Origin of the sequence: Paenibacillus sp. B2(2019) (genome assembly GCF_008370385.1) — a bacterium.
In the GTDB taxonomy this organism is placed as follows: Bacteria; Bacillota; Bacilli; order Paenibacillales; family Paenibacillaceae; genus Paenibacillus_AQ.
This window is the reverse complement of record NZ_VTZR01000018.1, coordinates 1-108,059: the sequence shown is the minus strand read 5'-3', so window position 1 is coordinate 108,059 and position 108,059 is coordinate 1. Positions and strand designations below refer to the sequence as shown.

Below are 108,059 nucleotides of genomic sequence, written 5' to 3'. Positions count from 1 at the left end.
CGCCGCCAGCGTTCGTCCTGAGCCAGGATCAAACTCTCCAATTAGTATTGAAAAGAGCGATATGCTCATTTTGAAACATCTGACGAGAAAATTAATTCTCTAATTTTGGATTTCACTTTCGTGATTTCCTACTCACTCGTTGTTCAGTTTTCAAAGATCAAGTTCTCGTTGGCGCCGTTTAATGTCTCAGCAGCAACTTTTATAATATATCATGTTTTCCGATGAATTGCAACACTTTTTTTCAAAGTCTTTTGTAATTTCATCCGGATTAACATTCACCAACCGAAAGTTTATATCTCCTCTTTGCGACTGGATTTATAATGTAACATATAACCCACTCTAAAAACAACCCCTAAATTCAAAAAACATAAATAAGTACTTTCGCCTCAGTCCTACTTCTCGTTCCCATCTTCTCATAAAAAACGTGCAGATTCTAATAATCAGAACCTACACGTTAAATAGAGATTGGATGTTAGTTTAGAACTGTATTAATTAGAAATCCACGGATTTCTGCGTTTCTTTGAGCTCTCTGTACGACCACCAGCATTTGAACGTTGAGACTTCACACCTGTATTGTTTTTCTTACTGCTGTTTTGACTCGAGGTCTTTGCTTTTGATGCCGTTTCCTTCGTTGCAGTTCCCTTGCTCTTGAGAGAAGCGCCAGAAGTAGATTCCTCACTCACTGTTCTAACAACTTCGGGAGTGTCCTGTACAAACGTTTCAGGATCTTGGATTTCTGGAACCCGATTATGCTGCGAATAATTACCAATACCTGGATACTGCGGATTAGACGGAATACTCGACATTATCGGCCCGCCAAAAGCTCCAAGAGGAGATGCTGGAACTATTCCCTGATTAGGTGTTCCCGCTCCATAAGCAGAGAATGCATTTGGGTTTCCATATGCAGGATAGGTATTATATACGGGCATTTCATATGAATAGGGTTGAACATGCATTCCCCCACACCCACAAGTAGTTGGCCAAGGAAGGTTCGATGACATCCCATACATCGGGTTCATCCCTGAAACATTAGCCTCCATATTGTTAGGTGCAGCATTTGGATTCCATTGTTCTGGACTCACGTTAGGCGCAGCATTCGGATTCCATTGTTCCGGACTCATATTAGGCCAAGCATTCGGATTCCATTGTTCTGGACTCACGTTAGACGCAGCATTCGGATTCCATTGTTCCGGACTCATATTAGGCCAAGCGTTTGGATTCCATTGTTCTGGACTCACATTAGGCCAAGCGTTTGGATTCCATTGTTCTGGACTCACATTAGGCGCAGCATTCGGATTCCATTGTTCTGGACTCATGTTAGGTGAATACATATTTTCTGAAAAGTGGTATGGAGACATGCATTCGGGTCCATATGACGCCGGTTGAACATAACTTGGTGCCCAATTCATGTTCATATTAGGGCTATTTTGATAAGAATCATAGAGATAAGGATTTCCTCCTAGTCCTGGATATCCCATGTTGTCACAAGCATCTGCCTTTTCCTCTTTGCAAGCCATTGGCTTCATCTCAGCTTTTGGTGCCTCATGATATGCTACAGGCTCTTGATTTGGAACTGTGATCTGAACAAATAAGCTCTGCATTTCAATTTCTTGCACAGGAGCAACTTCCATCTGCATATTCGGTGCAGCATTAGGTGCAGCATTTTGAGTATTAATAGGGGCAATGTTCATCGATGGGTGCGGTGCAGAATTGTACAAAGGCGAGATATTTGGCGATGATTTAGGTGCAGGTTTAGTTTCCGCTTTAGCTTCTGGTTTATTTTCTGCTTTTGCCTCTGGTTTATTTTCTGCTTTTGCTTCCGGTTTAGTTTCTGGTTTGACCTCTGGTTTAGTTTCCGGTTTTGGTGCAGGAACTACCTCAGCTACTGGCTGTTCTTTTGGACCCGTATATTCCTTCCCGCCAACTTGTGTTTTCTCAGAAGCATTAGAAGGCATGTAGCCTGGCTGTACGGGTGAAGCGTTTGATGTCTTTTTAGGAATGTTGACTACTTCCCCTAACATCAATACATTCGGATTCTTTAGCTGGGGGTTTGCTTCAACCATATCTTTTAAAGGGATTCCCCACGCCTTAGATAATTTCCATAAGGTATCTCCTTGTTTGACTGTATGCTTGTAGTAAACTTCACTGTTATCCGGTACGGATACAGGAGCCGTAGGTATTTTTACTTTTTCACCAAGTGCCAGCACATTCGGATTACTGATCTGTGGATTAGCTTCAATAATTTTTTGTAACGGCACTCCGTACTTTTGCGATAATGCATACAGACTATCGCCTTGTTTGACAATGTGTATTTTCACGTAGCATTAACCTCCTAAAAGTTTTGTGGAGTATTGCTTTCTTACAGCTACACAGCAAAACTGGCTTTGAAAGCAAACACCCTTTGGATGGAACGTTGCTCTCTTACAGAGTTATATGCGGTACAGCCGCCTCCTTCGTTACTACATCTTATGCAGCCCATGGGCGAATGACATCCCTGAAATAAAAAAAATCCTTTCATGAGACATGAAAAGATTTACCAGAGACCTCCGGCCATCTTCTTCATATGCATGAAAGGATATCTAATGCCTATTCAATACTCATTACTCGACTAGCATGTAAAGAGCAAATTGTACGATTAACTGTTATTCCCAAACCTTGTAGCCATCTTTGTCAACAACATTGCGGAACTCTTCAAGCAATTTCAAAGTGATTGGACCCGCTTGTCCTTCACCAATGATTCGGCCGTCAATTTCACGCGCAGCAATAACTTCAGCAGCAGTACCTGTGAAGAATACCTCATCCGCTATGTAAACATCATGCATAGTGAATGGTTCTTCTTTTAGCTTAATACCCAATTTCTCACATAATTCGATGATCGCCAGACGTGTGATTCCTTCAAGCGCTCCCAAATAGCATGGAGGAGTGAAGACCACACCATTTTTGATGATGAAAATATTATCTCCAGATCCTTCAGTAACATATCCTTGAGCATTCATCATGATTGCTTCATCGGCTTCTGCCAGATTGGACTGAATTTTCACTAAGATATTGTTGAGATAGTTAAGCGATTTAATCTTCGGATTCAGTGCATCCGGAATATTACGACGTTGGGATACAGAAACAGCACGAAGCCCATTAATGTACGCTTGCTCTGGGTAAATAGCTAATTGTTCAACGATAATGATTACGCTGGCTTTAGGGCAACGGCGTGGATCAAGACCCAAGTTACCAGGACCACGGGATACGATCAGTCGAATATAACCGTTACGCATGTCATTAAGGCGAATCGTTTCAGCCATAGCTTCCAGCATCTCGTCATAAGTGAGCGGAATGTCCAGCATGATCGACTTCGCCGAATCATATAGTCTGTCCAAATGCTCTTTACATTTAAAAATATTACCATTGTAAATACGAATACCTTCAAATATGCCGTCTCCATACAAAAAACCGTGATCAAAAACGGATACCTTTGCATTTTCCTTAGTTACGTGTTGTCCATCCAGATAGATCCATTGTTCAGCCATGAATTTACTGCACCTCCGCTTTCTCTTCCTCATAGGTGTATGTGGGATACGAGCCCAGAATCCGAACCTGACAGCCTAAAGCGCTAATCTCTTCAATCGCTCCTGGTAGCAGGACTGATTCTATCGGTTCCAGCACATCAATATAAAAATAATAAGTACCCAACTTCTTTTTCGTTGGTCGTGATTCAATACGCGATAAATTCAGCTTCCGCCAAGAAAAGGCAGCGAGGACCTGATGCAAAGCACCGGGAAAATCCTCCGGCAGCGTAACTAGGACACTCGTCTTTACACCATTGCTGCTCCGTGGAAGATCAATCTTCTGCGGACCGACAAGGACAAATCGCGTGTAGTTGTTGTTGTGATCTGTAACTTTCCGATCAACAATCTCCAGCCCATGAGTTGCTGCGCCAAGAGCAGTACCAATCGCAGCCCAGCCCTTGTCAGGATTGTTCTTAACGATTTCAACAGCTTCAGAGGTGCTTCCGACCGACTCCAGTTCAGCCCAAGGTGCATGCTTCCGAACAAATTGCATGCATTGTGCCATTGCAACAGGATGCGAAAGGATTTTTTTAATTTTAGTGAAATCCTTATTGCCGTTCGTATCTCTGAATTCCAGCGGGTGACCGATGAGATTCTGTATCGATGGAAAGATCCATTCAGCCTGCATAGGCAGATCGACCTCATTAATGAGCCAATCAATATGTAGACTAACTGAGCCTTCAATAGTATTCTCAATCGGGATAACGCTGTAATCAGTGGTGCCACCAGCCGTAGAGAGAAAGACATCGGAAATTAGCTTGTGATGCACAATTTTTACAGGCTCGCCGTTAAACAAATGCAGCAGCGCTTCGTGAGATACCGAGCCCTGAGGCAATACCGCTATTGATTTCATAACCGTACTTCTCCTTTTATCATATCCAAAAATGATACGTTTTGCATCTCGTTTCTTTCAAGAAGCTCTGATGTAACACCTGAAGTACAAGGCATCAGCCAGCAAGTCTGAGCAGAGATGCCGTGTTCTTGCATCGTATTCATCAGGAAAGCCTCAAGCTCTCGCTTCCGAGTCTCATGGCGATCAACTAAACACAGTAGGGTAGGACCGGCACCGCTAAGTGCGATTCCTAAAGCACCATGGTTAGGTGCTTCCGCGAGCAGCTTCTCCATACCTGGAATAAGTGCTGCACGATAGGGCTGATGCAGACGATCCTGCATCGCTCTACTGATCAGGTCAAGCCGACCTGATGCAAACGAGGCTGTCATTAAAGAGGTTCTGCTGATGTTGTACACAGCATCACTAACTGAGATTTCTGTTGGAAGCACTCCCCGTGCTTTTGTGGTTTCCAGCTCGAATTCAGGAATAACCACGAGAACCTCAAGGTCTTGAGGTGGATCAAGGCGAACGTAATCCGCATGATCACCGTCCCACACTGCGGTAATGATGCCACCAAATAAGGAAGCTCCTACATTGTCAGGATGCTTCTCAAGCTGGGTAGCCATATCAAACAGCTTCGCATCATCGAGCGGAGAGCCGATCATCGTATTTGCTGCGACCATGCCCCCAATGATGGCCGAGGCACTGCTGCCGAGTCCACGCGTAAGCGGAATCTCAGAGTACATCGAAATAGATATTTCAGGCACCGTAACGCCAGCCTCTGCAAATACCATTTGAGCGACCTGATAGAGTAAATTACTCTTATCCCGAGCCACTCCCTTCATCTCGTCACCATATAGATGAAAAACTGTCTCCTCTGCTTCCTCCATCTCAATCCAGGCATACAGCGGCAATGCCATGCCAAGAGTATCGAAGCCCGGACCAAGATTGGCAGTACTAGCAGGTACTTTAACCCTTGCTACTCCATAAGTACTCATAACAGGTGCAATCTCCTTACTCATTGTTTAAATATAGAAAGTATAGTCCATCTACAGTGCTAACCTTCCACACGATAATGACTCTTGATCCTGTGGATGACTTTCAGTTCCTTAAAGTGGCGCAGCACTTTATTCATACTTGCTTTGCTGGCGTTATGGGTAACAATAATAATCTCCGCATCAGGATTATTTGGATTGGCTTGCTGAACTACCGAATCAAGACTCACGTCATACTCGGCAAACACCTGAGTAATCTTGGCCAATACGCCTGCTTTATCATCAACGTGTAAAAGTAGGAAGTTTTTATAAAAGATATCCTCATCACTCTTAAGCTTCTTCTGCTTATAAGGTACTTTTTGCTTCAATCCATTAACGCCCAGCTTGAGGTTCTTAATAATGGCTACCAAGTCAGCTACTACCGAAGTTGCCGTTGGCATTGCACCCGCGCCCGCACCATAGAACATTGTCTCTCCTACTGCCTCACCATACACATAAACTGCATTGAAGACACCATTTACAGATGCAAGTGGGTGACTTGCTCGAATCAAGGTCGGTTGAACACTGATACTGAATTCCTCATCCTGACGTTCAGCAATGCCTAGCAGCTTGATTTCGTATCCGAGACGCTTTGCAAAGGCAATATCGGCTTTACTCACTTCTGAAATCCCGCTCACACTGACGTCATGTAGCTCCACGTTAGTACGGAAGCCTAGGGTCCCGAGAATCGCCATTTTGCGGGCAGCATCCAGACCTTCAACATCGGAAGTTGGATCAGCCTCTGCATATCCTAAATCCTGCGCTTCTTTTAACACATCATTATAGGATGCGCCTTCTTGGCTCATTTTGGTTAGTATGTAATTAGTTGTTCCATTCACAATACCTATAATCTTCATGATCTTATCTGAAGAAAATCCTTCGATAAGCGTCCGAATAATCGGAATACCACCTGCAACACTAGCCTCATAAAAGACATCACATTGCTTCTCTTGCGCCTTAGCCAGAATCTCCGAACCGTGCAGCGCCATCAAGTCCTTATTCGCAGTTACGACATGTTTACCGCGGTCCAAAGCTTCAAGAATATATTCCTTTGTTCCATCGATACCACCCATCACTTCAACGATTACATCGATCTCAGGGTCACGAATAACATCCCATGGATCTGTTGTTATTTTGGCAGGGTCGACCTCAATATCACGTAGCTTATTGGAATTATTCACCGCTATGCGCTCAATGAGTATTGGAGAGCCTACTTGACTGCTCAAATCCTCCTGATTTCCTTCCACGATACGAACTACACCTGTACCAACTGTTCCCAGACCCAGCAAACCTACTTTAACCGGCTTCATCAGTATCCTCCTAAAAGTTTTACGTATATAATTTCTCTATCCCTGTCCAACGATTAGGGCGCGCTTCACTCCCGGAATATTCTTCAGACTATCAAGCATCTCTCCGAGCTCCTCATTCAAATGTGAGATTTCCACGGAAATCACCACATTCGCTCGTCCTTGTAGCGGAATACTCTGGTGAATCGTCAGCACGTTAGCCCCATGCCCCGCCACAGATCCTAGAACCTTGGAGAGCATCCCCGATTCATGTTCCAAATCCATGGAGATCGTAACAATTCGCTCACGTTCGAGCTGATGGATCAGGTGAATGCCATCCTTGTATTTATAAAAAGCGCTCCGGCTTAATCCTACCTGTTCTACACCCTCATGTACGGTCTTCGCATCCCCGGCCTCAAGCAATTGTTTGACCTGCATAGTCTTAAGTACGGCATCAGGTAATATGTCCTCACGGACCAAATAATAGCGTTCTTTCACGAACGTCCTCACCTCAAAGACTTTTGTGTTTTCTTAGTGGACATTATATCGGAAAAGACTTATAAAATGCAATAACTTTATATGTATACTCTGAGGCCAGGGAGTACGGTGCAGCAAAACCCCCGGATTCCCGGGGGCAGCAGGCAATCGTATGTACACTAACTGTATGGAATCGTCGTCCCGCAATAGTCACAGATCTTGTCCTGCCCAGGAAGTACTCTACTCTTAGCACCGCAACTCGAACAAACGATGGATTTCGGCAGTTGGACAGGTGGCTTAGGCCTATTCTCCGGTAATGACTGCCGCCCAGATGATGGCTGGTTCTCTGATGCCGCGGAGGGCTGTGCCCGGTCAGGATGCACAAGATTGGGCGGTTGTTTATCTAAGAGCTTAACACGTCCTTCATAATAGACAAGATCAGAAGCAAGTAACCCCCATCTCACCAAATACCGTAGGTCTCTACGTACATCATCTTCACTTTGTTTCGTGATATCAGCTAAATTACCAATATGTCTAACATCATCCACTATGATCAGCATGAGATACTTCTTGCACAGAAAATCAAAGTTTTCTGTTGCGAAGGTAGCCCTCCCTGCAAAGCTGTCCGCCGGAATTATAAAGATCAAGTAGAGGACCACCAGAATGATCAATAAAGTGAACCACTTAAAATCCCCTTTGTAGGTCCCCACGGCGAAGAGGACGGCAAGTTCCATAAAAGCTCCCATACATACATGATAGAGCAATTTGTAGTTAAATGATTTCCGCTCATTCTTATAATGAGTGCTTACAAAACGAAGCATCGCAAGTACAAACCCAAGCGGAGCAAACAAATAGGCAATCGCCATGATGATTCGATCAAACACTGTCCGGTCTCGCTTGTTACGGTAGCGAAGGTTATTCTCAGGCGCACGCACCAGTGCTTGTGCCCGTTTGGAATAAATAAGCTTCGGCGGCAATTTTACAAATGGATTGTCTACACGTCCTTCATAATAAACAATATCTGGAGAAAGTACTCCCTGATCTTTTAAATATTCCAAAACCTCGCGGACGTTCTCTTCACTGAATCCGCGAATATCGGATAGGCTGCCGATATGCCTTATGCCGTCCACAAGAACCAATGCGATATAGTCATTGCAAAGATAGGTGAATCCCTCTCTCCATCCTACGGCCCTAACCGACAATTTGATGGCGGGAATCCTAAACAATGCGTAGATAATCACCAGCCTGATCAAGAGTGCGACATAATCGATTTGACCGAGTAGCTTGCTAATAATGAAATAGATCGCCAATTCTACAAAGGCACCCATACACGCATGATAAAACAGGTTAATATTGCTTGCTTTGCGCTGTCTCTTGGAATGTGTAGATAATAACCGAATGGCAGCCAATATAAAGCCAACCGGAGCAAATACATACGCAAACACAATAGTCGTATAATCAAACGCCGTCCGCTCATATTCGTGCTTATATATCGGTTTGCCTGTTATTGGTGGCTGCCTACGTATATCCAATTTACTCATCTTTTATCTCCCCTAGTTAAGTTATATCTACAATGCTCAGGGAGAACCTTGGCATTAACTGTACGATATCATCGTGCCACAGTATTCACAGCTCTTTGACTGACTAGGCTGAACCGTGTTCTGTGCTCCGCAGCCCGGACAACGGATGGACTTAGGCAGCAGCGGTGAGGACTGCGGTTGAGAATGAATCTGCTGCCCCGAAGCTTGGGCTCCGAAGCCTGAAGCCCTTCCAGGGTGTACAAGATTAGGTGCTGCCATGGATGGATCTGGCGTCTGACGCCCCTCGGAAAGTACAATATCAATATCCAATAATCCTTTATTCTTTAGATACTGGACATCTCTCCGTACATCGCTATCGCTTTGACCTATCCGTTCAGATATACTGCCGACATATCGGATATTTTTATTTTGAATCAGCTCTATATAAGAAGTGTTAAGCTTAGAAAGTGTATATTTAGCTTTTGCTGTCACACTCGCAAGAATAAGTGCCGGAATCAAAAATATGACTGCAAGGAAAATCTGGATCGTTAATAATTCGGAAGTTCCAGTGTTTCCACTCATGGTATCCACAAACATTGCAATAGAGAGTTCAACAAATCCTCCGATAAATACATGCATGATCAGATTTAGATTGGTGGGTCTCCGATGATTTTTATAATGAGTTAGCATCAAACGTAACAATGCAAGAACGAGTCCAATGGGTGTGAATAGATAAGCTGCCGCAAGAATGACATAATCAAACCCAGTCCGGTCTAATTTAATCAGAGGAACCGCTGCACTCCCCGCTGGGGTCGGTGACGGCTCTTGTATGTTCAATCTGTTCATGTAGTTATTTCCTCCTATTTAAGTGCCGCTAATTCCCGATTTCGCCGCTCTAGTGTAGCTTTAATACTGTCGGCCATTTCGTTGATTTCAGCTTGCCAGTTCTCATGTGGCTCATTTGTCATGAGCAGAAGCTTCACATGATCATGCAACAGGGAGATCTGCTGATGCATGATATCCTCAGTAGCATATAAAGATGGATCTGATACAGGATCACTGAACTTGAATTGATCTCGTAACTTATTGAGCACCTTTACAAGCTGTTCAGTTTCGGGATTCTTCCAGCTGCTTGCCAGCGTACTGATCTCGTTCAATTCACTCTGATGCTGCCGAAAAGCTTGCAAGGACCTCTTCATTTGCTGTTCTTCAGTTCCGGCATTCCATCCATAAATCCCGATCACAGCCAGTGTGATTCCACCAATCAAAAGAATCAGCAGTTGAACGGCAGCATACCACAAAGGGGACATCTCCAGCAGCCAATCAAAAACAATAGCGGATACGAATACGACAGCCGCATAGATTCCCGTGATGAATGCACCACTTAGAAGAACGGGTGAGGTCCGCTGCACACTGCCTGCAGCACGGAGCCAAAAAATACAATAGCCATACACCACACTCTCCGCGAGCAGGACAGCAACTAGCGAAGTGACGAATCGAAACAGTGATTCAGAGAAGCCTAACCCTATAAAGGAGAACACCGTTAGTATTATAGCAGCCACATAAATAATGGTGATGATACGAATATAGCTTTTGCCCTTGTTCATAACGTCCTCCTTCAGCCTGCTTTCGTTCCACACTCTGCACAAAATTTTTGCCCAGGCTTCAGTTCATGCCCACAGCCTCCGCATTTAATAACCAAGCTATCTCCACAGTGAGGACAGAATTTCACCCCTGGCGATACCATCTCTCCACATTTACCACAGGCTTTAGGCATTTCTTTTCCACAAGAGACACAGGAAGATGCACCCTCAGGATTATCTGCTCCACAGGTTGGACAAGCACGATAAGGATTGCCACAGCCAGGACAGAACTTGGCTCCTGCTTTCAATTCATGTCCACATTCCAAGCAATTGATCTTGTTGCCGGACGGTGTGCTTTGCTGAATGCTCTCCAGAGCATGCCCACAGCCACTGCAGAACCTTCCCTCAACAGAATTCATAACTCCACACTTCGAACAGGAGCGCTCTTGGCGCACAACTGTAGTCCCTGAATCAAAACTCATCCCTCGGGTCATACGATTCACCATATCCATAGCCGGTCCAGCGAATCCCATACCAAGTCCAAGCCCCATCCCGGTGTTCATCATACCTACTCCAAGATTACCAGGATTACCTGCTGCTTTTTCCATCGTGTTAAAGCCACGCTCCTGCTGATAGTTGAAGCCGATAATATCCATTTCTGCTTTTTTAGCTAAAGCTTCCTTTAATCGAATCGTTGCCGGATCATCATCAGGAATATTAATGGAATCAATATAGAAATTATTCAGCTCAAGTCCATTATCCAGAAAAGTTGATGCTAGCCGCCCCTGGATATGCTTTGAGATCTCTGCAACATAGGCATTAATCTCCAGTATACTGATTTGCTTATGTACAAGGTAGGATGAGATCAGTTCATTTATATTCGACATAAGCAAGCCGCGGAAATAATTCACGAGCGTATCGTGATCAAACTGAGGAAGCGTTCCAACAAGCTGCAACAAAAATTTGCGCGGATTATCAACCTTTACACCAAACTGTCCGAAGGAACGAACAGAAATCATAATTTTGTATTTAGGATCCTGGAGTTGTAAAGGTGCGCTGGTTCCCCATTTAACATTCATCGAATTGGTCTTGTTCACATACCATACTTCTGCTGTGAACGGCGACTTCCCACCGAAAGGAAGATTAACGATATTAGATAAAATAGGAATATTGGCGGTGCTCAGGGTGTGCCGCCCTGCCGTAAAGGAATCAAGCGCTTGTCCGCCCTTGAATAGGATCGCTTCCTGAGATTCATTAACGATTAGCTGAGTCCATGTCCCTAGCTCTTGGTTAGGATATTTCCATGCGAAAATCCCCGGAGGACCGTCGTACTTCACCACTTCTATAATTGCCATCTGCTATTCCCTCTTTCATCATCTATGATATATGAATAACGTATGCGTTCCCGGATGGGAAATTGTGTATTTCGATATTAATTGTATACGATATATATCGTGATTTGGGTTCTTTTCACGAAAAAAATATACTCGATATGGAAATAAAAAAAGCGCGGCTTGTGTCTTCCTTTACAGGAGAACACAAGTCGCGCTTTGTAATCAGCTAAATATTAATAGTAACTGCTATTCTCTACGAACTCGAATTCGAACTCACCAATACGGACAATAGTCCCCTCTACAGCTCCACGTTTACGAAGCTCTGCATCTACACCCATATGTCGCAATGTCCGGGCGAGCTTTAGAATCGCATCATGTGTGCTAAGCTGCATACGTTTCAACATTTTCTCGATACGAGGGCTGTTGACCACATATGTTTCATTATCACGTGTAATGGTGAACGAGTTATTATCTTCCGCTTCTAGCTTATAAACCTTACGTTCAGTTGTTCCTGATACTTCTTCAACTACCGGTGCCACCGGAATACTATCAAGAATATCCGTTGCACGATATAACAGTTCCTGAACACCCTGACGGGTAAGCGAGGAGATTGGCATAACCTCAAGATCCGGACGCAGCTCAGCTACGCGTTCTCGGAAAGCGATGAGATTCTCCTCTGACTCTGGCATATCCATTTTATTCGCGGCCACGATCTGAGGACGATCAATTAGAGCCGCATTGTATTGCTTCAGCTCGTCATTAATGAGAACCCAATCCTCGAAGGGATCACGCCCCTCTGAACCAGACATATCCACTACGTGAATAATGATCCGTGTACGTTCAACGTGACGCAGGAATTCATGACCAAGCCCTATGCCTTCACTAGCTCCCTCAATTAATCCTGGCAGATCCGCCATTACAAAGCTTCGTCCATCCCCAACATCTACTACACCTAAGTTCGGTGTAATCGTAGTGAAATGGTATGCACCAATCTTTGGTTGAGCTGCGGATACGACCGACAGTAGCGTAGATTTGCCCACACTCGGGAAGCCTACAAGTCCCACATCAGCCATGACCTTAAGTTCCATAACAATATAACGCTCTTGACCCTCTTCGCCGTTCTCTGCTAGCTCTGGAGCCTTATTAGCTGCTGTTGCAAAACGAGCATTCCCACGACCCCCACGACCCCCACGGGCAACAACAACTTGCTGACCATGACGAGTCAAATCGGCGATGATCTCTTGAGTATCATCGTCAATTAACATGGTTCCAGGTGGAATCCGCACGATCATATGATCAGCGTTCGCCCCATGCTGACTTCTGTTACGTCCTTTAATCCCTTTGTCCGCTTTAAAATGGCGTTGATAACGGAAATCCATCAGCGTACGCAAGCCCTCATCTACGCGGAAGATAACGTCGCCACCACGGCCACCGTCACCACCTGCTGGACCACCATCCGGTACATACTTTTCCCGGCGAAACGCAACGATACCATCCCCGCCGTCTCCGCCCTTAACATAAATCTTAGCTTTATCTACGAACATTAATGTTCACCTTCCTCACATTTCAAGCGGCAAACGCAGCTCTACATAAGCCTTGCTGGGCTTAAACTGCTCCGCTTTCATGATTTTCCCTTGTACTATATTATAAATTTGCCCTTTGAGCTGCTCGGGATTGCCATGCTCTCCCTCACCTTCGAAGGAGATAAGAATGTCTCCTCCATCCTGAATAAAGCCAAGACGCAGCTTGCGCGTTTCACCTTGAGGAGCCAGTCCGTTATATTGATAAGCTCGTACGGTCTGCATGATCACTGAAGTCAGCTCATCTCCTGCTTCCCGGTTTAGCTTCTCCTCCAGTTGCAATCCTTCCTCCACTTGAACTTCCAGTTCCAGACTAGTCCGGTAAGTTCGGAAAGATTGGATATAGAAGACCAATGAAGGAATGCCCAGCTTCGCGATACGACTATCAAGCGCTATGCGTTCCTTTATTCTTTCCACACACTCCACGGATTTATCAGGCTTTCCAAGCTGAATATATCCGTAAAGAATCTGCAAATCATTCATCCAATCATGACGATGATGATTCAGTGTCCGAATCGCCGCCTGTTGCAGAGTGTTCTCTTGTATACGCAGTTCCCGTTCCCAATGACGCTGATTCCAAATCAAGCTGAAAGCAACCGTTGCTGCTACCCAAATTCCAAGCAACAGACACGTCAAAAGGGAGGTATGCCAATACACGAGTCCTAAAGGAAGCATTACGGATAACATGACTGCCCAGATTGCACTTTTCCAGGATTTCATTCTTTCTCCCCGTCCCTCAGTTCGCAAAATTCATGACTTCGTTTAGATTATTACCCTCATCAATTACCATTTCCTAGTATAACACAGCAGTTCCCTGTAGTTCACCAGAGATAACCGTGAGATTTCACATATGTCTAAGGATGTTTATGTTTTCTTAAAACTCTGAAGGTATACATTTCTAAAGTGCTCAAAGAGGTATCCACAAACGCTTCTAAATATTCTACAAAAAAGCCTCCGGCACTCATGCCGGAGGCTTCTACATGCAAATATGGTTCCGTAAGCTTACGCTTCCAGTGCCGCTGCTACCGGAGCGACATCAACTGGGTATACGCTCACTTTTTTGCGATCGCGGCCCCAACGTTCGAACTTCACTACGCCATCCACCAATGCGAACAACGTATCATCTTTACCGATGCCTACGTTAGTGCCTGGGTGAATTTTTGTTCCGCGTTGACGAACCAAGATGTTACCGCCGGTTACTGCTTGACCGTCAGCACGTTTCACGCCAAGACGTTTGGAATGGGAATCCCGTCCGTTTTTTGTGGAACCTACACCTTTTTTCGATGCGAACAATTGAAGATTCAATTTCAACATGTTGTCAACCTCCTTCTTTAAATATTTACTTGCTCTATTTGAAGATACTTTCCGTATGATTCTGCGATATCATTTAGCATCACGACCATGGATTCAAGCAGCAATTGCACCTTCGCGGAAGTATCGAAATCATCAATGGAACCTAATGTTCCACTTAGGAATCCGTTCTTCATGGATGTATCCATGGAGATTCCGGTCAAAGTCTCAATCGAATTGACGGTTCCAACCGTTACGGCCGAAACTCCGGCACATACGATATCTTCGCCACGCTTTGCATAACCCGCGTGCCCTTTTACCTCAAAGCCAACGATAGTTCCTAGATCCGAAGATCGTGTAATCCGTACGTTAATCATTCACGCACCTTCTTACGCTTGAATCTTCTCGATAGTTACTTTCGTGTACGGTTGACGATGGCCTTGTTTCTTGTGGTAGTTCTTCTTAGGTTTGTATTTGTAAACTACAACCTTAGCGCCTTTACCATGTTTCTCGACTTTAGCTGTTACAGACGCGCCGCTTACGAGCGGAGTTCCTGCAGTCAGACCACCTTCGTTAGAAACAGCCAATACACGGTCAAAAGTTACACTTGCGCCGTCTTCAGCTTCCAACTTCTCAATGAACAAAACATCGCCCTCTTGGACTTTGTATTGTTTACCGCCAGTTTCGATAATTGCATACATTTTACTTGCACCTCCTCATGTCTCAGACTCGCCTAGTCTAGGTGGCAGATTCCCGTGGGAACTGCACTTATGTACCCGATCGGAGCGGTTACAGCATGTGCAGGACCGAATCAATCAAACACATACTTGAAGATATTATCATACTTATCGCCCATCGTCAACTCATTCCATCCATTCTCCAACTTTCCCAGTCCCTCCGCAGCACTGACAAAGGATAGGTGCGAAGCTGGCTGAATCATGTCTTGCCTTCTTCCGGGTCATCTCGAGGAGTCCAAGTCTTGTCCAACCGAGAATATGGGTTTTGGTTCGATCCTTGCAGATCACTTTCTCCAGCCGCTCGGTAACCATTTTACGGTGTATTTCTTCTTCCATATCAATAAAATCAACAATAATAATTCCGCCCGTATCTCGCAAACGGATCAGACGACCAATCTCCTCTGCTGCAAGCAAATTAGTATTCGTCACCGTCTCTTCAAGGGATGCTCCTCCAATGTATTGCGCAGTGTTCACGTCAATAACGGTGAGCGCCTCCGTCTCATCCCAGATCATTGTCGCTCCACCCTCCAGCGTGATCTTGCGACTGAAGCTCTTGTGCAACTGTTCCTGTACCCCATAAGCTGTAAAAATGGACTCCGGTCCATTATATAAACTCACAGGCTTGTACCCATCAGGTGCCATGTCATCCAGAAATGCCTTGGCTTCTTTAACTGCAACTGGAGAATCTATAATCAACTGATCACGCTGTGGATTAAAAGCATCTCTTATAAAGCGCTGAACAATACTAAGATCACGATGAAGTAGAGCTGGGGCTTCTGCAGTTTGTGCCCGACGTGTAATGTTATCCCATTGCGCACGTAAAAATGAAAGATCACCCTCCACTGCTTCATGCGGCTCATCCTGAGAGACGGTCCGCATAATAACCCCCTCTTCTTTCATTCGCAGACGTTCACCAATTCCTTTGAGCCGGCTACGTTCTGCATCGCGACTTATTTTTTTGGATACCCCAACATAATCGGCAAAAGGCATGTACACCATCCAGCGACCGGGCAATGTATAATGGGTCGTTACACGCGCACCTTTGCCGCCACTAGGCTCTTTTCTTACTTGTACAACAATATCCTGACCCGGCTGCAAAAGCGTCTCGATAGAAGGCTTCACATCCGGCTGTCTATCCAAATGAGGGTGCAATACATCATCAACATATAAAAAAGCATTCTTCTTCTGTCCAATGTCAACAAAAGCAGCCTGCATACCTGGAAGTACGTTAATCACACGGCCTTTATAATAACTTCCGACCAGCCCTTGCTGCTGATCGCGTTCAGCCGCGTACTCCACAAGCCTTCCGTTCTCCAGAAGAGCCATTCGGGTAATGTGCTGCGTGCAGTGAACGATCATCTGTTTCATGGCTTCACCTCTGGTTTCGTTCATTCATTCATCCCTTCTCACGCTCTGCATAAATACACTACATTCCGAAGTAGGTAGATATTAAGCGCTGTTCCGGCACAACAGCAACAACATTTCCTTCGCCGTTTAATACATAGATAAAATGATATTGATTACGTTTAAATAGACGCAATATAGCATCTAAAGGTTTCGCAGATAAGGCAACAATTGGACGAGCCACACTTCCTGTCCGCAAATGATACTCATAAACCGCCTCCCTATTCATCAAAAACGCAACAAATCGGTACGGTAAATTCCGATGATCCGTGAGATTTGAATACAATAAAAAAGCACCGATCATAACCATGTTCAGCCTCAATCCTCCACCTGCTCCAAGAGGCAATAGCGCATAAACAATCACAAAAATGCTTGCAGCAACGCTCACTCGTCCGCTCCATAGTAAAGTATAGTAATAAGGAAGAAATAAACTAACTGTAGCCTGAAGTACTTTGCCTCCGTCAAGTGGAAGAACAGGCAAAAGATTAAAGAGCGCAATGATGGCATTAGCATTTATAAAATAGACTAAAAATTCCTGATTACCATAACCTGCTTGCTGAAGCCCAAGAGCCATAACAATCATGATTCCATTTTGCAGCGGACCGGCAAGTGCAATACCAATCTCACGACTAGCGGTGAGCCGCCCATGATCCTCAATAACCGCAACTCCGCCAAACGGAAGAAGCTGAACCGATTTGACTGTAACACCAACTAAAAGGGCAGCCACCACATGTCCCATTTCATGAATGAGGACGATCGTAAATAAAGTTAGCAACTCCAGAAATTGTCCTGTGAGTACAGAGAACAACATAATGATTACGAACAATGGATGTAGTGACAGATCAATCCCTAAGATCCTAATCAAACGATACCACTTCTGTAGGATCAATATAAGTCTTGTCTTTCATCACTGCAAAGAATAGCGTTGGAGCTGAGGAGCCCTCTTTCTCCAGCATCCACCCGAGTTCATCTCCACTCTGAATCCAGTCATCAATCTCCAGCTTAGTGCCATTTAAATGTCCGTATTCTGCTGTAATTCCTCCAGAATGTTGAACCGCAATTCGAATGCCACCGTCCAATTCTTTAGAGATGGAAAGAACACGTCCCATGTCTATACTCTTCACCGTCACATTTGAGGTTGAATCGATTTGAGGCATAATTTCTACACCTTTTAGCGTGGAAGCAAAGGGCTCCACAATGCTTCCAGCTACCGGAGCACTAAGCTCATGTTGAGCTGCTGCCTTTTGAGCAGGTTCGTCTTTGTCACCAAAAATCGGTATGAACGCCGGTGCACCATTAAAATTCTCCTCATACCAGACCCGCACTGCTGTGAAATCCATGTCATTACTCAAGGCATCACTAATAAAGGCTTGGACTTTATAGGACCATGGCTGGTGAACTGCAAAAACTCCCCACACCGCTCCAAACACAAGCACACTGGCTATAACCCGTCGAATAAAACCGGAAGAAAATTTAGAACCTCCTCCTCCTGGTTCCTCCCAGCCACCCCGTCTCTCTTTCCACATCACTTCCGGATCAGGCTCTATAGATGATTGCTCCTCATTTTTCTTAAACCCCGTACCCCACTCCTTGAAGCTCGTACTCTTTTCGGGCATAACGAATAACGGAGGCACCTCTGCTGTTTCTATATTCGGGATTTCCTCCAGCAAACTACGAATACGCTCCTTGCGGCGATTCTTGATATCTGATTTGAGATCCATGTTTATCCCTCCGGACGGGCTTGTTTTACTTCCATTTTATGAAGCATGGAAGTCTCTTTAGAACAAGCCCACCCAAGGTGGAGCACTTAAATACCACTAAATAAATAAATCCCACCCATAGATTTCTCTAGTGGTGGGACCGTTAATGCTTCTATAGTAAGATTGCTTGGTGCAGAATTAAGCCATACCGAAAAATTTCTTGAACTTCTTAAATGCTCCCGGTTTCCGATCAAGCTGCATTAGCGGCACAGCATCACCTAAAATTCTACGAGCAATATTGCGGTAGGCAATAGCTGCTGACGAATCGGGATTCATAACTGTAGGCTCTCCACTATTTGCGGCCTTAATGACCAGTTCATCATCCGGAACAATTCCGATAAGATCAATATTCAACACCTGTAAAATATCCTCAATATCAAGCATATCCCCAGACTTTACAAGACCTGGGCGAATACGATTTACCACCAGCTTTGGCGATTCCACATGTGACTGCTCAAGCAGTCCGATAATACGATCCGCATCCCGCACAGCAGCATGCTCTGGTGTGGTAACCACGATCGCTTTATCCGCACCGGCAATCGCATTGCGGAAGCCATGTTCAATCCCTGCTGGACAATCAATCAAAATATATTCATATTCCTTCTTCAGTTCGAGAATAATATCTTTTACTTGTTCAGGAGTGACGGACGTTTTATCCTTCGTTTGAGCTGCGGGCAACATATACAACTCATCAAAGCGTTTGTCTTTAACGAGTGCTTGATTTAGGCGACAACGACCCTCCGCTACATCCACAAGATCATAAATAATACGATTCTCAAGCCCCATTACTACATCCAGATTACGCAGTCCAATGTCGGTATCGACGAGACATACTTTTTTACCCTGCAGTGCAAGTGCGGTTCCAATATTGGCTGTTGTGGTTGTTTTGCCAACTCCGCCTTTGCCCGAGGTTACGACTATCGCTTCTCCCATGGAGGCTACACCCCTTTAAACACATTTAAATCCTGACGTACTTTGACTAAATTATGAATTTTATCGATTTGCATAGCTCCGTTCGTTAAATATGCAAACTCCATACTGCTTTCTCGGGTTTCCCACTCATCGGGAGGACGACTGATAATATCAGCAATTCGCAGTTGTGTCGGAGACATTAAGGAAGCAGCGATAATCGCCTCTTCATTTCCATCTACTCCAGCATGCGCCATACCTCTAAGTGATCCTAGAATATAGATATCGCCTGAACAGGTAATGGTTCCTCCTGGGTTCACATCCCCCAGATATAAAAGATTTCCATCATGGTGCAGCACCTGACCGGAACGAAGAATCCCGCTCATAAGAAACAACGCGTCATTATCCTCACTGCCGGGCACTGGAAGCGCCTCTATGGAACGAATCAGTAGATTTCCCTGTCCCTTCAGAATCTCCAGCACAGCTTCCTTATCTTCCTCAGTTACGGGACGATTGCCCAGCTTAATATCTACATGGACAATCGGTCCAGTCAAAATATTTTGATGGCTGTGCTCCAGCTTATAGCGAAGCTCGCTCAGAAGATCTTCGAAGGGACACTTGTCGTCTAGCAGGAATATCAGGCCATCCTTGATGCCCTTAATCCTTACATGCTTGGATTTTACTGTCATATGCCTGGCCCCCTATCCTCATTCATTCGTGCCGGGCCCCTTAAATTCCTGCTTTATTAAGAAAGAAAATAGAAGCTTCTTTATGCCGCTTCTTCCGTACTCTTCTCTTTCTTGATCAGCTCAAGCTGGCGTCGTAACGGTATGTAGAGGATCAGAGCAATAGCAAAATGAAAGAGCATCGTTGGTAGCATATGATTCAAAATAGCCCAGCTATAAGGCTCCTGATTGAGATTGAATACACTATAAATACCAAATAACACACTATCCTCTAGCAAGCTTCCGAGCAGAATCACAGTCATCATAAGAGGCAGTGGCGCACGCGGAATCTGAAACAGAAGGCCGATTAAATAAGCCGACAGACCCATCGCAAAAGAATGTGCTCCTAGAATTCTGCCATAAAAAACGACATCATGTAATAGTCCGAAAGTTAGGCCCAGTATAAGCGCTGTATGACGATGATGATATACAGCCACGAACAATAGCACAACGAACACTAGATTCGGAATAATTCGCATCTGCCATACATCTGGAATCAGCCAAGGCAGAATGGTTCCCTCCAGAATGAACAAGAGGAACAGTAACAGAACAAGAACAGATCTGCGCATATTCACTATTCAGCACGCTCCTCCGTAAAAACAACAATCAGCTGCTTCCAGTCTTGAAATTCTGCTGAAGGCTTAATCACTGCTGTGGAGGTTAATCCAAATTCACCAACCTCAACGCTTTCAACTGTACCGATGGTCAATCCTCGCGGATACAATCCCCCAATACCAGAAGAAACGATAACATCCTTCGGCGCAATAGGATCACCTGGCGGGATCTTGTTCATCAATAACTTGTTTGTCTTCGGATCATAGCTTTCAATCATACCAAAGGTTTTGCCCTCTTTGTTAATAGCGGTTGCCGCAATTGGCGGCTGAGAATTAGGGTCATTCGTATCCATCATGGTCATCAGCTTCACCGTAGAGGTGAAATTGCTGACTTGACTAATAACACCTACTAATCCATCAACCGAGATCACAGACATATTTGGTCTAACGCCATCTTTAGCACCTAAATCGATTACAATCGTACTATTGCTTGGTTCTGTTGTCTGACTAACCACCTGCGCAATATGGTATTGATATTTATACAATTCCTCCTGAGCTTTCGTGAACTTCAACTGTTCCTTTAACTGCTCATTTTCTACCTGAATGAAATTGTATTGCGCTTTATCACGTGCATATTGGGCGGCTAGAATCTTCAGCTGCTCATTTTCCTTAGAAAGATCTTTCAGATTTCCGATATCTTCAAACAAGCCCGCTACATATCCAGCGGGCTTGTAGAACATTTTTTGCACGAAACCAGTAGTATCTCTAAGAAAGTTCTCCGGCCAGGACAAGGAACTCCTTGATGCCAAGCTGAAGCCCATCACCACAATGAACAGCACCAGTGTAATCAACAGAATAAACAGACGTTTATTGCTTAAGAGTTTAAACAGTTTCAACACCCTCTAACAACAGTATTTCTCCCATAACAGGGGTTGACGTACACAAGTGGCAATACATAGGCTTATCTCTTAGAGCGAAGACTGGAACTGCTGCGACTCTTGAACAAATGGATATTATCAAGCGCCTTTCCTGTTCCAATCGCTACACAATCCAGAGGGTTCTCAGCGACAATAACTGGCATTCCAGTTTCACGCGCAAGCAGTTTATCCAAGTTACGAAGCAAGGCGCCTCCACCTGTCAAGACAATCCCGCGATCCATAATATCTGCTGCGAGCTCCGGTGGACATTTTTCCAAAGTTACTTTAACAGCTTCAATAATAGAACTCACTGTATCGGACAATGCTTCACAGATCTCATCAGAAGTAATTGTAAGCGTCTTTGGCAGGCCTGTAACGAGATCGCGTCCGCGAATTTCCATAGTCTCAGCTTTCTCAAGTGGCAAGGCAGAACCTACATCCATTTTAAGCTGTTCCGAAGTACGTTCACCAATCATCAGATTGTACTGACGTTTGATGTACTGAATGATGGACTCATCCGCTTCATCACCCGCAACACGTACGGAACGACTAGTAACAATACCGCCGAGTGAAATTACAGCAACTTCAGTAGTACCACCGCCGATATCAACAACCATACTTCCTGTTGGCTCCCATACCGGTAGATCTGCACCAATCGCTGCAGCAAAAGGTTCCTCGATAATGTAAGCTTCACGAGCACCAGCTTGTCTAGTAGCATCTTCTACGGCACGTTGCTCTACAGCAGTAATGCCGGATGGTACGCAGACCATTACATTAGGGTGACGTTGGAACATAGAACGTTGTTTCTGTGCTTGACGAATAAAATATTTTATCATCGTAGCCGTTGTGTCAAAATCAGCGATAACGCCATCCTTCATCGGACGGATCGCACGAATGTTTCCCGGTGTACGACCGATCATCTTTTTAGCGGATTCACCCACGGCTTCAATCGTCTTAGTGTCAGTGTTAATGGCTACAACGGAAGGCTCTCTTACAACGATCCCCTTACCGCGTACATAGACAAGCGTATTCGCTGTCCCCAAGTCAATTCCTAAATCTTTCGTAAAACTACCCAACATGCTAATTCTCCTTTTCCTAAGTAAATCTTCACATTTATATTACATGTGTCCTTTTTCTTTCAAGCTTACAAAGCTGCTATCACCGATAATTAGATGATCTAACACGTCAATCCCGACAATCTCGCCTGCCTGAAGCAGTCTTGAGGTCAAGGAGATATCCTCCGGACTAGGCGTTGGATCACCACTAGGATGATTATGTGCGCATATGATAGAGGCACTACTACATTTTATAGCTGCTCGGAATACCTCACGAGGATGAACAATCGAAGCATTAAGACTGCCCATAGACAACGTTTCTTGTCCTATCACATGATTCTTCGTATTCAGAAACAAGCAGACAAAATGCTCCTTCTGCAGATAACGCAATTGCTCAGTCAGTATCTCCGCAGCGTCCTCAGGACAACGGATAATGACCGGCATGTTAAACCTGGAGTTCGCAAGGCGCCTTCCAAGTTCGATGCCTGCTTTTAGTTGCACGGCCTTGGCAGGGCCGATACCTTTGATTTCGGTCAGTTCTTCGATGCTAAGGTCAACTAGCCCACGCAGGCCACCGATTTTCCCCAGCATCTGCTGTGCAATATGAATAGCCGATTCACGGCGTGTTCCCGTACGCAGCAGAATGGCTAACAACTCCGCTTGACTTAATGATTCCGCCCCATAATGCATCATGCGCTCTCTTGGTCGTTCTTCATGGGGGAGGTCCCGCAGCATTACTGATTGCGACTCCATCCCTATCCCTCTTTCCCAAGCTTCCTACCGGTTCAATACAGTTATACCGAACTCGGACAGCATTTCGCCAAGAAGCGACAGCGGCAATCCGACAACATTGAAATAACAGCCTTCAATTCGTTCCACCAAGGTGGAGCCAAGCCCTTGTATCGCATAAGAGCCAGCCTTATCAGCGGGCTCTCCCGTAGCTATATAAGCAATAATTTCATCCTCCGTCATTGCTCTCATCGTTACGGAAGTAACACGGTGCTCCACTATAGTCTTTCCATGCGGAAGTCCAATACAGGCTACACCCGTGTATACCTTATGATTCCGGCCCTGAAGTCTGGTAAGCATCGATTTACTGTCCAGCTCGTCCACCGGTTTGCCTAGCACAGTGTTATCTAGTACAACAATCGTATCACTACCAATAATTACTGCGTTACGCTCCCCTGCTGCAGCCACTACAGCCTCTGCTTTTCGCAGGGCCAAACTGCGCACGATTTGCTCCGGCGTAAAGTCCGGTGGTGTGCTTTCATCAGCTTCGCTGGTAATGACCTCAAAAGGCAAGCCCAGTAAAGACAAAAGCTCTCGTCGACGCGGTGAACCTGAGGCTAAAATAATGTGTTGTGAGTTGTCCACGTTGTAAACGTCCCTTCTTGATCAGTAACGAGAGTTACAGTCTTCGGTACAGCCATACAGCTGTAATAATACCGACGAGACTTAGCATGCACAATTTCAAATGAATAGTGATGTCATAGGTTATGATGTCCAAATCGGCTCGCGGAGACCACTTAAGCACAGTCGATGTTGTTAGAAAAGAAAGAGCCTTTACCGGCTGCAGTAGCTTGGCGATCCAGGCTCCAGCCAGCCAGCCTAGAATTAGAAATAACAGCAGTGTTCCTACATTTTTCTTCTTCATCTCAGTCTTCCCTCGCCATTTTTTGACACCCTAATTATTATACGGTGAAATTGTGATCAATACAAACGTAAAATCCCTTACGGTAATGTTTACCACCATTTGCACTAAAAGTTGCGGAGCGATACCATCCTCCGTATCAATTATAGTTTAAGATATATAGGGATAATTTCCTCTTTCGCACCAAAACAGCAAGCCCCCACATCTGGAGGCTTGCTGTCTTTAAAGTCAACAATTTATCAGTTAATTCATTGCAGTTAGTAGCTGTTTCTGGCTAGTCAAAAAGCTCAGCATCGATTCTTGCACTTCCCAAAGTAGGCCCTGAGCCTTGTTCTTGTTATATTCACTCCAGGCTGATATCCCTTGGCTCATTGATTTCTCTAACGCTGCGCAAATGCTTTTGGCTTCAGGAGATACGCCTTGTTCCAGCACTTTTACTGCTTCGTTCCATTGCAGGTGGAGATCACTCACAGCGGAGGTATTTGCTGTCGTACTTGTTTGACCAGCGCTAAGTAGAGAAGCTGATTGACTACTTAGTTCACTGAGCAGCTGCCCACTCACGGAGAAATAGTTCTTCACTTCCTCTGCATTACCTGTATAGACAAGCTGTTCAGCCCCGGGAAGTGCCACCTCCCTCACATACAGCTCAATACCCTGATTCTTTAGTCCGCTGCTTAGTAGCTTGGCCTGTTCACGGTCGGATGATATTCCAGCATACACACGATTGCCGTCGGCAGGATCCATACCCGCAGCCAATCCTGCGGTTAACAACTCCTGGCGAGCCTCTTCAGCACCTGCAGGTGTACTGAATACTCCGTACTGCAGCAGATAATAGCTTTGCGCAGCTACTTGAACTGGGATGGTGTTCTTCCCTGCATTTTCAGTACCCGTCACTGGTAATCCTGATGTACCTACACCTGCCGGATCTTTAGCTCCACTGGACTGCACTGAAGTAGCCGCCATGTCTGCTGTCCCATTTCCAGAGCTACTGTCCATATTCCCTCCGTAAAAGAAAGAAAGTGCAGCATAACCAAGCAGTACCCCTGTGCCGATGGCTCCCGTAACAGAAAGAGCTAATTTCCACCAATACGAAGGACGTCGAGTATGATAAGAGCCTCCGTAACTGCCAGAGGATACATTCTCTAATTTATCCCTGCTATCCGAAACCATATCTGACAGAAGATACGATTGCTGTGTATATCTAAAATCCTTATCCTGTTCGTCCCATTCTTCCTGGCGTGGATCTACAGTACCCGAGTAATAGTCATAGGAATCTTCCGGTGGTGCCTCATGCGTGGAACGAAAATCAGGCTCATAAAGCCATGTTTGCTGTGCTGGACCTACCTCTTGACGCAGTCCCTCAGCGTACTCTTCAGCTGTGCCCAATCCGCCATTTGACCAGCGCTCCACCACTTTAGGCTTTGGTTTAGGCTCGTCCTTGTTCACGTCAAATCGGAATGTCATTCTTCCGTTATTCAACAGTTACACCTCACCTCATCTAATCTATAAGTAAATATATGATAGACAATAGAGAGATATGCTATTTTTAAGCCATAGGAATTATGAAAGATTATGCAGATTCAGTTTACATTACATGTACCTTTTATATACTATATAAAAAGAGCTAAAAGTGTACACTATACTAGGTAAGCTAGAAATGATGCTTTAGTTCACTACTGATTAGGAGGGCTTCTTCTGAAACAAAAAATTCAAGCAGCTATTGTAGGCTACGGAAATTTAGGAAAAGGTGTACGTAAGGCTATCAACCAAAGTGAAGATATCGAGCTAGTTGCGATCTTTACGCGCAGAGAACCTGGACAACTGGAAGCCGGAGAAGCCGGTGTGAAGTTCGAACACATCTCTGCCGTCGAACAATATAAGGGTAAAGTGGATGTTATGATTCTATGTGGAGGATCGGCTACCGATCTGCCAGAACAAACACCAGCCATTGCCCGGATGTTTAATACCGTGGACAGCTTTGATACTCATGCCAAAATCCCCGAGTTCTACGAGACCGTTGATGCCGCAGCTAAACAAGGTGGAACACTCAGCGTAATTTCTACTGGTTGGGATCCAGGCTTATTCTCAATGAATCGTCTGCTCGCTGAAGCTATTCTTCCACAAGGTAAAGAATACACCTTCTGGGGCAAAGGCGTTAGCCAAGGCCACTCCGATGCGATCCGCAGAGTAGATGGAGTTAAAGCTGGTGTACAATATACCGTTCCAGTACAAGAGGTTATTGAGGCCATTCGCGCTGGTGAAACACCAGAGCTTACCACTCGTCAAAAACACCTTAGAGAGTGTTTTGTAGTGGCTGAAGCAGGGGCAGATCAAGAACGCATTCGTGCAGAAATCGTGAATATGCCGAACTATTTTGCAGATTATGATACTACGGTTACTTTCATCACTGAAGAAGAATTGGCAGCTCAGCATAGCGGAATTCCGCACGGCGGGTTTGTTATTCGCAGTGGTGTAACAGGGGAAGGCACGAAGCAGATTGTTGAATTCGGCCTGAAGCTAGAGAGCAATCCAGAATTTACAGCTAGTGTTCTCGTGGCCTATGCCAGAGCCGCTCAGCGTATGAGTCAAGAAGGACAGAGCGGAGCGCGTACAGTATTCGATATTCCACTTGGAATGTTGTCTCCGAAATCTCCAGAAGAATTGCGCCGCAACCTGCTGTAAAATCATACAAGAATGAAAAAACCCGCGTAGGACCCTAAAACGTCCTCGCGGGTTTTTTATATACTGCAGGCAGTGCCTTCTCCGGCGTACTTTTTACACAAGACTAAGAATCTTGTTCTTCACATAATTCACTTCGTAATCCTTCAACAATGTGCGATGCGCCCGATCAGCAATAATCGTTGCCATCTCAGGATTCTTTAACAACGTTATTACACTAGCAACAACATCAACTGAGGTATTAGCAAGCAAAATATTACGGTTATGCTCACAGTTCAATCGCTCGCATACTATAGAACTAGTAACCACCGGCGTTTTGAGTGCCCATGATTCCAGAATGTTTCTGGAGACTTCACAACCTTCAAGGATAGGCACAAGAACCGCTTTTGCACGACGTATATAATCAGCAGACGGTTTCAAAGGTCCAGTGATAATGACCGATACATCATCCTTTACAAGCGTCAACACATCCGTATGAACCTCATGACTGGTGATGTAACACTTGATATCAGGCACTTGTTCTTTAATCAAAGGGTAGCTTTTCTTAAAGAAGTTTTGAGCAGCCTTAATCCCCTGTCTGGTGTTCATATTCCAGTGCAGAACCATTGAATTTTCTTTTGCAACAGGCTCAGTAAAAGCGTCGTATTCATTCATTTTTATGAAATGAGGAACAACATGAACCTTACGGGCATCCGCAAAGGATAGAGATTTGAATGAAAGGGCATCCCATTCCGAGGTTGCCAATAGTACACCCGTTTTATTCATTAGTCTCCGCTTATTCCGCCGAACCAAAGCCTCATTTAGTTTATAATAAGGATTACTGCTGCTCGGCTTCCCAATTTCTTTTCCAACGGCAAGCCCGCTCTCAAAACGATACGTATCTGTAATAACACTGGCCTCAGGAAGCAGATTACGAACCATATCAATGCAATTTCCCAGCAAGCTATGCGATATAAATACATGTCTGTAATTATTCGATCTACAAAGCTCCACGATGGTACTCTTCATGTCTTTCTCCGCATGACTTCGATTAGTGAAATTCCGTAATATATGTAAGGGACGCAGCATAGATCTCCACGAGGTAATGCACCCGTTAATGTAATGAACCGTTAGTGCAGCTCCATCATTTGTAGACATATCCTTGTGCGTACTGGCATACGTCAGCAAATCAATATCAAATTTCCCTAGCAAAATCTCGAGAATACTCCCTGTTCTCATTTCTCCTTCTAGATCCTCTGCGCTTTGATTCTGTGCTGAAAGGAACAGCATTCTTTCTCGCATGACTCTGGCTCCTTGAATTTTTTATATAAATCCTTTCTACTTATCACTGCAACTTTAGATGCAGTTCAATAGTAACTCATTTCACATAAAATTTTTGTCGATTTATAGGGAAACCTTTAAAATTTTTAAATATTTTCATGCTTTATTCGAAAATCATTGCGATAAACCTATATATATCGCTATTTTTTTGAAGATTCAAGCAAAAAAACTACTTTTCCAGTAATACACGAACATGAATTTTCTATTCCAAAATTTTATACTCGTTAGGTATTCTGAACTATTCCCTATGCAAACAAAAAAGTGTCTTCCTCATCTAATGACGAAAGGAAGACACTTTTATATTTCGTAGCTTCTAACAACGCAGTTCCGACCCTTTTTCTTAGCTTGATACAATGCATTATCACAAAGTTTATAGAGATTATTTAGAGAAAAACGTTCGCCCGATTCTATCGTGATGACTCCAATACTTATCGTGTAGTGCAGCGGTACGCCACGAATCATAGAACCTATAACAGCTGTGCGCATTCCTTCAGCAATAACATCACTACTCTTCTCATCGGCTCTGTGCAGGAGCACTGCAAACTCTTCTCCCCCAAATCTTCCGATCAGATCACCATGGCCAAGCTGTTGCTCTATTTTAGACGCCAAATCAGTTAGTACTTGGTCACCTGTATTATGGCCGTAATTATCATTTATGCTCTTAAAGTGATCGACATCCAGCAGTAAAAAAGAATAGGGCAGTTTCTTCATCGCTGAAGCAGCTATTAAAGGCCGAGCACGCAGAACGAACGACCTGCGATTCAAAATACCGGTCAACTCATCATAAGTTGCTACCCGCTCCATTTCTGCAAAGGAATCCTCTCTATAAAGCAGCATAATTCCCGCGGTTCCTAGAAACATATACAAATAAATCCCGAGATAAAAAAACAAATAAAGAAATTGTGCAACTTGTGTATTGATTCCTAATACGGAATACAGCGGTTCCAAGGCTCTACCCACCAAAGATAAGATAACAAGACAATATAGCAGTCCCATTATTATTTGTAGCGAAGTCTCCATGACCTTCAGACATAGTATATAAGCAGGATAGGCTATAATCAGAACTCCAGCCAGACAAGCGACTGGAATAACGAGAGGATCCTTAGGCAACAACAAATACATAAGCACCACAACGAGAATGGATACTCCGAATAATATAGAATAATATCTCTCCACCTTGCTCCCGAATACTCTGAGAAGCATTAGTAGCGCCAAGCTTTCGAGCGTGCCCCCAGCCAAAGCAAGAAGTACTATGATCGGTAGACTAAGTGGTGTATCTATAAAATCCTTCAGTAATAAGAGGATCAAGGCTGCTAGTTGCAAATATTTTGCTGTGATAAACAATGAAGAAGTCTGTTCCTGCGCATAACGCAAACGATACACCACGATAAGCAGCACCGTGAACGATTGCCACAAAAAGAGACACACCAGCAGTGTCTGGAGATCCAGATGCATATAAGTGAAGTTCACCTCCCCTAGTATTCCTGACTCTCAGTATACATATCGGTATCTGATGACTCTATTTCTTCCCTCTTGTTTGGCCTGATATAATGCCTTGTCACTTAGCTTGTACAACTTATTTATCGAGATCTCCTGATCTGGCATGATCGTAATTACACCTATACTAACTGTGTACCCCTGTTGAACCTTATTAGTGGAAGTATTCATTATCGTCTCACGAAGCGCTTCAGCTTTCTGATCGCAGCTTTGCTCATCTACCCCACAGAGTATGACTGCGAATTCCTCGCCCCCCAGTCTGCCAAACAAATCGCCATTTCCGAGATTATCTTTAATCGTCGATGCGAACTCTTCCAGCACAATGTCACCGGTATCATGACCATAAGTATCGTTGACCTGTTTAAAATAATCCAAATCCAATAGCAAAAATGAGAAGTACTCCTGCGCTCGAACTGCCTTTTCAAGCTTTATCTCCGCTTCCTGAAGAAATGCCCCACGGTTTAGAATCCCAGTCAAATCATCATAACTAGCTATTCTTTTTAGTTTGACGAAGGAATGCTCATTTGAGAGTAGAATAAAACCGGCAGCCCCCACAATAAATAATAAATACATCCCCAGATAATACAAATACTGCGTAAGATTGGTGGAGAACACATTCATCTCGGGCTCCCAAATCAGTGCAACAAGTGCCCGCATCAGCATAATCGCTGCAAATACATAAAATAATACACCTAATATTTTTTGAAGAGGTGTAGCCTTTTTATTCACAGTTAGATGATAAGCCGGATAAACTACAAACAGTATAGACCAAAGTGAAGTACAGGCGATACGCAAGTTGGTTTGATTAAAAAATAATGCGATGATACTAAAACTGATTGCACTCAATATCGAAAGAATGATGTAATATCGCTTTATTCTTGGCCCCAGTACTCCCATCATCAGCAGTAACGCTGTAATTTCGAGACAGCACCCTCCAAGCATCAGAGCATTGCTAAGCGGAATGGACAACGCATGAGGGAGATAATCCCATAATAAAATCGAACACCAAAAGAGTAGCTGCACTTCCTTTGATCGGATGAACAAGGTGGAGGCTGTATCTTTAACAGCGGTACTTCGATAATTGGTTATAAGCAGCAATATAAATAAATTTCCGAAAATAAACAAATAAATCAGTGTTCTAATTTCAAGCAGGGAGCTCATACGTCACCACCTATGCGAAAATATCCCCACAAAGTGCGGCTTTGCTTCGATGCGTACTCGGGTACTTTGTGGGGATCCCAAATATACGTTGAAAAATCGATCCTCTTCTGACAGCACTATAGCACTTTATAACTATATCAGTAAATACGTTAACAATACCAAAAAAACACTTCCCTCTAAACTCCCTTCAGATAAACACAAGGATTATCTGAAGGGAATTTTGGGGAAGTGCTATTGAATAGAGAATATAAATATCCTCGAATTGGCCTCAATTTGCAAACTTAATGCTTCTTCTTCAAACCGTCTGCCAGTGCGTATCCGACCTTCCAGATATCGCCCGCGCCCATCGTAATCACCAGATCACCTGGAGCAATACGAGGTGTCAGATCAGCTAGCACATCTTCTTTGGTTGGCAGATGTCTCGCGCCCGCATTACTGTTCTTAACGATAAGCTCAACCAGCTTCGCAGAAGTAACACCTTCGATCTGTTTCTCTCCAGCCGGAGAGTAAATATCAGTGATGATGACTTCGTCAGCTTCGCTAAAGGCACGGCTGAAAGCATCTAACAGGAAGAAAGTACGTGTATAGCGCTGAGGCTGGAATACCGCAATAATCCGTTTTCCTGTTGCCTTGGCAGCACTGATCGTTGCCTGAATCTCTGTAGGATGATGCGCATAATCATCAATGACCAGAATGTCATTGACTTCTCCGAGCACTTGAAAACGGCGCTTCGCACCATGGAATTTCACAATCGCTTCAGCGATTTTCTCGAAAGAAATCCCTGATTTCAAACAAGCGATTACCGCTGCCATTGAATTATAAAGATTGTACTGTCCGGGAACGGAGAGTTCAATCCGTCCAAGCACTTCTCCATTATGATTCATCGTGTACGATACTTGACGATCGCCTAGAACGATATCAGTGGCAATATAATCCGCAGTGTTCGACTTGATGCCATAAGTAATCACCTTACCTGTTACTTCAGGTAAAAGAGAAATCACATTCTCGTCGTCAGCGCATACTATAGCAGTTCCATCTTCGCGCGTTTGGTTCATGAACTGCACGTATGCAGCCTTAAGACGGTTAAAGTCTCCGTCGTAATTTTCTAAGTGATCCGCTTCAACATTCGTAACGATCCCAAGCCAAGGGTGATAGTGCAGGAAAGAGCCATCACTCTCATCCGCTTCCGCTACTACAAACTCACCTTGTCCCGCCTTTGCATTCGTACCTACATTCATAATCTCTCCACCGATAATATACGTTGGATCAACGTCGCACTCTTCCATCACAAGTGCAATCATGGAGGAGGTGGTAGTTTTCCCGTGTGCTCCAGCAACGGCTACCCCTTTACGTTCATTCAATAAACGGGCTAACATTTGCGAACGATGCAGAATTGGAATCTTAAGACGCTCAGCTTCCACCCATTCCACATTATCACTAGACAAAGCCGTAGAGTATACGACTAGATCCGCACCTTTTACTTGTTCTGCTGTATGCCCGATATAAATCTTGGCACCTTTAGCAATCAATTTATCCGTTAATTCTTGGGCAGCCACATCGGAGCCCGTAACTGTATATCCCATTTCTAGCATTACCCGGGCAATCGCGCTCATTCCGTAGCCGCCGATCCCTATAAAATGCACACGTTCAGTAGTATCCAACAGTCGTCACCAGCCTTTTTCAGTATCGGGTTGCTGCAAAAGTGTACCGCGTACGTCAGAGATTAAATACAGCGTACCAGATACGACGGCAAGGTCATCCTCCGCTGTAATCGACTTCAGTAGCTGCAGCGCTTTTCCCCAATTATGTTCTACTATGATTGCCAAGTTTTCCTTGGCATATTTCTCCCGCAGACTTTCTGCGATAACTTGCAGATTCTCCGCGTCCATTTTGTTCTGGAAATCCGGTTCGGTCAGGATGAGCGTATCCACTATAGGCAGTATATGCTTAAAGTAGGATTCATGATGCTTATTTGACAGCATTCCCATAAGTAAATTTAATTTACCGTATTGATAGAGCTGAGGCAGACTTTTTGCAAGACTCTCCGCACCTTCCGGATTATGTGCTCCGTCCAGTACAATCCTTGGAGACTTGCTTACCTCTTCCAGCCTTCCAGCCCAGAATGCGTGGCGCAAACCTTCAAGCACATCTTCATCCTCAAGCATAAAGGCCATATACTGACGCAGAACCTCAAGTACCATCATGGCAGCTGCCGCATTGCTAATCTGGTGCTCGCCTTTCATTACGATCCCAAGTTCAAGCGAACGAAAGGGACCCTTAAAATGAAAAGTCTGCACATCCTCACGGATTTCATTAGCCTCATAGCTAAAATCTTCTCCGGCAAGATAAAGAGTAGAGCGGCAAGCCGCTGCTTTCTCTTTCAGAACCGCTACGACTTCCGGCTGAGTTACGCAGCTAACAACAGGTACGCCCGTCTTAATAATTCCGGCTTTCTCCATTGCAATCTTCTCTAGCGTATCTCCCAAAATATCCATGTGATCATGACCAACATTAGTAATCACAGAAACAATCGGAGTCACGATGTTCGTTACATCCAGCCTTCCCCCAAGCCCGGTCTCCCATACGACAACATCAGGACAAGAGACGCCCGCAAAAAATAGAATGGCCACTGCTGTAGTTACCTCGAACATCGTAGGTGAGCCAAACTCCGTTTCCGAAATTTCTTGGACTAGTGGACGTAATTGGTTAACCAGCTCGACAAGCGTTTCTTCAGAGATGTCCGTATTATTATATTGGAACCTGTTCGTGAACTTTGTAATATACGGAGATGTAAAGGTGCCTACTGAATAGCCGCTTTGTATAAGTGCACTAGTCAAAAAAGCACAAGTTGAACCTTTGCCGTTCGTACCCGCCACATGAATAAACTTCAGCCGACGGTGCGGATTTCCCAGCTTGTCCATCAACATCTCGATTCTATCTAAACCTGGCCGTATCCCAAAAGGGATTAGGCTCTTGATCCAATCAACCGCTTCGGTGTATGTCGCAAGAGGGGCGGTACTTCCGCCCCGATTTAGGTCATCCATGTCTCTTATCCTCTCAGCTCTGCGATGCGGGCAAGTACTTTCTCACGTTTAGCAGAATAATCTGCCTGCTTCGCCCGTTCCTCTTCGATAACTTTAGCAGGAGCTTTGGCCACGAAGCCTTGATTGCTCAGCTTTTTCTCTACGCGTTCTACTTCGCTGTTCAGCGTCTGTACTTCTTTTTCCAGACGAGCGATTTCTTGTTCAATATCAATGAGTCCCGACAATGGCAGAAGCAGTTCTGCTCCTGTTACTACAGCGGACATTACCTTATCCGGCGTTTCTGGATTCAGTCCAGCTTCGAAGGAAGATGTATTACAGAAGCGTCCAATGTAGTTGTCGTTACGGGTGATAATACTCAGCGTCTCTTCATTACCCGCTTTGATGATCAATTCAACCTTTTTGCTCATCGGTACATTCACTTCAGCCCGGATATTACGAACGGCCCGGATTACATCCATCAGCAGATTCATTTCCGCTACCGCTTGCGGGTTCTCCAGAGCAGCATCATACTCCGGCCATGCAGCCAGGGTAATCGTCTCCCCTTCATGCGGCAGGTGCTGCCAGATTTCTTCCGAAATAAACGGCATAAACGGATGAATCAGGCGCATCGTGCGGTCTAGTACATAGGCAAGTACAGACTGTGTCTTCGCTTTGGCCGCGGCGTCTGATCCGTAAAGTGACAGCTTCGCGAACTCAATATACCAGTCACATAGATCGTCCCAAATGAAGTTGTACAGCTGGCGACCGGTCTCACCGAACTCGTACGAGTCAATTAGACGCGTAATCTCACGAGAAGTTTCGTTCAGACGGTGCAAAATCCAGCGATCAGCAGTACTTAGCTCACCCGAAATGTCAATATTCTCAAAGCTTACGCCTTCCAAATTCATCAACGCGAAGCGTGATGCATTCCAGATCTTATTGGCGAAATTACGCGCCTGCTCAACCTTTTCCCAACGGAAGCGTAGATCCTGTCCAGCTGTACTTCCGGTAGAAATCATGTAACGCATTGCATCTGCGCCATACTTCTCGATTACTTCAAGGGGGTCTACGCCATTTCCGAGTGATTTGGACATTTTTTGACCTTCGGAATCTCGTACCAGACCATGCATCAATACATCTGAGAAAGGTTTTTCTCCGGTAAATTCAAGAGCTGAGAAGATCATCCGCGCTACCCAGAAATAAATAATATCGTAGCCTGTTACAAGCACATCGTTCGGATAGTAGCGTTTGAAATCTGCACTGTTCTCATCTGGCCATCCCAGTGTGGCAAAAGGCCACAGATTAGAGCTAAACCAGGTATCCAGTACATCTTCGTCCTGTTTCAAGTCGGTTAGGCCACTGATCCGGCGCGCTTCTTCCTCGTCATTTGCCACAACCAATTCACCAGTAGACTCGGAATACCATGCTGGAATACGATGTCCCCACCACAGCTGACGGGAAATACACCAATCACGTACGTTCTCGATCCAGTTCAGGTAAGTTCTCTCGAAACGGTCCGGTACAAAGTTAACCCCGTTCCCATCCTTCTGTGCATTGATGGCAGCTTCAGCGAGTGGCTGCATCTTCACAAACCATTGTGTGGACAAGTACGGCTCAACAACCGCTCCAGAGCGTTCACTGTGTCCTACTTGATGCACATGATCTTCGATATTGATCAGCACACCTTGCTCCTTCAGGTCAGCAGTGATAGCCTTACGACATACGCTCCGGTCTTGACCTTGGTAAGGTCCTGCTTCTTCATTCATCGTACCGCTCTCATCCATTACGTTAATCTGCGGTAAATTGTGACGTTGACCCATCTCGAAGTCATTCGGATCATGAGCTGGTGTAATCTTAACCGCACCACTACCAAACTCTTTGTCTACATAATCATCAGCGATAATCGGAATCTCACGGCCAATAATCGGCAGGATCAACGTTTTGCCGATCAGATCTTTATAACGATCGTCTTCCGGATGAACAGCAACCGCTGTATCACCCAGCATGGTCTCCGGACGTGTGGTAGCTACTGTAATAAATCCGCTACCGTCTTTGAGCGGGTAACGCAGATGATACAAGTGACCATTAACTTCTTTATATTCAACCTCGATATCCGACAATGCTGTACGAGCCGCCGGGTCCCAGTTGATAATGCGTTTGCCGCGGTAGATTAAGCCTTTATTATAGAGCTTAACGAATACCTCGCGTACAGCTTTCGACAACCCTTCATCCAGGGTAAACCGTTCGCGGGAATAGTCAAGGGAAAGCCCCATCTTAGCCCACTGCTCATGAATGGTGTTCGCATATTTATCTTTCCACTCCCACACCTGCTCCAGGAACTTCTCGCGGCCGAGATCATGTCTAGAAATTCCCTGCTCACGCAGCTTTTGCTCTACCTTTGTCTGCGTTGCGATACCGGCATGGTCCGTACCTGGTAGCCACAACGTGTCGAAGCCTTGCATCCGTTTTGTACGAATCAGGATATCCTGAAGCGTAAAATCAAGCGCATGACCAATGTGCAGCATTCCCGTTACGTTTGGCGGCGGGATTACAATGCTGTATGCTTTTGCATCTGGACGCCCGCCTGCACGGAAATATCCACCCTCTGTCCAATAGGAATACCACTTGGTTTCTGCCGATTTCGGATCATACGTGGTTGGCATTTCATTCTTAGAATCATTTGCAGCGGCAGCATCTGCCGCTGTATCTTGCAAGTTCGGCAACTCTGCCGCTGTTAGATTGTTTTGGTCAGCCATTCTCTGATACCTCCACTTGGTTACTTGTAGTTGGTTTCTAAAAAACAAAAAGACCCCTCGTCTCAAAGGACGAAAGGCCATTCTTTCGCGGTACCACCTTTGTTTCGCGCCAATGAAAAATAAACCTGCACTTCTTTCACCTTGCGGTTCAGAAGCTTAGCGCGACACTCGTACAGATAACGGCTGCTACCGGCCACATCCTAACTTATCTTTCATATCCATGAAGACAAGCTCAGAAGGGCGACTCCGGGGCGACTTCGGTGGCTGTATCCTACGGAATGTCACAGCACTTGCATTCCGCTCTCTGAAGGGCTGACCGCCTACTCTTCCCGTTCCCAGTCTTTACTTAGATATTGCTTACTCCATAATACATTTTGAGTCATCCCTAGTCAACCTGAATAGGCTTCTACAGCGGGACTTTAAGCGGAATTTCGACTTATAGCGTGCATATGTCGAATTTTCATTCGATTCATCACTCTGCGTTGGTTAGATACCCCACATTCTAACGTTCTCCGGTCACACAAGAATAAACGCCTTCGACGTCCTTTTACGGACGGTAAGCGTTTATTCGAGAAATATAAGGATAATGTATAACGTGAAACTTATATATTCTTATATTTAGACAAAAATCCCGATCTACTATCAGATCGGGATTCACCTATTCATATGAGTACGCATTGTAATTCAATTACGGAATGTACAATACTTGCCCTTCTTCTACACTCTGCCCAGACAATCGATTATACATTCCCAGCTCCCGCGCACTTAGCTGATACTTCTCTGCGATTGTATCCAGCGTTTCTTCACGCTGCACGATGCAAAGGCGAACCTTACGGAATAGGTTAGCGCCATCTGCTCCAGCAATGAATCTGCTCTTCCACTCCGTATTATTTCCGGCCTCTGGAATGATCGCTGCAGCCGATGCATTTCCTTCAGATAGGAGAGCCTCTTGTTCTTTACGAGAACGACTAGAACTGAGTAATGAAGAGAAGGTGAGATGCTCTTTGACTGGAGCCTCTGCTTCTTTCTTGCTTCCTAGCGCAATCTTAAGATCTTGCTTCTCCTCTGACTGTGGCACAGTCTCTTGAGAAACAAAAACTTCATTCGTATTCTCGTGGATCGGCTGAGCATTCTCTTCTTGTGCATGAAGCTCATTACTGGCCTCGTTTTCCGAAGCGAATACAGCAATATCTTGATCCGCATCAGCATTAGCTGCCGGAACAGCGGTTTCTCTTGAAGCAAAAGTATACTCAGCTTCTTGCTCCTGATCCGCTTGACTCGCCTGGCTAACTTGATTCAGCTGAGTGGCCTCAGCTTCATTCTGTGACTCAGCTTTAAACCAGTAATCCGCTATTCCTGCTTTGGAATCCTCTGTTTGCGAATCCAGACTATGCGTCCGAGCTTTCGCGCCCTTGTCCTTCTCATGAGCGGATGAGAAATTCACTATAGGGGACGAATGACCAGCTCCACTCGAGACCAGTGGAGCCTCTGATGCGTCTGCATTAGCTTCAGCATGCTCATGTTCTTCTACGGCAACCTCCGATGCATCCTCGCCAAAGGTCCACTGAGAATTTTCATAAAGTGCATCAGTTTCGTGCTCTTGGTTCTCTGCAGATGCTTCGATTACCCTGTCATCACTGAGAGGGGAATAGGCAACTGTGTACTCTTCCTGCTGCCAGGCCGGTTGTGGTTGAGGCTCCGCACCACCGATTCCCCGCAGTGATAATACGCCTGTTATATTCACTGTGCGCATCGTGAGCAGATCAATATCAAAATTCTCGATCTCCACCCCGATATCTTCAATCGAGCTGACGCGTGTAAGCGGAACAGTGATTTCTACGGGAATGGCATGCTCCAGACGTTGTGTTCGGTCATCTTCACTCCGGTAGAGTCCGGTAAGCAACAGCTGACCATATAACTCGGCACGATCCTCCCGCTGAATCACCTGGATTTCCGGAAGTAGTTCAACCTCCTCCAGCTCAGCTATTCCCGGAAGCTCTTCCGATAGGTGAATGCGTTCATAAATATCAAACCGCAAGCCGTGGGACTGATCAAACACGGGATATGTCCTCCTTCTTGGCATAATCTAACCCTGAGACAGGCCCAGAGCATAAGCCCAAAATGTTACTCCCCACATGTATATGCTTCAAACAGAAAGGCATGACAACTTTGGTAGCACTAACCGGACAGGATGCTATTAATTTCATAAATTCAGGGACTATTCGAACCTATCTGCCGGCCAATAGATGTACTACTCCGCATGAACAAAGTATTATATGCTGCTTTTGCTATTAGGACATAGATAGATGCTTCTTTCTGAAAAAACAGAAAATTATATACCCTACGAAAAAATAGATAAAAAAAGAACCGTTATACCAGCATTTGCTGATACCACGATTCTCAGGTTTATAACGTAGCCGTCAAGGCGATTCAGACAGCAGCTCCCGCAGCTGAAGCATATCCTCCGGCCATGGATCGCTTACTTCCAGTTGTTCACCGCTCCAAGGGTGGCGGAAAGACAGCGTCTCGCCATGGAGCGCATGTCGGCCACTAGCGCTGGAAGCCCAGACCGGGCCGCCATATAGCGCATCCCCATACAAGGGATGACCCATATGGCTGAGATGGACGCGAATCTGATGCGTCCGTCCGGTCTCCAGCTGCACATGCACCAGGCTCCCGCCATGCAGTGCTTCGCGTCCGATGATTCGAGTCACGGCGGACTGTCCGCCGGGTGAGACTCTTCTCCGCGCCGCATGATGACGATCGCGCCCTATCGGCGCGTCGATCACTTTAAGCGTAGGCGGCACTGTGCCTCGGGCGATCGCGGCGTAGAGCCGCGAGATGCTTTTTTCACGCATATTCTCGTCTAGGACAAGCTGTGCGAACTCATTCTTCGCGTACATCACCGGACCTGTTGTATCCTTGTCCAGTCGGTGAATATGCCTTACAGCTGCACTAACACCGGTAGCGACATAATGCGCAGCTACAAGGTGATCCAGCGTTACACCTAAGCCACTGCCATCCGGATGAACCGCCATGCCTGCCGGCTTGTGGGCCACCAAGCAAAAATCATCCTCATACAGCACCTCAAGCTCTTCCCATACTGGTTCAATGCCGGCTTTACGATCCGGAAAAAGCGCCAGTCGAAGTCGATCTCCCTTCCACTGAATGCCCCCCTCGCGGCGCAGACGCAGATGAAGCTTCTCAGGCATACCTACAGTTTCCAGCAGCCACTTGTCAATCGCAGCTTCAGAATCCTCGGCTCCTGTAATGATTTTGCCGGGTGTTACTTCCAGCCACTCCCCACGTCTAGTCCAAGCTCCACCACCGGTTCGTTCTCCGGCTCCAATACTCAAAGGGCCTTCAGGGCATTATAGTGGCCCTCAATGGTATCATCAATATCCTGCTCACTATGCGTAGCCGACACGAACATGCCTTCAAACTGTGAAGGTGGCACGCTAATGCCTTGGCTCAGCATATGACCAAAATAACGACGGAATAGATCCGTGTTGCTAGTCTTGGCCGTTTCAAAGTTAGTTACTGGTCCTTCCGTGAAGAACGGACAGACCATCGAGCCCACGCGGTTAATTGTCAGCGGAACACCGGTCTCGATTGCATTCTTTTTCAAGCCTGCCTCCAGACGCGCCCCTAATTGTTCCAGACGATCATAAACTTCCGGTGTCAGTAGCTTCAACGTAGTGAGTCCTGCCGCCATCGCTAATGGATTACCGCTAAGTGTGCCAGCCTGATAGATCGGTCCCGTAGGAGCGATTTGCTCCATGATCTCTCTTTTGCCGCCATAAGCACCGACTGGAAGTCCTCCACCGATGACTTTGCCGAAGCAGGTAATATCCGGAGTAATGTTGAACAAGCCTTGAGCACAGCCACGATTGACACGGAAGCCTGTCATTACCTCATCAAAAATAAGCAAAGATCCATGGTCTGAAGTTAACTTGCGAAGTCCTTCCAGAAATCCCGGAAGTGGTGGCACAACACCCATGTTGCCGGCAATCGGCTCTACGATCACTGCGGCAATCTCACTGCCAAAACGTTCGAAAGCAATCTGAGTGGACTCCAAATCATTGTATGGAACTGTAATCGTATTTACTGCCACACCTTCGGGAACACCTGGGCTGTCCGGCAAACCTAAAGTGGCTACACCGGAACCCGCTTTAATAAGCAGACTATCTGCGTGACCATGGTAGGAGCCTTCGAATTTCAAAATTTTGCTGCGTCCCGTATAACCACGTGCCAAACGAATCGCACTCATCGTCGCTTCCGTTCCGGAGTTAACCATACGTACGATATCTACAGAGGCTACACGTTCGACAACCGTTTTTGCCATTTCAGTTTCAAGTAAAGTAGGTGCACCAAAGCTTGTCCCTTTTACCGCCGTCTCCTGCAATGCCTTTACAACCTCAGGATGCGCATGACCCATAATCAGCGGTCCCCATGAGCATACATAGTCGATAAAGCTGTTGCCGTCGATATCATAAATACGCGAGCCGATCCCATGATCCACATAAATTGGAGTCAATCCTACGGATTTGAACGCCCGTACAGGGCTATTCACCCCACCGGGAATATATTGTTTTGCTTCATCAAAAGCCTTGCGGGACGCTTCCTCTTTACGCGCCATTGGCTCATTACTCATCTATCTTCACTCCTATTCTGTTCTTGGTCACACAGGTATAGATTAACCACGCAGCCAGCGCGCAGCATCTTTTGCAAAATAAGTAATAATAATATCCGCTCCGGCCCGTTTCATGCCAGTCAGCATTTCCAGCACAACGGCTTGCTCGTCAATCCAGCCTTGCAGCGCTGCTGCTTTTACCATGGAATATTCGCCACTCACATTGTAAGCCACAAGAGGCAAATCGAACTGGTCGCGGATCGTACGAATCACGTCCAAGTAAGCCAGAGCCGGCTTCACCATTAACATATCTGCGCCTTCCAGCACATCGGATTCTGCTTCACGAAGCGCTTCGCGCAGATTGGCAGGGTCCATTTGATAGGTTTTGCGATTTCCAAACTGTGGTGCTGAATCCGCAGCTTCGCGGAAAGGGCCATAAAATGCCGAAGCATATTTGACCGAATACGACATAATCGGCACATGTTCAAAGCCATTCTCATCTAGTCCCGCACGAATTGCGTGTACGAATCCATCCATCATATTCGAAGGGGCAATAATATCTGCTCCAGCTTTAGCTTGAGATACCGCCGTACGGGTCAACAGCTCTAGCGATGCATCGTTGATGACATCACCGTGTACCACACCATTTACCGTATGCGTATGCACCATCCCGCAATGTCCGTGATCCGTAAATTCACAAAGGCAGGTATCTGCAACGACCAACAGTTCAGGGTACCACTGCTTGATCAAGCGAGTAGCCTCTTGCACAATTCCATCCTCTGCGAAACCGGAAGAACCGATAGCATCCTTCGTTTCAGGAATCCCGAATAACAGTACAGCCGGAATGCCTAGTGCGGCAATCTCGTCCACTTCAGCTTTTAAAGTATCCAGCGAAAAATGGTACACGCCCGGCATCGAGCTAATCTCATTCTTCACACCTGTTCCATAAGTCACAAATATAGGCTGTACAAAATCCAGTACATTCAGTACTGTCTCCCGCACCATACCGCGAATTCCAGCAGAACCGCGTAGACGACGGTGACGTGTAATTGGAAAGCTCATTTGTTCATCCTCCTGAAAATAAAATATATAGACGCAACGGACATTTATAGTTTGCCCGTCTAACTGCCAGTTAGTTAACAATCTGATTTCATTGCAGAATGTGCAATAGAAAAGACTTAGAATTGAAATTGATTCTAAATTTAAGAGACTCTATTGTACAAACTACAACCAGTCTAAGATTACTTATATTAATATGGCTATTGCTCACCTATCTCTATGAAACTACTTGAGCCTAGTCTCCGCATTCCAGCGACAGAGTTCCTGCACCAGACTATTAATAGTTGCTTCTTCAGGTAGCAGTCCTGGGGTAAGCCCCGCTTCCACGGCAGTCTGCTCGGTTAATGGTCCGATGCAGGCTATTTTCACGTTAGCTAGCAGTGGGAGTGGATCTTCGAGCCCCATTCTTTTCAGAATGTGGATGAAATTGCGTACCGTCGAAGAACTGGTGAAAGTCACCGCGTGTACGCGCCCCTCCTCCAGCAACTTCAACAGCTCGTCATCATCCTCACCCGTCACAACCGTCTCATAGGTATCGACGTCTGTCACTTGGAGGCCAAGCTCTCTCAGCTTGTCCGGCAGCCAGTCGCGCCCCAGATCGCCGCGCGGCAGTAGCACGTTCTGCCCCGGCAGCAGCCGGGGACCGAACGTCTCAATCAGACCTTCCGCCTGAAACTTCGCCGGAAGTTCCTCAGCAATCACCCCGCGCTGCGCCAGCGCGGCTGCTGTACCCGGCCCCACCGCTGCAATCCTTGCGCGGTGAAGCCTCCGAATGTCCGCCCCCTGCTCCGCCAAGTGGCGCCAAAAAAACTCCACGCCGTTCGGGCTAGTGAAGAATACCCAGTCGTACGATTCCAGCGCGCCAAACGCCGCTGCAATCTTCTCCTTCTTCTCTGCGCCTTCCGGCATGATCGTCTCGATCACCGGGAACTCGTAGGGTTCCCCGCCGAGTTCCTCAATCATATCCACCAGCTCGCTCGCTTGGCTGCGAGCCCGTGTCACCACGATGCGTTTGCCGAATAACGGCATCGCCTCGGCCCACTTGAGCTGCTCACGCTGCAGCACCACGTCGCCAACGACGATGACGGCCGGCGGCTGAAAATCCGCCGCCTTCACCTTCGCTTCAATATCGGCGAGGGTTCCCGTCAACGTCTCCTGATCTGCGCGGGTACCCCAGCGCACCAGCGCCACTGGTGTTTCTGGCGGACGCCCATGCTTGATCAGCTGGGCGCTGATATATCCTATTTTAGCTACGCCCATCAGGAACACTAACGTCCCTGTGGCATTCGTTACTTTATCCCAATGAATGGAATGATCCAGTTTATCTGGACTCTCATGTCCGGTGATAATCGACAGGGAAGAAGCATGATCGCGGTGCGTGACAGGTATACCCGCATAAGCAGGTACGCTGATCGCCGACGTGATACCCGGTACGATTTCGTAATAGATCCCATTTTTGCGCAGCAGCTCCGCTTCTTCACCTACGCGGCCAAAAATCGTAGGGTCCCCACCCTTCAGCCGCACCACTGTTTTCCCCTGTAAAGCCAGATCAACTAACAATTGATTAATCTCTTCCTGCTTCATCGTGTGGCGATCCGGCAACTTGCCAACATAAATCTTCTCGCCGCCGGGCTTCATGCATTTCAGCAATCTAGGACTTGCCAGCCGATCGTACACCAGCACGTCGCTTTTTTGAATACACTCGAGGCCTTTTACAGTAATCAGCTTTGCGTCCCCGGGACCTGCACCTACCAAATAAACCTTCCCCGTCAATCCCCTCATCCCCTAACGTCTGACAGTATCTTCTCCGCTCCTCTTGCGATCAGCTTCTTAGCGACTTCTTCGCCGAGCTGTACCGGATCCACTCCAGTGCAAGTTTCTTTCAAAATCGTTGAACCGTCAGGTGTCCCCACCATCCCGGTTAAGGAGATTATTTTGTGCTCCGCAGTAGTGGCTTCCACAGCTGCGTCAAGCACCGCATAAGCGCCAATTGGCACTTGGCAGCCGCCGTTCAGCGCGCCAAGGAACGTGCGCTCCGCCGCCACCGTCAACGCTGTATCGGCGTCGTTGTATAACGCCAGCAGCTTCCGCAGGTCGGCGTCATCTGCGCGGCACTCGATGCCGAGTGCGCCCTGCCCTACAGCGGGCAGGCAAACTTCCGGGGGCAGGTAGGCGCTCACGCGATCCTGCCAGCCCATGCGCGACAGCCCCGCTGCTGCAAGCAGGATCGCGTCGTATTCGCCGCTCTCCAGCTTGCCCAGCCGCGAGTCAATGTTGCCGCGCACGGGCTCAATGACCAGATCAGGCCGCAGCGCAGCTAGCTGGCTGGAACGGCGTAGGCTGCTTGTGCCTACGCGTGCGCCCTGAGGCAGCTCGTCCAGCGAGACGCCTCCGTTAGAGATCAGTGCATCGCGCGGATCGACGCGCTTCGGCACAGCACCGTTGATCAGCCCCTCCGGCAGCTCGGAGGGCATGTCCTTCATGCTGTGCACCGCCATGTCGATTTCCTTTTCCAGCATGGCCTGCTCGATTTCCTTCACGAACAACCCTTTGCCGCCTACCTTGGACAAGGTGACATCAAGGATGCGGTCCCCTTTGGTAACAATCTTTTTCACTTCAAAAGTGAATCCAAAACCATGCTCCTCGCTCAGTCGCTCCAGATCCGCAATCACATGCCCCGTTTGCGTCAACGCAAGCGCACTCTGTCTACTCCCCACAATAATCTTACGCATTGTCCATTCCTCCTGATTACGTCTGCCTCTTACTCTTCACCGTAGACCGTATATAGTAATCCAAACTAACCAAAAGCTACTCCGCACTATTTAAAGGGCAGTTATGCCCTTTATTTAGCTCCTTCGTCGGTTATAGCTCAATTTAGGGGTATTTCTGCACTTCTTTTGTCTAATATGAGCGTTTTAGAGCAATTCAAGGGTATTTATACCCTTCATTTATCTCTATCGGCGACTATTACTCAATTAAGGGGTACTTTTGCCGCTCTTTCGACTATTTCAGCCACTTCAACCGTACTCATATCATTAATCTAACCTAATTTTGTAATCTTCACAGTGTCCACGCGCACTTTTACTCCGCCCGATGATCAGCAATCCAAACATCCATATCCTCCGGGCTCCACGCAATAAAGCTACCGTTTCTTATTTCATTTAACACATCGAGCGCCCCAAGCTTCCGCAAAAGCTTTCCACGAACTTCAGCAGAAGATTCTTGTTCCTTAATCCGGGTTCGCATGGTATGTACAAAATCCAAATATGGCTCATACGCCGCATCCAGCGCCTCTTCAAGCACACTTTTAATCTTCGCAGCCGCAAGCGGACCAGAACCCGAAGTAGATACAGCTACCGTCAAACGCCCCTTACGTACAACTCCGGGCGTGATAAAATCCCCCGCTTCCGCATGGCTAGCCACATTCACATGAATGCCAAGTCGCCTAGACTCCTGCGCAACCTCTTCATTAACCGTTCTATCGTTAGTGGCTGCATATACGAGAAAGGCCCCACGGAGATCTCCGGGAGCATAAGGGCGGTCATGCCAGGTCATGAGACCCTTTTTCACTAGAGAGGCAAGCGTATCTGTCAAACAGGGACTAATCATCTTAACCACCGCTCCAGCTTCCAGCAGCCCACTCACCTTCCGTTCAGCCACGGCACCACCGCCAATAACCACAACCTGTTGCTTTTCACAATCCAGCATTATGGGCAAATACCGAGTCATGCTCTTCACTCCCCGCTCCAACCGTGAAAACCAGATAAAGAATTCAACAAAAAATTCAAGATAGTAAAAGCATATCCTAAAATCGCCCAGCGAGCCATACTTACTCCACTTTTCCGCCCGGATTTCTTAAAGATAATATAAAATATGTAAATTCCAAGGCCAATCAGTGTCGTTAGTACTTTTAAATCCTTCAATAATAGTGTCCGTCCCTCAGAAACAATAGATAAGCTAGCCACCACCAGAGAGATTGCCAGCAAAGGAGTCCCCACCAGAATAGCGGTGTAAGAATATTTATCTGTAGTCTCTAAGTTCGGTAAACGACGAATTCGGTCACTCCATTGCTTGCTTTTGAGTCTGGTGTGCAGGAATAAGTACAATATTGCAAATACCGTCCCTAGTGTCAGTGCTGCAAAACTCAAATTGGCCAAAATCACATGCATTGTCAACCAGCCATACACCGAACTCCAAGTCTCAAGCGTATGTCCCCCCGCCGTCAGCCACACCCGATTTAGGAGAAAAACACAGAATCCAGCCACACTAAGCAGCAGAATCGTAAACTCACCTCCACGTGTAAAAGCCACCGCAAGCGAAGTCAGCACAACACTAAATGCAAACCAGAACAAGAAATCATAAGGTGTGAAAATGGGCAGTCCCTTCTCCTGAGAGAAACGAATCCCCAGTCCTGCAGCTTGCAAAAGACCCACAACAACAAGAAGCCCCGTGCCTAACCGCTTCCCACTCGGGTTGCGATAAAGGCAATCCGAGAAAACAAACAGCAGGCTCAGGGCATATAGCAGCAGAGCGGCATCATATATTCCGTTCAGCAGTTGCATATCACTCACCTACCCAACAGGCCTGCCGGAGCAAGCACCGTCTTAGGCACAGAAAAATCGCCGCTACCGGCAGTACGTTCTGTGGAACTAGACTGCTTAACCGGGGCGGAATCTCCGCCATCTGAATTAGATTCGAGCTGTTCCTGTAGCGCAAAGATTTTGGAGAAATAATCAAGAGCTTCATTCCCCTGCTTGCCACCGGACATCTCTTTAATTACATTGATTGGATCATGCATCATTTGGTTCACAATGCTTTTGGTCAAGCGACGGATCACCTTGCGCTGATGCTCGTCCAGCTCAGGCAGCTTATTGAACAGACTCTCCATCGTTTCCTCATGAATCGCATTCGACTTATCCTGAAGCGCCCGGATTACCGGTCTCACGCCAAGCGTCTTAAGCCACAGCTGGAACTCATCCATTTCCTCACCGATCATCACTTCAATCTTCGCAGCTTCACTCCGGCGCATTTCCAGGTTACTCTCCACAATGCCCTCCAGATCGTCAATATCATACAAAAAAACATCTGGCACATTAGCCGCCGCAGGATCAATATCACGGGGTACAGCTATATCAATCATAAAAAGTGGCCGCGAAGGGCGACGCTTCATAGCATTCGCTACCTGATCTGCCGAAAGTACATACCCATCAGCTCCCGTCGAGCTGATCACAATATCCACTTCATTAAGAGTTTTTAGCGCATCTTCAATCGTACTCGGCTTACCCGAGAACTTCTCTGCCAGTTCAATCGCACGCGACAGCGTACGGTTAGCGACAATCACCTCAGCCGCACCACTACTATATAGATGCTTTACAGTGAGCTCGCTCATTTTGCCGGCGCCGAGAATCAACACTCTTTTACCAGTGAACATGCCAAAAATCCGCTTGCCCAGCTCCACTGCCGCATAACTGACAGATACTGCGCTTTCGCCGATTGACGTTTCACTATGTGCTCTCTTGCCGAGTGTCACCGCTTGTTTAAATAACCGATTGAACCAAGTTCCAGTTACACCCTCAGCCTGAGCCGTGAGAAAAGAACTTCGCACCTGTCCCAGGATCTGCGTCTCGCCAATCACCATGGAATCCAGGCCGCAGGTCACGCGGAACAAATGCGCAATCGCCTGCTCGTCTTCATATATATACATATGCTGTGCAAATTGCTCGTTTTTCACTCCAAACCACTGCTCCATAAAGCCGCGGAGGAAATACCCTCCCATATGAAGGCGGTCCATGACCACATAAATTTCCGTACGGTTGCAGGTGGCTACTACGACCCCTTCCAGCACACCCTTCGTCTTCATCAATTGATGAAGCGCTGCCGGAAGATCACTCTCCGCAAAAGCAAACTGTTCCCTAACCTCCACGGGAGCCGTACGATAATTCAGGCCAACGACGACGATGTGCATCGATAGTTCACCATCCTAGTCTCTATTCATTACTGTGTACAGTTATATTAAAGAATATTTTTACATAATATTCACTTTCACAACATCTCAAAACACTGTGTTAAGTATATCACACGAAAATACGACTTTTTACAGATTTTTTGAACGCTTTATGAAATCCAGATAATAATTATTATAAATAAAAAACCGCAGGTTCGCTACGGTTAGGATGGGTTATTTTGTGATTAATTATTAGTTGGTGGAAGTGGGAAGGGAATAATATGAGATATTAATTCTAAAAATCGTCTTATATCCTCCAATAATACAGCCCTGAATCAATGAGTCAAAATTTCCCGGGTTTGGTAACTTTTATTGAAGCTACTTCTCCACTTTTTACAAAATGTGAAGATAAATGGTGAGCCAAAAGAAAAAGCTTTACCAATGGGGAAAAGTTTGAATCCTCGTTGCTCATTTAGCCTTTGGTGAGATTAGCGAAACCAGTTCTTAATCTGATCAAGAGTACTTTTTGCCTCCGGACCATTGTAACCAAAGGTGTTGCCGATCATTTTTACATACTCGTTGAACGTTGTTTCTCTACTCTTTCGGTCACTCCACCAGCGTTTAGCGTTATATCCTGATGCAGAACCCACATACGTCAGCTCAATCTCCGATTTTTTGTACACACGACCAAAAAGAAATTTCACCCTACGCATGTGAAAGTCAGAGGAAACAACAATCGCAGATTTAAAACCGTATTCCTTCATTATAGGAAGAGTGTACTCGGCATTCTGATAAGTGCTATCCGCCGCGTTCTCGGTATAAATGACGTCCTGGGGTATGCCTAAAGCTAGGGCGGTTTGGACCATGTCACCCGATTTACTCGTTGCCTCTTTAGCATTGGAAAGAATTACATAAGGAGCATACCCTGCTTTATATAACTCAGCAGCCTTTTCCACACGACCTTGGCCTCCGCTAAGTACGATGATTACATCTGATTGTTTGGGAGGGTCAGATAGAGCTAAGAAGCGGCCTGCACTGAAGAAACCAGTAATTAACAATAGTAAGCATACGAAAAGGACCAATCTTTTATTCATTAAATTACCTTTTCTTTTCTTAACCGTTAATTCGTGCATAAATCACTTATGCGATTCGTTACTAAGGATTTGTTGCCACCATTCAGCATTATCAATATACCATTGGATCGTCTGTGCAATTCCTGTCTCAAAAGTATAAGTTGGCTTCCAACCTAAATTCTCAAGTTTCGTTGGATCAATGGCGTAGCGTTTATCATGTCCTAATCTATCTGTTACGAATTCAATCAAATCTTCAGATTTCCCTAAGGTACTGATAATCGTCTTAACTACTTCAAGATTAGTTCTCTCATTATGACCACCCACATTATAAACTTCACCACTTACTCCTTGGTGCACGACAAGGTCAATGGCCGCGCAGTGATCCCAGACATGGAGCCAGTCACGAATATTTTTTCCATCCCCGTATACAGGAACCTTCTCTTCATTTAATACTCTTGAGATGGTCAGTGGAATCAGCTTTTCAGGAAAATGATAGGGGCCGTAATTGTTCGAGCAGCGTGTTATGTTCATTGGTAAACCAAAGGTCTCATAATACGCACGGACTAGCAAATCAGATGCCGTTTTACTAGCACTATAAGGACTGTTAGGCTGCAAAGGTGTTTCTTCGGTAAAAAATACAGTAGGATCAAAATCGAGTTCGCCATATACTTCATCCGTAGAGACATGGAGGAATTTAGTAATGCCGAATTTCTTAGCTGCATCCAGTAGTACCTGTGTCCCCATAACATTCGTACGAACGAATATCGCAGGATCAGTAATTGAGCGATCTACATGGCTCTCTGCAGCGAAATGAACAACATAATCGAATCTTTCCAACTCAAAAAGAGACAATATTGCCTCTCGGTCAGCAATATCAGCTTGAACAAACCGATAATTGGATTTGGACTCAATATCCTTATGTTTCGTTAGATCACCCGCATAAGTTAGCAAATCCAAATTCACAATCTCATAATGCGGATATTTATCTACCATATACTGTACGAAGTTGCCTCCAATAAATCCGGCACCACCCGTAACCAGCATCTTTTGCTTACTCAATGAACGCACTCCCGATCCATTAGCTCTATTAGTTATTATAGAAAAAATTCAAATTAGCATCTTTTAATAAAGGCGCTTTCTCATCCTTGGCAGACAGTACTGGTGTAACATGAATAGGCCATTCAATGCCAATAGAAGGATCATTCCACAGAATACCCCCATCACATTCCGGGGCATAAAGCTCATCGCACTTATACTGAACCTCTACGTCTTCTGTTAGTGTCATGAAGCCATGGGCGAACCCTTTTGGGATCAGCAGTTGCTTCTTGTTTTCTGCACTCAGTTCAATGCCGAGCCATTTACTATAGGTAGGACTACCTTTTCTGATATCTACGGCTACATCAAAAATAGCACCACGTGTACATCGAACAAGCTTCGTCTGTGCCTTGGGATGCAATTGATAATGCAAACCACGTAATGTTCCTTTAGTCGCAGAGTAGGATTGGTTATCTTGTACAAACTCCATGTCAATTCCATGCTCTTTAAACTTAGCTCCGCTATACGTCTCCATAAACCAACCGCGGTGGTCCCCAAAAACAGCTGGTTCAACGACTAATACGCCTTGCAATAAGGTTTCTGTAATTTTCATCGCTGCCACACTTTCACTTATTAGTATTGTATTTTACCTGTAGCTACCTTCATTAAATACTGACCATACCCCGTCTTACTCAACTTCTCCCCGCAATTCCACAAATGTTCTTTAGTAATCCATCCATTAATATATGCAATTTCCTCAGGAGCGGCGATCTTGATTCCTTGATGATCTTCAATAGTCCGTACAAAGTTAGTTGCGTCGACAAGACTTTGATGAGTTCCTGTATCTAACCAGGTGAATCCCCGACCTAGAAGTTCCACATCAAGCTCACCAAGATTTAAGTAAGCTTCATTAATGGAGGTAATCTCCAATTCCCCACGTGAAGAGACCTCAACATTCTTAGCAATCTCAATAACTCTGTTATCATAAAAATATAGACCAGTAATTGCATAGTTAGATTTTGGCTGAGTTGGTTTTTCTTCCACGCTCAACACTTTGCCCTCTTCATTAAATTCTACAACACCGAATCGCTCTGGATCTTGCACATGATATCCGAACACCGTTGCTCCTTGTTGTTTAGAAGAAGCACTTTGCAACATCTTCCGCATTCCATTTCCATAGTAGATATTATCTCCAAGGATCATGGCAACTGAATCATCACCTATAAAAGATTCACCCAAAATAAAAGCCTGCGCTAAACCATCAGGACTTGGTTGAACTTTGTATTGTAATGAGATACCAAACTGAGAACCGTCACCTAATAAGCTTTCAAATCTAGGCGTGTCCTCTGGAGTTGAAATAATAAGAATTTCTTTAATGCCCGCTAGCATTAATGTAGATAGTGGATAGTAGATCATTGGTTTGTCGTAAATAGGTAAAAGCTGCTTACTTGTGACCATTGTTAATGGGTATAGGCGCGTACCGCTGCCGCCTGCTAGGATAATGCCTTTCATAATAAGCCTCCACCTTTTATTCAATTTAGGAACGAAAGAATCATAAAATGTATTAATAGACTAATCTATTATTAAATTTAAATCATCTAATTTACAAGTAGTATATTTATTTAAAATTCATTGGTAATCGTTCAGAAACCCGAAAAATCACACAAATTTTTTCACTGTTGTAGTAATTATCTGCTTAAATAATTTAATAATCTTTCTATTAACAATAATTACTAACAGAAATAATATTAACTCAATAAAAAATTCTTTAAATATAGTAAAATCAATAAACAATATAAATATTTGTATACTAATAAGCAATAAATTAAGCGTAATAATTCTGACATTAAGTTTCATATTGATATATTTTTTTGTATCATAATATCTTAAAACCCAAACAACAAAAAAACTAATCATTGTTGAAATTCCGGCTCCGTTAGTACCCACTAAAGGTATGAAAATTATATTTGCAATTACATTCACTACTCCGCCAATCACTGAAGTTCTAAAGACTCCACCTGTTTGTTTAGCAGCTATATAATTCGTTCCTAAAAATCCCGAGAAACTAGAAAATATGATGCCAATTAATAAAAAAGGGACGAATTGCCAAGATTGATAGAACTCATTTGATACTAAAGTTGAAGTAATGAATTTTAAAACCAATAGAATTCCAGATGTTCCTAAAAATAATATCATTGAGAAATAACTAAATGTTTTAGAATAAAAATTCGATTTACCTTCATCGTTATATTCTTCGATAGCAGATAATTGCCAAGCTTGAAAAAAAACCGTATTCAATATAGAAAGTAGACTTGGTATTTTATTTGCAACTGCAAATAATCCATTTGCACTCGCTCCTACAAAAAAGAGAATGAAATATCGATTAGAAGCGTTTATTGTCCACCACATAAAAGCATTTGGTATGAGTGGTATACAGTAAACTAGCATTTTTACAGTTATTTTTTTGTTTATTTTATCAAATCTAATATAACTTAATATTTTGGTGTATAGTGTCAAATATAATATTGAAATTAGGTTTGCAATAATAATAGACAAAAAATACCCGTTAATACCCATGTTATATTTTACTAAGAAAATTATATTAAAGACTGCTGTAACCAATGTCATAATAATTCCATTCAAGGCGTACACTTTAATTTTACCAATTGCTCTAATGAATTGGGTCAGCAAAGTTTGAAAAGCTTGTATTATTAATATTGTATACATATATCCCAATAATCCACTTAGAACATTAAAATACATAAATATTGGATAAAATAATAAAGCAATTATAGAACCTAAAATTGTAATTATTAAGGCGTTTGTAAATACAACATCATTTGGATATTTTTTATCCATTACAAATCTTAATACAGCGTCAAATATACTTAAAGAGATAATCGGTAACAACAAACTACTCGTTGTTGTAATTATATCTATCGTGCCGTACTCCACTGCAGTTAAGTAATATGTATAAAGTGGAACTAAGAAAATTAAAATCAATTTACTTCCAAGGTTTCCAACTGCGAATATAGCAGAATTCCCAATTAATTTTTTGTATTTATTCAAATAGATTCACCACTCTTCAAACCTATAAATTTATCTAATTCCCAAAATTGTCTTTCAGATTTATCTAGAATACTTTTGTTGACACCTTTGTTGATTTCAAATTCAAACTCTATTTCTTCAATAGTTAGTTTATCTATTTCTTCAATAAAGGTCATTGAATTAGACAGATTATAATCTGAAATTATGTCTGAGGTTTTTTTACTATATATGATAGGGTAAAATTTGCTATTCAAAATGTAAGCTAAAATTAGTGAATGAAACCTACAAGTGATTAACTTTTCAATGGAAGATATCTCTTGAAGAAAACTTTCTATGTTGCCTTTATAAAATAATGTATGAGTATCAGCTTTATTGATCCTATTTAATATATCATTAATAATTTCTTCGTCTCCTTCTATCTGACAGAAAGAAATTAGTGTAACCTGATTTTTTTTTTCATTATAATGATTAATTATTTCCACCATTTTTTCTATATAAATTTCTTTATAATTAATTAAATCCAATCTATTTTCCAAAGAAATTAGGGATATACCAATCGAATTCTCAATCTTCTTTTGCGTGTTTGCTTCTAAGCTAAATATAATATCTGGTTCATTTCTAACATTATTTAATTCTGGGAACAACGAATAGGAATAAGAATCTCTGAAACATATATCCTCTAATTCCTTGAAAAGTTCATTATAACTCAGAACGAAATTTTCATCTTTATAAGGTCCGAAATTTGATCCAAGAACAAAATTCTTTTTCCCATTTGATTTAAACTTACTCCAAAGAAATCTTCTTCTTTCATACAGCTTTTTCCACCCTTTTATTTCCATAAAAATGGATCCACCGATGCTTACTGTAGCGGATAGATTTAATTTTCCCATAATATAATAGTGATAACTATTTAACAAATTTGTTCGAAATAGAACTGTATAAATGATTTTCGGCAATCTAATAAGTCTGACATTCTTATATTTACTTAAAAAATTATTTTTATAAGCTTTATTTTGACAGAAAATATACCAAGTCACATTTGGATATCGTTCTAATATCATCTTCAAAAATAAGTCATCACCTAGATTTTCTGCCAAGTATATTTCAAGTAATATTTTCATTAATTTTCTCCCTAATCCCTAAGAATTTAAATTCATTCTATGTAATTGTATTTAATCTCAATATTAATATTCAAGTCATAAAATCCACTTTTTTATCATTATAGTAACGAGTAATTAGATATCTATACATAGATTTATTTACATAAAATAAAGAATAGGCGAGTAGTTTAGCTTTTGATATTTTTTTTTCATTTAATAACTTTTTAGTTACCAAATTAAGAAAAGATACAACTTTTTCATATTCGAATTTATATTTTTTTTCCATTCTATGATATATGAGTACATTAAGAACACTAAAATATGAGGTGAATGCATAAGCATACGCTTCATTGACACTGCTTGTTTTTTTCTTTTTAATCTCTTCAATAATCATATCAGTGAATTTTAACATTTGAAAAACTTTTTCGTTGAAACCTATTTTTGTCGCTGATCCAATGCGAATGTAATAATGATATTTTGCTTCTTTGCAGCAGACTATAGTTTTAGAGTTTAGACAAGCTTCAAAAAGAAAAAAAGCATCCTCACCAACAGATAACCCAAGATCAAATTTATGCTTTAAAATTCTCTTGGTAAAAACTTTATTACACACTGAATTACCAAATGTTTTCCTTTCTAGAAAAAAATCCGCACAATCTCTATCAGAATAGACTACATTATCATTTATCTGATGCTCTAAAATTATTTCAGTAGTACTATTCATAAAATAATTACAACATGAAATATCCGCCTTATAGTTTTCAGCATTTTCAATAAGTATTTCAAACATATCAGGCTCAATCCAGTCGTCACTATCTACAAAACCAATGTATGTTCCAATTGAAGCGTCTAAACCAGTATTACGAGCAGATGAAACACCATTATTTTCAGTACTAATAATTTTTATACGGTTATCAATTGTTGCATACTTCTCGCACATACTTAAAGAAGAATCGTTTGAGCCGTCATTAACTAAAAGCAATTCAAAATTTGTATAAGTTTGATTTAGGATACTCTCAATACAACGACTAAGGTATTGTTCAGAGTTGTAAACTGGTACAATGATGCTAATCATTTTATCCAATCCTCTCTTTTCTCTATTATTGCTTGATTCCACATGCAGTATATTTTCGTGAATTACCGTTTAAACAATTGAAGGATTGTATAAATAGGTAGAGAAAAAGTCCTACTATAATTAGCACATATTTAAAATAAGTATTTATCCATTTTAATCAAACTGTTTAACAAAGATAAATATTAAATTATTATAATAAATTGTTCTCATATATAAGTTAACTAGTCAACTTATTTGAATGTTGAAAACTGCCAAAAAAAACTATAGGGAACAACACCTTCTGACCCACTATTAAGCATGTAATAATAATAAAGGGTCAATAAAAAAAACATAGGCAAATATAATACACCACCAATACCCTTTAGTTTTATTAGTATTTTCGGAATAAAAATAATCATAAAAACACCAAAATAGTATGCCATCCGGCTAAATATAAATATCTTAGTACCAATTAAACCAATCACAACAGAAAATACCATGAAAATTGATAAATAAAACAATTCATTTCGATCAATTATCTCTAACAGTTTTTTTTCTCTTGCTAAAAAATAAATTGAGATTATAGCTAAACACAATTGGGATATCCATATAATATAAGTACCTCTGACAGCTTTTCCCGCAAAAAATTGGGTTCCTTGATATACGTCATAATGACTTAATAAATTTAAAATAATATTATTTGAAAACATTAATAGAAAACACAAACTAAACGAAATAATTGTTATGTAAATGAAATTTTTTGGTTTAGGTTTAATAAGCTTCAATGGTAAAATCAGTATAAATAATATTGAAGATAAATGAAACATTGAGGAGAGTAAAATAATTGCTAAAAAACTTTTGATTTTACCTTTTTTAAAAAAATAAAAAGAATTACATAATAATGCAACAGAAATGAATTGCCTTGATGCATTTAATGAAATACAAAAGTAGAATGTAGTCAGAAATAAAAATGTTGAAATATATACATTATCAGAGTTGTAATATACAAATACTGCAAAAGCATAAATAATAATTGCACTCGTTAAGATAGTAATAGCTTGTGGATCTACTGTAAATCTAGACAAAATTTTATTCAGTAATAAATAACCATGTTCAGACCTATATACTTTAAATAGATTAGTAATGTCTATATTAGCTACAGTTGAAAATATTTGTTGATACTGTTTAGTGTCAGTACCAACATTTATATTTCTAAATCCGGATACAAAAAAAATGGATGTAAATGCTATAATTACGAATATTCTTTCCTTTACTCTATTACTTCCTGTCATATAAAATAATAATCCTAATATAATTACAAAAGCTAAATTCATGAAATAAATGCTCATATAACTACTCCTTAATTATCTCTATATAAAAGTTAAAGATGCTTAATAACATTAAGTGTATATATTATAACTTTAATAACTTTATTTTCGAATACAATTGTATTGGAATTTTCACTAAATTAATATGTATACACAACAAACTCATTACAAATTTACGATTTAATGGCATAGGAGATTTTAATAAAAAAATATATTCACTTCTTAATTTTTGTGTTAGTTCTATTACTGTTTTATCTTTAAAGGATCTTTTATCAGTAAAACCATACAAAGAAATTTTTGACAATAAAGAGAAATAAGATCTTGCTTGCTTCATTTTAGCGAGTTTTATAATCTCTTGATCACCAACTGTTAATGCTAATTCCACCATTTGATCTCCTACAATCAAAATTTCCAAATCTTTATTTTGGAATCCTCTTCTAGTAATACTTGCACCATCTTGAAAGTAGAAATAAGAAATTTTATTACTTTTAACATATTTTCTCGCTCTTTTAAGCAACATGAAATTCGTCGCTCCATCTTCATATAATTGCCCTTCGGGAAATCTTATCTCGTTAAACAAATGCCGTTTGTACAATTTATTCCATACAGGGAAATCTGCAATTCTTTTAGACATTCCTTCAAATAAATAATTATGTAAACTATCATTCCCCTCATAACATTTAATTTCTATTTTAGATTGTTTTATATTTTCCTCACCTTTTGATAAAATATATGACACTGACGATACATCACAATCATATTCTTCTATTAAATTTAATAGGTATTCAAACATGTCATAGGTAATCCAATCATCACTATCAACAAAACCTATATACTCTCCCTCCGCTACTTCAATCCCAGCATTTCTAGCCGAACTTAAACCACCATTTTCTTTATGGATAACTCTTATTCTCTTATCTTGAGCAGCGAAAGAATCACAAATAATACCGCAATTATCAGGAGTTCCATCATTCACCAATATTAATTCAAAATCCTGATATGTTTGTGCAAGTATTGAATCAACACATCGTTTTAAATATTTTTCTACTTTGTATACCGGTACAATTATACTAATTTTCGGCACTATGTAATTTCCTCCATGAATAATCAATAGTCTATATACATCAATTTCATAAATTCGAGTTTTAAATCATCAAGATTCAATTACCATTCACTGTGGAGTCTAATTTTACTCTCCCTAATAAATGAATCGCAAATCACACAGAAGAATACCTAACCCACTTTTTCGTAATATCGTTATATTTTTTAACTACTTTTGCAGGAGATCCGACTGCAATACAATTTTCAGGTATATCTTTATTAACAACTGAATTTGCACCTATAATACAACCATTCCCTATACTAACCCCCGGTAAAATACATACATTTTCGCCAATCCATACATTATTACCAATCGATACAGGTCTTGAAATAATAGGTCTTTCATCTGGAGGAACATCAGGTGTAGAACTCAAGGAAGAATCAGAGTAGTTGCCATGACTAATATCACTTATAAATATTTTAGAAGCAAGTAAACAATTATTTCCGATTAAAACTTTCTCACCGGATGCAATATGGACATAATCACCAAATTTACATTTATCTCCTATTATAATTTTTTTGTTGCTTCCTGACCCAGTATCAAACATCTCAAACCGACAATTATATCCCGTTGTAAAACCCTGACCATAATCCAAAAACTTTTTACCTCTTACATATATTGGTCTCCGAACCAAACGTGCACCTTTATAAAAAAGTCTAGTATAAATAAGAGAAATCATATTCTTTAATATTTCCCCTAATCCATAATTATTTACCATTATTCATACAACTCCTTGATTACGACATTCATTTTTTTATTAAATGCCACAGAGGAAAAAAAATCATTAAATACTTTTTTGGTGTTTTTCCTCATTTCAACAAACTGTTCCAAATCAATATTTGTAATCTCATAAACTAATTCCTGAATATTTGTATCTGTAAGATTAAATCCTATTTTATATAGTTCCACAATTCCAGCAGTATCTGCCTGAATATTATTTATAATTGGTAAACCATGCTGGAAGTAATCAATTGACTTCATAGTTAGTCCAACGCAAACATCTTTCTTCATTATATTCAATCCAAAATGACATTGATCGAATATCAGTTGTTTCTCTGCTGCATCATAAAGTTTACTATGATACTTCACTAGCGCACCTGTACTATTAATTTCTTCAATAAGGAGGTTTCTATTCTCACCATCTCCAATAATATGAAGAGTCGTAGGCTTTATCTCATGCATGGCTTTTATAAAATTTTTAATTTGTTGAATGTCAATAATATTATTTATTGAACCTAAATAACATAGGTGAAATTCTCTTTCATTGAGAACAGAGTTATTTACAATTTTGATTTCTTTCTTTGCCAGGTATACTGTATCTTTTTTTGAGTTTTTTAATAAATCTTTCAAAATTGATTGGTATAGATTACATTCTGTAATAATAAAATCAGCAAATTTCAAGCTATTATCTCGCATCAACCTCCAAAAAGTAAAAGGTGGGAAATACTTCATACTTCCAATTGGCATAGTTTCTGGCCAAAGATCAACTAAATCAAAAACTAATTTTATATCATTGTTATTTTTTTTATATTCACCAGCAAACTTAGCAATTGAATTTGCTGGAATAACAGCATATAACAATTCGGGTTTAAGATTTTCAACTAATTCAAATGCTTTTTTTGCATAAGCATAATGAGACCTTAATCTTGCTATTGACAAATTTTTATTATAAGTTCTTGTATTGACAAATATATATCCAGGCTTCTCTTCAATACGTTTCGACTTCTTAAAGTGCCTGAAATCCGATTGTATGATCGTTACTTCATCCCCTCTCTTGCAGAAGTATTCATGAAGTAAATCTATTCGATCTTCGTAGGTATCGAAGCAGGTTACAATAACAACTTTCATATCTATTGATTCTCCAGTTCAGTTGCCATAATTGATTCACGCAAATTTTTTTTTCTATAATTCACTTTATATACACTGATACTCTGCTCATAAACTAAATTCCCGAATATTTTATTTAAAACCCTAACATATCTTCTTAGAAGAAATAAAAAAGGATTAAATCCTTTTACTAACTTAATCTTTTTCCCATTTGCTTCAGCTATTATTTTCACCATCTCACTTGTATTTACATACTCATCGTTTTGTGGAAAAAATAATCCTTTTTCCTTATTTTCGATCATTAGTCTAATAAACTCACAAAGGTTATCTATATGAAGCATGCTACGCTGGTTATCAACGTTAGGGAATATTGGTGAGATACGGGATATTTTCGCTAATTTCAAATAATTCCCTTTAGAGCCCTTACCATAAATCATTGGTGGTCTAATTATCACTACTTTAAAATCATCACTCTCTAGAAGAGAAATACCTTCCTCTGCCTGAAGCTTACTATTACCGTAAAAATTTGATGGCTGAGGTTTCGTATTTTTATCTATTATTCTTTTCTTGTTGATATGGCTACTGTCACCATAGACGATAATACTGCTTGTGAAAATAAACTGCTTAACGTGTTCTTTTTTTGCCTTTTCCGCAACTTCAATCGCCAAATCACGATTAACTTTATAATATTGTTGCTCCATACTTGGATCCGTAGATACATGAGCAATTCCAGCAACATGGAGTACTACATCATAAATTGAAAAATCATGTTCCTTCCATTCCGTACCTCTAACCGATAGCTCCACGACTTCGTGTTGATCTGGCCATTGTTCCAGCCACTTTATAAAATTTGTACCCACATAACTACCTTTACCAGTTATTAATATTTTTCGTTTACTCATCTTATAAAGTTACTCCTTTAGTAGAAGACACTTCCTGTTTTGTTGTTCCTTCTTTTACACCATCAGACTTCAAAACACTTAGTATCGTCATAAAAAATACCTTTATATCAAACTTAAAAGAAAGACTTGCAACATACTCCCCATCCAGACTCGCCTTCTTCTCAATAGGTAACTCATCTCTACCATTAATCTGAGCCCATCCAGTCAACCCAGGTTTGATATCATTAGCTCCATATTTATCACGTTCAGCAATCAAATCATATTGATTCCATAATGCAGGACGAGGTCCCACGATACTCATTTCACCTTTTAGGATATTGATAATCTGAGGTAATTCATCCAAGCTTGTTTTTCTTAGGAACTTACCTACTTTAGTAATGAAGAAATCAGGATCTTCCAGTAGATGCGTCGGCATGTCTTGTGGTGTGTCTGTACGCATTGTTCTAAATTTTAGTATGTAGAATTCCAATTTATTTTTACCTAAACGTTTTTGTTTAAATAATATAGGGCCTTTGGAAGTTGTCTTAATTGCGATCGCAATGATTAAAAAGACTGGCCATAACACTAGCATCCCAATTAAAGCTAATAGAAAATCTATGGTTTGTTTCACGTAAACATAAGGTCTCATAAATTCACCTGATCCTTTAAGTATTTCTTCATATATGTAGATCATCTCTATGCCAAATGAGCATAGAGATGATATTCTTACTACTCTCTTAATTCGCCATCTTCTCAGCTATATCTTTACCCGCCTGAAGCTGTGCCTCAAATTCACTTTTATATTGACTAATAATCTCCGTACTATAGCCATTGCTGTTCAGTTTTTGTTCAGTGTCAGCAACTATGCTATTGAAGCTAGCAGTAAATGAGGCCAGCTGTTGCAACCCTTTTTCTTTAATGCTTTTCTTACTCGCTTCATCTGTCGCTCCAAGATACTCAAACCCAATACTCATTAATGTCGATTGACTTTGATTTTTAAGCGCCGTAAGCTTAGCTTCTGTGTCACTAGTGATAGTTTCATATGAAACCTTTCCAGTTCCTGCAGAACCACCACCTGGTGCACCTGTTGTATCCGTTGGCGCTGGTGTCGCTACTGGAGATGGGTCCTTAACATTGTCATTGTTTGTCGATCCATTAGTTGCTTGTTCCTGATAAGCCTTGGAAGCTGCAGTAATGGTCTTCGTCTTCTGATCCCAGCTAATGTTATGACCTACAGATTCCGATAAAAAACGTAGGGGTACATATAAGGAACCATTCAGTATAAAGCTAGATTGACCTGTAGGCAAAGCCTTGGTTGAACCGTTAAATACATAACTTGCCTTAACTTGATTGAGGACAATATTCTTCGCTGCTGCTGAAGAACCATTCCCGTTCTTTGCATTCATTAGGTATTCTTTAATCACAACTAGCTCTGAACTGCTAGGCTCTGCTACAGTAACTTTAACGTTTTTAGCATCCCAAGCTACACTCTTTTGCAATGCATATGACATAAAGCGTAATGGAACATAAGTTGTATTGTTGTACATGAATACATATTGACCTGGTGGGGTCCCAATATTCACTCCATCAAAAATCATATTCACGTTCATGCTCTGCACTCTAATCGTAGAATTTGCAGCCTTAGTTGTTGCACTTGGTACCGCCGCTGCTGATACGGAGATAGGAGCCGATGCCGTTAAGGGCGCTAACCCTATTGAAGCTATTAACGATAGAGCTATGACTGGTATTGTTGCTTTAGACATTCTTATTCACTTCCCTTTTCTTTCGCTTTTAATTGCTCTTCTTCTTTAAGGGTTTGATCTCGTGTCTTCCCTTGACTCACGCCATACTTCTTAGCAACCTGTGAAAGCTCGTTGTATTGTTCTTCGGAAACCTTACCGAGGATGATACTGCGTGCTTCCCGCTTCTCATCAAGCGTTAGGCCACCCTTGGCTAGATCTTTTAGACGGTTGATATCAGATACACTTAGTTGACCGAGCACAATAGCAGCTACATCTGCTTTATCCTTCATCGTTACATTCTCTTGAATTTCTTTAGCTTTATCTGTTGAGACCTGTGCTGTATAACCATCTGAAGAATTATCTTTTTGATCTGTTGATGGAGCTTTCGTAGGTTCACTAGTAGTAGAAGCTATTGTATCTTTTCCAGTTTCCTCAGTATCTTTGCTTCCAACATCATCTGTCGATGGAGCAGGTGTTGCAGAAGCTACAGGTTCGACCTTACCATCTGCTACTGTATCTTCAGGTGCAGTCCCTTGATCTTGACCACCACTAACTTGATCCTCAGACTCCAGATCAAAACCATCCACCATAGAATTCATCAGCTTATCGACCGCATAATTCGCAGCGAACAAACCACCAACACCTAGAACTACAATGACTGACAGCGTCCATAAAAGGATCTTTTTCCATCGCTTGTTGAACACTTATGTATCCCCCTTTATGAATGATTTAGCTGATAGCAACTTGGGCAACGGGCTGCATCGGTACAATCTGATTGATTATTTCGCGAATAACTTCAGGTTCTTCAGCGAGAACACGTTCCAAGCGTTTAAATTCCAGTTCTAGCTGATTCAGACTTATCACATTAGGTCTACCGATAAAGATTCTTCCATGATCTGTAGAACCTAAATTTTCTTCATCCGTCAACAACTCTTCATACAATTTCTCGCCCTCACGAATACCGGAGAACTGAATATCAATATCCTTATAGGGCTCATAACCAGAGAGAGTAATCAAATCTTCAGCTAAGGTTAGAATTTTTACTGGTTCTCCCATATCCAGAATGAACACTTCGCCACCTTTGGCAAAAGAACCCGACTGGATTACAAGCTGAACAGCTTCTGGAATCGTCATAAAATAACGGACCATTTCTGGATGAGTAACAGTAACCGGACCACCAGCAGCAATCTGCTCTTTAAAGGCCGGGATTACACTTCCACGACTGCCAAGCACGTTCCCAAAACGCACGGCGGAGAACTTCGTTCTACTTGTGGTATGCAGACTTTGCACATACATTTCAGCAATACGCTTAGTTGCACCCATCACACTCGTTGGGTTAACCGCTTTATCCGAAGAGATCATTACAAATCTCTCCGCACCATATTTATCTGCACAATCCGCAACATTCCTTGTTCCAAAAACATTATTCTTAATGGCTTCGGAAGGGTTTCGTTCCATCAATGGAACGTGTTTATGTGCTGCCGCATGAAAGACAACATGTGGCTTATGGCTGCTGAATACGTCCATTATCCGACTGCGGTCCTGTACATCCGCGATTACGGTAACAATATTCAGATCGGGAAACTTCTTACGAAGCTCCATTTCAATCATATAAATGCTGTTCTCTCCGTGTCCAAGTAACATTAACTTGTCGGGACCAAATGGGGCAATCTGCCGACAGAGCTCTGAACCAATAGATCCACCAGCCCCCGTAACTAACACAGTCTTGTGGTGTACATAACCTAAAATACTGTTCAAATCTGCTATAATCGGCTCACGGCCTAGTAAATCTTCAACGCTAACATCTCGCAGTTTCTTTACTGATATTTTTCCCGCGATCAGATCGTTAAGCGCCGGTATAATCTTTAGCTTGGCCCCTGTCTTCTTCGCAAGATTAATAATTTCAGAGATTTCAGTACGTGAAACTGAGGGCATAGCGATAATAATCTCATGAATTTCCCGTTCTTTCACAATAGCGGGAATCGCGTAACGATTGCCTAACACTGGCACACCCAGTATAGACATATGATATTTATTGATACTATCATCAATGAAACCTACTAGCTTGGTATGAGCAAAAGAAGGTCCCATCATTTCCCGAGCAATTAATATTCCACAATCGCCTGCACCTACAATTAGTGTATGGGTCTTAGTGTCTTTGTAATTGATTCGATCATTATGAAGTACTCTCCACAAAAATCGAACTCCACCTACTAATAAAAGAATAGTCTCCATCGACCGAACTTCTATGGCAAGAGGTACTCTATCCGGCAAAATTAGATACGCCAGTGCAAATGAAAATAAAGACCCTACTACAATAGCTTTAGAAACCGATATAATCTCACCGATACTGGCATATTGCCACATTCTTCGGTAAAGACCGAAGTATATCAGGCTTCCACCGAATGCAAATGTTGCAATCAAACCGAATTGCAGCATCTGTACAACGTATTCCTGAAGAGCATGGTTAGGGTACCGAAACAAATAAGATGTCACAATACTGAACCAAATGATCGCAAGATCAATGAAGAATAAAAGAATCACTCTAGATTTCGCTGTCATTTTCAGTGCCTCCAAAAACAACATTATTGTTAAAGAACAAATCAATTTCCATAGTAGTAGTAATAGTAACCTTCGCTGGCTTTACGTTTTACATTATTGAGAACCACGCCAAGCATTTTCGCACCTACACGATCAAGGTTAGCTTTAGCTTTTACAGCAATATCGCGTTTCACCTTGCCATAGCTGACAACCATAATGACACCATCACTCTTGGAAGCCATGATCTGCGCATCTGTAACCGCCAATAACGGTGGAGTATCAATAAGAATGACATCATAACGCTGGCGCAAGTCCTGCAAAAGAGTACTCATCCGATTAGAAGCCATCATTTCTGCTGGGTTCGGAGGAATCGGTCCTGAGGTCATAATGGAAAGATTGGAAACACCAGAATCTTGGACAGTATCCTCAAGAACCGCCTGCTGCGACAGTAGTGAAGATAGCCCAAATCGGTTACTAAGCGAAAAAGTCTTATGTGCTGTCGGTTTTCGCAAATCACCGTCAATCAACAATACCTTCTTATCTGCCTGTGCGTAAGCCGCAGCTAAATTAGCTGAAACTGTTGATTTACCTTCCTCCGGTCCGGACGAAGTTACCATGATTACTTGAATAGTCTCATCCACAGAGGAAAAATCAATATTCGTGCGTAGCGCGCGAAACGCTTCAGATACAGGGGAGCGAGGGTTCGTAACGGTAATCAGATGTCTTTGTTTATTTGGCAGCTGTGACATGTTCAAGTTCGCCCGCCTTTCTGGATGTTTGCGGCTGTGCCTGTGTTGCGCCTTGTTTGCTCTCTTCTGAACCCAATCTTGTAATCATAGCTATCGTTGGTAAACCAAGATATTTCTCAATATCGGCTTCAGTCTTCAGCGTATCGTCCATGTATTCCAGCAAGAAAGCAATCCCTAAACCAATCATCAAGGAAACGATGAAAGCTATAGCCATATTCATTAAGACATTCGGTTCTACCGGTCTTGGATCGACAAGTGGATTTACTTTGGCCTCATTTAGAATCGATACGTTCTCCACGTTAAATAGGTTAGGAATCTCATCCTTGAATACAAGTGAAATGGCATTCACGATTTCAGCGGCTCGCTGATACGAATTATCTCGAACGACAAGTGTCATCACCTGCGTATTATTGACGGAGCTCACATTAACCTTTTTCAACAGCTCTTCTGCAGTAATATTGAACTGCGGATAATCTCTCGTAACAATATCAAGGATGGCTGGAGTCTTAATAATTTCCTTATACGTATTAATCAATTGAATATTAGTATTAATCTGGTTCAAATCAAGCTGCGCTGCAGCCGATTGAGTCGGAGTCTGGTTAACAATAATCTTAGTGGATGCTTCATACACCGGATTCTTAATATACAGACTGTACACGCCAGCAACACCGCACACCAAAACAACTATGCTAACAATCAGCCATAGTCTCTTCCTGACGATCTGAAAATAATCGCGAAGATCCAATTCTTGTGATGACAAGTGTAATTACCTCCAAGCTATTTCTGAAATATTTCGTTACTATATTACAGCACTTCCCTATTGGCAAAAAATTGCCCCCTCTCACCTACATGAGAGGAGGCTGTATACTATACTTTTAAATTTACTTACTTGAAGTTAATAGTACGGTAGATAATTACTGCTGCTTCAGCACGAGTAGCCGTATCGTTCGGGTTGAACTTACCAGCATTTCCGATAACCAAGTTATGATCTGCTGCGAATGCTACGCCATCTCTCAAAGATGCACTGATCTTAGCAGCATCGGAGAATTGGCTAATTGCCGTTACATTCGTTGTTGCAGCTGGATTGATAGATTTCACTGCGCGGGAGATCATTGTTGCCATCTCTGCACGTGTGATGGTTGCATTAGGATCGAACTTAGCCGCACTGCGTCCAGTAATGATTCCTTTTTCTGCTGCAACTGCTACATATGGTGCATACCAAGCAGTTGAACTTACATCGCTAAAGCTTTGTACAGCTGAATTGTTCTCCAGGTTAAGCGCACGAATCAGCATTTTAGCGAACTCTGCACGAGTTACATTGCTCTTCGGTGCGAATTTACCTTCGCCTACGCCTTCAATCGCGCCTTTTGCAGCTACGACTTGAATTTGTTTGCCAGCCCATGCTTGTACACTAGCAATATCCGTAAAGTTTACTTTATTCTCAAGCACTGCATAGGATGAGAAAGTATCACGTGGTTCTACGATGAACTCTCCGTCAAGCACACCACCTTGGAATTGCAGGCTACCGTATACAAGCTTCGCTACGGACAGCAATTCTTTATCAAGACCTTCAGTATTCTTAAGCGGAAGTTTAATGGTAATTGGTTGTTTGAATGTGCTTGTTGCTACACCGTTCACGCTAAGTGCGAATTCATACACATCCGAAGCCAATTTCAGCTTGGTAACGGAAGTTACAACTTCTGGTTTAGCAGTAGTTACTGTCAATGAAATCGCTGTGCTGAATTGGCTTACAGGAATCGTTACAGTTACACCGTTGAAAGTAATTGCGATATTTGCAATACCTTTAGCTTTTGCAGCTTCAATAATAGCTTGGGAAAGTGGAACTTCAACTGTAGTCGCGTTTACTGTTCCCAGATTCAAGGTCAAAGTAAGACCAGTTTTACCAGGATTCGCTGCAACCAGCTTATCAAATTCTTTAATTACATCAGCGTCAACCAATTTCAAGGTTGCTTTACCGTCAACAATGCTTACGAGCTTAGATACGTCATAGATTCCTGGAGTTTGAACAGGAGCTACAGGAGTTGTAACATTCCCACCATTGCTACCACCATTACCATTACCGTTACCGTTACCGTTACCGTTACCATTATCGCCCAATCCATACGCTTTAACGTAAGCAAGTGCAAGTGACTTCGCCGCAGGCTTCGCGGATTTAATCGTATTATTCAGGTTCTTCAATGTTAACTTCACATCACCAGCAGTAACTCCAAGATTTTGCAACGCTTGGCTTACTGTAAGAGCTCCTGCTCCTGTCGTGTGGCTCAATACTTTCGCAATAGCTTCATCCAACAAAGTATCGTAACCAGATTCAGATGTGAGAATTTCCAACAACTCTGCAGTTGTCTTGCTGCTAACCAGTGCACGAAGTTCTGTTTCTACACTGATTAAGAATTCAGAAACACTATCTACAGTAAGACCAGACACACCCGCTTTAGTTGCAATTTTGCTCAGCAGGGCAATGTTTTTGTCGTCGTTACGGATAATTTGAATTCCGGAGAAATCGTTTCCATAGACATCATATACTACACTAGTAACGCTTTGGAACAATTTAAGTGATGTCTTTGTTTCTACTTCATCCAATGAAAGCTTGTTCAAGACTGGAGCAAAAATCTCTGAGAAAGTTGCCTCGTCCAGCGCAGCAACCTCATTTTTCAAATTATAGAGGTAAACTACATCTGTTGCAGAGAGTTGCTTGTAAACATTAAGAACTTTCTCCTTAACTGCTGTACTGCTGCTAACTGTAGCTGCAGATGCTGTACCCACTGCTCCAAGACTACCCAACGGAAGACCCGCTACGGATGCTGCTACCATACTTGCTGCCAATGTTGATACTACTAGTTTCTTTTTCAAAGTCACTAAATATCCACCTCTTTATATGTATTTAAATTCTCGTATTACTATAGTCCTAGACTTTTTCACCTTATGTCTACACTATTACGTATATCAACGATTCACCCAATAAAACCCATTCTACCACTATTAGGTAGATTAGTCAGCCCTTTCGGGAAAAAATGCCAAACAATTTGTGTCGATTCCCCCTTTTTTGTACGTGATTACCACGAATAACCACTCCATTTGCCACAATTTGCTGAGAGTTTTCGCGCATATAGTCGCGCATCCCAGGACCTAATTCTTTCTCTAAAACTACATAAGCAGCATTTAATCCAAAAGGACGATGAACACTGTCATGTGCATCAGAGGCCAACACATGCACTGCATTTCTACGACATAACTCCAGGGATAGCTTCTGAAGTTTATTCCCGAAGACGCCTGCAAGACTTTGTGCGGTTACCTGACCGAGTGATCCCAGTTCTATCAATCTTTCTAACTTAGAAGGATCGGCAGCTACTTCAGCATTACGCTCCGGATGGGCGATGACCGGAACGAACCCTTGAATGATCAACTCGTGACAGATTTCTTCCATGTTGCGTGGGACTCGTGAAGAAGGCATTTCCAGCAAAATATACCGCGAGTCTGCAAGACTTAGCAGTTGCCCCCGCTCCAGATCATCCAGTAAATCTCCGTACACTCTGATTTCCTGACCTGGAAGAACAAGCAGTGGATTGCCATGCTGACGAAGTTTCTCATTCATCAGATCCACTGCTTCTCTTATACTAGCGGAGTTATTCATATATTGACCGTTGGCGTGATGTGGTGTGGCAATGACGGATGTAATCCCGTCCCTATAGGCGTCTTGCGCCATGGCGAGAGCGGATTCCCAATCAGTAGCTCCGTCATCCATAAAGGGTAAGATGTGGCAATGGATATCTTTCATATGTTATCTATCGGTCCCTTCACATAGAAAATTTAGTTTTACCCATAAAAAAATACAACCATTCCCAAATGGAATGGTTGCTTGATTGTAAATGAGTTCTTGTCTTATGCTTCAGTAGGTTCCTCTTGCTGAGGTTCATTTCCATCTATTTCAGCATTTTCAGAATCTGGAGAGGAGAGAACATACCCATCGATCAATCCCCAAAGTTCTTCTTTACCAAGGCCAATCTCTGAAGAGAATGGAATGAAATTATCCCCTGGCAGCACGCCAAGCTCCTGCTTCATGATCTTGATATGCTTTTGCCAGCGAGTCTTCGGAATCTTATCCGCCTTAGTCGCTACTACACACATAGGAAGATCATAATGCTTCAACCAGTCGAACATCATCTTATCATTGCTGGTCGGCGGATGACGCAGATCCACGATGAGCAGAACAAGCTTCAACGTATCGCGCTCAGATAGATATTTTTCCACCATCTTGCCCCATGTTGCACGTTGCGTCTTCGACACTTTAGCATATCCGTAACCTGGAAAGTCAACAAAATACATGGTGTCTTCATTGATACGGTAATAGTTCATATGCTGGGTCTTACCTGGAGTGGAGCTTGTCCGAGCCAGATTCTTGCGGTTAATCATTCGGTTAATGAGGGATGACTTCCCTACATTGGAGCGCCCTGCCAGAGCAACCTCTGGCAAAGCATCATCAGGGTATTGATCAGGGCCAACGGCACTGATTATAAATTCGGCAATATTAACTTTCATAGGACTTCCTTTCTAATGCACACTACTCGGTGGCTCACTGCTAATTTCATTATGATGCTCAACTAACGCATGATGCAAGACCTGATCCATGTTAGATACTGGTATGAACTCCACATCATTGCGTACGCTCTCTGGAATTTCTTTCAGATCACGTTCATTGTCTTTGGGAAGAAGGATCTTTTTATATCCAGCACGGTGTGCAGCTAAAGACTTCTCTTTCAGTCCACCGATCGGCAATACACGTCCACGTAGGGTGATCTCACCGGTCATGGCCACATCCTTCGAAACATAACGCTTCGTAAGTGCGGAGATCAATGCGGTAGCAATCGTAATCCCTGCAGACGGGCCATCCTTCGGAATCGCACCTTCAGGAATGTGGATATGAATATCAATCTTCTCATAAAAATCGGGCTGGAGCCCCAGCTCCTCCGCCTTCGAACGTGTATAACTGAAAGCGGCCTGTGCCGACTCCTTCATTACATCGCCCAGTTGTCCAGTAAGTGTCAGCTTGCCCGTTCCCTGCACGACAGTCACTTCGATCAGCAGCGTATCGCCACCAACCTCAGTCCAGGCCAGTCCAGTTACTGTGCCAATCTGATCTTCAAGCTCCGCCATACCGTAACGGTATTTCGATGCACCTAAGTAATCCTTGATGTCATCCGGCAGAATGACTACACTTTCTTTTTCCTTGGACACAATCTGTTTCGCGGCTTTGCGGCATAACGCTGCAATCTGCTGCTCCAAATTACGCACACCGGATTCACGAGTATATTCGCGCACGATACGCAATAAACTGTCGTCTTCGATGATCAGCTGGTCTTCTGCAAGACCATGGTTCTTCTTCTGCTTCGGCAAAAGATAACGGCTACCGATCTGCAATTTCTCCAGTTCCGTATAACCCGGAATGAATAACATTTCCATCCGATCGAGTAGCGGACGCGGAATGTTATGCACTACATTCGCTGTTGTAACAAACATAACGTTCGATAAATCAAACGGCAACTCTACAAAATGGTCGCTGAACGTATTGTTCTGTTCTGGGTCCAATACCTCAAGCAATGCTGAGGATGGGTCGCCACGGAAATCTGCAGCCATCTTATCAATTTCATCTAGCAGGATAACCGGATTAATCGTACCTGCTGTCTTCATCCCTTGAATGATTCGGCCTGGCATCGCACCCACATAAGTCCGGCGATGACCACGGATCTCCGCTTCATCACGTACACCGCCAAGCGAAATACGAACGAACTTACGATTGAGTGAACGGGCGATGGAACGAGCCAGTGAGGTTTTGCCCACACCTGGAGGCCCTACAAGACATAGGATCGGCCCTTTTAGCTTCTTCACCAACTGCTGAACGGCTAAATATTCCAATACCCGTTCCTTTGGTTTTTCCAAACCATAGTGGTCCTCATCAAGTACCTGTTCTGCCTTCTTGATGTCAAGGTCATCTTCTGTCTGTTCATTCCAAGGAAGACCCAGCAGCCAATCCACATAATTGCGAATTACGCCACCTTCAGCTGAGCTCACTGGCATTTTTTCCAGACGATCGATTTCCTTCTCCATCTTCTCTTTCACGCGTTCCGGCAAATTCTTCTCTTCCATGAGATTCCGCAGTTCTTCCGCTTCTCCCACCCGACCTTCCTTCTCGCCGAGTTCTTTCTGGATCGCTTTCATTTGCTCGCGCAAATAATATTCCTTCTGCGTCTTCTCCATCTGCTTCTTCACACGTTGATTGATCTTGCGTTCAAGCTCCAGCACTTCACGCTCATTATTAAGAATATCAAGAAGCTTCTCTAGGCGTTTACTAACATCAATCGTCTCTAGAATTTCTTGCTTATCCTTAATCTTTAGCGACAAATGACTCGTAATAACATCCGCAAGACGACCAGGCTCCTCAATATCGGATACAGCAGCCAGTGTCTCTGGTGTCACTTTTTTGGATAACGTTATATAGTGTTCGAACTGATTAAGTACTGTACGCATCAGCGCGTCACACTCTTGATCGCCATCTTCCTCTTCTGGTAGCTCGCGCGCCATAACCTCATAATACTCATCATTATCGATATAATTAATAATTTCGGCTCGTTCTACACCCTCAACCAGTACACGAATCGTACCGTTTGGCAGCTTCAGCATTTGCCGCACATTCGCGACAGTACCGACCCGAAAAATATCGTCCTGACCAGGCTCTTCAATATTCACTTCCGACTGTGAACACAGAAGAATTAAATTATCTTCAACCATAGCTTTTTCTAGTGCCCGAACTGACTTCTCACGGCCCACATCCAAGTGAAGAACCATGCTTGGGTACACAAGAAGACCTCTTAGCGGTAATAAAGGAAAACGACGACCTTTTGTTTTATTTGTCATCATCGCTTTCGCACCTCCCATGGCTCTCAATTAATCTCATATGAATTCATTCTAACAAAAGCAGCCCCAAAACACCAACAAAGTACTTGCAATTTAAGAATAAACAACCTTATTATCCTTAAAAAACGGCAACGTTTCTCAAAGAAATGTAAGGATTATGGAAAGTGTGAATCTATACTTTAAAAAAGGAAGCAGCAGACACGCCTGCGGCTCCCTTTATTTCACAGTGGCAAGTCACGATTTACTTATCGAAACCATAACACACCCTAGCTTACATTTTAGGTAGTAATTTAAGCTCAACCCTTTGCAGACTCTCCAGCGGCATCAGCCTTCAGAAGTGAAGGTGCTGCGGAGAAAAGCTCGCCAGCTACTGCAGGAAGCCTTACGTCTGCTGTATCGGCACCAAACAGATGACGGAATACTTCTTCCACCGTTTCCATTGGAATGACGCGTAGTGGGGCGAGGTCAGCGAATAGGGACTGCCAGTTTTCTTTTGGAATAAGCACCGTAGTAGCTCCCGCTTGAAAAGCAGCCTCCACCTTCGCAATTACACCACCAACAGGCTTCACACGCCCATGTATGCCTATCTCACCAGTGATCGCTACGGTATTATCCACGGGAAGACCACGAATGGCGGAGACGATAGCAACTGCCATCGCAACCCCTGCTGAGGGTCCGTCAATGGGTGTTCCACCTGGAAAGTTCACATGCAGATCATAACGGTCTGGTTCCAGATTCATGGTACGCAGTACGGTCAATACGTTCTCAACGGAGCCTTTAGCCATGCTCTTTCTCCGAATCGTGCGAGAACCTCCACCGATCTCTTCCTCATCTACTACTCCGGTTACGTTCAATCTACCTTGACCGTTCTGCGCAGGTGCTGCGGATACTTCGATCTCGAGCAAGGTGCCCATTCCCGGTCCATACACTGCAAGTCCGTTAACCAATCCAATCTGCGGCGCGGAAGGAATCTTGCGCTCTGTTCGAAGTGGAAGCTGGCTACTGCCTGCCACCCATTCTACATCAGCAGCACTTAGCGTATCTCTCTGCTCCGTTAGCGCTAGTCCAGCAGCGAGCTGAATCATATTGACCGCCTCCCGGCCATTTGTTGCATATTGCTGCACAACAGTGACTGCTTCAGGGCTTGGCTTCAGTCCGATCTTCTGTATCGCGTCACGCGCGATGACCGCAATCTCATCCGGCAATAGCGGACGGAAATAAATCTCCATGCAACGTGAACGCAGCGCGGGAGAAATCTCATCCGGGGAACGCGTAGTAGCTCCTACTAACCGGAAGTCAGCAGGTAAACCATTTTGAAAAATATCATGAATATAAGCCGGAGTATTATTGTCCTCCGAATTATAATACGCGCTCTCTAGCAGAACCTTCCGGTCCTCCAGCACCTTTAGCAGCTTATTCATCTGAATGGGGTGAAGCTCACCGATCTCATCCAGAAAAAGAATCCCGCCATGCGCCTTCGTCACCGCTCCTGGCTTTGGCTGCGGCACACCTGCTACGCCCATGGCTCCAGCACCTTGATAAATTGGATCATGCACCGATCCGATTAACGGGTCGGCAATACCACGCTCATCAAAACGAGCGGTCGTCGCATCAATTTCAGTGAATTTGGCGTCACTTTTAAAAGGGGAAAGGACATTTTTTTTCGCCTCTTCCATGACCACGCGCGCCGCGGCAGTCTTGCCGACTCCTGGCGGACCATAAATAATCACATGCTGCGGATTAGCACTACATAGTGCGGCCTTCAGGGCGCGGAGCCCATCTTTTTGCCCAACAATATCTCCAATAGAAGCCGGCCTAGTTTTCTCCGACAATGGTTTGGTTAGTGAAATCATACGCATTTTCCGTAGTTTATCCAGTTCCTTACGCGACTCTCGGTCTACCGCCGTCTTGTTTGTCTTCTGACCCCGCAGCAGATTCCAAAAGTATACGCCGATAACCAGCGCGAAAAAGAGCTGCACGATCATCACAACTATACTTAATTCCATAGGTCATCCTCCTGTTTCGTTCAGTCTACCTTTCCACCTTTGGCTACTATTAGGTAGTATAGCCGTTTCGGTAATTAGTAAACGCACAATTGAGGATTTGTTGAATTGTTGGTGTAGGACAAGTAGCAGGAATTTATAATTTGGGGTTGAAAGTTCTAAGAAGTGCTAGATGCACCTCAGATTCTCCCCCCCTCTAGCGGGAAGATGAGTATGAACAGTCATAGACCTTGGAGCTACGTTCACGTTCGGTAGGCCCCTATTTCCGACTGTGCTGCTCAATGGCGTTAAGTCATCTATGGAAGAAGCTTAAGATGGTCTTCAAGCGATAATCCGGGAAAATCCACTTGATTATTCGTTGTTTATGGACTCTAGGCTGATAATTAGGGAATTCCTCCCTGATTATCAGCCAAAATAGTTATAAATAAGGTGAATCGCTCATTTATTAGGGAGGTTTTCCCTAAAAAGATCGATTTGGAACGATATTAGGCTTTTTTCAGGGAGGTTTTCCCTAATTATTTATTAATGCTCCAAATTTCGCTCCATAGTGCACATCTTACGGCACTCCTCACCACATTCCTTATCACATTCCATACTAACTACATATTACATACCAACTTCCTTACCATACTCCATACTCCATACCCCACTCCACTTCTCACCACTCCTTCTAATCAAGTCATTCGATCTTCCAGCATCCCATCTGCAGGTTATTCCTTAAACATTAGCCCATCAACCACTTAAACTTACTATGTTAATCCCAGCAATAAAGGACATCACGAGCCAGCTTATACTCAACATTTTTAACACCAATCCCCCTTGTCACAGGGGTTAGCCAGCCCTTTTCACACAACTTCATCAACATCAATCGTACCGTTTTGGGGTCCAAAGCAAAATACTCTGCTACATCTTTGGGACGAACTGTCCCCGCTTGGCGAACCACTAATCGCATGATTTCCTTCTCAGCAAATAGTAATTTTCCATGCGGTGCATCTACAATTAAGTAACGGCTTAGCACCACACGCAGCAGTGTAATACATAGCTCTGGGCGCTGTTCCACATCGTCATAGGCAAATGAAATTACTTGGTAACCCATTCCGTATAGAAACGTCTCACGATTTAGCTCATTACAATACTTCAGCCTGTCCATGTCCCTCACATGCGCTGCATACCCTTTGATCTCGAACAAGAGCTTGATAGGCCCCGGCAAAAAAGCATAATCCGCGAAATAAGATCGTCCGCGCCAATCCAGCACCTCATACTCCGGATGTAGATCATTGAAATCCCCACGAAGCGGCCACCATACATTCTGTAAAAACATTTCTTCGGCATGACGATGCCCTCTCTCTAGCCTTCCTCGTCGTTCCCCATTCCTGCTTGCTAGATGTTTCTCAATAAATGCTTCATGGGCTTGTTCATAGCTCATTCGATGTTCCCCCTGATTAATTTATTCCACGCAAAAAAACGCCCCGTTCCCACCACCGGATATACCGGGGTGTAACAGGGCGTTCTTCACCACTTATTATGAATTGATCATTATTTCGTAAAATACCAGTTACTTCGATTGCACCGGAGGTGCAAGATTAGCGTGAGCACGCCCTGGAATTTCACCAGTTTCCTCATACGCTACAACAATCGCATCGATTTCCTTCTTCAGCTCGTTCACGAGTTCCGCTTCAGGCACCTTACGAATCATCTGACCGTAACGGAACAACAAACCTTCCCCACGGGCACCAGCAATACCAATATCCGCTTCACGCGCCTCACCAGGACCATTAACGGCGCAGCCGAGCACGGATACTTTAATAGGTACCTTAAGCTTCGAAATGTATTCTTCCACCTCATTAGCGATGGAGAAGAGATCTATATCAAGTCGTCCGCAAGTCGGACAAGAAATGAGTGTTGCCGCGTTAGAGATCAGACCGAAGGTCTTCAGCAGCTCGCGTGCCACCTTAACTTCTTCCACTGGATCAGCGCTAAGCGAGATACGCAGGGTGCTGCCGATGCCCATAGAGAGCAGTGCACCGATACCCGCGGAGCTTTTTACTGTACCGGCAAACAAGGTGCCGGATTCTGTAATCCCGAGGTGCAGCGGATAAGGAATAACTTCCGCAGCCTGACGGTAAGCTTCGATGGCCATTGGCACATCGGATGCTTTTAAAGATACGATAATGTCGTGGAAATCCAGCTCTTCCAAAATACCAATATGGTACAGTGCACTTTCTACCATAGCTTCTGGAGTCGGATATCCGTATTTCTCCAAGAGATGATTCTCCAAAGAACCGGCGTTTACACCAATCCGAATCGGAATTCCTTTTTCTTTACACGCTTTAACTACTGCTTCTACCTTCTCCCGACGACCGATATTGCCCGGATTAATCCGTACTTTATCGATGCCGTTCTCAATAGCCATCAGCGCGAGCTTATAGTTAAAATGAATATCCGCTACGAGTGGGATATGAATCTGCTTCTTGATCTCCTTAATCGCGGCGGCTGCCTCTTCATTGTTGACAGTAACGCGTACCAGTTGGCAGCCTGCTTCCTCAAGCCGTAAAATTTCGGCTACAGTAGCCTCCACATCAGCTGTTTTGGTTGTACACATGCTTTGAATCGCAACCTCGTTGTTTCCCCCAATAATGAGCCCGCCAACATTGACAGGACGGGTTTGGTGTCTCAAGAACATGATTTTTCTCCCCCATAACGCCAAAGCTCCACCCCTTCGCAACCGCTAGTGAAGCGGGATAAGCGGAAGAAAGGTGGAGACAGTGACATGTATTGTTAAGGTAAGCGACTTACGCGCTTTCCTCTTTCTTTTTGTCTTTCTTAAGGTTCAATTCAGGCAAAGCCTTCTCTTGAACGACCTGCTCCGTGATCACACAATCCTTAATATCATCGCGTGAAGGAACTTCATACATCACATCAAGCATGATGCTCTCAATAATCGCGCGCAGTCCACGGGCTCCCGTATTGCGTTTGATCGCTTCCTTGGCAATCGCTTCGAGTGCCAACGGTTCGAACTTCAGCGCTACGTTATCCATTTCCAGCAGCTTGATGTATTGTTTCGTGAGTGCATTCTTAGGCTCGGAAAGGATACGCACCAGCGTATTCTCATCAAGCGGCTCCAAAGTCGAGATGACCGGTAGACGGCCTACAAATTCAGGGATTAATCCGAATTTGAGCAAGTCTTCAGGCAATACCATCGACAAATATTCGCCAGGCTTGAGATCCTTTTGTCCTTCAACTGCTGCGTTGAAGCCAATGACTTTTTTACCGATACGGCGTTTAATCATTTGCTCCAGACCGTCAAAGGCACCGCCTACGATGAACAAGATGTTCGTCGTATCAATTTGAATAAACTCTTGATGAGGATGCTTACGACCACCTTGTGGTGGTACGGAAGCAACCGTTCCTTCGAGAATCTTCAGAAGTGCCTGCTGTACACCTTCACCGGATACGTCACGAGTAATGGACGGGTTCTCGGATTTACGTGCCACTTTATCAATCTCATCAATATAGATAATGCCGCGTTCGGCTTTCTCCACATCATAATCTGCCGCTTGAATCAGCTTAAGCAGAATGTTCTCAACATCCTCGCCGACATAACCAGCTTCCGTTAGGGAAGTAGCATCAGCAATCGCAAATGGAACGTTGATAATCTTCGCCATCGTCTGTGCGAGCAAAGTTTTACCCGAACCGGTTGGACCAAGCAAAAGAATATTACTCTTCGTCAGTTCAACATCTTCGATTTTGCTTTGGCTGTTCACACGCTTATAGTGATTGTAAACTGCAACAGACAGCGATTTCTTCGCTTGCTCTTGACCGATTACATATTGATCCAAAATATCGCGGATTTCCTTTGGTTTCGGAATATCCTTCAGATCAAGCTCTTCCTCATGACCGAGCTCTTCTTCCACGATTTCCGTGCAAAGCTCGATACATTCGTCACATATATAAACGCCCGGTCCTGCTACAAGCTTACGAACCTGCTCTTGTGATTTGCCGCAAAAAGAACATTTCAATTGCCCTTTTTCATCATTAAATTTAAACATCTAACCACCCCTTTAAGATTTCATCGGTGAAGAAAGAACCTGGTCAATAAGCCCATATTCCTTGGCTTCTTCCGCGCTCATGAAGTTATCGCGGTCTGTGTCCCGTTCGATTTTTTCAAGGGGCTGACCTGTGCGATCTACATAAATTTGATTCAACTTCTGTTTCGTCTTGAGGATCCAATCGGTATGAATCCAAATGTCGGACGCTTGACCTTGAACACCACCGAGCGGTTGATGAATCATAACTTCGCTGTTAGTCAGCGCGTATCTTTTGCCCGGAGCCCCAGCTGTTAAAAGGAGCGATCCCATGCTTGCCGCCATCCCTACACAAATGGTTGAAACATCCGGTTTGATATATTGCATCGTATCGTATATACCCATGCCGGCTGTTACTGAACCACCGGGTGAGTTGAGGTACAAGTGAATGTCCTTCTCGGGATCATCTGCTGCAAGGAACAGCAGTTGAGCAATAACCAGATTGGCGACATCATCGTCAATCGCACTGCTTAAGAAAATAATGCGATCCTTGAGCAATCTGGAATAGATATCGTATGAACGTTCCCCACGACTTGTTGATTCCACAACCATTGGTACCAGACTCATGCCACCAACCTCTTTTCTCTATACAGATTAGTCTTATCGTTTCAAAAATATTTTAACACGTTCACGGCCCGATGTCATTTTTTCACTACAGCAGACCTGTCCACCGCTTGTGATAGTGACGTCATCACGCCAATTTCCTTAATACCATACGCTCATACGGATACCTATGTAATCACATATATCTGTGCCCGAGGATAAAAATAAGGCACGTAACGAAACTTACGTGCCTTATCATATCTGTATGGAGGCCGATTGCTCGGCCGTTCTAGGTAGTTAAAAAATCTTACTCAGCTTTAGCGTCTTCAGCAGCTGGTGCTTCTTCTACTGCTTCAACTTCTACACTATTGCTAACAAGGAAATCAATGGTTTTGCGCAAAGAAAGTTCTTCGCTCAAGCTACCTAGTGAACCGTTAGCTGCCAAGATGCTGCGAATTTCTTCTGGAGTACGTTTGTAAGCTTCAGCCATAGTAGCCAACTCTTCGTTAACTTCTTCTTCGGAAACTTCAATGTTCTCTTGTTTAGCGATAACTTCCAGTACCAGGTTGTTGCGAACGCGTTTTTCAGCATCGCCTTTCATTTGGTTCTGCAAATCTTCACGAGTTTGACCCGAGAAGCTAAGGAACATATCCATGTTCATACCTTGTTGACGAAGACGAGTGTCGAAGTCACGAACCATGTTCTCAACTTCGCTGTTGATCATTGCTTCTGGGATTTCAACTTCAGCGTTTGCTGCTGCTTTATCAACAACTGCGTTCTCGCGAAGGCCTTTCAGTTCATCCTGTTTACGGGATTCGAGCTGAGCTTTCAGATCTGCTTTGTACTCTTCCAAAGTTTCGAATTCACTTACATCTTTAGCGAACTCATCATCAAGTGCAGGAAGTTGTTTGCGTTTGATTTCGTGCAGTTTCACTTTGAATACTGCTTTCTTACCCGCAAGGTTCTCTGCATGGTATTCGTCAGGGAAAGTAACTTCAACATCTTTGAAATCTCCAGTGGACATTCCCACTACTTGCTCTTCAAATCCAGGAATGAAGGAGTTGCTACCAAGTTCAAGAGAATGACGCTCAGCTTTTCCGCCTTCGAACGGTACGTCATCAACATATCCGTCAAAATCGATCACAGCGATGTCGCCGTTAGCTGCTGCTTCTTCTTCAACTACTACGAGTTCAGCATGACGCTCTTGCAGACGAGCAAGCTCAGCGCTCAGCTCTTCTTCAGTCACTTCAGCTTTTTGTACTGGAACTTCCAGACCTTTGTAATCGCCGAGCTTCACTTCAGGTTTAACCGTGATCTTCGCTTTGAAGATAAAGGATTGACCTTTAGCAAATTGCTCAATATCAACTTCAGGACGGTCTACAGGGAAGATGTCAGTTTGTTCAACTGCTTCACCGTAAGCTTCAGGAAGAAGAATGTCGATTGCATCTTGGTACAAGCTTTCTACACCAAAACGGGATTCAAAGATCGGGCGTGGCACTTTACCTTTACGGAAGCCTGGTACGTTAGCTTTCTTAACGACTTTGTTAAAAGCTTTATCAAGTGCTGCTGCAACGCGTTCTGCGTCAACTTCTACTTCAAGAACTCCAAGGTTCTTCTCTATTTTTTCCCATGTTGCTTTCATATTATACTTTTCCCTCCAAAATATAGGTTCACAAGTTTACTTCAAAAAATGATACAATCCACGCACAGAATAACCATTATATTATATACAACATTACTTTATTTATCAAGTAGAGAAGTCTTTACAAAACCCTTGAGCGCACGATATGCTCCCTCAAATTGAAAGCGCATGCCGTCTGTAATGCCGTACATTCCACGAGTCTCCTCCTCTTGCCGTGTACCGTTTAAGCTCTCAGATACAAACTGGTGTAACGCCCCCGCCCAAATATCTAGTAGCGCGTCTTCCCCATCCAGTATTTTCCGATACTCTTCCGATCCATAAATCGACATGACGAACTGGCCCCAGAGCTCCTGTGCAAAATAATACAGCGTAGGCTCATGTACCTCCGCCTGCTCGGCTACCCGCTCAAGCACCTGACTCACCTGCGGCGGAAAATCCTCTGTCTGCAGCGGCACACTTTCAATCTCTACAATTGCTGTTTCGTGACCACGAATCAGATTCACTGTTCCCTGCATCCCACGCCGCCGAAGGGTCTGCAGGGTCCGAAATTGCAGCAGCGGGTGAACATTATCCCCCTGCAGCCATGCCGTCAGCGCCTCATCGACTCCGCCGCCTTCCAGATATGAAAGCTGCTCTAGTGCTAGGATTGTCGCCTCTGACAGCGGCTCATTCATTATCCGCTGCAGCAGCTTTTGAGGATACCCCGCATCCTCAGTCATTTTTGATTTGGCCAAGAGACGGGCCATATCTTCTTCCCTTAAATCTTCGTCTTCGGGGTGAACGGCTCCTTCCGCATCTCCATTCTGAGAGGCGTAAGGGAAAGCTGTTTCGAGCCATTCCAGCAGAGACCGCCATTCCTCGTAATTTCGTTCTTCCTGTCCTTGACACTGCAACAAAAAACGTAGCAGCTCCATCGCTTCCCCGTATCGTTCACTCTCCAGCATCACCGTAAGCTGGATTTGATAATAGTCCAGTGTCTTGGGAAACAGGACGATATTCTCTTTTGTGGCGGGGGAATCTGAATCTTTAATGAGGGCACCTCCTTATAGCTAATTATGTGAATTGAATTCTAAAACGTCATAAATGTTATTAAGACCTTAAGCTTCTTCCGAAACTTAATAATTGTAGATTATAGCATACCCCGTACTCTTTTTAAAAAACAGCTTGAAAAACATCGGCGTACATGATATGATAACTCCTGCTTGCTTTTCAGCCAGCAATCATGTCCCGGTAGCTCAGCTGGATAGAGCATGCGCCTTCTAAGCGCACGGTCAGGGGTTCGAATCCCTTCCGGGACGTCAGAGTAACAGCCTTCCTTCGGGGAGGCTGTTTTTGCGTTCAGGGGATCGAAGCACAGAGGTTCGTCGGAGTATAGGCATCGAAAGCATACGCTTCGCAGTAAGCCCTTTAGGGCTGTATCCCGCTCTGGACTCGTTAACAGCCTTCCTTCGGGGAGGCTAACGAGTCCAGAGGTAAAAATATTCGGCTCAACAGACGAAATTATAGTGTCCATCATTGGACAGGTTGTTGAATACTATGTGGCTGGACCCGACATCTGGTGATGCTTCTCGGGGCATCTTAAGGTGGTGTGTCGGCTGGTCTATGATCAGTGCACTAGGCTTGTTGAGTGACTAAGTCTCGGCCGAGTACAGTTGGCGTTCCTCAGACCATCCTTGGGCGCTGTATCAACTGTGGTACGCTCGATACACTAGATTGGTTGAGGGAACTAGGAGCTCGACGGTGGCGTATTATGAGCAACTGGGTATCGGATTCGTGGCAGCTTACATTAGGACGAGGACCTTTCAGTTTTTGGAGCTACATAGGGTGAACAGATCGAATGGTTATTTCCTACCGAGACTATAGTTTTAGGGAAATCCTCCCTGATATTTACCTATAATCTCTAAAAAACAAACTTTTCAGGGAATTCCTCCCTAAATATTTCCTAAAAACCGCTAATCATGAGTAATCAAGGATATTTCAGGGAGGTTTTCCCTAATTATGCTTCTAAAGAGCATAAAACGCTGAATTTTAGGGAGATATTCCCTAATTACGAATAAACAACTTCAATCCATTACTAATCCATCGACACCCCATCAATAACCCTATAAACAAATAAAGGCCTACAGGCTTCCCCCGTAGACCCCAATTCATTACTTCCGGCGATTGCTAAGCCACAACGGAAATCGAAATACAAAATTGATAAACAAAACTACAAATACAAGTACGGCTGCCGACTTATCAGCAATTTGACGCGCATCTTCTACAATCGCCTCGGATTGTACATACCAAAGATGTACGGCCAGTGTTTCACCCGGCGAGAACAGATTGAAATCCCACATTTCTCCCGAGGTACTGAGACCAGCGGTAAGGATAATAACCGCAGACTCCCCGAAGGCGCGTCCAGCAACGAGACAAATCCCAGTAACAATGGCAGACATTGCAACGGGCAGGACTACCGTGCGGATCACGTGGAATTTAGTCATCCCAAGCGCATAACCAGCCTCGCGGATCTCCCCGGGGACAGCACGTACCGCTTCCTCTGTCACTCGCGCAAGCATAGGTAGATTCAGCAGTGCCAAGCTGACGCCTCCGCCAAGAATCGTCAGACCGATATCGAAATATTCCGCAAAAATCGCGAGTCCGAGCATACCGAACACAATCGATGGTACCGATGAAAGAGATTCTACGCAAATACGTAGTGCGCCTGTAAATTTATTGTCTGGTGCATATTCAGCCATATAGATTCCCGCACCCAAACCAATTGGAACGGAAATAAACAGCGAGATGAACAAAATGTAAAAGGAGTTAAACAGCACCGGGCCAATCCCACCACCTGCGTCAATCTCTTCAGGCTGTTTAATTAAGAAATCGGGCCGAAGTGCCGGTAAACCTTTACTAAGAATCGTGAAGAGCAGCCAGAAGATCAGCAGCATGACTAAAGCCCCAAGCGTATAAAACCCTATGGTTGCAATTTTATTGTTTCTTTGAGCACGCGCTGTATGCTTTGTACTTGCGAATCCGTTCACGCTGCATCCCTCCTTTTTCTGCCCAGCACGCGGATGATCAGAATTAATACAAATGATATTACCAGCAGGAGAAATGCCATCATATGTAGCGCATAGTTCCATGTAGAGTCAAACTCTACATTGGAGATTTGCATAACGATGTTACTAGTCAGCACCGATGCTGGCGTGAATAACGTCTTCGCCAATTGCGGTGTATTCCCGATAACCATAACTACAGCCATCGTCTCACCCACAGCACGAGTCATACCCAGAATAACCGCAGAGATAATCCCCCGGCTAGCCGCAGGCAGTATTACACGCATGATTACCTGTAAACGGGTAGATCCAAGCGCATATGCAGCATCCCGATATTTGCGCGGTACAGAGACAATGGCATCATCACTGATTCGGCAAATCGTTGGCAGCACCATTAATGCGAGCACAAGCGCAGCAGCTAACAAGCCATCGCCTAAGCTCTCCCCACTAATTCTGCGCAAGAAAGGAAGTAATACCGTTAAGCCTATATATCCGTAAACAATTGAAGGAATACCTACCAATAAATCTAGCACTGGACGGATAAAAGTCTTCATCCATTTTGGAGCAATCTCTGCACAAAGTACTGCCATCCCTACCGAAATAGGAACTGCAATCAGCAGCGTTAATGCAGTTAGTGAAAGTGTATTTACAATGAAGGCAGCCGCTCCAAAAGAATCCTCTTCCGGCGTCCAGTTAAAGGAAAAGAAAAAGTCCGCAGGCGAGAGATGGCCGAACAGAAGCATAGCCGTTTTGCCGATAAATAGAATTACAAGTCCAAGCACAAAGCAAAGCGCAAGAATGCTGAATAAAAAATAAAACTTAAACAATTTGTTGCTAAACAAATGTCTACCATGACGTTTGGGATTAGCGCTAACCTGCGTTACGCTCTCTTTTCCCCTAGTTGCCAAGCCTTGGACTGGTGCCCCCATACTTTCCCTCCTGTAAGCGGCCACCCCCGTATCAAGATCGGAGCTGGCCGCTGTTACCGTTCAATATGATCTTTAGATGTTATTAGCCCTTCATTGCTGCGATCGGAATAAATTTAAGCTTTTTCAGGGAACCTTGTTGGAACTTCTTGCTTTGTACGTATTCGATGAATTCTTTTGTAGCGCCAGTAGGTTGGCCTTTAGTCATGTAGTAACCATAAGCCCAGATCTTATAAGATCCATTGATTACGTTGTCTGTAGTAGCAGCTATACCGTTGTGTTTAACAGCCTTTACGTCGCCACTTACATATACAAGGTCGATATAACCGATAGAGTTAGGAGTTGTTCCTACGGCAGTCTTCATGTCACCGGATGAACCTGTTTCTTTGTAGTTCTTAGCTTTTTTAACGATATCTCCGCCATCCAAAGCTTTAGCTTGATAGTTAACGCGTGTACCGGAACCGAAAGAGCGAGTGATAACCACGATGTCAGCATCTGCACCGCCTACTTCTTTCCAGTTCGTGATTTTACCTGCGAAAATACCTTTAAGCTGTTCAGTTGTAAGGTTATCTACACCAACATTTTTGTTAACGATTGTAGCAAAAGGAATAACTGCTACTTTGTTTGCTACTTGACCGTCAAAAGCTTTGAAGCCTGGTACGTCGATGCTAGCATCCCAGTCGCAAGCGCCGATATCAGCGATGCCTTTTTTAACAGCTTGAGGTCCAGTTACTGAACCTTTACCTGAGGCTGCGATTTTCACCTTAGGGTGCAGCTTTTGAAATTCTTTTGCCGCTTGAAGCGTCAATGGAAGAAGTGCGGTTGAACCGTTAACTGTGATTTTACCTTTAAGTGAATCGGCTGCTGCTGCAACCCCTGCGAAAGATGCGGTTACCGCAATTACAGCCGTTAGAGCCGTTACTGTTAGCTTTTTGAAAATCTTCATTTGTATTATTTCTCCTCTCGGCTCTACGCCGTTAAAATATGATTAGGGATATTTATTATTTCGACAGTTGCAATGCTTTGCCGCCTTGAACTACCCATACACCGCCGTCACTTACGATAGCAAGCTTGCTTCCATCATTCGAAACAGCTACTTCAGATACATCTTCAGTGGAGCGGAACAGCTCAGTCTTAGCTCCATTGTTATCAACGGAATAGACTACTGTGCTTCCATCTGCCGCTGAACCTGCTACAACCAAGCCGTTCTTAACGCCAGTAGACCAAGTTACTTCAACATCAAGTGCAATGTTGCTGCTTTTTCCGTCTGCTTTTACAACCTTCAATGTGTTAGCTGCGTTACCTTCAGCATCTGCACTCAGGTAAACGACGCTACCATCAGCAGAAATTTCAGGGTACAGTTTGTTATCCGGTGTAGTTGTCAGTGCAGCTGGTTTAGCATCTTTCGTAGCCAGGTCAAGCTTGTAAAGCTGCTCTCCAGCAGAGCTGAAGTCTACAGTAAGAGAATCTTCTGTGCTGTCCGCATCGTTTTTAGCAACACCCGTCAAGTTAACGATATAAACGGCGCTCTTTTCGTCAGCGGAAATGCGCAGTTCGGATTTATTTTCTACTTTGTCTGCCAATACGGATTTAACTTCACCAGTGTCTACAGCGATTTTTGCGAGTTTCTCTTGCTTGTCACCTTGGACGAAGTAAATACTTTTACCATCGTTCGACCACACCAGATCCGTTTTTACACTATTGTCAGTACCAAGTGTCTTAGTAGCTCCGCTAGACAGGTTAATCAGATTCAACAAACCAGTCTCATCATTGAAAGCTCCCCACTGCCCATCCGGCGAAACTGCAAAATCCACTGCACTGTCATTTGATGAAAATACTTCGTAGTTACCTGGCTCTGTGCTGAACTTGATAAGTTGAGCAGATTCAGCATCACTTTTGTTCGCAATCAGACTTCCAGCTGCTGTCCAGTGCAAAGTATCAAACAATCCTTCAGGACGAGCAAAGCTTAGAATCGTGCTAGCGTCAGCATCCAGTTCTCCACCTAATGCATAAACTAACTTTGAAAGCTCTACATAGGTTTTACCGTTATAAAATACTGGAGCAACTGTGAATATCTCGGAATTACCATCTACTTGATAGCTCTTTGAGCCTGTTTTGAGTTGGACATTATGTAATCCTTTGCTGTCATTAAGTTCAAACCCGCCAGCTCCAAGTACTAACTTAGCTCCAATTTCACCAGCTACCTGATTCAGCGAGTACAACTTGTAACCACTGCTATTAATGGTGTTAAACACAATCGGCGTACCATTTACATTCCAAGTGGCTGTACCTTCTTTAACTGCTGTTTTTGCAGCGGTTTGATTGGTAGCCACAGATTTTACATTACTGCCGATGCTAGCTGCAGATACACTCCCAACGCCTACAGTTGCAAGAAGTGCTGAAGCCAACGTTGCGCTAATCCATTTACTGTTTTTCAATTAGATTCACCCTTTTCGTATAGGTAACTGCTAATGTCATTTTCGTCTACAATTGTCAACTCTGTTGCAGAGGAATGTTATGGAAATATTAACTATAATTATTTTTTTGAAAAAGTAGGTATATTAGCGTACTAGACTGCTAAATTCAGATAAACCAAATGGACTAGACACGAAAAAGCCTCATGGGGGATAGCTCTGCGGGGTGCAGTAGCTTTTACTCCATGAGGCTTTTTGTAAATGTGATCTACACTAACTCTTCATTTAAATGCTTTTCCAACGTTCTCCGTACAGCTCCTGGGCCTTTCAGCATCTCATAGAAGTAACTTTCAATCTTGCTACCCAGACCGATTTCATATAACGGTACACCAAAGATCTTCTCATTTTCTAGAATTCTATGCACATTAGAGGTCGAATCTCCCAAAGTCACTCCCTGCAGATGCGCTTGAAGTGACTCCATTAACGGATCGGGACTTAGCTCAAATGAATTCCCTTCATCATCCACTCCGATCAAATAGCGGCACCAAGCAGCAATTGCTAGTGGAATCGCCGTCAATTCAGCTGGATGAAGATCTTCGCGTTGTACATAGGATTTGATCGTTTCCCCATAACGAATGCCTACCTTCTGCGACGTATCTGTCGCAATTCGCTGCGGGGTGTCCGGAATAAATGGATTCGCCAAGCGCTCTTGCAGCACTTCATCCAAAAACTGCTGTGGACGTAGAATGATAGGATCTACAACTACAGGCAATCCTTCCTTATACCCAATCCGCTCGACTAATGTACGTAGGGTCTGATCCTTCATCTCATCCGAAATCTGCTTATAGCCTAGTAGACAGCCAGTGACCGCTAATGCAGTATGCAAGGGGTTTAGACAGGTGGTAACTTTCATCGTTTCTACCCTGTTCACGGTCTCACGATCTGTGAATATAATGCCGGCTTCTTCTAATAAAGGTCGCCCATTCGTAAACTTATCCTCAATGACCAGATATTCACTAACTTCTGCGTTAACAAAAGGCGCGGTATGAGCGTTCCTCGAGGTAATAAGTATATCCATGCCGCCAATCCCCTGCTCCTGTAAAGCATTACGTACTACCTCGGATGGACGTGGTGTGATTTTATCGATCATCGACAAGGGGAATGTTATGTGACTCTCGTCTTCGAGGTACGCAACAAAACCTTCCTCCACAATCCCTTTCGCAGCCCATGCCTTGGCGATTGTAATCACGCTATTTTTCAACATATCCCCATTGTGCGAACAGTTATCCATACTGACAAAAGTCATCGGATACTGCCCCTTAAGATATCGACGGTACGCTAGAGAAGCGATCACACTCATGCTGTGGGAAGGCTGCTCTGGCCCTTGCTCCATATCCTTCTTCACGATATCAAGGTACATTCCATCAGGACCGGTCAAGGTATAACCTTTCTCTGTAATGGTGAAGCTGGCCATCTGCAGGCTCGGGTTTTCAAAAATTTCAACCAAACGGCAGTAATCCTGCGCTCGATTCTTGTTTGCCATAATAGCTTCGGTAATGCTGCTAATGACCTTTTTTGTAAACTCGCCACTCGCATTCATTAGTACGAGAAGTGTTAAATGATCATGCGGTTTATAAATTTTGTCAATCAGCTCGTAGTCAGAGGAGGTAGCGGCAATAATACCTGTATCTGCTTTTCCAAGATCCAACAGCTTCTGGTGAGCATTCGCAACAAATCCCCGAAAAATATTTCCCGCTCCAAAATGAACCCATTCCGGCCTAACACGCGTATTCTCCGCCACCTGCTCATAATCAAACTGAGGAAGCTCCACGTCAGCGTCCTTCCACGCCTCTGCACATGATTGAATACTCTCTCTTGTCAGAAGCAGCATTCACTTCACCCCCATCGTATTGTCGAGACTATCCCACACACCAAGTAAATACATGATCCCCATTGCTCTATCGTACAGCCCGTACCCCGGGCGGCAAGTCTTCTCTTCCCCCCACAAATGTCGACCATGATCTGGACGCACATACCCCGTATATCCATTCTCATGATACGCTTTAACAACCTCTGCCACATCCACACTGCCATCCCGTCCACGATGAGAGACCTCAATAAAATCTCCGTTCTCAAAAACCTTAACATTTCGAATATGAGCAAAATGAATGCGATTACAGAATTCCCGAATCATAGCCGGCAGATCGTTCTTCGGATTCGTACCGAGCGACCCAGTGCAGAAGGTTAATCCATTATACGGACTATCCACTGCGTCAAGTAAACGACGGATCGTATCACGGCTGCGGACAATGCGGGGCAAGCCAAAGATCGGCCAAGCAGGATCATCGGGATGAATAGCCATTTTGATATCGACTTCTTCACAGACAGGAATAATGCGCTTCAGAAAATAGACCAAGTTCTCGAACAGCTTCTCTTCCGTTACATCTGCATAAGCGGCGAATAGCTCATCGAGCTTCGCAAGACGCTCCGGCTCCCAGCCAGGCATCGTAAATTCGCCGGCCCCCTTGAGAATACGATTCACCATGTCGCGCGGGTTCTCATTAATGGCCGCATTTTCATAAAAAAGAGCATTCGAGCCATCTGGCAATTCCTTGTACAGCTCCGTCCGAGTCCAGTCAAAGATCGGCATGAAATTGTAACAGATCACTTTAGTACCGACCTTGGCTAGCTTCCGTATGGTGTCTATGTAAATATCGATATATTTATCACGCGTCGGGAGTCCAATCTTGATATCATCATGGACGTTCACACTCTCTACTACGGCAGTGCTAAACCCTTTGCTCGTAATTTGATCCGCAACCTTTTGAATGTCATCCATTTCCCACACTTCGCCCGCTACCTTATGATGTAGTGACCAGACAATACCCATTACCCCCGGAATTTGCCGGATATGATCAAGCGTAATGTTGTCATTGCCTTCTCCATACCATCTCCATGTCATTTTCATCTAGATAAAACCTCCTATAATTTCATATGTCGAGATCTTGTATACAAGATAATATACTCAAATATTAGATTTAAATAATACCTTTTGTCAATGAAATAAAATCAATAATCCCTATTCTTGTATACAAGATAAAAATATTATATAATGAAATCACTATCTTATTTCAGGATCCCGTTTCAGATATCCGCATTACAAATTCAACGGCAATGGAGACGCAACCTCATGTCCACCAAAAATGATATTTTGAACCTATTAAAGCACGAAATTCTTAATTTAACACTAAAACCTGGAACCATTCTAAGTGAGACCGTGTTATCCGAACGGTTTCAGATATCCAGAACACCTTTGCGCGATGTACTAAAGCAGCTATCCCTCGAGTCCTATATTGATGTGTATCCGAAGAAAGGGAATCTGGTTTCATACATTGATTTGGAATCTGTCGAGCAAATGATCTATTTAAGAAGCGTTTTAGAAAAGGATATTATCAAAGGTCTATGCGATAGCCTTACTCTTAAAGGAATTATAGAACTTAAGAAGAACCTAGAAGAACAGAAAAATGCCATACATCAAGAACATTCCATTGAGCACTTTTTTGCATTGGATGACGCCTATCATAAGACGTTATTCACATTAGCAGGACATGAATTTTTGTGGGAGCAAATTAAGTTTTCCCATGTGCATTATGAAAGATATCGACGCTTGCATACGCTAAAGCAAGAAAAGCTGGAGAAAATTTTGAGCGAGCATCACATGATCCTGGATTGTATGACAAACCATGAACCAGACAAAGTGGATGAGCTAGTCCAGCATCATTTGCGTGAAGATATGAACTCCTTATACTTACTGGAGAATTTTGCAGATTATATTAAAGCGTAATAACGCGTATTTACAGAGTTTACATAAAAATAAAAAGACCGCCTCAAGCAGCCATTTTCATGGCTTTTGGGACGGTCTCTTTTTTTATATCACGCATTAAGGCATATTCGGATAAATCATTACCTTAATACTTGTATCCTTCTCTTTACGTGCTACTTCAAGAGCTTCTTGAGTATCTGTAAGCGCAAAGCGATGCGTAACTATTTTCTCAATATCTAATGAAGAATGCTGCAACGCTTGAATCGCAGCCGGATAGGTATTCGCGTAACGAAAAACACCATAAGCATCGATCTCACCATCGATAAATTGTCCCATGTCCATGGGAATAGCACTATCGGCTGGTAAACCGACAAACACAATTCTCCCGCCACGGCGAACCCACTTAATTGTATCCGCCATCGCCCTTGCGTTACCCGATGATTCTACGACGAGTGTAACTCCAAATCCGTTCGTTAACTCATTGAGTCGCTGTCCAACATTCTCTTTTACTGGATCTAATGCTGCAGTGAAGCCCATCTCCATTGCAAGTTGACGCCGAAAAGGTACGACATCCGTACCATAAATTTCAGAAACGCCAAATAGCTTTGCTGCTTGTCCTGCAAGCAGTCCGATCGGACCAAGACCCGTTATCAGCACTCGATCAAACGGTTGAACCTTACCACGCATCATTGCGTGAAAACCAACCGACAATGGCTCCAGCATTGCACCTTCCTCATAACTCATAGAATCCGGAAGTTTAAATAGATAATCGCTTGGCATGACAATGTATTCTGCCCAAGCCCCATTTACTGGGGGTGTTGCAAGAAAGACCACATCTGGGCACAAATTATAACGTCCTGATTTACAATAGTCGCATTGTCCACAGGTCACGCCTGGCTCAACCGCTACTCGGTCACCTACAGCTATATTTGATACCTGCTTACCAACCTCAACGACTTCACCAGCCAGCTCATGGCCTAATATGATCGGTTCCTTTACTACATAACGACCGATTCTTCCATGCTCATAGTAATGAACATCTGACCCGCAAATTCCGATACAATACACCTTAATTAGCGCTTCATTATCCTTAGGAACAGGAATATCTATTTGCTTCACAGAAATCGATAATTGCTCATCCATTATTGCAGCATTCATCTTGCCTGTTAACATGTACACGCACCTCATTTATCGTAGTAGTTGAAAGGACAATCGATCATTCAAACCGAAACCAACCGAAATCGAACTGACTTCCAGGCAAGAAGATAAACGTTACCTTCTGCTCCTCTGTCACTTTCTCCAACTCAAATACTCGCTCTACATATCCATCTGACTGTGTAAATTCGATCAGTTGATTGTTAGATGCTTCACCCTCTTCGAAGCGAAGATGAATGGTGTTCTTATCGATCGGAGATCTCCCACAAATGACAAGCTTTGAAGTACCTTCCGTCGTAAAATCCATCTGCTCGAACACGAGAGATACGTTATTCCCGATTCCTTCAACACCCTGTTCCGCGATGGTGAACGTATCACCATAAATGCGATCACAATCCACAGCCCTATTCTGCTCGAACGCTCGGTTCTTTTTCACAAATGAGAAGCCTTTAATGTGCACCTTCTTCTGTAATACAAAACAAATAGAGCTGATACCCGTGAGTCTCTTAGATAATAGATAAGTTGCCTCCTGATAAACATTCCATTGCGATTCCTTCTGATAAATAACGTCTGCCAAAAGCTCACTATTCTCTTCGTCCGGCATGCCTTCCCAAATCTGGAGCTCGTAGGCTTCGCTAGACAATGCGAATAGGGGAATCGTTATCAAATCCGAGCCGTAAGTTCCAAAGTCAATCTCGCGATAAGCAACCTGCGTCTCACCATCTCGACTCGTAGCTACGCCTCGTTCATTTCCGTTTCCGACTTCGCCTTTAACCTCGTCATATAGACCACCAGATATAAATCCATACGGATCCTTGTAAGCCGTCCCCAGACCGCTCGCTGTAAATTCCAACTGTGAAATCAGCTTTGTCTTTTCCGTACCGTTCTTACTCATACAGCGAACGCGGAAACTCCCATCTCCTAACGCCGTGATCTTGGCTTCTTGTCCCAGTTGTTCGAGCCGCGCTAGATTGGACTCAATCCCTGCATCATTTACAATACTCCACTCCACTTCAGTATAGGAAGTGTCTTTAGGGTAAAGGATGGCGTGTACATTCATTTCTCTTCTATTTTCATTAAACTGTTGTCCAGAATAACTTATAATTTCTATCTTTCGTAAAGGAATTTCTTCTACATTTCCCATTACACAGGGCAACTCTAGATTTCTAGTGTTAGCTGAAATGCCTATTCCACGATCTGCCACAGGGAGCGATTGAAGCTGTAGCTTACTACCTACTACACCTTTCGAGGTAACCTCAACTGTTATCGTACCTGCTTCTAAACTCGCAGCAACAATCGCCATAAGCTTGCCGCTGAACAAGCGTCTACTCCTTCCTTTGTATGGATCATAGTCCGTGCTGTCTCCATTATCTAAACCGATCAAACGGCCTGCTCCGCCCACCTGAACCTGAACGCGATTATTTGCATTCTCAACGGCATTACCGCGCTCATCGTTCATCGTAATTTCGACGAAGATTAAATCAGTTCCGTTCGCAAGGAGTGTACCCTTATCAGCCTTTAAGCAGATTCGACTCGCATCACCGAACGATTTCCTGATGTCTACTGCAATGATTTGGCCAGCCTCATCATAAGCGATTGCCCTAAGCTCGCCTGGTTCATAAGGAATCTTCCACCAGCCCGCTAGCTGTGTTCCATGCACATGATCGATTTCATAGGTCCCAACAGTCTCACCATTAAACTGCAATTCTATCTTGGGAGCATTCGAGCAGACTCGAACATCGATCATTTGACCGGGATTGAAATCCCAATAGGGAAAAATATGCACCATGGGATGCTCCTTGTAATTTGTCCAAGCCGATTGATAGATGTAATATGAATCCTTTTTAAAGGTCGCTGTATCAATCTGCCCAAAATACGAACTCTTCGTATGATACGGTGTAGGTTCACCAATATAATCAAAACCCGTCCATATAAATTGCCCTAATGAGAACGCTGCATCTCGCTCCGCGATAATACACGCTTCTGCTGACTTCGCTCCCCAGCTTGTAGAGCTATTACCTAGTGCAGAGCACTGCTCATCGTCATCAGCTAGGATGGATTGCTCGAATGGAAAATGATATATTCCCCTGCTCTGCACAATAGAGGCGGTTTCACTACCATAGATAATCCAGTCAGGATGTTCCGCGTGATGCTGATGGTAATATTTTTCCGCATAATTGTAGCCTGCCACCTTTACGATGTCCGCACATTTCTGAGCATTCTCCCATGGCATATAGTTCGATCCAATGGTTACTTTCCCGTTGCCTCTCGGATCATATTGAAGCACGGCTTCCATCAACATGCTCGTCAATTCTTGCCCTCGCTTGTCAGCATGCGTATCATAAATTTCATTGCCAATACTCCACATTAACAAGCTCGGATGATTACGATCTCGCATGACCCAGCATCTCACATCTTTTAACGCCCAATCCTTGAAAAATCTTGCGTAATCATATGTGGTCTTCGATCGCTCCCACATATCAAAGGCTTCTGAAACCACAAGCAGCCCCATTTCGTCCGCCAGATCCATAAGCTCTGCAGCAGGCATATTATGAGCGGTGCGTATTGCATTTACACCCATGTCCTTTAAGATCTCAAGTCTTCTTCTCAATGGTGCTGTATGAAACGCCGAACCCAATGCTCCAAGATCATGATGCTCACAAACTCCGTTAAGCTTAATCTTTACCCCATTCAGAAGCATTCCCTCTTGCGGATCCAGTACAATCGTTCGAAAGCCTATACACTGTGTTACTTCTTCTATTGTTGTCCACACTTCATCAGAGCCCTGATCAGGTGCCTTATGCTGCAATTCCGTTTTTAGCTGATATAAATGCGGCTCACCGGGGCTCCATAATAAAGGATTCTCTACAGTCAGCACCTTACTTACACGTGAGGTAACTTGTGTTTGATCTCCAGCCGAGATTTTCTCAACACAGGTCTTTATCACTCGATCCTTATGAAGAATGGTTTGGGAAAGCCGCATATCTTCTGTTATGTTTAGGTCGGTGTCGATCTCCACTCGCCAAACGTCATTATTTTGTACCGTATGAATGTAAGTTCCATCTGTCACGATATGATTGCAATCTCTTGTCTTGAGCCATACATTCCGATAGATACCCGCTCCTGAATACCATCTACTATTCGGACTCTGATGCACAACCTTCACTAGAATTTCATTTTCCCCGTCTATGAGCATATCTGTAATCTCGTATTCAAAGGAAGAATAACCGTATTTCCACTCCCCAACCCATTGATGATTCACATAAATCGTGGAGTCCATATAAATACCATCAAAACACAGCAATAGCTGCTCATCGTTCTTCGTATTTATAAAATACTTTCGATACCAGCCAACACTATTCTCATATAAGTCTAACGTGTTATAAATCAACCAATCATGTGGGAGATCGACGGGATGGAAATCCAAGGACTCAGCATTCGTCACTTCTAAAGTACTTTTGGCGAATTCCCAGCCCTCATTAAATAATCTTTTCTGATTCAAGGTGTATCTTCCTTTCTTCTCATAGGATTATGAAACAAAGGGATGGAGCAATAGAAGGAGTGGCCCTGCTGGACACACTCCTCCTATTGCTAATATTTAGTATATTGTGCGTTGATGCTGGTCTGGGATACCGCTTTTACGATAGAAATACGTATTGATGATATCTCTCCACTCGCGGGCATGTAGTGCCTGTTCATGCAGACGGTCTGCCACCTCCCCATACCTGCTATCGTCCATTTTTCCCTCAAGGGATTCCCACTTCTCTTTCAGCCCTGCTGCGCGATCCACGCCAACAAAATGCGTATCATAAATATGCTGGATGACCGTTTTACCAGATTTAAGAGTATGCGTATACGGTACATGATGAAAGAACAGTAATAGCTCATCTGGACAAGTAGCTACCGATTCATACAAATCTACATTCGCTCCTTGATACTGAGCAACATAACCCGTACCCGTCTTCATTGTCCGGTCTACACCAATCCCTTGTAAGTCTGCAAAATGATACGTTCCCCATTTCGAATACTCATATCCATCCACATTTGGACCGTAATGATGATCTGGATTGACCATCCAGCCTACGCCAAGCGGCGAAGTATAAGATTCATAGATATGCCAAGAGGTTAACAAGATCTCACGAATCGTGACTATTAACTGCTCATCCTCTGCACCGAATGTGAGCATAATCCATTCCTTCGCGATTTGCTCTGCACTTAATTCCGGATTCCAAGCGAGACGACCGTAACCATACAGATTGGCCTGCGCTAATAAATGCCCCGTCCAGTTATGATCATTACCAATATTCGAAACAGCAGCGAAGCCGCTATATTTATAACCGTACATGGATCCATCGACGACCCGTTTCACCGATGACTCCGAATCCGTTGCGTAAGTATTAAAATCAAGAACTTCCTTCCATTGAGGAATGAGGTAGCAGACATGACGCTGTTGGCCTGTGTATTCCTGTGTAACCTGAAATTCAATCATCATATTCGTATGCTTCATGGCACCGAACAACGGAGACACACCTTCCCGTACTTGAAAATCCATCGGTCCATTCTTCACCTGCAAAATAACATTATCCATGAATCGACCATCTAGCGGTTTAAAGTGATCATATGCCGCACGTGCACGATCGGTGGAGCGATCCCGCCAATCCTGTTTGCAATTGTAAACGAAGCAGCGCCAGATGACGATTCCCCCGAAAGGCAATAAAGCTTCAGCCAGCATGTTCGAACCTTCTGCATGATCACGATCATAAGTGAATGGACCTGGACGATTCTCTGAATCAGCTTTTACGAGGAAACCGCCGAAATCTGGAATCAATTTATAAATTTCTACCGCCTTTGCCTTCCACCATTGGCGTACATCAGAATCTAACGGATCAGCTGTATTCAATCCACCGATTTCGATCGGGCTAGCATAGTTAATACTTAGGAATAGCTTCACCCCGTAGTTACGGAAGATATCGGCAATCCTCGCGATATCAGGCAGATAGCGCTCTGTAATAAACATCGTTTCAAACCGATGTACATTGACATTGTTTATAGCAATCGCATTGATTCCTATCGAAGCGAGCATTCTCGCATAATCTTCCAATCGATCAAAGTCCTTAGTGATTTCGTTGTCTGAGTAGAATATGGACTTCCCTGCGTAACCACGTTCGATGCTTCCATCGATGTTATCCCATTGATTCATCATGCGGAGCGTATTTACCGGCTGATCCAACATATCCAACGCCTTAATCGATTGACCCGTTCCAAGCAAGCGTAGGAATGCAAATACACCGTACAGTAAACCCACGGGTGTGGAAGCACCAATTGCAATACAGTCCTTCTCCGTGTTTGCTCGAATGGCATATCCTTCTGATCCAATTGCTGTCCTTGTAGCCTCGCTAAAGGTATGCGTAATCAACGGATGATTACTATCAAACGTACCGATTGCAATACAAGCTTGTTTTTCTTTATCCTGAGATTCAGCAATGGTAGCTTCTATATCCAGCATTCCTTGTATGCCACGTGTTAGTTCTTGCACAGCACTTTTGATCACTGGATGATCTTGTTTGACTGTCAAAATGTTATAGCACCAAGGAGAATAGCACTCTCTTACTGCACTCGATTGAATATATGGATATTCGAGCCAAGCTTTATACCCTGCGTTATGTAATTCTGTCTGTTGTTCTGCCATAATTCGGTGTCCTCCATTAGTGAGTAAGACTTTTTAATCTAGATGTTGCTAGCTGTGCAATGGTTCTCTTATACTTTTGTAAACAATAGGTTATCCGCATCCCTACTAATAGGAGGAACACGAATGTGACGTACCATGAGCAGCAGGACTTACAACCGTTCCAACTCTATTTTGTATATAAAAGAACAAGTACAAATACAGACGACTATCAAGGTACATTCCATGCTCATCAGGGTGTTGAAATTCTTATTGTTCATGAAGGTAAAGGGACGCTGATTATTGATCAAAATAGCTATGAAATAAAGCCAGGGATGATTTGTATTTTCCAGCCGTATCAACTGCATCATATTCAAATTGAAATTAATGAGGCGGTTCCGTTCGTGCGTTCGATCGTGCATTATGAGCCCAGCATATTTAAAGCTTATTTTGAAAAGTGGCCCATCCTACAAAGCTTTTTCAATCATATTCACAGCGGCAATTCTGCCTCACCTCGATGGTATGAACAGCAGGACCTGCAATCCCTGATGGCTCTTTTGAAGGATCTGGATAAAGCGCTTCCAACTTTGCACAAAAATGATTTCATGGAAGAGGTCTCATTGTTTCTCATCACGTTCCTACGTACGTTAAAGCCGCTTTGGGATACACAGCAGAAGCCGGCCTCCATGGAACAATTGCTTCGTAAACCACATCAGGCAGAACGTATTATGGAATGGCTGCAGTTGCATTACAAGGAACCTTTGCGGCTTGATCAAATGAGCAAGGATCTACATCTTTCACCCCATCATTTATCCCACTTGTTCAAGGAATGTACAGGCAGCAGTATTTCCGATTATTTAACGGTCAAAAGAATGCAGGAAGCCGTTCATCTTCTGACTTCAAGCAAATACACGGTTGCGCACATCGCCGAGGAAGTGGGGATCACAAATTGCTCTCATTTTTGCAAATTGTTCAAAACCCATTTCGGCACAACGCCTAATCAATTTCGGAAGCAATGGCATTTGCATCATTGAGTTGTCGAACATCCCAGCTGTATTCCTTATTAACATCATATCAAGTTGGTTCGTGAGCAGGTATTCGCATCTTGTGCAAAAATGCCGCTACTTTGCGATTTACACCTAATTGTAAGTTAGTTTCAAGTAGCGGAAATCTAGCACTTTACATTTACTGGATTCCGGAGCACAATAATGAGTGAGCGCTCACTCATTATTGTTGTGCAGAGCACTCAGTAACACCACTTTGTATCCCAGACTATTCAGAATCGAGGAGATGAATATGGGTTCGGAAGTTCCAGTCATTTCAGTGAGCCATGTTAGTAAAGCCTTTGGAGACAAACAGGTGCTCGAAGATATTTCACTTCAAGTGGAGCGTGCGGAAACCTTCGGCATACTAGGACCCTCTGGCTCCGGAAAAACAACGCTAGTAAAGCTGCTTACAGGTATCGATGTGGTGACCTCAGGTGAGGTAAAAGTGCTTGGTGTCACTATGCCTAAGTTATCCCTGCTGCAGCAAATTGGATACATGGCTCAATCTGACGCCCTATATACAGAACTCAGCGCAAAAGAAAATCTGGAGTTCTTCGCTGCGCTATATGGACTAAAGGGTGCGGAGCGCGGCAAACGCATCAAAGCTGTTATGGAACTAGTAGATCTTCAGGAGCATCTGCGCAAAAGAGTAGATCAATACTCTGGCGGAATGAAACGCCGCCTATCCCTGGCGATTGCGCTGCTCCATGAGCCTCCGCTACTTCTTCTTGATGAACCAACAGTTGGTATCGATCCTGTACTCCGACTATCCATCTGGAAAGAACTAAAAGCTCTGAACGAGAAAGGTACCACGATTGTACTCACTACGCATGTCATGGATGAAGCTGAGAAATGTGATCGCCTTGGAATGATCCGTGATGGCAAGCTGCTTGCCGCCGACACACCTGCCGGACTGCTTGAAGCCACTGGCTCAGCTTCTATTGAAGAAGCCTTTCTATATTATGGAGGTGTCCGTTCATGAGAATCCGAGCGATCACCTTAAGGATTTTGCGACAATTTATTCATGATAAAAGAACGATGGCCTTAATGTTCATTGCACCGCTTATCGTTCTAAGTTTAATGAGCTTGGTCTTCAACGGGGACGCCTATGAGCCAAAAATCGGAGTATCCGGTGTGCCACTAAATATCTCAGCTGCGTTAAAAGAAGAAAATACCACAATTAAAGAGTATGCCAGCGAAGAGCTAGGGAAAAGTGCTCTAGTAGAAGGAAAGATTGACGCTTTGATCACTTTGAACGGAAACGTAGGGAATTCAGGAGTCATCCCTCAAGTGTTGTTAGAGGGTAGTAATCCTACAGCCAACAAGGCGGTAATTATGACGCTTCAAAAGCTTTCTCAGAAGCTCCTTCCAAGTACAGAGGAACAGCTGCAATTACAGCCCCAGATCAGCTACTTATACGGTTCTGAGAATATGAAGACGATTGACCGCTTCGGTCCGATTATGATTGGTGTATTTGTTTTCTTTTTCGTATTCCTGATTGCCGGTGTTTCTTTCCTGCGAGAGCGGACTACAGGCACCCTTGAACGTTTACTTTCCACCCCTTTAAAAAGATGGGAGATTGTACTCGGGTATGTATGTGGCTTCGGCATTTTTACCATATTCCAAGCGCTATTGATCTCGTGGTTTTCCATTCAGATTCTTGGCATTATGATGACGGGAAGCTTTGGTTACGTAATGCTGATCACCTTACTCCTGTCAATGACTGCACTGACGCTGGGCACGCTACTATCTGCTTTTGCAGCCAACGAGCTACAGATGATTCAGTTCATCCCGCTTATTATCGTGCCACAAGTTTTCCTCAGCGGACTGTTCCCACTCGACACCCTACCGCTATGGCTACAGCGCATCGGCTACGCAACCCCAATTTATTATGGATCAGAAGCGCTTATGAACATCATGATCCGTGGCAAAGGATGGAATTCCATCGCTCTGGATGTCTATGTACTGATCGGATTCTCACTATTATTCATGGTGCTGAATGTATTGGCACTGCGCAAACACCGGAAAATGTAGCCTCACTAAGAACTTTCATCGGTTGAACGGAATGAACCAAGTTTGGAGGATAATTGTAATGAAAGAATATGATTCTACGGAACAAAATATAGAAGAGCAGTGGATTGAAGAGCTGCTGGCCATAAGTGAAGAGGATAAACTGACATCGAAGCAGATTTCCATTTTGCATGCGGCGATTGAGGTGTTCTCCGAAAAAGGTTACGCTGCTGCTGCGACTAGTGAAATTGCTCAAAAGGCAGGCGTAGCAGAGGGTACGATTTTCCGATATTACAAAACAAAAAAAGATTTACTGCTCTCCATCATTGGCCCCACCATGAGTCGTATGCTCGCTCCTTTTGTACTGCGGAATTTCAACGGGGTACTCGATGTTCCCTATGATAGTTTCGAAGAATTCCTACGGTCATTTATCGTCAATCGTCTGGAGTTCGCCCGTAGAAATTTTAAAATGCTAAAGATTCTGATACAGGAGATTCCTTTCCAACCGTTGCTCAGAGAGCAGTTCGCAGAAAATATTCTAAGCAAGGTGCTGGAGCGCGTCATCGAAATTGTTGAACACTTCAAGGCAAAAGGTGAAGTCATTGAATTACCCACACCCGCTATTCTACGTTTCACTATTTCATCCATTGGTGGGTATTTGCTTAATCGCCTGCTGCTACAACCGGAGAAGGACTGGAACGATGAGGAAGAGATTAACCTGACGATCCGTTTTATTATGCACGGGATTAGTGGAGTAGCAGCCCCTATTTGATGCGCACGCCCGTTCTGTTATCATAAGGACTATATAATAATCGGACTTTTCGAAGAACAAGTTACGAGGAAGGAATTATGTTATGGGCTTTAGTGTGACAGAACGGGTAATTAAGCTGCTGTGCGGCAAGTCTATTTTTGAAAAAGGATTGGCTTATTACCAGTCTGGAAGCGTCGATATAATAGATGTTGAAGAACGTAATGAATCCATCCCAGATCTGCCCCGCTCTCGTTATGAAGCGTTCGTTCAAGGGGGCATTGGCTACGAAGTCATGATTGTCATCGATATCGACGGTGATGTCACGGCAGAATGTACTTGTCCTGCTTACACGCATGGAGGGCCTTTCTGCAAACATATCGCAGCCGTACTGATCAGCATTGATGCCCTTGAAACTGCTGGAGAACGGCCAGACCGTACCGGAACTTCCAGCCATTCTACTATTGAAGATACTGGAGTCTTAACCCCACGTAATGTTACGGATTCTACGCGAGACATGGGAGGAAGGTCCAGAGACCAGCATCTTGTGAGCAGCCTGCTAGGCATGTTCAGTAACCATAAGCCGCGTCCGAGCGGTACTGGGGCTTTTGTAGATAATAGGATCCCTTTAAATGTCGAGTTCATCTGCAAGCCATTCACTTACAGCTATAGCACTACCATGCTGGGAATAGAAATGAAAATCGGCTCGAAACGACTATATGTCGTTCATAGAATAAGAGGTTTTCTGGAACGTGTACATCGTGGAGAAACCTTCGAATTCTCTAAGCATTTCGTCTATGACCCTGCCATTCACAGCTTTCGGAAGGAAGATAACATCGTTCTTCAGAAGCTAATTGAAATTATCTTAAATGAAAAAATGTATCGCGATAACGTCACTAACTACTCTCCATATGGTGGCAACCTGGGGGGAGATCGCCTGCTGGCTATCCCTCCTTTTTTCTGGGAGACGCTTCAGCCCGCACTTTCAGAGGTTCAGTCGGTATATCTGCAACAAGAAGAGGTGTTGTATGAAGGCATTCATATGTCTAATGAAGCACCGCCCCTTAGCTTTGCGTTCGAACAAGCCGAAGGCGAAGGCTACCATCTGGATATTCAAGGACTGGAGCAGATCTCAGTTCTGGAAGATTACGGACTCGTGCTGTCTGAAGGTAAGCTGTTGAAGCTAACTGCTCAGGAATGCATGCGCCTATCTGAGATGAAAAAAATGCTGGAATCCTCTCGTCGAGATGGCATCGATATTGCCCCCGAACAAATGGAGCCTTTTATGGACAAGGTTATTCCTGGTCTGAAAAAACTGGGAAACGTGCATATTGCCGAATCTATTGCTGATCGAATTGTGCAACATAAGCTTATAGCCAGGCTCTATCTGGACCGCGTGAGAGATCGACTGCTCGCCGGGTTAGAGTTTCAGTATGGTGACATTATCATCAATCCTTTAGACGAAAAAGCCCATATTCGCGGTACGGACTTGATTCTTATACGCGACGGTGAAGGAGAGGCCCGAATTCTGGAGCTGATGGAGCATGAATCCTTCGTCAAAACCGAAGGCGGGTATATTATGACGGATGAGGACGGTGAGTACGATTTTTTATACCACACGATTCCGTTGCTTGAACCACTATTAACGGTCTATGCGACCACCGCTGTCAAAGAAAGACTATTCACGGGAACCACGCCACCAAAAGTGAGTATTAGTTGGAATGAGAAAACCGACTGGCTTGATTTTAAATTCGACATGGGTGGTATTCCCGAATCTGAGATTGTGATGGTCTTAAAATCACTTCAGGATAAACGTAAATACTACCGCTTGCCCGAAGGGGCACTGCTACCGCTGGAGAGCGAGGAGCTCCAAGAAATCATCACCTTTATGAACGAGATGGGCATCCGAGAAGGTGAGATTAAAGGTGCGCAATTTTCTTTACCAGTCGTTCGTGGGTTACACTTAACCTCTTCCGATTCTCAAAGTGACTCAGTCAAACTGAGCAGATCCTTTAAAAGGTTACTTGCGAATATGCACAATCCTGAGAACCTTGACTTCCCTATACCAGAGAGTCTGGCTCCTGTGCTCCGGGATTATCAGCAGTATGGATTTCAGTGGCTGAAGACGCTGGCCCATTACCGTTTCGGGGGGATTTTAGCGGATGATATGGGTCTTGGCAAAACGCTGCAGAGTATCGCTTTTCTGCTCTCTGAGCTTCCGGATATTCGTCAGAGTGGTCTGCCCGCTCTTATTGTCGCTCCTGCCTCTCTCACCTACAACTGGCATAATGAGCTTAAAAAGTTCACGCCTGAGATTAAGGCTGTTATTGCAGATGGAAGCTTAACGGAACGCGGTCGAATTTTAAAAAATGCAGCGAAGGCGGATGTAATCATCACCTCTTACCCGCTGCTTCGCAGAGATGTTCAGTTGTATGCTAAGAAATCTTTTCATACCCTGATTCTCGATGAAGCGCAAACCATAAAGAACCATACGACGCAGACCGCTCAAGCAGTTATGGCTCTTCAAGCCCGGCATCGTTTTGCACTTACTGGGACTCCTGTGGAGAACGCGCTAGAAGATCTTTGGTCCATCTTCGGCACTGTGTTTCCCGGGTTGTTTCCAGGTAAGAAGGCTTTTCACGATTTGCCGAGGGAAACTATCGCTAAACGGGCACGACCCTTTTTGCTGCGGCGCTTAAAGAGTGATGTATTAAAAGAATTGCCTGAGAAAATCGAATCACTCCAAGCCTGTGAGCTGTTCCCTGAGCAGAAGAAGTTATATGTCGCTTATCTCGCCCGTTTGAAAAAAGAGGCGCTTAAGCATCTGACCCAGGATAGCTTCGGTAATAATAATCGGATTAAAATCCTTGCTGGACTCACCCGTCTGCGCCAGCTATGCTGTCACCCTGCTCTATTTGTGGATGGGTATGAAGGAAGCTCTGCCAAGTTCGAGCAGCTGTTTGAAATCATAGAGGAATGCCGCAGTTCAGGTAAACGAATGCTAGTATTCTCCCAGTTCACAGAAATGCTCGGTTTGATTGGACGTGAACTCGGCTATCAAGGTATTCCATATTTTTACCTAGACGGTCAAACGCCTGTGTCTCAGCGCGTAGATTTATGTAATCAATTTAATGAAGGGGAGCGGGATATTTTCCTGATCTCCTTAAAAGCTGGCGGAACCGGACTCAACTTAACAGGAGCAGACACTGTCATTCTATACGATCTATGGTGGAACCCTGCCGTCGAACAGCAAGCTGCAGATCGGGCTCACCGAATCGGACAGAGAAAAGTAGTTCAAGTCATTCGGCTCGTCACCCAAGGTACTGTGGAAGACAAAATGTATGAGCTACAACAGAAGAAAAGGAACTTGATCGATGAGGTAATTCAGCCAGGTCAGGAAGGGTTATCTACGCTTACAGAACAAGACATCCGAGAGATTCTAATGATCTAAATAAAGGGATATCCTCTGACCATACGGCTTTTGGGATATCCCTATTTCTGTATTCATCATTATACGATGGTAACTCCAGCACTACCGTACCCGGCAATGGTTGTCGCAACGTCAACTCCATCTATGACTGATGCACTAAAGACTAATAATAAGCGTTCTCCAAGAGTCACAGGGATACTCAAACCTGTGGTTGTTCCCGTGCTAATCGTGCCGATAGCAAGTGTTCCTTGAAGGGAAGGAGTTAATGTTACTGTAGCCCCAGGTATTGCTGTAAAGGTATTGTTAGGTGTAGAAGAACTAAATAAACGAGCTGTTATTGATAATGTAGAACCCAATAAACTAAGTGCAGCTGTTGTGCTGAAATAGGCCGCTAAAGAGGTAATCGTTCCCGTACGTGGAACGGAGAATGCAAAGTTCAACAAGGTTCCAGCCGCACCTGTAAGATCTATCGTACCGCCAGTAACACTTATATTTGTTGCACTACTTCCGAATCCTATGATACTCGAAGTATTCAGTACGCCTCCCAATACAGTTGTCATAGCTACAGGTAGGCCCGAAGCATAAGGAATGATTGCACCTGAACCAGCCGGCCCGGTCGCCCCGGTTACACCTGCACTTCCTGTTGCTCCAGTCACGCCTGCGCTTCCTGTGGCTCCAGTTACACCTGCTATTCCCGTTGCTCCAGTTGCTCCTGCTGTTCCTGTTGCTCCAGCTGTCCCCGTTGCCCCAGTTACGCCAGTACTTCCTGCTGCTCCGGTCGCACCTGTACTTCCCGTCGCACCAGTGTCTCCTGTGGCTCCAGTAGCTCCTGAATAACCTATATTTTCACCATACAATTCAGAGTAGACAAGCCGATGAGCAGCCACTAATTGGCCTGTGCTGCTTTTCCCCCAAACTGAGACTTGAATTGGATCGTCTAATAGAATAGGAGTTGTGAATACAAATTCGAATGAATCAAAATTCGCATAATAATCTTTCGTTAATACTTCATTAGGTCCCACAGTATAAAGCTCACTAACATATAGTGTTCTTGTACCGTTCATATAATATCCTTCGACTTGAATCAACGATGTAGTGACATCACTCTGATTAACAAGTTTAATAGTAACAAGCTGAGTGGGTCTTTCACCGTTTACCAAATTGTTTTCTATAGGACCAGTAGATAAATAACTCAAGTTCTCAACTCCTTTTATTTTAAAATAGATTGCCTACAACAAGATTGTCCTGCATTCCTCCGATCTACTCTAAATTCGCTAACAATGAGCCTATTATATTTTTAAGAGTGAAATTTTTGGCTCTTAATAGTAATATTCTTATCTCGTATTAATGTGTGGACATCCATCAAAAGCTACTACTATATATATTGAATACGTTTAAAAGGGGCTGGAAATCTATTAATATTCATAGACTGTAAATCTCAGGAGCATTACTCCGTTCTGCCCACAACTTGTCCCGTTAACAAAACAGAGGATAGCTCAGGAAGCCATCCTTACGGCTACTGAGCATCCTCTCTTTTCACAATCAAACTCAGAGATAAATTTACGTCAATTCATGAACAGACCAAACTATACCCGAAGTATTGGCACCGCCCAGATTCAAAGGAACCGTCAAGCCATTAGAAACATAGAACAAGCCAATAACGTCACCTGCTGTTAGTGCAAATTCTCCAACCAGCGTTACAGTCCCACTTCCCAAAATAGCTCTCAAATCTAGAATAAGCGCAACATTCACATCCAACACAGGGAATAATCCACTTACCAGATTTGTTGAAGTAGGAGAAGTTCTCTGAACTACGAAAGCTGGATTAATCCCACTACCAAGACTAATTGAGATTGAGGCAGTTGTGGAATAGTTAATGGTCGCTTCAATAGAATATCTACCCGTTGTCGGAACTGTGTAATTTCCCGTAACGGGGTTAAAGGAAGGATCAGAATAGAAAGGGGAAGCCACAGACCATCCAGTCAGTTGGGAAGAAGTAGAAACTGACAAAGCTGATAGGAACGCAGAGAATCCCTCAGCTTGAATGTTCGGACCGGTTGCTCCTGTCGCTCCGGTCACTCCAGCTACTCCTGTTGCACCAGTCACTCCAGCTGCTCCCGTTGCACCAGTCACTCCAGCCGCCCCCGTTGCTCCTGTCACTCCAGCTGCTCCCGTCGCTCCAGTCACTCCAGCTACTCCCGTCGCTCCAGTCACTCCAGCTACTCCCGTTGCTCCTGTCACTCCAGCCGCTCCTGTTGCTCCAGTCGCTCCGTCTGCCCCTGTTGCTCCAGTCGCTCCATCAGCTCCGGTTGCACCAGTCACTCCAGCTGCTCCCGTTGCTCCTGTCACTCCAGCCGCTCCCGTTGCTCCTGTCACTCCAGCTGCTCCCGTCGCTCCAGTCACTCCAGCTACTCCCGTCGCTCCAGTCACTCCAGCTACTCCCGTTGCTCCGGTCACTCCAGCCGCTCCTGTTGCTCCAGTCGCTCCGTCTGCCCCTGTTGCTCCAGTCGCTCCATCGGCTCCCGTTGCTCCAGTCACCCCATCGGCTCCCGTTGCTCCAGTTACACCTGCCGCTCCCGTAGCTCCAGTCGCTCCATCTGCTCCCGTTGCTCCAGTCACTCCAGCTGCTCCCGTTGCTCCAGTCGCTCCATCTGCTCCTGTTGCCCCAGTGGCTCCATCTGCTCCCGTTGCTCCAGTCGCTCCATCGGCTCCCGTTGCTCCAGTCACTCCGTCGGCTCCCGTTGCTCCAGTTACACCTGCCGCTCCCGTCGCTCCAGTCACCCCATCGGCTCCCGTTGCCCCTGTCACTCCGTCGGCTCCCGTTGCTCCAGTTACACC

At 43.8% G+C, this 108,059-nt stretch carries 87 protein-coding genes, 1 tRNA gene, 2 pseudogenes and 2 other annotated features; of the genes and pseudogenes, 8 read left to right on the top strand and 82 right to left on the bottom strand.

Translation table 11 applies throughout. The annotated features are described in order from the left end of the window. Window positions 1-488: 488 nt before the first annotated feature. The 27 genes from PAENI_RS16315 to PAENI_RS16185 form a co-directional block, all read right to left on the bottom strand. The gene (locus PAENI_RS16315) at window positions 489-2,318 is read right to left on the bottom strand and encodes a LysM peptidoglycan-binding domain-containing protein (RefSeq protein WP_149646002.1); all 1,830 of its coding nucleotides are present in this window, start codon (window positions 2,316-2,318) and stop codon (window positions 489-491) included. A 324-nt stretch (window positions 2,319-2,642) separates the two neighbouring features. Continuing rightward, complete coding sequence (gene ilvE / locus PAENI_RS16310) at window positions 2,643-3,524, bottom strand: branched-chain-amino-acid transaminase (RefSeq protein ID WP_042191145.1); 882 nt, start codon at window positions 3,522-3,524, stop codon at window positions 2,643-2,645. A 4-nt stretch (window positions 3,525-3,528) separates the two neighbouring features. After that, window positions 3,529-4,416, bottom strand: a complete 888-nt coding sequence (gene pheA / locus PAENI_RS16305; protein WP_149646001.1) for a prephenate dehydratase — start codon at window positions 4,414-4,416, stop codon at window positions 3,529-3,531. Further along, window positions 4,413-5,393: a homoserine kinase gene (gene thrB, locus PAENI_RS16300; RefSeq protein WP_042191148.1), complete on the bottom strand. Its 981-nt coding sequence runs from the start codon at window positions 5,391-5,393 to the stop codon at window positions 4,413-4,415. The genes pheA and thrB overlap by 4 nt, the downstream gene beginning before the upstream one ends. 59 nt (window positions 5,394-5,452) lie before the next feature. Continuing rightward, a complete protein-coding gene (locus PAENI_RS16295) occupies window positions 5,453-6,739 on the bottom strand; it encodes a homoserine dehydrogenase (RefSeq protein WP_149646000.1) in 1,287 nt (428 codons plus the stop codon). A 36-nt stretch (window positions 6,740-6,775) separates the two neighbouring features. Continuing rightward, the gene (locus tag PAENI_RS16290; protein WP_042130552.1) at window positions 6,776-7,213 is read right to left on the bottom strand and encodes an ACT domain-containing protein; all 438 of its coding nucleotides are present in this window, start codon (window positions 7,211-7,213) and stop codon (window positions 6,776-6,778) included. A gap of 158 nt (window positions 7,214-7,371) precedes the next feature. Then, a complete protein-coding gene (locus tag PAENI_RS16285) occupies window positions 7,372-8,733 on the bottom strand; it encodes a hypothetical protein (protein WP_149645999.1) in 1,362 nt (453 codons plus the stop codon). A gap of 54 nt (window positions 8,734-8,787) precedes the next feature. Further along, the gene (locus PAENI_RS16280) at window positions 8,788-9,558 is read right to left on the bottom strand and encodes a zinc ribbon domain-containing protein (protein ID WP_149645998.1); all 771 of its coding nucleotides are present in this window, start codon (window positions 9,556-9,558) and stop codon (window positions 8,788-8,790) included. A 14-nt stretch (window positions 9,559-9,572) separates the two neighbouring features. Further along, a complete protein-coding gene (locus PAENI_RS16275; RefSeq protein WP_149645997.1) occupies window positions 9,573-10,319 on the bottom strand; it encodes a hypothetical protein in 747 nt (248 codons plus the stop codon). Window positions 10,320-10,330: 11 nt separating this feature from the next. Then, entirely contained in the window at window positions 10,331-11,650 is a 1,320-nt protein-coding gene (locus tag PAENI_RS16270) for an SPFH domain-containing protein (protein ID WP_149645996.1), read from the bottom strand. A 212-nt stretch (window positions 11,651-11,862) separates the two neighbouring features. Continuing rightward, entirely contained in the window at window positions 11,863-13,173 is a 1,311-nt protein-coding gene (gene obgE, locus PAENI_RS16265; protein ID WP_042191162.1) for a GTPase ObgE, read from the bottom strand. A 15-nt stretch (window positions 13,174-13,188) separates the two neighbouring features. Beyond that, window positions 13,189-13,929: a Spo0B domain-containing protein gene (locus PAENI_RS16260; RefSeq protein WP_076300740.1), complete on the bottom strand. Its 741-nt coding sequence runs from the start codon at window positions 13,927-13,929 to the stop codon at window positions 13,189-13,191. A 282-nt stretch (window positions 13,930-14,211) separates the two neighbouring features. After that, on the bottom strand, window positions 14,212-14,523 hold the full coding sequence (rpmA, locus tag PAENI_RS16255; RefSeq protein WP_042130564.1) for a 50S ribosomal protein L27: 312 nt from the start codon (window positions 14,521-14,523) through the stop codon (window positions 14,212-14,214). A 17-nt stretch (window positions 14,524-14,540) separates the two neighbouring features. Further along, window positions 14,541-14,876, bottom strand: coding sequence for a ribosomal-processing cysteine protease Prp (locus tag PAENI_RS16250; RefSeq protein ID WP_042191166.1), 336 nt, complete (start codon window positions 14,874-14,876; stop codon window positions 14,541-14,543). Window positions 14,877-14,888: 12 nt separating this feature from the next. Next, window positions 14,889-15,200 (bottom strand): 50S ribosomal protein L21, encoded by a 312-nt coding sequence (gene rplU / locus PAENI_RS16245; protein ID WP_042130566.1) that lies wholly within the window; start codon window positions 15,198-15,200, stop codon window positions 14,889-14,891. A gap of 14 nt (window positions 15,201-15,214) precedes the next feature. Next, window positions 15,215-15,300 (bottom strand) — a sequence feature (ribosomal protein L21 leader region). A gap of 62 nt (window positions 15,301-15,362) precedes the next feature. After that, entirely contained in the window at window positions 15,363-16,604 is a 1,242-nt protein-coding gene (locus PAENI_RS16240) for an Rne/Rng family ribonuclease (protein WP_042194404.1), read from the bottom strand. A 58-nt stretch (window positions 16,605-16,662) separates the two neighbouring features. Beyond that, entirely contained in the window at window positions 16,663-17,505 is an 843-nt protein-coding gene (locus PAENI_RS16235; protein ID WP_042191168.1) for a M50 family metallopeptidase, read from the bottom strand. Further along, window positions 17,498-18,361 (bottom strand): M23 family metallopeptidase, encoded by an 864-nt coding sequence (locus tag PAENI_RS16230; RefSeq protein WP_076286495.1) that lies wholly within the window; start codon window positions 18,359-18,361, stop codon window positions 17,498-17,500. Before PAENI_RS16230 ends, PAENI_RS16235 begins: the two co-directional genes overlap by 8 nt. Before the next feature lie 177 nt (window positions 18,362-18,538). After that, entirely contained in the window at window positions 18,539-19,333 is a 795-nt protein-coding gene (minD, locus tag PAENI_RS16225; RefSeq protein WP_042130573.1) for a septum site-determining protein MinD, read from the bottom strand. 5 nt (window positions 19,334-19,338) lie between these two features. Next, the gene (minC, locus tag PAENI_RS16220) at window positions 19,339-19,998 is read right to left on the bottom strand and encodes a septum site-determining protein MinC (RefSeq protein WP_042191171.1); all 660 of its coding nucleotides are present in this window, start codon (window positions 19,996-19,998) and stop codon (window positions 19,339-19,341) included. Window positions 19,999-20,078: 80 nt separating this feature from the next. Then, window positions 20,079-20,609 carry a rod shape-determining protein MreD gene (gene mreD / locus PAENI_RS16215; RefSeq protein WP_081383060.1) on the bottom strand — a complete coding sequence of 177 codons (531 nt, stop codon included), beginning with the start codon at window positions 20,607-20,609 and terminating at the stop codon, window positions 20,079-20,081. After that, complete coding sequence (mreC, locus tag PAENI_RS16210) at window positions 20,609-21,487, bottom strand: rod shape-determining protein MreC (RefSeq protein WP_042191173.1); 879 nt, start codon at window positions 21,485-21,487, stop codon at window positions 20,609-20,611. The genes mreD and mreC overlap by 1 nt, the downstream gene beginning before the upstream one ends. Window positions 21,488-21,549: 62 nt before the next feature. Further along, complete coding sequence (locus PAENI_RS16205) at window positions 21,550-22,584, bottom strand: rod shape-determining protein (RefSeq protein WP_042191174.1); 1,035 nt, start codon at window positions 22,582-22,584, stop codon at window positions 21,550-21,552. A 39-nt stretch (window positions 22,585-22,623) separates the two neighbouring features. After that, the gene (radC, locus tag PAENI_RS16200; protein ID WP_042191176.1) at window positions 22,624-23,313 is read right to left on the bottom strand and encodes a RadC family protein; all 690 of its coding nucleotides are present in this window, start codon (window positions 23,311-23,313) and stop codon (window positions 22,624-22,626) included. A gap of 24 nt (window positions 23,314-23,337) precedes the next feature. Beyond that, the gene (locus tag PAENI_RS16195; RefSeq protein ID WP_149645995.1) at window positions 23,338-23,934 is read right to left on the bottom strand and encodes a Maf family protein; all 597 of its coding nucleotides are present in this window, start codon (window positions 23,932-23,934) and stop codon (window positions 23,338-23,340) included. Between the two features lie 34 nt (window positions 23,935-23,968). After that, window positions 23,969-24,214 carry a DUF4321 domain-containing protein gene (locus tag PAENI_RS16190; RefSeq protein ID WP_042191180.1) on the bottom strand — a complete coding sequence of 82 codons (246 nt, stop codon included), beginning with the start codon at window positions 24,212-24,214 and terminating at the stop codon, window positions 23,969-23,971. A gap of 240 nt (window positions 24,215-24,454) precedes the next feature. Next, window positions 24,455-25,690: an SPOR domain-containing protein gene (locus PAENI_RS16185; protein WP_149645994.1), complete on the bottom strand. Its 1,236-nt coding sequence runs from the start codon at window positions 25,688-25,690 to the stop codon at window positions 24,455-24,457. A gap of 216 nt (window positions 25,691-25,906) precedes the next feature. On the opposite strand from PAENI_RS16185, the gene PAENI_RS16180 reads away from it, so the two are divergent. Next, complete coding sequence (locus tag PAENI_RS16180; RefSeq protein WP_076286493.1) at window positions 25,907-26,893, top strand: diaminopimelate dehydrogenase; 987 nt, start codon at window positions 25,907-25,909, stop codon at window positions 26,891-26,893. A gap of 93 nt (window positions 26,894-26,986) precedes the next feature. Here the strand turns inward: PAENI_RS16180 and PAENI_RS16175 are convergent, their stop codons facing one another. From PAENI_RS16175 to PAENI_RS15960, 44 genes and pseudogenes are all read right to left on the bottom strand, one after another. Then, complete coding sequence (locus tag PAENI_RS16175) at window positions 26,987-28,171, bottom strand: glycosyltransferase (protein WP_149645993.1); 1,185 nt, start codon at window positions 28,169-28,171, stop codon at window positions 26,987-26,989. Between the two features lie 336 nt (window positions 28,172-28,507). Continuing rightward, on the bottom strand, window positions 28,508-29,665 hold the full coding sequence (locus tag PAENI_RS16170) for a GGDEF domain-containing protein (protein WP_149645992.1): 1,158 nt from the start codon (window positions 29,663-29,665) through the stop codon (window positions 28,508-28,510). A 36-nt stretch (window positions 29,666-29,701) separates the two neighbouring features. Beyond that, on the bottom strand, window positions 29,702-30,868 hold the full coding sequence (locus tag PAENI_RS16165; protein ID WP_149645991.1) for a GGDEF domain-containing protein: 1,167 nt from the start codon (window positions 30,866-30,868) through the stop codon (window positions 29,702-29,704). A 281-nt stretch (window positions 30,869-31,149) separates the two neighbouring features. Further along, window positions 31,150-32,529: a UDP-N-acetylmuramate--L-alanine ligase gene (murC, locus tag PAENI_RS16160; RefSeq protein ID WP_042191191.1), complete on the bottom strand. Its 1,380-nt coding sequence runs from the start codon at window positions 32,527-32,529 to the stop codon at window positions 31,150-31,152. A 6-nt stretch (window positions 32,530-32,535) separates the two neighbouring features. Next, entirely contained in the window at window positions 32,536-33,912 is a 1,377-nt protein-coding gene (locus tag PAENI_RS16155) for a bifunctional folylpolyglutamate synthase/dihydrofolate synthase (RefSeq protein WP_042191194.1), read from the bottom strand. 5 nt (window positions 33,913-33,917) lie between these two features. Continuing rightward, window positions 33,918-36,554 (bottom strand): valine--tRNA ligase, encoded by a 2,637-nt coding sequence (locus tag PAENI_RS16150; RefSeq protein WP_076286506.1) that lies wholly within the window; start codon window positions 36,552-36,554, stop codon window positions 33,918-33,920. Window positions 36,555-36,709: 155 nt separating this feature from the next. After that, window positions 36,710-36,993, bottom strand: a binding site (T-box leader). A 342-nt stretch (window positions 36,994-37,335) separates the two neighbouring features. Next, window positions 37,336-38,706 carry a LysM peptidoglycan-binding domain-containing protein gene (locus PAENI_RS16145; protein WP_188114594.1) on the bottom strand — a complete coding sequence of 457 codons (1,371 nt, stop codon included), beginning with the start codon at window positions 38,704-38,706 and terminating at the stop codon, window positions 37,336-37,338. Between the two features lie 361 nt (window positions 38,707-39,067). After that, window positions 39,068-40,003, bottom strand: coding sequence for an RluA family pseudouridine synthase (locus tag PAENI_RS16140; RefSeq protein WP_262495629.1), 936 nt, complete (start codon window positions 40,001-40,003; stop codon window positions 39,068-39,070). After that, the gene (gene hemL / locus PAENI_RS16135; RefSeq protein WP_188114593.1) at window positions 40,000-41,301 is read right to left on the bottom strand and encodes a glutamate-1-semialdehyde 2,1-aminomutase; all 1,302 of its coding nucleotides are present in this window, start codon (window positions 41,299-41,301) and stop codon (window positions 40,000-40,002) included. The genes PAENI_RS16140 and hemL overlap by 4 nt, the downstream gene beginning before the upstream one ends. A 42-nt stretch (window positions 41,302-41,343) precedes the next feature. Continuing rightward, window positions 41,344-42,342, bottom strand: a complete 999-nt coding sequence (gene hemB, locus PAENI_RS16130; RefSeq protein ID WP_042191201.1) for a porphobilinogen synthase — start codon at window positions 42,340-42,342, stop codon at window positions 41,344-41,346. 222 nt (window positions 42,343-42,564) lie between these two features. Further along, a complete protein-coding gene (gene cobA / locus PAENI_RS16125) occupies window positions 42,565-44,112 on the bottom strand; it encodes a uroporphyrinogen-III C-methyltransferase (protein WP_149645989.1) in 1,548 nt (515 codons plus the stop codon). Between the two features lie 5 nt (window positions 44,113-44,117). Then, window positions 44,118-45,071 carry a hydroxymethylbilane synthase gene (hemC, locus tag PAENI_RS16120; protein WP_149645988.1) on the bottom strand — a complete coding sequence of 318 codons (954 nt, stop codon included), beginning with the start codon at window positions 45,069-45,071 and terminating at the stop codon, window positions 44,118-44,120. Between the two features lie 349 nt (window positions 45,072-45,420). Further along, on the bottom strand, window positions 45,421-46,068 hold the full coding sequence (locus tag PAENI_RS16115) for a precorrin-2 dehydrogenase/sirohydrochlorin ferrochelatase family protein (protein ID WP_149645987.1): 648 nt from the start codon (window positions 46,066-46,068) through the stop codon (window positions 45,421-45,423). Between the two features lie 5 nt (window positions 46,069-46,073). Beyond that, window positions 46,074-46,901 (bottom strand): cytochrome c biogenesis protein CcsA, encoded by an 828-nt coding sequence (gene ccsA / locus PAENI_RS16110; RefSeq protein ID WP_149646005.1) that lies wholly within the window; start codon window positions 46,899-46,901, stop codon window positions 46,074-46,076. 5 nt (window positions 46,902-46,906) lie between these two features. Then, window positions 46,907-48,304: a glutamyl-tRNA reductase gene (gene hemA, locus PAENI_RS16105; protein WP_076286482.1), complete on the bottom strand. Its 1,398-nt coding sequence runs from the start codon at window positions 48,302-48,304 to the stop codon at window positions 46,907-46,909. 467 nt (window positions 48,305-48,771) lie between these two features. Continuing rightward, entirely contained in the window at window positions 48,772-49,377 is a 606-nt protein-coding gene (locus PAENI_RS16100) for a YdcF family protein (RefSeq protein WP_188114592.1), read from the bottom strand. A 42-nt stretch (window positions 49,378-49,419) separates the two neighbouring features. After that, on the bottom strand, window positions 49,420-50,415 hold the full coding sequence (gene rfbB, locus PAENI_RS16095) for a dTDP-glucose 4,6-dehydratase (RefSeq protein WP_149645985.1): 996 nt from the start codon (window positions 50,413-50,415) through the stop codon (window positions 49,420-49,422). A 28-nt stretch (window positions 50,416-50,443) separates the two neighbouring features. Beyond that, window positions 50,444-51,004 (bottom strand): dTDP-4-dehydrorhamnose 3,5-epimerase, encoded by a 561-nt coding sequence (gene rfbC / locus PAENI_RS16090; protein WP_149645984.1) that lies wholly within the window; start codon window positions 51,002-51,004, stop codon window positions 50,444-50,446. A gap of 20 nt (window positions 51,005-51,024) precedes the next feature. Further along, window positions 51,025-51,903, bottom strand: a complete 879-nt coding sequence (gene rfbA / locus PAENI_RS16085; RefSeq protein ID WP_149645983.1) for a glucose-1-phosphate thymidylyltransferase RfbA — start codon at window positions 51,901-51,903, stop codon at window positions 51,025-51,027. A 147-nt stretch (window positions 51,904-52,050) separates the two neighbouring features. Continuing rightward, window positions 52,051-53,460, bottom strand: a complete 1,410-nt coding sequence (locus PAENI_RS16080; RefSeq protein ID WP_149645982.1) for a lipopolysaccharide biosynthesis protein — start codon at window positions 53,458-53,460, stop codon at window positions 52,051-52,053. Then, the gene (locus PAENI_RS16075; protein WP_149645981.1) at window positions 53,457-54,560 is read right to left on the bottom strand and encodes a polysaccharide pyruvyl transferase family protein; all 1,104 of its coding nucleotides are present in this window, start codon (window positions 54,558-54,560) and stop codon (window positions 53,457-53,459) included. Before PAENI_RS16075 ends, PAENI_RS16080 begins: the two co-directional genes overlap by 4 nt. Before the next feature lie 70 nt (window positions 54,561-54,630). Beyond that, a complete protein-coding gene (locus tag PAENI_RS16070; protein ID WP_223178962.1) occupies window positions 54,631-55,653 on the bottom strand; it encodes a glycosyltransferase family 2 protein in 1,023 nt (340 codons plus the stop codon). Between the two features lie 188 nt (window positions 55,654-55,841). Next, window positions 55,842-56,939: an EpsG family protein gene (locus PAENI_RS16065; protein ID WP_149645979.1), complete on the bottom strand. Its 1,098-nt coding sequence runs from the start codon at window positions 56,937-56,939 to the stop codon at window positions 55,842-55,844. Between the two features lie 64 nt (window positions 56,940-57,003). Next, a complete protein-coding gene (locus PAENI_RS16060) occupies window positions 57,004-58,005 on the bottom strand; it encodes a glycosyltransferase family 2 protein (protein WP_410477473.1) in 1,002 nt (333 codons plus the stop codon). A gap of 228 nt (window positions 58,006-58,233) precedes the next feature. After that, window positions 58,234-58,336 (bottom strand): annotated as a pseudogene (locus PAENI_RS33060) (DapH/DapD/GlmU-related protein); the annotation flags it as partial. Window positions 58,337-58,737: 401 nt separating this feature from the next. Then, window positions 58,738-59,868, bottom strand: a complete 1,131-nt coding sequence (locus tag PAENI_RS16050) for a glycosyltransferase family protein (RefSeq protein WP_149645976.1) — start codon at window positions 59,866-59,868, stop codon at window positions 58,738-58,740. Between the two features lie 2 nt (window positions 59,869-59,870). Beyond that, a complete protein-coding gene (locus tag PAENI_RS16045; RefSeq protein WP_149645975.1) occupies window positions 59,871-60,749 on the bottom strand; it encodes an NAD-dependent epimerase/dehydratase family protein in 879 nt (292 codons plus the stop codon). A gap of 1 nt (window position 60,750) precedes the next feature. Next, a complete protein-coding gene (locus tag PAENI_RS16040; protein ID WP_410477472.1) occupies window positions 60,751-61,422 on the bottom strand; it encodes a sugar transferase in 672 nt (223 codons plus the stop codon). A gap of 43 nt (window positions 61,423-61,465) precedes the next feature. Further along, entirely contained in the window at window positions 61,466-62,491 is a 1,026-nt protein-coding gene (locus PAENI_RS16035) for a stalk domain-containing protein (RefSeq protein WP_149645973.1), read from the bottom strand. A 2-nt stretch (window positions 62,492-62,493) separates the two neighbouring features. Then, a complete protein-coding gene (locus PAENI_RS16030) occupies window positions 62,494-63,174 on the bottom strand; it encodes a hypothetical protein (protein ID WP_149645972.1) in 681 nt (226 codons plus the stop codon). A gap of 25 nt (window positions 63,175-63,199) precedes the next feature. Next, window positions 63,200-65,032, bottom strand: coding sequence for a polysaccharide biosynthesis protein (locus PAENI_RS16025; RefSeq protein ID WP_149645971.1), 1,833 nt, complete (start codon window positions 65,030-65,032; stop codon window positions 63,200-63,202). A gap of 41 nt (window positions 65,033-65,073) precedes the next feature. After that, window positions 65,074-65,760 carry a CpsD/CapB family tyrosine-protein kinase gene (locus PAENI_RS16020; protein WP_042191248.1) on the bottom strand — a complete coding sequence of 229 codons (687 nt, stop codon included), beginning with the start codon at window positions 65,758-65,760 and terminating at the stop codon, window positions 65,074-65,076. Beyond that, on the bottom strand, window positions 65,741-66,520 hold the full coding sequence (locus PAENI_RS16015) for a YveK family protein (RefSeq protein WP_149645970.1): 780 nt from the start codon (window positions 66,518-66,520) through the stop codon (window positions 65,741-65,743). Before PAENI_RS16015 ends, PAENI_RS16020 begins: the two co-directional genes overlap by 20 nt. 125 nt (window positions 66,521-66,645) lie before the next feature. Then, the gene (locus PAENI_RS16010) at window positions 66,646-68,637 is read right to left on the bottom strand and encodes an S-layer homology domain-containing protein (RefSeq protein ID WP_149645969.1); all 1,992 of its coding nucleotides are present in this window, start codon (window positions 68,635-68,637) and stop codon (window positions 66,646-66,648) included. 136 nt (window positions 68,638-68,773) lie between these two features. Beyond that, on the bottom strand, window positions 68,774-69,556 hold the full coding sequence (locus PAENI_RS16005; RefSeq protein WP_149645968.1) for a tyrosine-protein phosphatase: 783 nt from the start codon (window positions 69,554-69,556) through the stop codon (window positions 68,774-68,776). A 104-nt stretch (window positions 69,557-69,660) separates the two neighbouring features. Then, window positions 69,661-70,317: a ribosome biogenesis GTP-binding protein YihA/YsxC gene (yihA, locus tag PAENI_RS16000; RefSeq protein ID WP_149645967.1), complete on the bottom strand. Its 657-nt coding sequence runs from the start codon at window positions 70,315-70,317 to the stop codon at window positions 69,661-69,663. A gap of 12 nt (window positions 70,318-70,329) precedes the next feature. Then, on the bottom strand, window positions 70,330-72,693 hold the full coding sequence (gene lon, locus PAENI_RS15995) for an endopeptidase La (protein ID WP_042191259.1): 2,364 nt from the start codon (window positions 72,691-72,693) through the stop codon (window positions 70,330-70,332). A gap of 293 nt (window positions 72,694-72,986) precedes the next feature. Next, complete coding sequence (lonB, locus tag PAENI_RS15990; RefSeq protein WP_042191261.1) at window positions 72,987-74,696, bottom strand: ATP-dependent protease LonB; 1,710 nt, start codon at window positions 74,694-74,696, stop codon at window positions 72,987-72,989. Window positions 74,697-75,447: 751 nt separating this feature from the next. Beyond that, window positions 75,448-76,119, bottom strand: a complete 672-nt coding sequence (locus PAENI_RS15985; RefSeq protein ID WP_149645966.1) for a type IV toxin-antitoxin system AbiEi family antitoxin domain-containing protein — start codon at window positions 76,117-76,119, stop codon at window positions 75,448-75,450. Window positions 76,120-76,248: 129 nt separating this feature from the next. After that, complete coding sequence (gene ispG / locus PAENI_RS15980; RefSeq protein WP_060621818.1) at window positions 76,249-77,376, bottom strand: flavodoxin-dependent (E)-4-hydroxy-3-methylbut-2-enyl-diphosphate synthase; 1,128 nt, start codon at window positions 77,374-77,376, stop codon at window positions 76,249-76,251. Window positions 77,377-77,485: 109 nt separating this feature from the next. Next, window positions 77,486-78,742 (bottom strand): ATP-dependent protease ATP-binding subunit ClpX, encoded by a 1,257-nt coding sequence (gene clpX, locus PAENI_RS15975; RefSeq protein WP_042130648.1) that lies wholly within the window; start codon window positions 78,740-78,742, stop codon window positions 77,486-77,488. A gap of 12 nt (window positions 78,743-78,754) precedes the next feature. Next, window positions 78,755-79,345, bottom strand: coding sequence for an ATP-dependent Clp endopeptidase proteolytic subunit ClpP (gene clpP / locus PAENI_RS15970; RefSeq protein ID WP_036685049.1), 591 nt, complete (start codon window positions 79,343-79,345; stop codon window positions 78,755-78,757). Between the two features lie 283 nt (window positions 79,346-79,628). Then, complete coding sequence (gene tig, locus PAENI_RS15965) at window positions 79,629-80,963, bottom strand: trigger factor (RefSeq protein ID WP_076286460.1); 1,335 nt, start codon at window positions 80,961-80,963, stop codon at window positions 79,629-79,631. 98 nt (window positions 80,964-81,061) lie between these two features. Then, the gene (locus PAENI_RS15960; protein WP_256989995.1) at window positions 81,062-81,907 is read right to left on the bottom strand and encodes a hypothetical protein; all 846 of its coding nucleotides are present in this window, start codon (window positions 81,905-81,907) and stop codon (window positions 81,062-81,064) included. A 280-nt stretch (window positions 81,908-82,187) separates the two neighbouring features. Here PAENI_RS15960 and PAENI_RS15955 point away from each other — a divergent pair. Beyond that, window positions 82,188-82,261: transfer RNA gene (locus PAENI_RS15955), tRNA-Arg, on the top strand. Window positions 82,262-83,113: 852 nt separating this feature from the next. Here PAENI_RS15955 and pstA read toward each other — a convergent pair. The 6 genes from pstA to uxuA form a co-directional block, all read right to left on the bottom strand. Beyond that, window positions 83,114-83,989, bottom strand: coding sequence for a phosphate ABC transporter permease PstA (pstA, locus tag PAENI_RS15950; protein ID WP_076286458.1), 876 nt, complete (start codon window positions 83,987-83,989; stop codon window positions 83,114-83,116). After that, window positions 83,986-84,933, bottom strand: a complete 948-nt coding sequence (gene pstC / locus PAENI_RS15945) for a phosphate ABC transporter permease subunit PstC (protein WP_149645965.1) — start codon at window positions 84,931-84,933, stop codon at window positions 83,986-83,988. Before pstC ends, pstA begins: the two co-directional genes overlap by 4 nt. Window positions 84,934-85,015: 82 nt before the next feature. Continuing rightward, window positions 85,016-85,876 carry a phosphate ABC transporter substrate-binding protein gene (locus PAENI_RS15940; protein ID WP_042191274.1) on the bottom strand — a complete coding sequence of 287 codons (861 nt, stop codon included), beginning with the start codon at window positions 85,874-85,876 and terminating at the stop codon, window positions 85,016-85,018. Between the two features lie 55 nt (window positions 85,877-85,931). Next, the gene (locus tag PAENI_RS15935) at window positions 85,932-87,368 is read right to left on the bottom strand and encodes a stalk domain-containing protein (RefSeq protein WP_149645964.1); all 1,437 of its coding nucleotides are present in this window, start codon (window positions 87,366-87,368) and stop codon (window positions 85,932-85,934) included. A gap of 244 nt (window positions 87,369-87,612) precedes the next feature. Next, entirely contained in the window at window positions 87,613-89,235 is a 1,623-nt protein-coding gene (locus tag PAENI_RS15930) for a mannitol dehydrogenase family protein (protein WP_149645963.1), read from the bottom strand. Beyond that, window positions 89,236-90,312, bottom strand: a complete 1,077-nt coding sequence (gene uxuA, locus PAENI_RS15925; RefSeq protein WP_149645962.1) for a mannonate dehydratase — start codon at window positions 90,310-90,312, stop codon at window positions 89,236-89,238. It abuts the gene before it with no gap. Window positions 90,313-90,534: 222 nt separating this feature from the next. Here uxuA and PAENI_RS15920 point away from each other — a divergent pair, with 222 nt between their 5' ends. Beyond that, window positions 90,535-91,188 (top strand): GntR family transcriptional regulator, encoded by a 654-nt coding sequence (locus PAENI_RS15920; protein WP_076300701.1) that lies wholly within the window; start codon window positions 90,535-90,537, stop codon window positions 91,186-91,188. A 96-nt stretch (window positions 91,189-91,284) separates the two neighbouring features. On the opposite strand, the gene PAENI_RS15915 is transcribed toward PAENI_RS15920, so the two are convergent. The 3 genes from PAENI_RS15915 to PAENI_RS15905 all read right to left on the bottom strand — a co-directional run bounded on the left by PAENI_RS15915 (window position 91,285) and on the right by PAENI_RS15905 (window position 98,011). Further along, window positions 91,285-92,340, bottom strand: coding sequence for an NAD(P)-dependent alcohol dehydrogenase (locus PAENI_RS15915; RefSeq protein WP_076300700.1), 1,056 nt, complete (start codon window positions 92,338-92,340; stop codon window positions 91,285-91,287). A 43-nt stretch (window positions 92,341-92,383) separates the two neighbouring features. Further along, window positions 92,384-95,824: a glycoside hydrolase family 2 TIM barrel-domain containing protein gene (locus PAENI_RS15910; RefSeq protein WP_149645961.1), complete on the bottom strand. Its 3,441-nt coding sequence runs from the start codon at window positions 95,822-95,824 to the stop codon at window positions 92,384-92,386. A gap of 96 nt (window positions 95,825-95,920) precedes the next feature. Further along, entirely contained in the window at window positions 95,921-98,011 is a 2,091-nt protein-coding gene (locus PAENI_RS15905; protein ID WP_149645960.1) for an alpha-glucuronidase family glycosyl hydrolase, read from the bottom strand. A 125-nt stretch (window positions 98,012-98,136) separates the two neighbouring features. Here PAENI_RS15905 and PAENI_RS15900 point away from each other — a divergent pair, with 125 nt between their 5' ends. From PAENI_RS15900 to PAENI_RS15880, 5 genes are all read left to right on the top strand, one after another. Further along, window positions 98,137-99,021, top strand: coding sequence for a helix-turn-helix domain-containing protein (locus PAENI_RS15900; RefSeq protein ID WP_149645959.1), 885 nt, complete (start codon window positions 98,137-98,139; stop codon window positions 99,019-99,021). 262 nt (window positions 99,022-99,283) lie between these two features. Then, window positions 99,284-100,015, top strand: coding sequence for an ABC transporter ATP-binding protein (locus PAENI_RS15895; protein WP_188114590.1), 732 nt, complete (start codon window positions 99,284-99,286; stop codon window positions 100,013-100,015). Next, on the top strand, window positions 100,012-101,067 hold the full coding sequence (locus PAENI_RS15890; RefSeq protein WP_149645958.1) for an ABC transporter permease: 1,056 nt from the start codon (window positions 100,012-100,014) through the stop codon (window positions 101,065-101,067). The genes PAENI_RS15895 and PAENI_RS15890 overlap by 4 nt, the downstream gene beginning before the upstream one ends. Window positions 101,068-101,125: 58 nt before the next feature. Beyond that, the gene (locus PAENI_RS15885; RefSeq protein ID WP_149645957.1) at window positions 101,126-101,815 is read left to right on the top strand and encodes a TetR/AcrR family transcriptional regulator; all 690 of its coding nucleotides are present in this window, start codon (window positions 101,126-101,128) and stop codon (window positions 101,813-101,815) included. Between the two features lie 82 nt (window positions 101,816-101,897). Further along, window positions 101,898-105,242 (top strand): DEAD/DEAH box helicase, encoded by a 3,345-nt coding sequence (locus tag PAENI_RS15880; protein ID WP_149645956.1) that lies wholly within the window; start codon window positions 101,898-101,900, stop codon window positions 105,240-105,242. A 59-nt stretch (window positions 105,243-105,301) separates the two neighbouring features. Here the strand turns inward: PAENI_RS15880 and PAENI_RS15875 are convergent, their stop codons facing one another. Together PAENI_RS15875 and PAENI_RS15870 are read right to left on the bottom strand one after the other, a co-directional pair. Continuing rightward, window positions 105,302-106,417 (bottom strand): exosporium glycoprotein BclB-related protein, encoded by a 1,116-nt coding sequence (locus PAENI_RS15875; protein ID WP_316502824.1) that lies wholly within the window; start codon window positions 106,415-106,417, stop codon window positions 105,302-105,304. A 364-nt stretch (window positions 106,418-106,781) separates the two neighbouring features. Beyond that, window positions 106,782-108,059: pseudogene (locus PAENI_RS15870) on the bottom strand (collagen-like protein); the annotation flags it as partial.

Coding starts and splice junctions, on each gene's coding strand:
- ilvE (WP_042191145.1), bottom strand. CDS start 3,524: ATGGCTGAACAATGGATCTATCTGGATGGACAACACGTAACTAAGGAA.
- pheA (WP_149646001.1), bottom strand. CDS start 4,416: ATGAAATCAATAGCGGTATTGCCTCAGGGCTCGGTATCTCACGAAGCG.
- thrB (WP_042191148.1), bottom strand. CDS start 5,393: ATGAGTACTTATGGAGTAGCAAGGGTTAAAGTACCTGCTAGTACTGCC.
- PAENI_RS16295 (WP_149646000.1), bottom strand. CDS start 6,739: ATGAAGCCGGTTAAAGTAGGTTTGCTGGGTCTGGGAACAGTTGGTACA.
- PAENI_RS16285 (WP_149645999.1), bottom strand. CDS start 8,733: ATGAGTAAATTGGATATACGTAGGCAGCCACCAATAACAGGCAAACCG.
- PAENI_RS16280 (WP_149645998.1), bottom strand. CDS start 9,558: ATGAACAGATTGAACATACAAGAGCCGTCACCGACCCCAGCGGGGAGT.
- PAENI_RS16275 (WP_149645997.1), bottom strand. CDS start 10,319: ATGAACAAGGGCAAAAGCTATATTCGTATCATCACCATTATTTATGTG.
- PAENI_RS16270 (WP_149645996.1), bottom strand. CDS start 11,650: ATGGCAATTATAGAAGTGGTGAAGTACGACGGTCCTCCGGGGATTTTC.
- obgE (WP_042191162.1), bottom strand. CDS start 13,173: ATGTTCGTAGATAAAGCTAAGATTTATGTTAAGGGCGGAGACGGCGGG.
- PAENI_RS16260 (WP_076300740.1), bottom strand. CDS start 13,929: ATGAAATCCTGGAAAAGTGCAATCTGGGCAGTCATGTTATCCGTAATG.
- rpmA (WP_042130564.1), bottom strand. CDS start 14,523: ATGTTGAAATTGAATCTTCAATTGTTCGCATCGAAAAAAGGTGTAGGT.
- PAENI_RS16250 (WP_042191166.1), bottom strand. CDS start 14,876: ATGATTAACGTACGGATTACACGATCTTCGGATCTAGGAACTATCGTT.
- rplU (WP_042130566.1), bottom strand. CDS start 15,200: ATGTATGCAATTATCGAAACTGGCGGTAAACAATACAAAGTCCAAGAG.
- PAENI_RS16240 (WP_042194404.1), bottom strand. CDS start 16,604: ATGAAACAGATGATCGTTCACTGCACGCAGCACATTACCCGAATGGCT.
- PAENI_RS16230 (WP_076286495.1), bottom strand. CDS start 18,361: ATGGATCTCAAATCAGATATCAAGAATCGCCGCAAGGAGCGTATTCGT.
- minD (WP_042130573.1), bottom strand. CDS start 19,333: ATGGGAGAAGCGATAGTCGTAACCTCGGGCAAAGGCGGAGTTGGCAAA.
- minC (WP_042191171.1), bottom strand. CDS start 19,998: ATGACAGTAAAATCCAAGCATGTAAGGATTAAGGGCATCAAGGATGGC.
- PAENI_RS16205 (WP_042191174.1), bottom strand. CDS start 22,584: ATGTTGGGTAGTTTTACGAAAGATTTAGGAATTGACTTGGGGACAGCG.
- radC (WP_042191176.1), bottom strand. CDS start 23,313: ATGGAGTCGCAATCAGTAATGCTGCGGGACCTCCCCCATGAAGAACGA.
- PAENI_RS16190 (WP_042191180.1), bottom strand. CDS start 24,214: ATGAAGAAGAAAAATGTAGGAACACTGCTGTTATTTCTAATTCTAGGC.
- PAENI_RS16175 (WP_149645993.1), bottom strand. CDS start 28,171: ATGCGAGAAAGAATGCTGTTCCTTTCAGCACAGAATCAAAGCGCAGAG.
- PAENI_RS16170 (WP_149645992.1), bottom strand. CDS start 29,665: ATGCATCTGGATCTCCAGACACTGCTGGTGTGTCTCTTTTTGTGGCAA.
- PAENI_RS16165 (WP_149645991.1), bottom strand. CDS start 30,868: ATGAGCTCCCTGCTTGAAATTAGAACACTGATTTATTTGTTTATTTTC.
- PAENI_RS16155 (WP_042191194.1), bottom strand. CDS start 33,912: ATGGATGACCTAAATCGGGGCGGAAGTACCGCCCCTCTTGCGACATAC.
- PAENI_RS16150 (WP_076286506.1), bottom strand. CDS start 36,554: ATGCCAACCACGTATGATCCGAAATCGGCAGAAACCAAGTGGTATTCC.
- hemL (WP_188114593.1), bottom strand. CDS start 41,301: ATGAGTAATGAGCCAATGGCGCGTAAAGAGGAAGCGTCCCGCAAGGCT.
- hemB (WP_042191201.1), bottom strand. CDS start 42,342: ATGAGCTTTCCAATTACACGTCACCGTCGTCTACGCGGTTCTGCTGGA.
- hemC (WP_149645988.1), bottom strand. CDS start 45,071: ATGCGTAAGATTATTGTGGGGAGTAGACAGAGTGCGCTTGCGTTGACG.
- PAENI_RS16115 (WP_149645987.1), bottom strand. CDS start 46,068: ATGACTCGGTATTTGCCCATAATGCTGGATTGTGAAAAGCAACAGGTT.
- ccsA (WP_149646005.1), bottom strand. CDS start 46,901: ATGCAACTGCTGAACGGAATATATGATGCCGCTCTGCTGCTATATGCC.
- hemA (WP_076286482.1), bottom strand. CDS start 48,304: ATGCACATCGTCGTCGTTGGCCTGAATTATCGTACGGCTCCCGTGGAG.
- PAENI_RS16100 (WP_188114592.1), bottom strand. CDS start 49,377: ATGAATAAAAGATTGGTCCTTTTCGTATGCTTACTATTGTTAATTACT.
- rfbC (WP_149645984.1), bottom strand. CDS start 51,004: ATGAAAATTACAGAAACCTTATTGCAAGGCGTATTAGTCGTTGAACCA.
- rfbA (WP_149645983.1), bottom strand. CDS start 51,903: ATGAAAGGCATTATCCTAGCAGGCGGCAGCGGTACGCGCCTATACCCA.
- PAENI_RS16075 (WP_149645981.1), bottom strand. CDS start 54,560: ATGAAAATATTACTTGAAATATACTTGGCAGAAAATCTAGGTGATGAC.
- PAENI_RS16065 (WP_149645979.1), bottom strand. CDS start 56,939: ATGAGCATTTATTTCATGAATTTAGCTTTTGTAATTATATTAGGATTA.
- PAENI_RS16050 (WP_149645976.1), bottom strand. CDS start 59,868: ATGAAAGTTGTTATTGTAACCTGCTTCGATACCTACGAAGATCGAATA.
- PAENI_RS16045 (WP_149645975.1), bottom strand. CDS start 60,749: ATGAGTAAACGAAAAATATTAATAACTGGTAAAGGTAGTTATGTGGGT.
- PAENI_RS16040 (WP_410477472.1), bottom strand. CDS start 61,422: ATGATCTACATATATGAAGAAATACTTAAAGGATCAGGTGAATTTATG.
- PAENI_RS16035 (WP_149645973.1), bottom strand. CDS start 62,491: ATGTCTAAAGCAACAATACCAGTCATAGCTCTATCGTTAATAGCTTCA.
- PAENI_RS16025 (WP_149645971.1), bottom strand. CDS start 65,032: ATGACAGCGAAATCTAGAGTGATTCTTTTATTCTTCATTGATCTTGCG.
- PAENI_RS16020 (WP_042191248.1), bottom strand. CDS start 65,760: ATGTCACAGCTGCCAAATAAACAAAGACATCTGATTACCGTTACGAAC.
- PAENI_RS16005 (WP_149645968.1), bottom strand. CDS start 69,556: ATGAAAGATATCCATTGCCACATCTTACCCTTTATGGATGACGGAGCT.
- yihA (WP_149645967.1), bottom strand. CDS start 70,317: ATGAAAGTTAATATTGCCGAATTTATAATCAGTGCCGTTGGCCCTGAT.
- lon (WP_042191259.1), bottom strand. CDS start 72,693: ATGATGACAAATAAAACAAAAGGTCGTCGTTTTCCTTTATTACCGCTA.
- lonB (WP_042191261.1), bottom strand. CDS start 74,696: ATGGAATTAAGTATAGTTGTGATGATCGTGCAGCTCTTTTTCGCGCTG.
- PAENI_RS15985 (WP_149645966.1), bottom strand. CDS start 76,119: ATGAGCTATGAACAAGCCCATGAAGCATTTATTGAGAAACATCTAGCA.
- ispG (WP_060621818.1), bottom strand. CDS start 77,376: ATGTTCTTGAGACACCAAACCCGTCCTGTCAATGTTGGCGGGCTCATT.
- clpX (WP_042130648.1), bottom strand. CDS start 78,742: ATGTTTAAATTTAATGATGAAAAAGGGCAATTGAAATGTTCTTTTTGC.
- clpP (WP_036685049.1), bottom strand. CDS start 79,345: ATGAGTCTGGTACCAATGGTTGTGGAATCAACAAGTCGTGGGGAACGT.
- tig (WP_076286460.1), bottom strand. CDS start 80,963: ATGAAAGCAACATGGGAAAAAATAGAGAAGAACCTTGGAGTTCTTGAA.
- PAENI_RS15960 (WP_256989995.1), bottom strand. CDS start 81,907: ATGCTGGAGAGTGAACGATACGGGGAAGCGATGGAGCTGCTACGTTTT.
- pstC (WP_149645965.1), bottom strand. CDS start 84,933: ATGGGGGCACCAGTCCAAGGCTTGGCAACTAGGGGAAAAGAGAGCGTA.
- PAENI_RS15940 (WP_042191274.1), bottom strand. CDS start 85,876: ATGAAGATTTTCAAAAAGCTAACAGTAACGGCTCTAACGGCTGTAATT.
- PAENI_RS15930 (WP_149645963.1), bottom strand. CDS start 89,235: ATGCTGCTTCTGACAAGAGAGAGTATTCAATCATGTGCAGAGGCGTGG.
- uxuA (WP_149645962.1), bottom strand. CDS start 90,312: ATGAAAATGACATGGAGATGGTATGGAGAAGGCAATGACAACATTACG.
- PAENI_RS15920 (WP_076300701.1), top strand. CDS start 90,535: ATGTCCACCAAAAATGATATTTTGAACCTATTAAAGCACGAAATTCTT.
- PAENI_RS15915 (WP_076300700.1), bottom strand. CDS start 92,340: ATGTTAACAGGCAAGATGAATGCTGCAATAATGGATGAGCAATTATCG.
- PAENI_RS15905 (WP_149645960.1), bottom strand. CDS start 98,011: ATGGCAGAACAACAGACAGAATTACATAACGCAGGGTATAAAGCTTGG.
- PAENI_RS15895 (WP_188114590.1), top strand. CDS start 99,284: ATGGGTTCGGAAGTTCCAGTCATTTCAGTGAGCCATGTTAGTAAAGCC.
- PAENI_RS15890 (WP_149645958.1), top strand. CDS start 100,012: ATGAGAATCCGAGCGATCACCTTAAGGATTTTGCGACAATTTATTCAT.
- PAENI_RS15885 (WP_149645957.1), top strand. CDS start 101,126: ATGAAAGAATATGATTCTACGGAACAAAATATAGAAGAGCAGTGGATT.
- PAENI_RS15880 (WP_149645956.1), top strand. CDS start 101,898: ATGGGCTTTAGTGTGACAGAACGGGTAATTAAGCTGCTGTGCGGCAAG.